General features: G+C 68.0%; 92 protein-coding genes, 2 rRNA genes, 2 pseudogenes and 1 riboswitch (2 of these 97 only partly in view). Of the genes and pseudogenes, 38 read left to right on the top strand and 58 right to left on the bottom strand.

The window, feature by feature from the left end; genetic code table 11:
- The 4 genes in view from ACWV14_RS13750 to ACWV14_RS13735 are tightly spaced (at most 46 nt apart) and all read left to right on the top strand, a layout consistent with a single transcriptional unit that may run on beyond the window.
- Positions 1-56 carry the final stretch of an ABC transporter substrate-binding protein gene (locus tag ACWV14_RS13750; RefSeq protein ID WP_454909118.1) on the top strand. Its footprint begins 886 nt before the window's first position, so only the last 56 of its 942 coding nucleotides appear in the window; the start codon falls outside the window, past its left edge; its stop codon occupies positions 54-56.
- A 46-nt stretch (positions 57-102) separates the two neighbouring features.
- Positions 103-1,326 carry a GAF domain-containing sensor histidine kinase gene (locus ACWV14_RS13745; RefSeq protein ID WP_454909117.1) on the top strand — a complete coding sequence of 408 codons (1,224 nt, stop codon included), beginning with the start codon at positions 103-105 and terminating at the stop codon, positions 1,324-1,326.
- 6 nt (positions 1,327-1,332) lie between these two features.
- Positions 1,333-2,202: a GNAT family N-acetyltransferase gene (locus tag ACWV14_RS13740; RefSeq protein WP_454909116.1), complete on the top strand. Its 870-nt coding sequence runs from the start codon at positions 1,333-1,335 to the stop codon at positions 2,200-2,202.
- Between the two features lie 11 nt (positions 2,203-2,213).
- Positions 2,214-2,699 (top strand): SET domain-containing protein, encoded by a 486-nt coding sequence (locus ACWV14_RS13735; RefSeq protein WP_422086173.1) that lies wholly within the window; start codon positions 2,214-2,216, stop codon positions 2,697-2,699.
- Positions 2,700-2,716: 17 nt separating this feature from the next.
- On the opposite strand, the gene ACWV14_RS13730 is transcribed toward ACWV14_RS13735, so the two are convergent.
- The 9 genes from ACWV14_RS13730 to ACWV14_RS13690 form a co-directional block, all read right to left on the bottom strand.
- Positions 2,717-3,049: a DUF1090 family protein gene (locus ACWV14_RS13730; RefSeq protein ID WP_422086172.1), complete on the bottom strand. Its 333-nt coding sequence runs from the start codon at positions 3,047-3,049 to the stop codon at positions 2,717-2,719.
- Between the two features lie 42 nt (positions 3,050-3,091).
- Entirely contained in the window at positions 3,092-3,589 is a 498-nt protein-coding gene (locus ACWV14_RS13725) for a vWA domain-containing protein (RefSeq protein WP_454909115.1), read from the bottom strand.
- A gap of 140 nt (positions 3,590-3,729) precedes the next feature.
- Entirely contained in the window at positions 3,730-4,803 is a 1,074-nt protein-coding gene (locus ACWV14_RS13720) for an ATP-binding protein (RefSeq protein ID WP_454909114.1), read from the bottom strand.
- Complete coding sequence (cobN, locus tag ACWV14_RS13715; RefSeq protein WP_454909113.1) at positions 4,800-8,618, bottom strand: cobaltochelatase subunit CobN; 3,819 nt, start codon at positions 8,616-8,618, stop codon at positions 4,800-4,802. The genes ACWV14_RS13720 and cobN overlap by 4 nt, the downstream gene beginning before the upstream one ends.
- Positions 8,619-8,630: 12 nt before the next feature.
- A complete protein-coding gene (gene cobW / locus ACWV14_RS13710) occupies positions 8,631-9,698 on the bottom strand; it encodes a cobalamin biosynthesis protein CobW (protein ID WP_454909112.1) in 1,068 nt (355 codons plus the stop codon).
- Positions 9,699-9,845: 147 nt separating this feature from the next.
- Entirely contained in the window at positions 9,846-10,523 is a 678-nt protein-coding gene (locus ACWV14_RS13705) for an energy-coupling factor ABC transporter permease (RefSeq protein WP_454909111.1), read from the bottom strand.
- A gap of 46 nt (positions 10,524-10,569) precedes the next feature.
- The gene (locus ACWV14_RS13700) at positions 10,570-12,105 is read right to left on the bottom strand and encodes a PepSY domain-containing protein (RefSeq protein ID WP_454909110.1); all 1,536 of its coding nucleotides are present in this window, start codon (positions 12,103-12,105) and stop codon (positions 10,570-10,572) included.
- Between the two features lie 11 nt (positions 12,106-12,116).
- On the bottom strand, positions 12,117-14,309 hold the full coding sequence (locus ACWV14_RS13695) for a TonB-dependent receptor (protein ID WP_454909109.1): 2,193 nt from the start codon (positions 14,307-14,309) through the stop codon (positions 12,117-12,119).
- Positions 14,310-14,443: 134 nt separating this feature from the next.
- Positions 14,444-14,728, bottom strand: a riboswitch (cobalamin riboswitch).
- Between the two features lie 39 nt (positions 14,729-14,767).
- Positions 14,768-14,995 carry a hypothetical protein gene (locus ACWV14_RS13690; protein ID WP_422086163.1) on the bottom strand — a complete coding sequence of 76 codons (228 nt, stop codon included), beginning with the start codon at positions 14,993-14,995 and terminating at the stop codon, positions 14,768-14,770.
- Between the two features lie 128 nt (positions 14,996-15,123).
- Here ACWV14_RS13690 and ACWV14_RS13685 point away from each other — a divergent pair, with 128 nt between their 5' ends.
- Positions 15,124-15,528: a hypothetical protein gene (locus ACWV14_RS13685; RefSeq protein ID WP_454909108.1), complete on the top strand. Its 405-nt coding sequence runs from the start codon at positions 15,124-15,126 to the stop codon at positions 15,526-15,528.
- 5 nt (positions 15,529-15,533) lie between these two features.
- Here the strand turns inward: ACWV14_RS13685 and ybaL are convergent, their stop codons facing one another.
- The 3 genes from ybaL to phbB all read right to left on the bottom strand — a co-directional run bounded on the left by ybaL (position 15,534) and on the right by phbB (position 19,582).
- On the bottom strand, positions 15,534-17,240 hold the full coding sequence (ybaL, locus tag ACWV14_RS13680) for a YbaL family putative K(+) efflux transporter (RefSeq protein ID WP_454909107.1): 1,707 nt from the start codon (positions 17,238-17,240) through the stop codon (positions 15,534-15,536).
- A gap of 136 nt (positions 17,241-17,376) precedes the next feature.
- Positions 17,377-18,720: a dicarboxylate/amino acid:cation symporter gene (locus ACWV14_RS13675; protein ID WP_454909106.1), complete on the bottom strand. Its 1,344-nt coding sequence runs from the start codon at positions 18,718-18,720 to the stop codon at positions 17,377-17,379.
- A 124-nt stretch (positions 18,721-18,844) separates the two neighbouring features.
- Entirely contained in the window at positions 18,845-19,582 is a 738-nt protein-coding gene (gene phbB / locus ACWV14_RS13670) for an acetoacetyl-CoA reductase (protein WP_081269077.1), read from the bottom strand.
- 214 nt (positions 19,583-19,796) lie between these two features.
- On the opposite strand from phbB, the gene ACWV14_RS13665 reads away from it, so the two are divergent.
- Entirely contained in the window at positions 19,797-20,444 is a 648-nt protein-coding gene (locus ACWV14_RS13665) for a DJ-1/PfpI family protein (protein ID WP_454909105.1), read from the top strand.
- Positions 20,441-20,980, top strand: a complete 540-nt coding sequence (locus tag ACWV14_RS13660) for a CinA family protein (RefSeq protein ID WP_454909104.1) — start codon at positions 20,441-20,443, stop codon at positions 20,978-20,980. The genes ACWV14_RS13665 and ACWV14_RS13660 overlap by 4 nt, the downstream gene beginning before the upstream one ends.
- Positions 20,981-20,989: 9 nt before the next feature.
- Here the strand turns inward: ACWV14_RS13660 and ACWV14_RS13655 are convergent, their stop codons facing one another.
- From ACWV14_RS13655 to ACWV14_RS13635, 5 genes are read right to left on the bottom strand one after another with little or no spacing between them, the layout of a single operon-like run.
- Positions 20,990-22,000, bottom strand: coding sequence for a tripartite tricarboxylate transporter substrate-binding protein (locus ACWV14_RS13655; RefSeq protein WP_454909103.1), 1,011 nt, complete (start codon positions 21,998-22,000; stop codon positions 20,990-20,992).
- 36 nt (positions 22,001-22,036) lie between these two features.
- Positions 22,037-22,906: an HpcH/HpaI aldolase/citrate lyase family protein gene (locus ACWV14_RS13650; RefSeq protein WP_454909102.1), complete on the bottom strand. Its 870-nt coding sequence runs from the start codon at positions 22,904-22,906 to the stop codon at positions 22,037-22,039.
- Complete coding sequence (locus ACWV14_RS13645; RefSeq protein WP_422086154.1) at positions 22,903-24,084, bottom strand: CaiB/BaiF CoA transferase family protein; 1,182 nt, start codon at positions 24,082-24,084, stop codon at positions 22,903-22,905. The genes ACWV14_RS13650 and ACWV14_RS13645 overlap by 4 nt, the downstream gene beginning before the upstream one ends.
- Before the next feature lie 16 nt (positions 24,085-24,100).
- Positions 24,101-24,997 carry an FAS1-like dehydratase domain-containing protein gene (locus ACWV14_RS13640; RefSeq protein WP_454909101.1) on the bottom strand — a complete coding sequence of 299 codons (897 nt, stop codon included), beginning with the start codon at positions 24,995-24,997 and terminating at the stop codon, positions 24,101-24,103.
- A gap of 27 nt (positions 24,998-25,024) precedes the next feature.
- Complete coding sequence (locus tag ACWV14_RS13635; protein WP_454909100.1) at positions 25,025-26,005, bottom strand: tripartite tricarboxylate transporter substrate binding protein; 981 nt, start codon at positions 26,003-26,005, stop codon at positions 25,025-25,027.
- 107 nt (positions 26,006-26,112) lie between these two features.
- On the opposite strand from ACWV14_RS13635, the gene ACWV14_RS13630 reads away from it, so the two are divergent.
- Entirely contained in the window at positions 26,113-27,057 is a 945-nt protein-coding gene (locus ACWV14_RS13630; RefSeq protein WP_422086151.1) for a LysR family transcriptional regulator, read from the top strand.
- 428 nt (positions 27,058-27,485) lie between these two features.
- Here ACWV14_RS13630 and ACWV14_RS13625 read toward each other — a convergent pair whose 3' ends face one another.
- The 4 genes from ACWV14_RS13625 to yghU are packed head-to-tail and all read right to left on the bottom strand — an operon-like array spanning position 27,486 to position 29,568.
- Positions 27,486-27,677 carry a hypothetical protein gene (locus ACWV14_RS13625; protein ID WP_454909099.1) on the bottom strand — a complete coding sequence of 64 codons (192 nt, stop codon included), beginning with the start codon at positions 27,675-27,677 and terminating at the stop codon, positions 27,486-27,488.
- The gene (locus ACWV14_RS13620) at positions 27,674-28,027 is read right to left on the bottom strand and encodes a 1-deoxy-D-xylulose-5-phosphate synthase (RefSeq protein WP_454909098.1); all 354 of its coding nucleotides are present in this window, start codon (positions 28,025-28,027) and stop codon (positions 27,674-27,676) included. The genes ACWV14_RS13625 and ACWV14_RS13620 overlap by 4 nt, the downstream gene beginning before the upstream one ends.
- A 43-nt stretch (positions 28,028-28,070) precedes the next feature.
- Positions 28,071-28,661, bottom strand: coding sequence for an NADPH-dependent FMN reductase (locus tag ACWV14_RS13615; protein WP_454909097.1), 591 nt, complete (start codon positions 28,659-28,661; stop codon positions 28,071-28,073).
- A 28-nt stretch (positions 28,662-28,689) separates the two neighbouring features.
- Positions 28,690-29,568, bottom strand: coding sequence for a glutathione-dependent disulfide-bond oxidoreductase (gene yghU / locus ACWV14_RS13610; RefSeq protein ID WP_454909096.1), 879 nt, complete (start codon positions 29,566-29,568; stop codon positions 28,690-28,692).
- Between the two features lie 28 nt (positions 29,569-29,596).
- Here yghU and ACWV14_RS13605 point away from each other — a divergent pair, with 28 nt between their 5' ends.
- Positions 29,597-30,229, top strand: coding sequence for a glutathione S-transferase family protein (locus tag ACWV14_RS13605; RefSeq protein WP_454909095.1), 633 nt, complete (start codon positions 29,597-29,599; stop codon positions 30,227-30,229).
- A 135-nt stretch (positions 30,230-30,364) separates the two neighbouring features.
- Here the strand turns inward: ACWV14_RS13605 and ACWV14_RS13600 are convergent, their stop codons facing one another.
- Positions 30,365-31,543 (bottom strand): acetyl-CoA C-acetyltransferase, encoded by a 1,179-nt coding sequence (locus ACWV14_RS13600; RefSeq protein WP_454909094.1) that lies wholly within the window; start codon positions 31,541-31,543, stop codon positions 30,365-30,367.
- 43 nt (positions 31,544-31,586) lie between these two features.
- On the bottom strand, positions 31,587-33,344 hold the full coding sequence (phaC, locus tag ACWV14_RS13595) for a class I poly(R)-hydroxyalkanoic acid synthase (protein ID WP_454909093.1): 1,758 nt from the start codon (positions 33,342-33,344) through the stop codon (positions 31,587-31,589).
- A 110-nt stretch (positions 33,345-33,454) separates the two neighbouring features.
- Here phaC and ACWV14_RS13590 point away from each other — a divergent pair, with 110 nt between their 5' ends.
- Complete coding sequence (locus tag ACWV14_RS13590) at positions 33,455-33,769, top strand: hypothetical protein (protein ID WP_422086146.1); 315 nt, start codon at positions 33,455-33,457, stop codon at positions 33,767-33,769.
- Here the strand turns inward: ACWV14_RS13590 and pgeF are convergent.
- From pgeF to ACWV14_RS13575, 3 genes are read right to left on the bottom strand one after another with little or no spacing between them, the layout of a single operon-like run.
- Positions 33,701-34,459: a peptidoglycan editing factor PgeF gene (pgeF, locus tag ACWV14_RS13585; protein ID WP_454909092.1), complete on the bottom strand. Its 759-nt coding sequence runs from the start codon at positions 34,457-34,459 to the stop codon at positions 33,701-33,703. The two genes, ACWV14_RS13590 and pgeF, sit on opposite strands and share 69 nt — an antisense overlap.
- A 5-nt stretch (positions 34,460-34,464) precedes the next feature.
- Complete coding sequence (maiA, locus tag ACWV14_RS13580) at positions 34,465-35,103, bottom strand: maleylacetoacetate isomerase (protein WP_454909091.1); 639 nt, start codon at positions 35,101-35,103, stop codon at positions 34,465-34,467.
- Positions 35,104-35,126: 23 nt separating this feature from the next.
- Positions 35,127-36,041: a tetratricopeptide repeat protein gene (locus tag ACWV14_RS13575; protein WP_454909090.1), complete on the bottom strand. Its 915-nt coding sequence runs from the start codon at positions 36,039-36,041 to the stop codon at positions 35,127-35,129.
- Between the two features lie 114 nt (positions 36,042-36,155).
- On the opposite strand from ACWV14_RS13575, the gene ACWV14_RS13570 reads away from it, so the two are divergent.
- The 4 genes from ACWV14_RS13570 (at position 36,156) to ACWV14_RS13555 (ending at position 38,580) form a co-directional block, all read left to right on the top strand.
- Positions 36,156-36,857, top strand: a complete 702-nt coding sequence (locus ACWV14_RS13570) for a fumarylacetoacetate hydrolase family protein (protein WP_454909089.1) — start codon at positions 36,156-36,158, stop codon at positions 36,855-36,857.
- Positions 36,858-36,874: 17 nt separating this feature from the next.
- Positions 36,875-37,426, top strand: a complete 552-nt coding sequence (locus ACWV14_RS13565; RefSeq protein WP_454909088.1) for an NUDIX hydrolase — start codon at positions 36,875-36,877, stop codon at positions 37,424-37,426.
- Positions 37,427-37,440: 14 nt separating this feature from the next.
- Positions 37,441-37,923 (top strand): CreA family protein, encoded by a 483-nt coding sequence (locus ACWV14_RS13560; RefSeq protein WP_422086141.1) that lies wholly within the window; start codon positions 37,441-37,443, stop codon positions 37,921-37,923.
- A 141-nt stretch (positions 37,924-38,064) separates the two neighbouring features.
- Complete coding sequence (locus ACWV14_RS13555) at positions 38,065-38,580, top strand: murein hydrolase activator EnvC family protein (RefSeq protein WP_454909087.1); 516 nt, start codon at positions 38,065-38,067, stop codon at positions 38,578-38,580.
- A 19-nt stretch (positions 38,581-38,599) separates the two neighbouring features.
- Here the strand turns inward: ACWV14_RS13555 and ACWV14_RS13550 are convergent, their stop codons facing one another.
- The 4 genes from ACWV14_RS13550 to ACWV14_RS13535 all read right to left on the bottom strand — a co-directional run bounded on the left by ACWV14_RS13550 (position 38,600) and on the right by ACWV14_RS13535 (position 43,549).
- A complete protein-coding gene (locus ACWV14_RS13550; protein WP_454909086.1) occupies positions 38,600-40,507 on the bottom strand; it encodes a hypothetical protein in 1,908 nt (635 codons plus the stop codon).
- A gap of 118 nt (positions 40,508-40,625) precedes the next feature.
- Positions 40,626-42,254: a phospholipase D family protein gene (locus ACWV14_RS13545; RefSeq protein WP_454909085.1), complete on the bottom strand. Its 1,629-nt coding sequence runs from the start codon at positions 42,252-42,254 to the stop codon at positions 40,626-40,628.
- A gap of 78 nt (positions 42,255-42,332) precedes the next feature.
- Positions 42,333-42,563, bottom strand: a complete 231-nt coding sequence (locus ACWV14_RS13540) for a hypothetical protein (RefSeq protein ID WP_454909084.1) — start codon at positions 42,561-42,563, stop codon at positions 42,333-42,335.
- A gap of 74 nt (positions 42,564-42,637) precedes the next feature.
- Positions 42,638-43,549 carry a LysR family transcriptional regulator gene (locus tag ACWV14_RS13535; protein ID WP_454909083.1) on the bottom strand — a complete coding sequence of 304 codons (912 nt, stop codon included), beginning with the start codon at positions 43,547-43,549 and terminating at the stop codon, positions 42,638-42,640.
- Between the two features lie 107 nt (positions 43,550-43,656).
- Between ACWV14_RS13535 and metE the strand changes: the two genes are divergently transcribed.
- Positions 43,657-45,948: a 5-methyltetrahydropteroyltriglutamate--homocysteine S-methyltransferase gene (gene metE / locus ACWV14_RS13530; protein ID WP_454909082.1), complete on the top strand. Its 2,292-nt coding sequence runs from the start codon at positions 43,657-43,659 to the stop codon at positions 45,946-45,948.
- A gap of 91 nt (positions 45,949-46,039) precedes the next feature.
- Here metE and ACWV14_RS13525 read toward each other — a convergent pair.
- The 7 genes and pseudogenes from ACWV14_RS13525 to ACWV14_RS13495 form a co-directional block, all read right to left on the bottom strand.
- A pseudogene (locus ACWV14_RS13525) lies at positions 46,040-46,204 on the bottom strand (trypsin-like peptidase domain-containing protein); the annotation flags it as partial.
- Positions 46,205-46,265: 61 nt separating this feature from the next.
- Positions 46,266-46,739: a YbaB/EbfC family DNA-binding protein gene (locus ACWV14_RS13520; protein WP_454909081.1), complete on the bottom strand. Its 474-nt coding sequence runs from the start codon at positions 46,737-46,739 to the stop codon at positions 46,266-46,268.
- Positions 46,740-46,760: 21 nt separating this feature from the next.
- Positions 46,761-47,492: a S1 family peptidase gene (locus ACWV14_RS13515; RefSeq protein ID WP_454909080.1), complete on the bottom strand. Its 732-nt coding sequence runs from the start codon at positions 47,490-47,492 to the stop codon at positions 46,761-46,763.
- A 122-nt stretch (positions 47,493-47,614) separates the two neighbouring features.
- Positions 47,615-60,088 carry a filamentous haemagglutinin family protein gene (locus tag ACWV14_RS13510; protein WP_454909079.1) on the bottom strand — a complete coding sequence of 4,158 codons (12,474 nt, stop codon included), beginning with the start codon at positions 60,086-60,088 and terminating at the stop codon, positions 47,615-47,617.
- A 217-nt stretch (positions 60,089-60,305) separates the two neighbouring features.
- Complete coding sequence (locus ACWV14_RS13505; RefSeq protein WP_454909078.1) at positions 60,306-61,295, bottom strand: FecR family protein; 990 nt, start codon at positions 61,293-61,295, stop codon at positions 60,306-60,308.
- Between the two features lie 5 nt (positions 61,296-61,300).
- Positions 61,301-61,861 carry an RNA polymerase sigma factor gene (locus ACWV14_RS13500; protein ID WP_454909077.1) on the bottom strand — a complete coding sequence of 187 codons (561 nt, stop codon included), beginning with the start codon at positions 61,859-61,861 and terminating at the stop codon, positions 61,301-61,303.
- An 11-nt stretch (positions 61,862-61,872) separates the two neighbouring features.
- The gene (locus ACWV14_RS13495; protein ID WP_454909076.1) at positions 61,873-62,472 is read right to left on the bottom strand and encodes an STN domain-containing protein; all 600 of its coding nucleotides are present in this window, start codon (positions 62,470-62,472) and stop codon (positions 61,873-61,875) included.
- A 278-nt stretch (positions 62,473-62,750) separates the two neighbouring features.
- Between ACWV14_RS13495 and alkB the strand changes: the two genes are divergently transcribed.
- Together alkB and ACWV14_RS13485 are read left to right on the top strand one after the other, a co-directional pair.
- The gene (gene alkB / locus ACWV14_RS13490) at positions 62,751-63,404 is read left to right on the top strand and encodes a DNA oxidative demethylase AlkB (RefSeq protein ID WP_454909075.1); all 654 of its coding nucleotides are present in this window, start codon (positions 62,751-62,753) and stop codon (positions 63,402-63,404) included.
- Positions 63,405-63,417: 13 nt separating this feature from the next.
- Entirely contained in the window at positions 63,418-65,259 is a 1,842-nt protein-coding gene (locus tag ACWV14_RS13485) for an ABC transporter ATP-binding protein (protein WP_454909074.1), read from the top strand.
- Here the strand turns inward: ACWV14_RS13485 and ACWV14_RS13480 are convergent.
- The 3 genes from ACWV14_RS13480 to ACWV14_RS13470 form a co-directional block, all read right to left on the bottom strand.
- Positions 65,231-66,469 (bottom strand): methyl-accepting chemotaxis protein, encoded by a 1,239-nt coding sequence (locus tag ACWV14_RS13480; RefSeq protein ID WP_455342657.1) that lies wholly within the window; start codon positions 66,467-66,469, stop codon positions 65,231-65,233. The genes ACWV14_RS13485 and ACWV14_RS13480 overlap by 29 nt on opposite strands.
- 8 nt (positions 66,470-66,477) lie before the next feature.
- The gene (locus tag ACWV14_RS13475; protein ID WP_455342656.1) at positions 66,478-66,798 is read right to left on the bottom strand and encodes a Tar ligand binding domain-containing protein; all 321 of its coding nucleotides are present in this window, start codon (positions 66,796-66,798) and stop codon (positions 66,478-66,480) included.
- A gap of 162 nt (positions 66,799-66,960) precedes the next feature.
- Positions 66,961-67,236: a hypothetical protein gene (locus ACWV14_RS13470; protein ID WP_422086119.1), complete on the bottom strand. Its 276-nt coding sequence runs from the start codon at positions 67,234-67,236 to the stop codon at positions 66,961-66,963.
- Between ACWV14_RS13470 and ACWV14_RS13465 the strand changes: the two genes are divergently transcribed.
- Positions 67,223-67,438 (top strand): hypothetical protein, encoded by a 216-nt coding sequence (locus ACWV14_RS13465; protein WP_454909072.1) that lies wholly within the window; start codon positions 67,223-67,225, stop codon positions 67,436-67,438. The two genes, ACWV14_RS13470 and ACWV14_RS13465, sit on opposite strands and share 14 nt — an antisense overlap.
- Before the next feature lie 71 nt (positions 67,439-67,509).
- Positions 67,510-67,716, top strand: coding sequence for a hypothetical protein (locus ACWV14_RS13460; RefSeq protein WP_454909071.1), 207 nt, complete (start codon positions 67,510-67,512; stop codon positions 67,714-67,716).
- 22 nt (positions 67,717-67,738) lie between these two features.
- Here the strand turns inward: ACWV14_RS13460 and ACWV14_RS13455 are convergent, their stop codons facing one another.
- Entirely contained in the window at positions 67,739-68,065 is a 327-nt protein-coding gene (locus ACWV14_RS13455) for a cell envelope biogenesis protein TolA (protein ID WP_454909070.1), read from the bottom strand.
- Between the two features lie 184 nt (positions 68,066-68,249).
- Between ACWV14_RS13455 and ACWV14_RS13450 the strand changes: the two genes are divergently transcribed.
- Positions 68,250-69,347, top strand: a complete 1,098-nt coding sequence (locus ACWV14_RS13450) for an IS5 family transposase (protein ID WP_454908028.1) — start codon at positions 68,250-68,252, stop codon at positions 69,345-69,347.
- A 92-nt stretch (positions 69,348-69,439) separates the two neighbouring features.
- Here ACWV14_RS13450 and ACWV14_RS13445 read toward each other — a convergent pair whose 3' ends face one another.
- The 8 genes from ACWV14_RS13445 to ACWV14_RS13410 form a co-directional block, all read right to left on the bottom strand.
- Complete coding sequence (locus ACWV14_RS13445) at positions 69,440-74,635, bottom strand: malto-oligosyltrehalose synthase (RefSeq protein ID WP_454909069.1); 5,196 nt, start codon at positions 74,633-74,635, stop codon at positions 69,440-69,442.
- The gene (treZ, locus tag ACWV14_RS13440; protein WP_454909068.1) at positions 74,628-76,496 is read right to left on the bottom strand and encodes a malto-oligosyltrehalose trehalohydrolase; all 1,869 of its coding nucleotides are present in this window, start codon (positions 76,494-76,496) and stop codon (positions 74,628-74,630) included. The genes ACWV14_RS13445 and treZ overlap by 8 nt, the downstream gene beginning before the upstream one ends.
- Entirely contained in the window at positions 76,493-78,655 is a 2,163-nt protein-coding gene (gene glgX / locus ACWV14_RS13435; RefSeq protein WP_454909067.1) for a glycogen debranching protein GlgX, read from the bottom strand. The genes treZ and glgX overlap by 4 nt, the downstream gene beginning before the upstream one ends.
- 41 nt (positions 78,656-78,696) lie before the next feature.
- Complete coding sequence (locus ACWV14_RS13430; protein ID WP_454909066.1) at positions 78,697-79,455, bottom strand: mechanosensitive ion channel family protein; 759 nt, start codon at positions 79,453-79,455, stop codon at positions 78,697-78,699.
- 33 nt (positions 79,456-79,488) lie between these two features.
- The gene (gene treS, locus ACWV14_RS13425; protein ID WP_454909065.1) at positions 79,489-82,833 is read right to left on the bottom strand and encodes a maltose alpha-D-glucosyltransferase; all 3,345 of its coding nucleotides are present in this window, start codon (positions 82,831-82,833) and stop codon (positions 79,489-79,491) included.
- Between the two features lie 14 nt (positions 82,834-82,847).
- Positions 82,848-84,914 (bottom strand): alpha-1,4-glucan--maltose-1-phosphate maltosyltransferase, encoded by a 2,067-nt coding sequence (locus ACWV14_RS13420; protein ID WP_454909064.1) that lies wholly within the window; start codon positions 84,912-84,914, stop codon positions 82,848-82,850.
- A complete protein-coding gene (gene glgB / locus ACWV14_RS13415) occupies positions 84,911-86,821 on the bottom strand; it encodes a 1,4-alpha-glucan branching protein GlgB (protein ID WP_454909063.1) in 1,911 nt (636 codons plus the stop codon). Before glgB ends, ACWV14_RS13420 begins: the two co-directional genes overlap by 4 nt.
- A 184-nt stretch (positions 86,822-87,005) precedes the next feature.
- The gene (locus ACWV14_RS13410) at positions 87,006-87,272 is read right to left on the bottom strand and encodes a hypothetical protein (RefSeq protein WP_422086109.1); all 267 of its coding nucleotides are present in this window, start codon (positions 87,270-87,272) and stop codon (positions 87,006-87,008) included.
- A gap of 214 nt (positions 87,273-87,486) precedes the next feature.
- Between ACWV14_RS13410 and ACWV14_RS13405 the strand changes: the two genes are divergently transcribed.
- Positions 87,487-89,187 (top strand): alpha/beta fold hydrolase, encoded by a 1,701-nt coding sequence (locus tag ACWV14_RS13405; RefSeq protein ID WP_454909062.1) that lies wholly within the window; start codon positions 87,487-87,489, stop codon positions 89,185-89,187.
- A 25-nt stretch (positions 89,188-89,212) separates the two neighbouring features.
- Here ACWV14_RS13405 and ACWV14_RS13400 read toward each other — a convergent pair whose 3' ends face one another.
- Positions 89,213-89,401 (bottom strand): hypothetical protein, encoded by a 189-nt coding sequence (locus ACWV14_RS13400; RefSeq protein ID WP_454909061.1) that lies wholly within the window; start codon positions 89,399-89,401, stop codon positions 89,213-89,215.
- Between the two features lie 391 nt (positions 89,402-89,792).
- On the opposite strand from ACWV14_RS13400, the gene ACWV14_RS13395 reads away from it, so the two are divergent.
- From ACWV14_RS13395 to kdsA, 3 genes are all read left to right on the top strand, one after another.
- Entirely contained in the window at positions 89,793-92,030 is a 2,238-nt protein-coding gene (locus ACWV14_RS13395; protein ID WP_454909060.1) for a hypothetical protein, read from the top strand.
- Between the two features lie 87 nt (positions 92,031-92,117).
- Entirely contained in the window at positions 92,118-93,077 is a 960-nt protein-coding gene (locus ACWV14_RS13390; protein ID WP_454909059.1) for a S1C family serine protease, read from the top strand.
- Between the two features lie 73 nt (positions 93,078-93,150).
- Positions 93,151-93,996, top strand: coding sequence for a 3-deoxy-8-phosphooctulonate synthase (gene kdsA / locus ACWV14_RS13385; RefSeq protein WP_422086104.1), 846 nt, complete (start codon positions 93,151-93,153; stop codon positions 93,994-93,996).
- 12 nt (positions 93,997-94,008) lie between these two features.
- Here the strand turns inward: kdsA and ACWV14_RS13380 are convergent, their stop codons facing one another.
- Together ACWV14_RS13380 and ACWV14_RS13375 are read right to left on the bottom strand one after the other, a co-directional pair.
- Positions 94,009-94,836 (bottom strand): HDOD domain-containing protein, encoded by an 828-nt coding sequence (locus tag ACWV14_RS13380; RefSeq protein WP_454909058.1) that lies wholly within the window; start codon positions 94,834-94,836, stop codon positions 94,009-94,011.
- Positions 94,837-94,969: 133 nt separating this feature from the next.
- A complete protein-coding gene (locus ACWV14_RS13375; protein ID WP_454909057.1) occupies positions 94,970-96,865 on the bottom strand; it encodes a GspE/PulE family protein in 1,896 nt (631 codons plus the stop codon).
- A 149-nt stretch (positions 96,866-97,014) separates the two neighbouring features.
- On the opposite strand from ACWV14_RS13375, the gene ACWV14_RS13370 reads away from it, so the two are divergent.
- Entirely contained in the window at positions 97,015-97,848 is an 834-nt protein-coding gene (locus ACWV14_RS13370) for an alpha/beta hydrolase (RefSeq protein WP_422086101.1), read from the top strand.
- A 156-nt stretch (positions 97,849-98,004) separates the two neighbouring features.
- A complete protein-coding gene (locus tag ACWV14_RS13365) occupies positions 98,005-99,651 on the top strand; it encodes a methyl-accepting chemotaxis protein (RefSeq protein WP_454909056.1) in 1,647 nt (548 codons plus the stop codon).
- 19 nt (positions 99,652-99,670) lie between these two features.
- On the opposite strand, the gene ACWV14_RS13360 is transcribed toward ACWV14_RS13365, so the two are convergent.
- Entirely contained in the window at positions 99,671-100,198 is a 528-nt protein-coding gene (locus ACWV14_RS13360) for a GNAT family N-acetyltransferase (RefSeq protein ID WP_454909055.1), read from the bottom strand.
- A 68-nt stretch (positions 100,199-100,266) separates the two neighbouring features.
- Here ACWV14_RS13360 and ACWV14_RS13355 point away from each other — a divergent pair, with 68 nt between their 5' ends.
- Both ACWV14_RS13355 and ACWV14_RS13350 read left to right on the top strand, forming a co-directional pair.
- Complete coding sequence (locus ACWV14_RS13355) at positions 100,267-100,608, top strand: immunity 51 family protein (RefSeq protein ID WP_422086098.1); 342 nt, start codon at positions 100,267-100,269, stop codon at positions 100,606-100,608.
- A 36-nt stretch (positions 100,609-100,644) separates the two neighbouring features.
- Complete coding sequence (locus ACWV14_RS13350; RefSeq protein ID WP_454909054.1) at positions 100,645-101,094, top strand: GNAT family N-acetyltransferase; 450 nt, start codon at positions 100,645-100,647, stop codon at positions 101,092-101,094.
- 6 nt (positions 101,095-101,100) lie between these two features.
- On the opposite strand, the gene ACWV14_RS13345 is transcribed toward ACWV14_RS13350, so the two are convergent.
- Positions 101,101-102,378, bottom strand: a complete 1,278-nt coding sequence (locus ACWV14_RS13345; RefSeq protein WP_454909053.1) for a LysR family transcriptional regulator — start codon at positions 102,376-102,378, stop codon at positions 101,101-101,103.
- Between the two features lie 168 nt (positions 102,379-102,546).
- Between ACWV14_RS13345 and ACWV14_RS13340 the strand changes: the two genes are divergently transcribed.
- The 7 genes and pseudogenes from ACWV14_RS13340 (at position 102,547) to ACWV14_RS13310 (ending at position 108,152) form a co-directional block, all read left to right on the top strand.
- A complete protein-coding gene (locus ACWV14_RS13340; RefSeq protein WP_454909052.1) occupies positions 102,547-103,575 on the top strand; it encodes an amidohydrolase family protein in 1,029 nt (342 codons plus the stop codon).
- Between the two features lie 2 nt (positions 103,576-103,577).
- Positions 103,578-104,279, top strand: a complete 702-nt coding sequence (gene ligK, locus ACWV14_RS13335) for a 4-carboxy-4-hydroxy-2-oxoadipate aldolase/oxaloacetate decarboxylase (RefSeq protein ID WP_422086094.1) — start codon at positions 103,578-103,580, stop codon at positions 104,277-104,279.
- A 16-nt stretch (positions 104,280-104,295) separates the two neighbouring features.
- Positions 104,296-104,442: pseudogene (locus ACWV14_RS13330) on the top strand (gallate dioxygenase); the annotation flags it as partial.
- Between the two features lie 86 nt (positions 104,443-104,528).
- Entirely contained in the window at positions 104,529-105,509 is a 981-nt protein-coding gene (locus tag ACWV14_RS13325; protein ID WP_454909051.1) for a Bug family tripartite tricarboxylate transporter substrate binding protein, read from the top strand.
- 8 nt (positions 105,510-105,517) lie between these two features.
- The gene (locus tag ACWV14_RS13320) at positions 105,518-106,519 is read left to right on the top strand and encodes a Bug family tripartite tricarboxylate transporter substrate binding protein (protein ID WP_454909050.1); all 1,002 of its coding nucleotides are present in this window, start codon (positions 105,518-105,520) and stop codon (positions 106,517-106,519) included.
- Positions 106,520-106,544: 25 nt separating this feature from the next.
- On the top strand, positions 106,545-107,438 hold the full coding sequence (locus ACWV14_RS13315; protein WP_454909049.1) for a DUF1932 domain-containing protein: 894 nt from the start codon (positions 106,545-106,547) through the stop codon (positions 107,436-107,438).
- Between the two features lie 18 nt (positions 107,439-107,456).
- Positions 107,457-108,152: a substrate-binding domain-containing protein gene (locus ACWV14_RS13310; RefSeq protein ID WP_454909048.1), complete on the top strand. Its 696-nt coding sequence runs from the start codon at positions 107,457-107,459 to the stop codon at positions 108,150-108,152.
- Here ACWV14_RS13310 and ACWV14_RS13305 read toward each other — a convergent pair.
- Positions 108,149-109,567: an FAD-binding oxidoreductase gene (locus ACWV14_RS13305; RefSeq protein ID WP_454909047.1), complete on the bottom strand. Its 1,419-nt coding sequence runs from the start codon at positions 109,565-109,567 to the stop codon at positions 108,149-108,151. The genes ACWV14_RS13310 and ACWV14_RS13305 overlap by 4 nt on opposite strands.
- Positions 109,564-110,943: a 2-oxoadipate dioxygenase/decarboxylase HglS gene (hglS, locus tag ACWV14_RS13300; protein WP_454909046.1), complete on the bottom strand. Its 1,380-nt coding sequence runs from the start codon at positions 110,941-110,943 to the stop codon at positions 109,564-109,566. The genes ACWV14_RS13305 and hglS overlap by 4 nt, the downstream gene beginning before the upstream one ends.
- A gap of 204 nt (positions 110,944-111,147) precedes the next feature.
- Here hglS and ACWV14_RS13295 point away from each other — a divergent pair, with 204 nt between their 5' ends.
- From ACWV14_RS13295 to ACWV14_RS13285, 3 genes are all read left to right on the top strand, one after another.
- Positions 111,148-112,074, top strand: coding sequence for a hypothetical protein (locus ACWV14_RS13295; RefSeq protein WP_454909045.1), 927 nt, complete (start codon positions 111,148-111,150; stop codon positions 112,072-112,074).
- 24 nt (positions 112,075-112,098) lie between these two features.
- Positions 112,099-112,401, top strand: coding sequence for a PAAR domain-containing protein (locus ACWV14_RS13290; protein WP_454909044.1), 303 nt, complete (start codon positions 112,099-112,101; stop codon positions 112,399-112,401).
- Positions 112,402-112,479: 78 nt separating this feature from the next.
- Entirely contained in the window at positions 112,480-112,905 is a 426-nt protein-coding gene (locus tag ACWV14_RS13285) for a DUF1801 domain-containing protein (protein ID WP_454909043.1), read from the top strand.
- Between the two features lie 359 nt (positions 112,906-113,264).
- On the opposite strand, the gene rrf is transcribed toward ACWV14_RS13285, so the two are convergent.
- Together rrf and ACWV14_RS13275 are read right to left on the bottom strand one after the other, a co-directional pair.
- Positions 113,265-113,377 (bottom strand): 5S ribosomal RNA (gene rrf / locus ACWV14_RS13280).
- Positions 113,378-113,505: 128 nt separating this feature from the next.
- Positions 113,506-115,343 (bottom strand): 23S ribosomal RNA (locus ACWV14_RS13275); it runs 1,033 nt beyond the window's last position.

Here is a 115,343-nt window from a genome sequence, read left to right as displayed (position 1 = left end):
AGGCCGCAGACGCCATCGTGGGCTGCCTCGCCTCGCTGGGCGAACTGAAGCCTTGACCTGCCGCGCCCCTCGGCGGCGCCGCTGACGTACCATCCCGGCATCTTGACCACATCTCCCGCCTCTCCCGCGCCTGCAGCCGCCGTCGACACCGACGAAGCCATCGCGCGGGACGTGGCGGCCATCGGCCGCATCAGTGCGGTGCCCTCGCTGTTGAAGGTCATCTGCCAGCACACCGGCATGGGCTTCGCGGCGGTGGCCCGCGTGACGGACGGCACCTGGACCGCCTGCGCGGTGGAAGACACCATCCAGTTCGGCCTGAAGCCCGGCGGCCAGCTCGAGGTGCGGACCACGCTGTGCAGCGAGTCGCGCGCGGCGCGCCAGCCGGTGGTGATCGACCAGGCCAGCACCGATCCCGTCTACTTCGACCACCACACGCCGCGCCTGTACAACATCGAGAGCTACATCTCGGTGCCCATCATCCACACCAACGGCGACTACTTCGGCAACCTCTGCGCCATCGACCCGCGTCCGGCCCAGGTGTCGGAACCGCGCGTGGTGGCCATGTTCACCGCCTTTGCCGACCTGATCGCACGACAGCTGGAGATCGAAGACCGCCAGGAGCGCACCGAAACCGCCCTGCAGTCCGCCCACGCCACTGCCGAACTGCGCGAGCAGTTCATCGCCGTGCTGGGGCATGACCTGCGCAACCCGCTGTCGTCGGTGGGCGCGGCGGCCGAGCTGCTGATCCGCCGGCAGGCCGAGCCCGATCTCGTGAAGCTGGGCACCCGCCTGAAGGCCAGCACGCGCCGCATGTCGGCGCTGATCGACGACGTGCTCGACTTTGCCCGCGTGCGGCTCGGCTCGGGCATGGGCCTGGAGATCCGCGAAGCCGGTTCCCTGGCCTCGGGGCTCAAGGACGTGATCGACGAAGTGCGGGCCGCCCATCCGGCGCTCGACATTCGCGACGAACTCTCCATCAGCGGCACCGTGCGCTGCGACCAGGGGCGCATCCAGCAGGTGCTGTCCAACCTGCTGGGCAATGCGGTCACGCACGGCGCGCCGGACCAGCCGATCGTGGTGCGCGCCGAGGTGCGCGAAGGCCAGCTGGTGCTGTCGGTCGCCAACGGCGGCGAGCCCATTCCGCCCGGCGACATCACCAAGATCTTCCAGCCCTACTGGCGCCCGGAGAACAGCAAGCCCGGCGGCGGCCTGGGGCTGGGCCTGTACATCTGCGCGGAAATCGTCGCAGCCCACGGCGGCACGCTGGAGGTCACCTCCTGCGCGGACGACGGAACCTGTTTCGTGGCGAAGCTCCCGGTCGCCTGACACTTCATGCAGAACAGCAGCGGCATGGCGGTGGTCCCCGCCACGGACTTCTCTCGCGGCGAACTCACCGCGCTCTGGAACCGCGCCTACGAGGGCTACTTCGTACCCATCGCGTTCGACGAGCAACGCTTCGAGCGTCACCTGCGGCGCGGCGAGGTCGACCTGTCGCTCTCGCGCGTACTGACGATGGACGGCACGGCCTGCGGCATCTCGCTGGTAGGCCGGCGCGGGCCGCGCGCCTACCTCGCAGGCTTCGGCATTGCGGATTCGCTCCGGCGGCAAGGGCTGGCCGGGCAACTGATCAAGTCGCAGGCCGCGGCGCTGTCGCAGGCCCGTATCGCGCAGGCGTTTCTCGAAGTGATCGAGCAGAACCCGGCGCGCGCGCTCTACCGGCAGGCCGGCTTCAAGGAGTTGCGCTCGCTCGACGTGCGCGAATGGAGCTTCGAAAAACATCGCAGGAAAGCCAGCACGCGGCCTGAACCCGCTGCGCTCCAGCAGCTGCACCACGCCTGCGCCGAGGTTTCCCGGCCCACCTGGCGCCGCGAATGGCCGACCGTGCTGGACGCCCTGGTGCGCGAACACGCCGTCGCGCTCGGCGTGTGGCGCAACGACACGCTGTGCGCCTATGCAGTGATGCCGCCGGCCGGCGACGGCCAGGGAGCGCTGCTCGACGCCGCGGCCCTCGACGAAACCGCCGCGCACGAATTGCTCGACGCCCTTGCCACCGCCCGCCCCGGCACCCGCTGGCGGCTGGTGGACGAGCCCGAGGGCAGCCCGCTGCTACGGGCCGCCAGCGCGCGCGGCGCGGTTCCTGTCATCCGCCAGGTCGAAATGGCCTTGACACTCCAGCAAGACAACGACGCCCCTCTCGCCTGACCCCGCACCCCATGAAGCACCGCAAGCAAATCACATCGTCCACGCCTTTCGTCCGGGTCGGCCCCAGCGGCGTGCACGGCCTTGGCGCCTTCGCCACGCGCGACCTGCCGCCCGAGGCCTTCCTGGGCCTGTACGAAGGCCGCCGCTATACCAAGGCCGAGATCGCCACCAAGGTCTGGAACGACCAGCTCACCTACCTTTTCACGCTGTCGAACCACGAAACCATCGACGGCGCCAAGGGCGGCAACGCCACGCGCCACCTGAATCATTCGTGCGAGCCCAACTGCGAGGCGGTCGAGGAATACGACGAAGGCGGCGAGCTGGTGCTGAAGTTCCAGACGCTCACGGCCGTGGATGCGGGCGACGAGCTGTTCATCGACTATTCGCTGACGGCGGACGACGGCTCGCCGCCGTCCAAGTACCCCTGCCACTGCGGCTCGGCGAACTGCCGGGGGACGATGCTGGCGCCTGAAGAGGCCGAGGCACCCGCTCCCTGAGCGACCCGGCACCGGCCTCAGGGCGACTCGCTCTTCAGCTTGCGCAGTTGCTCCTCGGTGCGATCGAGCTCCTGGCGCAGCGCCCTGGCCTGCTGCTCCAGCCTGGCGATACGGGCTGCGCGGCTCTCGGCCGGCGCCGCGGCCTTGCATTGCATCTGCAGCGCGCTCAATGCTTCGGCAAGCTCTCCCCGCCGCAGCATCTGGCCCCGGGAACGCGCGAGATCGATGTCGCGCTCAAGGGCAGCCTCCTCGGCCTGGCAAGTCGCGCTGTCCGGCGGCACGGCGGGTTGTGCGAAGGCAGGCAGCGTCACGCTCAACGCAAGAGCCAGGAAGAAGGTTTTGACGCTCATGCCGCACGGTAACGCAACGGCGGCGCAAAACACCGCTCAGCCCTACACAGTGAGGTAGCGCGCATCCCACCCCTCGGCGAGCTGCTTCGCGCGGTGCAGCGGCACTCGCGCCGCCTCGAAATCAACGACGCACGCGACATCGGCCGCCTCGGGCCGCACGGGGCTTTCGCTGCTGCGGCCGTCGGTCAGCAGCCACAGCCAGCGCTGCCGCGCTTCGCTCTTCGCGAGCAACTGGTCGGCACGCTGCACGCCCAACGCGAGGGGCGTGCCGCCACCGGCGGCAATCGGCGCGACCCAGTCGTCGTTCCAGGCGCTGGCGCGGCGCGGCGGCAGGCGCAGTTCGACCACCTCGCCTGCGAAGCAAAGCAGCGCGACATGGTCGCGGCGCTGGTAGGCCTCCTCCATCAATGCGAGCAGCAGGCCCTTGGCGCGCGCGAGGTTGCCGTCGTCGCGCATGGAGGCCGAGCAGTCGAGCAGGAAGCAGTGCAGCGCGCCGCTGCGTGCTTCCTGCGGGCGGTGGCGCAGGTGTTCGACACGCAATTGGCCAGCACCGCGTGCCGCGAAAGTGCGCGGCCAGTCGAAGGCCGCGCCCTGCGATGCGGTGCCATGCCATGCGTCCCTCTGCGTGCCCTGCCTCCGGTCACCCTGGCGCGCGCCAGCGGGTGCGGCGTCCCGGAGGCTCAGGCTTTTTTTGGAGCGGCCTTCGGGCGGGAGGCGATCAGCGGGCGCAGCGGTTTCACGCGCTCGATGCCGACGGGCTTGGGCGGCATGGCGCCCCAGTCTTCGTCGGCGGCACTGCTTGTCCTGGATGTGCCGTTCGTCTCCGCGCCACGGGGCGCAGGTGCGGGCGTGGGCGCCTTGGCCGGCGGCGCGCCAGCGGCTTCGGGCTTGCGACGATGCAACAGCACAGCTTCGGCGGCGCGCTGCACGTGATCGGTGGTGATGGCTTCTGCGTCTTCCCACGCTGCGAGCGCTCGCGCCGAGCGCAGCATGACGAGGTCCGCGCGCAGGCCGTCGACGCCGGCCTCGATGCACAGCGCGCACACCGCGTCATGCACCGCGTCCCCATAAGGCAGCGCCGAGCCATCGGCCAGCCGCGCGCGAGCCCGCGCCAGCGCGTCGGACAGCTCGGCCTCTGCCTGCGCATGTTTCGCGCGGAAGGCGGCCGGGTCGGCATCGAACGCCAGCCGTGCGCGCACGATGGCCTGGCGCCCGGCCGCATCGTCGATGTTGCGCAACTGCACGCACAGCCCGAAGCGGTCGAGCAGTTGGGGCCGCAGCGTGCCTTCTTCCGGGTTCATGGTGCCGACCAGCACGAAGCGCGCGGCGTGCCGGTGCGAGATGCCGTCGCGTTCGACCACATTCACGCCGCTGGCCGCCGCGTCGAGCAGCGAATCGATCAGCGCATCGGGCAGCAGATTGATTTCGTCCACGTACAGCACGCCGCCGTGCGCGCGCGCCAGCAGGCCGGGCGCGAACTTGAGTTCATGGCCGGCCAGCGCCTGGCCGAGGTCCAGCGTGCCGACCAGGCTCTCAAGGCTCGCACCCAGCGGCAGCGTGACGAAGGGCGCGCCGGGCAGCAGCTCGGCCAGCGCGCGCGCGGCGGTGGTCTTGGCCGTGCCGCGCGGCCCTTCGATCAGCACGCCGCCCAGCGCGGGATCGACCGCGGCCAGCAGCAGCGCCTGCCGCAGCTGCGGCTGACCGGCGATCGCGGCAAACGGAAAAGGCAGCGGCATCGGGGCGGCTGTGGTCATCTGAGGCTTCCTTCCATCCGCTGCTCCTGGTCGAGCAGCAGGTTCTCCAATTGGGTGCGGTAGTCGCCGGGCGACTGCCAGAGGCCGCGCTGCATCGCTTCGAGCAGGCGGCTGAGCATGTCGTGCAGCGCGCGCGGATTGTGCTCGCTCACGAAATCGCGGGTGGCCTCGTCCAGCACGTAGGCGTCGGCCACCATCGCGTACTGGTGGTCGCCGACCACGCGCGCGGTGGCGTCGAAGCCGAACAGGTAGTCGACCGTGGCGGCCATTTCGAAGGCGCCCTTGTAGCCGTGCCGCTTCACGCCGTCGATCCACTTGGGATTGACCACGCGCGAACGGATGACGCGGCTGATTTCTTCCTTCAGCGTGCGCACGCGCGGCGCCTGCGGGTTGCCATGGTCGCCGTGGTACATGGCCGGCTGCCGCCCGCTCAGGTGGCGCACGGCGGCGGCCATGCCGCCCTGGAACTGGTAGTAGTCGTTGGAGTCGAGCAGGTCGTGCTCGCGGCTGTCCTGGTTCTGCATGACGACGTCCATGGCGCGCAGCCTGCGCACCAGCGCACCTGCTGCCGGCACGCCGTCGCTGCCCTGCCCGTAGGCATGGGCACTGCCGCCGACATAAGCCTTCGACAGGTCGTCGTCGGTCTGCCAGTCGCCGTGGTCGAACAGCGGCTGCAGGCCCGAGCCGTAGCTGCCCGGCGCCGAGCCGAACACGCGCCAGCCGGCCTGGGTGCGGGCTGCGTCGGGCGCCACGCCCTGCGCTTCCAGCGTGGCGGCTTCGCGCAGGATGCGCGCTCGGATCGGGTTGCGCTCGGCGTCTTCGTCTTCCTGTGCCGCGACAGCCTGCACGGCGGCGTCGAACATCTGCACGGCATTGGGAAAGGCGTCGCGGAAGAAGCCCGAGATGCGCAGCGTGACATCGACGCGCGGGCGGCCCAGCCCCACCGTGGGCAGCACCTCGAAATCGACCACCCGCTGGCTGCCCGGCGCCCACTTGGGCCGCACGCCGATGAGCGCAAAGGCCTGTGCAAGATCGTCGCCGCCGGTGCGCATGGTGGCCGTGCCCCAGACCGACAGCCCCATCGCCACCGGGTAGTCGCCATGCTCCTGCATGTGGCGCTCGACCAGCTGCGCGGCGGACTTCAGGCCCAGCATCCAGGCCGTGGGCGTGGGAATGGCACGGGTGTCGACCGCATAGAAGTTGCGCCCGGTGGGCAGCACGTCGGGCCGGCCGCGCGACGGCGAACCGCTCGGGCCGGGCGGCACGAAGCGGCCTTGCAGGGCTCGGGAGAGTTGCAGCAGCTCCTGCGTGCCGCACGCGTCGAGCGCGGGGGCCAGGCTCCGTTCGATGCGCCCGAGCACCGCCGAGGTGCGCGGCAGATCGGGCGGGCAATCGCGCGATTCGATCAGCCGCTGCGCCAGCAACTCCAGCCGCTCGCGCGTGTCGCCCTGGTGCCGCCACGCATCGGTGCTGACCGATTGCAGCAGCGCGGGCCGCGCGCCCTGCCAGGGCTTGGCCGCGTCGATGTCGAGCGGATCGAAGCCTTCGCCGGGCAGCAGATCATTTGCCAGCGCGCCGAGCAGCCCCGCATTCTCGCCAGCGCCTTCAGCGGCCGGATAGCGCGCGAGCGCCAGCAGCGTGTCGCGCCGCAAGCGGCCTGCAGGCGATGCGCCGAACACATGCAGCCCATCGCGGATCTGTGTTTCCTTCAGCTCGCACAAATAGGCGTCGACACGCGCCAGCACCGCGTCGTCTTCCGCGCCCGGCATGTCGAGTTCCTCGACCAGATGCTGCGCCCGTACCGCCGCGAGGATCTGCGCGCGCAGCACCTTGGCGCGGCGCGCGTCGACCAGCAGCGCGTCGTAGTACTCGTCGACCTGCCGCTCCAGGTCTTGCAGCGGGCCGTGGTTCTCGGCGCGCGTGAGCGGCGGCATCAGGTGGTCGATGATGACCGCCTGCGTGCGCCGCTTGGCCTGCGCGCCCTCGCCCGGGTCGTTGACGATGAAGGGATAGACGTTGGGCATCGGCCCCAGGATGGCGTCGGGCCAGCAGGCCTGCGACAGCGCGATGCTCTTGCCCGGCAGCCACTCGAGGTTGCCATGCTTGCCGACGTGCACCACCGCGTCGACGGCGAAGGCATCGCGCAGCCAGAAATAGAAGGCGAGGTAGCTGTGCGGCGGCACCAGTTCGGCGTCGTGGTAGCTCGCGTAGTCGGCCGCGCCCAGGGTGCCCAGCGCGCGCGCGGGCTGGATGCCGACGAACACCCGGCCCAGCCGCAGCCCCGCGATCATGAAGCGGCCCTGGCGCACCAGGGGGTCTTGTTCGGGCGCGCCCCAGCGGGCGTCGATGGCATCCGCCATGCCCGCGGGCAGCGACGCGAGCCGCGCGCGGTAGTCGGCCAGCGCATAGCTTTGCCAGGCCGGGCGCGCGGCCCACTGCGCGGGGTCGTTCGCGATGCCTTCCTGCAGCCTGCGCATCAGCGCGTCGCCGTCTTCGGGCAGCGCGGCGGGGTTGCCGAGCGCATAGCCCTCGGCCTGCATCGCGCGCAGGATCGCGATGACGGAGGCTGGCGTGTCGAGCCCCACGCCGCTGCCGATGCGGCCTTCGCTACCGGGGTAGTTGGCCAGGATCAGCGCGATGCGCTTGTCGGCCGCGTCGAGCGCGCGCAGCCGGCACCAGCGCCGCGCCAGCTCGGCAACGAAAGCAACGCGGTCGGGCTCGGGCTGGTAGTTCACCACCTCGGTCTGCGTGAGCTCGCAGCGGTGCGACAGGCCCTTGAAGCTCACGGCGCGCGTGATGATGCGGCCGTCCATCTCGGGCAGCGCGATCTGCATGGCGATGTCGCGCGGGCGCAGGCCCTGGCTGTCGGCCAGCCAGTCTTCGCGGTTGCCGCCGCTCACGATCACCTGCAGCACGGGCGCGTCGCCGGCCAGCGCGAGGTCTTCGCCTTCTTCTTTCTGCGTGCCCTGCCCCAGTGCAGCGAAGGCGGTGGTGTTGAGCACGAGCTGCACGTCATGCGCTGCGCACAGCTCGCGCAGCGCCGACAGGCACAACGGGTCTTTCAGCGAATCGAGCGCAACGGGCAGCGGGTTCAGCCCCTCGGCGCTCAGCGCGGCGGCTATGGCATCGAAGGCCACGGTGTTGCCCGCCAGCAGGTGCGAGCGATAGAACACCAGCGCCACCACCGGCGCACCCGCATGCCAGCCGGCGCGCAGGTCGTCGATGCCGGCTACGGTGTGCGCCGCGTCCATGCCGCGCGGCACATGCAGCGCGACCTGCGGCAGGCTGCGCGGCGGCAATGGCGCTTCTCCATGGCCGAGGCCGTGGAAGGCCACCGCGCGCAGGAACTGCAGCGCATTGCCCGCACCGCCCGCACGCATGTACTGCCAGAGCTGGCGGCTCACCGCGCGCGGGGCGGTGCTGCGCGCCAGCAGGTCTTCGTCTTCCTGCAGGTCGCCGGAGAACATCGCGAGCTGCTGGCCCTTGCGCTTCGCGAGCTTCTCCAGCTGCTGCAGCCCGTAGGCCCAGGACGATTCGGCTCCCAGGTGATCGACCACCACCACGCGCGCATGCTGCAGCACCTCGTCGATGTACAGGTCGAGCGAGGCCGGCTGCTTCAGGTACATGAGGTTGGCCAGCCGCAGCGACGGATAGCCGGGGTCGGTGGCCGCCAGCTCAGTGCGCGCGGCGGCCAGCAGCGCGAGCGTGGTGTCGGCCGAGCTGAGCACCACGATGTCGCCCGGCGTCTGGTCGAGCCGGGTGACGACGCTGTCGTCCTCGACGAAGCGTCCGGGCTGGGTGCTCAGCAGGTGCATGCGTGCAGGCGGTCAGGCGGCGACCGCGGCCACTTCTTCCAGCGCCTTGCGCAGCACCGCTTCGTCCAGGTCTTCGCCGATGAACACCAGCCGCGTGCGCTGCGCCTCGCCGTCGCGCCAGCGGCGGTCGAAGTGGTGGTCGAAGCGCCGGCCCACGCCCTGCACCAGCAGGCGCATCGGCTTGCCCGGAATGGCGACGAAGCCCTTCACGCGGTAGATGGTGTGCTGCTCGACCAGCTTGCAGAGCACGGCCAGCAGGCTGTCGCGGTCCACGGGAGGCAGCTCGATCACGAGCGAGTCGAACTCGTCGTGGTCATGGTCTTCCTCGTGGTCGTGGTGGCTTTCGCGCAGGTGGATGGTGGCCTCGGCCGCGCGGCCCTGGCCCAGCAGCAGCGCGAGCGGCAGCCTGCCTTCGGTGGCGGCGACGATCTTCACTTCGGGCGGCAGTTCTTCGCGCACCAGGGCCTCCACCTTCGCGCGCGCGGCGTCGTCCATCAGGTCGGTCTTGTTGAGCACCACCAGGTCGGCGGCCGAGAGCTGGTCTTCGAACAGCTCGTGCAGCGGCGATTCGTGGTCGAGGTTGGGGTCGGCGCGGCGCGCTTCGTCGACCGCTTCGGGGTTCTGCGCGAACTGGCCCGACGCGGCGGCCGGGCCGTCGACCACGGTGACCACCGAGTCCACGGTGAAGATATTGGCGATGTCCGGCCACTGGAAGGCCTGCACCAGCGGCTTGGGCAGTGCCAGGCCCGAGGTCTCGATGAGCACCGCGTCGAGGTCGCCGCGCCGCTCTGCCAGCTGCAGCATCACGGGCAGGAACTCTTCCTGCACGGTGCAGCACACGCAGCCGTTGGCCAGCTCGTAGAGCGCGCCTTCGCGCTCGTTGCCTTCGTCGTCGCAGCCGATGCCGCAGCCGCGGAGAATCTCGCCGTCGATGCCGAGCTCGCCGAACTCGTTGACGATCACCGCGATGCGGCGGCCTTCGGCGTTGCCGAGAATGTGGCGCAGCAGCGTGGTCTTGCCGCTGCCGAGGAAGCCCGTGACGATGGTGACGGGAATCTTGGCGTTGCTTGGTTGGGTCATGAAAGTGTTCTTTCGGGCGCCGGTGGCGGCCGGAGGGATGAACGAGCACCGGGCGCCAGCAAAGGCGAGCCGGTGGTCATCACAAGAGAATCGGCGCCAGGCCCACGAGGTGAGCCTGGCGCCCAGGAAGAGAAAGTGCCCTGCGAATCAGACGCCGCCGTACAGGCGACGCTCGACGAAGACCGAGCCTTGCAGGCGGCGCCAGCCCTTGGCGGCGGCCAGCACGCCCAGGTCGACCAGCGGCTCGACCAGCACCACCGCCATGTAGGCAGCGCCGAAGCTGGCGATCTGGCCGAGGTTCTCGAGCCCGGTGCCGCGGCCGTACAGCGCCCAGAAGCCGACCCAGACCACGATGCCGCCCTGGTAGGCCACCGACAGCTTGAAAGCCTGCTGGTAGCTCAGGTCCACATAGGCCACGTTCTTCGGGATGATGCGGCGCGCCAGCACGGCGGTAGCGAACAGCGGCACCAGCAGCGTGGTGACGTTCATGCCGTACTGCGGAATGTCCTGCGGCTCGAAGAACAGGCCCTGGATGAGCAGCCCGCCAGCCAGCCCGATGGCCGCGGGTGCCAGCCCGAACACCAGCAGCAGCGTGGTGCCGAGGATCAGGTGCACCTCGGACACACCCACCGGGTGATGCGGCAGCACCTCGAAGAAGCAGAACACCAGCGCCACGGCAATGGCGGAGCGCAGCACCAGGGCGGCAAGGCCGTCCTTCACCGCGGTTTCGATGGCCACCTTGCCTGTGTAGGCGAGTGCGGCAGCGGCCGTTGCATAGCTGAGAAAAATCTTGGTTCCGTCGACGAGACCTGGTTCGATGTGCATCGAGCACCTCCTGAAATGCACCGCAGTGCGAAAGTTGATTGTTGGTTCATGGACCTGCTTGCGCAAGCCCCTTCGAGGCAGCCGCCCGCCGTGGCTTGCGCCGCAGCCGGCGCCAGCCGATCACCACGCCGCTGGCCGAGGCTACCGCACCGATGATCGAAAGCAGCCACATCACGAAGTCCCAGGCCGGCCGGTACTGGATGAGCCAGGGAAAGTCGAGACTGTGGGCCGCGTTGAAGAGCCAGCGGCGCAGGCGCGAGTTGCTGTCGTTGCTGCCCGCGACCTGGCCGCTGGCCGGGTCGATGTAGATCCGGCTGCGCGCGGCGTCGTCGAACTGCAGGCGCCACACGGGCACGATGCGCTCGCGGTGGTGGCCGTACCAGTGAAAGTCTTCGCGCGTCTGGAGCACCGCTTCGGTGACATGGGCGTCGGGCCGCAGGGCCGATGCGGCACGCACGATGTCGTCCCTGGCAATGGAAGCAGGCGCGCCGGTGGCGGCATCGACCACGCGCACGCGCGCCTGCGCATCGCGCAGCTGCAGCAGCGGCCGGCCGTCGAACCACAGCAGCACGGCCTCGCGCGGCGCGGCGGCGCCCTCGCCGTCCGGCAACGACGCCGGCGGCCAGGGGAACGGCGACGCCCCGGCACCGCTGTAGCGGGCCATCGCCGCCGCATCTCCCGGCCCGCGCTGGAACCAGCCGTTGGGGTTCATCGAGAGCCAGCCGCTGATGATCCAGGTCAGCACGAAGAAGCCGCCGATCAGCCCCGCGACGTGGTGCCAGGCCATCCACCCCGTGTAGGGCGTGACGGCGCCATTGCGAAAGCGCCTGCGCAGCCGCACTCGCAGGATGCCGATGACGATGCCCGTCACTGCCGAGACGATGCACGCTGCCGACAGCCACACGACCACCTCGTGCCACAGGGGCGGGTCGGCGCGCAGCGGCGTGAAGTAGATCCAGTGCGGCACCGAGCCCAGCCAGTTCCAGAAGCGCTCGGAACGGTTGGTATCGCGCACCACCTCGCCGTTGCGCGAGGACACATACAGCTCTGTGCCGGCCGCGTCGCCAAGCTCGATGCGGTGCAGCGGGCGCAGCGGGTTCAGGGCCTGCGGCACGGTCCACTGGTCGCGCTCCAGCGTCTCGGCCCAGCGCGCACCGGACAAGCCCGAAAACGCGCGCGCAATGGCCTCGGCCTGCGCGGCATCGACGGGGCCCGGCACATGGCCGTCGCGTGCCGAGACCGTGTGCCGGCCGCCGCGCGCATCGACGATGCGCCACACGGGCAGCGGATCGTTGCCGCCCTGCATTTCCAGCACCATGCGCCTCGGCGGCTGTGCGCGTGCAGCGGGCGGCAATGCGTCGAGCGCGGCCGTGGGCGACACCGTTGCCTGCGCAAGGCGCAGCGGCCCCAGCCCGGCCAGCCGCTCGGCGTCCGTGAGGTTGGGATACCCCACGTACATCATCACCACGCCCGAGACAAACCACATCACGAACAGCAGGCAGCCGCCGATGCCCAGCCACCGGTGGGTCCAGTAGAGCCAGTGCCGGATGCGCGGCCAGGCGCGGCGCCATGCGGAAGTCATGCGTGGGTCGCTCAGAAATCGACCAGCGCCGAGAGTTCGAACGAACGCGGGCGGCCCAGCAGCCACTGGTTGCCGCCGTTCGAGAACGACACCGCATAGCGCCGGTCGGCCAGGTTGTAGGCGCGCAGCGCCAGCTTCAGCGAAGGGTTCGCTTGCCAGCTCACCGAAGCGTCGGCCACGGTGTACGAGCCGATCTTGCGCGAATTGGCGGCATCGACCTGGCGCGGACCGACGTAGCGCACGCCGAATGCGGCCTCCCACTGCGGCAGGAAGCGCCAGTTGAGCCACAGGTTGGCCGCCTGCTCGGGCACGCCGTTGGGCGTGTTGCCCGCGCGCGAAATCAGCTTGCCGCCGACCACTTCGTTGAAGTCGTCGTAGCGCGCGCGCAGCCTGGCGATGTTGGCCTCGAGGTTCAGCGTGGGCGTGAGCGCCATGTCCAGCGTGGCCTCGATGCCCTCGGAAGACTGCCGGCCGATCTGCTGCGTCTTGCTCGGGTCGCTCGCGTCGCGCGACAGCAGCTTGTTCTTCTCGATGCGGTAGGCCGCCACGGTCCAGGCGCCGCGGTTGTCGGCGAGCTGGCGCTTGTAGCCGACCTCGACCTGCTTGCCGGTGCTGAGCTCGAACGGCACTTGCGTGGCCGAGGTGCTGATGAGCGAGGTCAACGGATCGGCCGCGCGCGCCACCTGCGCGTAGAACGACTGCGACGCATCGGGCGCGTACACCACGCCAAGGCGACCGGTGGCGTACTCGAAGGTCTTGCCCAGGTTGTTGGCCGCGTTCTGCAGGTCGGCACGCGCGATCTTCGCGTGGTCCCAGCGCAGGCTGCCCACCACCGACCATTGCTCGTTGAAGGCCAGCTTGTCTTCGGTGAAGAAGGCGTAGGTGTTGGTGCGGGTCTTGTAGCGCGGCAGGTAGGCAACCGGCGAGGCGTAGTAGCCCGGGTTGAAGTTGAACGGATCGACCACCGAGCGGCCGCCGTAGGGCGTGTCGCTCGAATTCAGGAAGTCGATGCGGTTCACGTCGAAGCCCACCAGTACCTGGTTGGCCAGGCCGAACAGGCCGTGCCTGAAGGTGGCGTCGGTGCGGTTGCCGATCTGCTCCTGGTCGTGGCCGATTTCCAGGTAGTCGCCGCGCGTCACGCGGCGCGTGGTGGCGCTGTAGGTATAGGTCTCGCTGTTGCGCCAGTGGCGCCTGCTCTCCAGCCGGTAGAGCTGGTTGCGCACGGTGACCGAATCGTTCGGCGTCCATTGGGCCTCGAGGCGGGTCCACTTGTCGCGGTACTTGATTTCGGAGTCGTCGAGGTTGTAGTTCTGGCGCAGCGTCTGGCTGCTCAGGCGGCCGTCGATCAGCGGCACGCCGTAGTAGCGCTGCGGCGACTGCCGGCCCTCATCGTGCGAGAGCGTGAACTGCAGTTGCGGCGACACGTCGAGCCGCACGGCCGCGCCCACGGCCAGGCTTTCGGCCTGGCCGCGCTGCATGAAGCCGTCGGTCTGGCGCTGGCTGATGTCGAAGCGGTAGGAGAGCTTGTCGTTGATCGCGCCGCCGCTGCCGAAGGCGACCTGGCGGGTCGCATCGGAACCGATGGTGACCAGCGCCTGGTTCTGGATCGGGCCGCGCGTGGGCTTCTTGGGCACCACGTTGATCGCGCCGCCGATGGCGCCTTCGCCGTACATCACCGAGGCCGCGCCGCGGAGTATCTCGATGCGGTCGACCGACCAGGTATCGAACGGAAAGGTGACGGTGCCCGCGCCCGCATACAGCCGCGTCCCGTCGAACAGCTGCATCACCGAGCCGTGGCCCAGGAAGCCGCGCGCCGCCATCGCGGTGCCGCCGTTGCCGGGGCCGGGCGAACCGGTGATGCCGGTGGCGCGGGTGGCCGCCTCGATCATCGAGACGTCGCCGCGTGCGCGGATGGTGTCGCCGTTCAGCACCTCGATGCTGGCCGGCGTTTCCAGCGGCGTCAGGCCCAGGCGGCTGCCGGTCTGCGTGGTCTCGTCGATGGCGAGCCGCGTGTGGCGGTCGGCCTCGACCTGCACTGGCGCAAGGCTCTGGTTGCCGGCGGCCTGTGCAAGGGCCACGGAAGGCCCGAATGCCAGGCCCAGTGCCAGCCCCAGTGCCAGCCCCAGTGCCACCGGGATACCCGAAAGTCGCACACGTTGCGGCGCGCCCCTGCAATCGCGCGCCGGCCATGCTTGTCGGCTCATGTGATCTCTCCTCCGGCCCGCGTCCCCGCAGGCTCCTCTGTCCGAAAAAGGACGAAGCGGGAGAAGCGAAGGGGCGATGACGGTCCAAGCGCGGGCGCGAAGGCGGCAGGCCCGGACACGCACTCCCGCAGCGTCCGAAGGCGGTTTCCAAGGCCGGTATCCGGGCTTGCGGAGCGCCCGGTGGCGCACTGCCTTGTTTCATGCAGTGCGCGACCGGGCAGAAACCCTCGCCTTCCCACGCCGAAGCGCAGTGGCTGCCGGCCTCTTCAAGGAGGCGCTGGCTTGAGGATTTCCGATCCGCTGACCGTTGCGGGGGCAGCGCAGGAATGACCGTGTCGACAATGACTCGGCGCACCTGCTTCCCGTTTAACCCCGGCGCCATGGAATGGCGGGCGGGGCACCTTCGAACCGTGTGTATTGGTTTGATTCGTGAGAATTAACAAACCAAAACCGCGAAATTATAAGGAGCCGGTATTACCGTCCGGCCCGAACAGGCGCCGCATCACCGCCACGCCGGCCACGAGCGCATTCGAGTAGCTGGCGTAGGGCTCGAGCGCCGCTTCCAGCGGCTCGTAGAAGTGGGAGGCGTCACCGGGCTCCCCGGCCACTGCTTCCATCAGCACCCAGTAGAACTCACCCTTTTCCAGTTCATGGACGGTGAGCGCGATGTTTCTCGGTGTGGGCATGAAATGGATTGAGCAGTGCTTATTGGTGAATGGGTGGAGGCCAAGGCCGGTTGACAGCTTCCGGGCTTCTCCTACAGGGGGTCTTCCCCATGCAGCCTATGTTTGTAGATGCACAAGCAGGAGACAGCATGAAGAACTTCACTCTCGAACCCGGCATGCGATCGAGCATCGGCGGAGCCTTCTATCCGACCGGCTACTCGATGGTCATGTTTCCAGACGCGGAAGATGCCCGCCGCATAGGCCGCAGCCTGATCGAACAAGGCACCAGCGGCGACGAGGTCTACCTGCTTCCCGCGCAAACCGTGCTCGCCGAGATCACGCCCACCGTGGAGACGGCGGACGACCCCCTGCCTTCCGCCGGTACCGAGGGCGCCACTGTGCGCGCGTACACCAAGCTCGCGCGCGAGGGACACACGGCGCTGCTGGTGAAGACCAAGGACAGTGACGCGGCCGAACAGCTCATGGTGCTGGTGCGCACCGTGCCCTACTCCATCGCGCAGCGCTACCGCACCCTGGTGATCGAAGATCTCTGAGTTCGTCAGGCCGGGGCCGCCATCGACACGGCCCGCTGCACCACATCGCGCGCCATGGCCTGCGCGAGTTCCTGTTCGCCCAGGAAGACCGTCACGGCTGCCTCGCGCGTGAGCAGCGCGGCTTCCTGCTCGTTGTGGCTGCGGATCACGGTCTGGATGGTCGGGTTGAGCGTGCGCGCCGTCTCGATCATCTGGCGCACGTTCATCGCGTCGGGCGTGGCCACCACCAGCACACGGGCGCGGGCCACGTGCGCCTGGATCAGAACGGCCGGGTCGGCCGCATCGCCCCACACGGCTGGCGTGCCGGCTTCGCGCAGCTTCTCGACCAGCTCGCGGTTCTGCTCGGCGACAACGTAGGGGATGTCGTTGGCGTCGAGTTCGGCCGCGATGCGGCGACCGACGCGGCCGTAGCCCACCAGCACCACCTGGCGCGAAAGGTACTTGGCCTCGGTGGTCATGGGCAGCTCGGCCAGCGGGTCGTCGCGCGACTCGAGCCCCCGCGCGAAAGACGAATGCGCATGCAGCCATTTCTGCATGGGTGCTATCAGGCTGAACCACAGGGGATTGGTGGCGATGGAAATTAGCGCCCCCGCCAGCACCAGGCTCTGCCCCTCCACCGGCAGCAAGCCGAGCGACACCCCCAGCCCCGCCAGGATGAACGAGAACTCCCCTATCTGCGCCAGGCTCGCGCTCACCGTGAGCGCCGTGCCCAGCGGGTAGCGGAACACCAGCACCAGCGCGCAGGCCGCGAGCGACTTGCCCAGCACGATCACCAGCACCACCGCCAGCACCTGCAGCGGCCGCTCGATCAGCACCGAGGGATCGAACAGCATGCCGACCGACACGAAGAACAGCACCGCGAAGGCGTCGCGCAGCGGCAGCGACTCTTCCGCGGCGCGATGCGCGAACTGCGACTCGCGCATGACCATGCCCGCGAAGAAAGCGCCCAGCGCGAACGACACGCCGAACAGCGCCGCCGACGCGAAGGCGATGCTCACGGCGGCCGCCACCACGCACAGCGTGAACAGCTCGCGCGAACCGGTGCGCGTGACCTGCCAGAGGATCCACGGGAACACGCGCCGCCCCACCACCAGCATCAGCGCCACGAAGCCGCCGACCTGCAGCAGCGTGAGGCCCAGGGTCTGCCACAGCGGGTCGGCCGGCCCTTCTTGCGCGGCATGGCCGCCCAGCGTGCCGGCCAGCGGCGGCATCAGCACCAGCACCAGCACCATTGCCAGGTCTTCGACCACCAGCCAGCCGATGGCGATGCGCCCGGTGAACGAATCGAGAATGCCCAGGCTCTCGAGCGCGCGCAGCAGCACCACAGTGCTGGCCACCGACAGCGCCAGGCCGAACACCAAAGCCGCGCCGGGGCTCCAGCCCCACCACATGGCCAGGCCGCCACCGAGCAGCGTGGCCACCGCGATCTGAGCGAGCGCGCCGGGCAGCGCGATCTTGCGCACCGCCAGCAGGTCGTCCAGGGAGAAATGAAGGCCGACACCGAACATCAGCAGCATCACGCCGATCTCGGCGAGCTGGGCGGCAATGCCCGCATCCGCCACGAAGCCCGGTGTGAACGGGCCGATGATCACGCCGGCCAGCAGGTAGCCGACCAGCGCCGGCAGCCTGAGCTTGGCCGCCAGGAAACCGAAAACAAGCGCAAGCCCCAGGCCGGCGGCAATGGTGTTGATGAGGGAGACGCTATGGGGCATCGCTCCATTTTGCAGGAACGATGCTCAACCTTTAAGGCTGGCAGGACTCTTCACGGAACACCGCGGAACCGGCTTTGCCGGGCCGCTGGTGTTGCCCCCTGCAAGGGGGTGGGCGAAGCCTGGGGGTGTTCCCCGGCTAACCGGCCATCTTGCTGCTGCGCGCCGCGTCCAGCGCCTCGGGCTCCTGCGCCTCGATCCAGGTCTCGTTGTTGAGCCCGGCTTGCAGCCGGTTCTCGTCCAGTTCGTTGGTCCACTTGGCGACCACGATGGTGGCCACGCCGTTGCCGATCAGGTTGGTCAGCGCGCGGGCTTCCGACATGAAGCGGTCGATGCCCAGGATGAGCGCAAGCCCCGCCACCGGCACGTGGCCCACGGCAGACAGCGTGGCAGCCAGCACGATGAAGCCGCTGCCCGTGACGCCGGCCGCGCCCTTCGAGGTGAGCAGCAGCACCGCCAGCAGCGTGATCTCCTGCACCAGCGTCATCGGCGTGTTGGTGGCCTGCGCGATGAACACCGCCGCCATCGTCAGGTAGATCGAAGTGCCGTCCAGGTTGAACGAGTAGCCCGTGGGAATGACCAAGCCCACGCAGGTCTTGTTGGCGCCCAGGTTCTCCATCTTCTCCATCATGCGCGGCAGCACCGATTCGCTGGATGACGTGCCCAGCACGATCAGCAGCTCTTCCTTGATGTACTTGATGAACTTCCAGATGCTGAACCCGTGGAAGCGCGCAATGAGCCCCAGCACCACGAAGATGAACAGCAGGCAGGTCAGGTAGAACGTGCCCATCAGCTTGCCCAGCGAGAACAGGCTGCCCAGGCCGTACTTGCCGATGGTGAAGGCCATCGCGCCGAAGGCACCGATGGGCGCCAGCTTCATGATGTAGTTGACGATGCCGAAGAGCACGTGCGAGCCCTTCTCGATCACGTCGAACACCAGCGTGCCGCGGCCGCCGAAGCGGTGCAGCGCGAAACCGAACAGCACGGCAATCAGCAGCACCTGGAGGATCTCTCCCTTGGCGAAGGCATCGACCAGCGTGTTGGGGATGATGTTCAGGATGAAGTCGACGGTGCCGGTCATCTTGCCGGGGCCGGTGTACGAGGCGATCGACTTGGTGTCGAGCGTGGCCGGGTCGACGTTCATGCCCGCGCCGGGCTGCAGCACGTTGACCAGCACCAGGCCGACCAGCAGCGCGATGCTGGAGACGACCTCGAAGTACAGCAGCGCCAGGCCGCCGGTCTTGCCGACCTTCTTCATGTCTTCCATGCCGGCGATGCCCACCACCACCGTGCAGAAGATGATCGGCGCGATGATCATCTTGATGAGCTTGATGAAGCCGTCGCCCAGCGGCTTCATCGCTTCCCCGACCGAGGGGTAGAAATGGCCGAGCAGCACGCCGATGATCACCGCGGTGATCACCTGCACGTAGAGGGAGCGGTACAGAGGGAGCTTCTTGGCGGATTTACTTGTTGTGTTTTCCATGGATGCCTCCGGAGGATTCGGAACTGTAGGTTGCGTCGGATCAGGTTTCCATTCGTGGAAGCCGCATCCGTGAACAAAAAAACCCGCCGAGGCGGGTTTTTTCTTCAGGTGCCAGTCAGCATTTTCAATGCATGTGGAGGCCGCCGTTGACCGAGAAGTCGGCCCCCGTGCTGTAGCCGCCTTCGTCCGTGGCGAGCCACGAGATGATCGAGGCGATTTCGCTCGGCTCGCCCAGGCGCTTGACCGGGATGGTGGCCACGATCTTGTCGAGCACTTCCTGGCGGATGGCCTTGACCATGTCGGTGCCGATGTAGCCCGGGCTCACGGTGTTGACCGTCACGCCCTTGTTGGCCAGTTCCTGCGCCAGCGCCATGGTGAAGCCGTGCATGCCGGCCTTGGCCGCCGAATAGTTGGTCTGGCCCGCCTGGCCCTTGGCGCCGTTCACCGAGCTGATGTTGATGATGCGGCCCCAGCCCTTCTCGACCATGTCGCCCACCACCTGCTTGGTGACGTTGAACATGCTGTTCAGGTTGGTTTCGATGACCGCGCTCCAGTCCTCGGGCGTCATCTTGAGGAACATGCGGTCGCGCGTGATGCCGGCGTTGTTGACCAGTACGTCGATGGGGCCGTGCGCAGCCTTGGCGGCGGAGAAGGCTTCGACGGTGGATTGCCAGTCGCCGACGTTGCCGACCGAGGCGTGGAACTCGAAGCCTTCGGCTTTCTGTTCGGCCAGCCACTTGGCGTAGTCGCGCGTGGGGCCGCAACCTGCGACCACAGTGAACCCGTCCTTGTGCAGACGCTGGCAGATGGCTGTTCCGATGCCCCCCATGCCCCCGGTGACATATGCAACTTTCTTGCTCATGAGATTTCCTTTATGTACATAGCAAAAGCCTGAACGGCCACCTTCACTCTAGCGAGTTTCGAACCACCGAACTCTGAGGAAAACACTGAGCCAAGCTTGCAACCAGCTGTCACGAAGCGTGGCTTCAGCGCAGACTCTATCCTCGCATCGCACGCGCACCTGCAGGTTCTTGCACGACCACCAACGCCACGGAAATATCAAGGAGTTCGAAAGTATGAATTTCGGGATCATCATCTTCCCCGACGTCGAGGAACTCGATTTCGTCGGCCCCTGGGAAATGCTCACCATGTGGAGCAAGCTGGCCGGCGGTCCCGCCAACTGCCTGATCGTGGCCGAAAAGCGCGAGCCGGTGGCCTGCGCCAAGGGCCTGTCGGTCAACCCGCATGTGTCTTTTGTCGACTGCCCGCCGCTGGACTACCTGCTCGTGCCCGGCGGCATGGGCACCCGGCGCGAGGTCGACAACCCGGTGATGACCCGTTTCCTGGCCGACCAGGCGCCCGGCTGCCGCGCGCTGCTGTCGGTGTGCACAGGCGCCTTCGTGCTGCACGCGGCCGGGTTGCTCTCTGGCAAGACCGCGACCACGCACTGGGGTTCGCTCGACCGCCTGCGCGCGCTGGGCGACGTGAAGGTGGTCGAGCAACGCTTCGTGCGGGACGGCAACGTCTGGACTTCCGCCGGGGTTTCGGCCGGCACCGACCTGATGCTGGCCTTCATCGCCCACACCGCGGGAGAGGAAGCCGCCGCCAAGGTGCAGTTGCAGGCGGAGTACTACCCGGCCGACACGGTCTACGGCAGCACCGCGAGCCACGAGCGCGCGCCGGCCTACGTGAAGCGCCCCGGCACCCCGTTCTCCAAGCCATGAGCACGTCGCCCTCCTCCATCGATACCCCGGAGACGCTGGCGGTGCTGGCCGCGCGCGTGGGCGAACTGCTGCGTTCGCGGGGCCAGACCGTCTCGGTCGTCGAATCCTCGGCCGGCGGACTGGTGTCGGCCGCGCTGCTCGCCGTGCCGGGTGCGTCGGCGTATTTCAGGGGAGGCGCGGTGGTCTATTCGCGGCGCGCGGGCCGGGCGCTGCTGGGCCTCACCGCCGAAGACATGGCCGGCATGCGCGGCGAGACCGAGCCCTACGCCCGCCTCGTCGCCGGCCGGGTGCGCGACAGCCACCACACGAGCTGGGGCATCAGCGAAAGCGGCGCCGCCGGACCGGCGGGCAGCCCCTACGGCGACGCGCCGGGGCATGTGTGCCTCGCCGTGGTCGGCGGCGCGGCCACGGTCAGCCGCACCATCGAGAACGGCGGCACCGACCGGCCGCTCAACATGGACCTGTTCGCGCGCCAGCTGCTCGCGCTGTTCGAGGAAGCACTGCGGGCGCAGCCTGAAGAAGACCCGCCCGCCTGAAGCGAAGGCTCAATCCGCCTGCACGCCCGCCGCGCGGATCACCTTGCCCCACTTGTCGACCTCCGCCGCGAGGTGCGTGCGCAGGCTTTCCGGCGTCTGCTTGTCCAGCGGCACGATCTCCGAGCTGAGCTCGGCCAGGCGGTGCTTGACCATGTCGTCCTGCAGCGCGGCGCGCAAGGCGACGTTCAGCTTCTCGATCACCGCGGGTGGCGTGCCCTTGGGAGCGTAGATGCCGTGCCACACCCGCACGTCGAAGCCCTTGAGGCCCTGCTCGTCCAGCGTCGGGATGTTCGGCATGCTCGACAGCCGCTTGGGCGTGGTCACGCCGAACACCTTCACCCGGTTGCCGTCCTTGATGACCGGCGCGGTCTGCGTGGTCTGGTCGCACAGCAGGTCGACCTGCCCGCCCATCAGGTCGTTCAGCGCCGGGCCCGCGCCCTTGTAAGGCACGGTGGTGAGCTGCACCCCGATCTGGTTCATGAAGAGCAGCCCGCACAGCTGCGACACCGCCCCCACGCCCGCGTTGGCCAGCGTGACCTTGTCCTTGTTGGCCTTCACGTAGGCCAGCAGTTCCTGGTAGTTGTTGGCCGGGAAGTCCTTGCGCGAGAGCAGCGTCATCGGCACGTCCAGCACCTGGCCGACGTACTCGAAGTCTTTCAGCGGGTCGTAGTTGAGCTTCTTGTAGAGCGCTGGCGCGGTGGCCATGCCCATGTGGTGGATCAGGATGGTGTAGCCGTTGGGCGCCGCCCGGGCCACGCGCGCCGGCGCGATGGTGCCGCCCGCGCCCACCGTGTTCTCGACGATCACCGTCTGGCCGAGCGACTTGCCCATCGGAATGGCGAGCATGCGCGCCACCACGTCGGTCGGGCCGCCGGCGGAATACGGCACGACCATGGTGACGGGCTTGTCCGGCCACGCGGCCTGCGCCGAGGCGGGCGATTGGGCCACCAGCAGGCAGGCGCCCGCCGAGGCGGCTGCGATCAGGGTCTTGAATTTCCAGGTCTTCTTGGTTGCTGTCACTTCTTTGTCTCCTATGGTTATGGGCAGGTATCTGTCTCAGGACGGTGGCGGGGCATCGAGCGCGAGCAGCCGCTCGGCGAGCCGCACGACGGGCGCATCGACCATGCGGCCGTCGAGGCTGACGACGCCGCCGCCCGACGCCCGGATCGCCTCGATCACGCGGCGGGCCCAGGCCAGTTCGTCGGCGCTCGGGCCGAGTGCGGCATGCACCGGGGCGACCTGGTCGGGGTGGATGCACAGCTTGGCGCCGAAGCCGCCGCGGCGGGCACGCGCGGTGTCGGCCGCGAGGCGTCCCGCATCGCGCCAGTCGGGCGTCACGCCGTCGATGGGTGCGGGCAGCCCGGCGCGGCGCGTGGCCAGCAGCAGCGCCAGGCGCACCGGAACCAGTTCTGCTTCGTCCTCGTCGCAGGCCAGGCCCAGGTCGGCCTGGAAATCGAGATTGCCGAACGCCAGGCGCAGCACTTGCGGGGCGGCGGCCAGCCCGTCGGCGGCGGCAAGGCCGGCGGCCGATTCGATCAGCGGCACCAGCAAGCCCCGAGGCCCGACGGCTTCGGCCAGCCGCGCCAGGTCTCCGGCGCTTTCGGCCTTGGGCAGCACGACGCCCGCGATCAGGCCTTGCCTCGCCAGCTCGCCGACCCGCACGCAGTCGTCGCCGTGCCACGGCGTGCCCTGGGCGTTCACGCGCACCAGCAGGCGGCCACGCTGGGCGGCCGGCAATGCGGCAAACGAGGCCGCGAGCCCGTCGCGCGCAGCTACCTTGCGCTCGGGCGCCACGGCGTCTTCCAGATCGACGATCACGCCGCCCGCGCCGGTCGCCAGCGCGCGGGCATGGCGCTCGGGCCGGTCGGCCGGCACGAAGAGAAACGCGCGTGCCAGCGCCAGGGGCGCCAGAGACTTGCCGCTCACACCGCCCCCGCCTCGCGCAGCGCCGCGATGTCCGCCTCGCTGCGCCCGAGGCCGCGCAGGATGGCGTCGGTGTGCTGGCCGACCGCCGGAATCGGGTCCATGCGGTAGTCGAACGCGCTCTGCCGCCCGGCGGGCAGCAATGCGGGAATGTCACCGGCCGGCGAGCCCACCTGCCGCCAGCGCTCGCGCGCCTGCAGCTGCGGATGCGCCCAGAGGCCGGCCATGTCGTTCATGCGCGCATTGGCGATCTGCGCGGTGTCGAGCCGCTCGAGCACCTGCGCCGTGCTCAACGCGCCGAAGGTCTCGACGATCACCGCGCGCAGGGTCTCGCGGTGTTCGTTGCGCCGCGCGTTGCTGTCGAAGCGCGCATCCGTCGCAAGCCCCGGCTGCAGCAGCACCTTCTCGCAGAACACGCGCCATTCGCGCTCGTTCTGCAGACCGAGCATCACCGTGCCGCCGTCGCCCGCGGGGAACGGGCCGTAGGGATAGATGGTGGCGTGCGACGCGGCGCTGCGCGGCGGCGGCGGCGCGCCTTCATAGGCGTAGTACATCGGGTAGCCCATCCACTCGGCCAGCGATTCGAGCATCGACACGTCGATGTGCGAGCCCTTGCCGGTCTTGCCGCGCTGAAGCAGCGCCGCGAGGATGCCGGTGTAGGCGTACATGCCCGCCGCGATGTCGGCGATGGAATTGCCCGACTTGCAGGGCTCGTCGGGCGTGCCCGTGACCGACAGGAAGCCCGCCTCGCTCTGGATCAGCAGGTCGTAGGCCTTCTTGTCGCGGTACGGGCCGTCGTCGCCGTAGCCCGAGATGTCGCACACGATGAGCCTCGGATGCTCCGCCTGCAGCGCCTGTGCGCCGAGCCCCATGCGGGCCGCCGCGCCGGGCGCGAGGTTCTGCACCAGCACGTCGGCATCGGCCACCAGCTGCCGCAGCACCTCGAGCGCGGCGGGCTGCTTGAGGTCGAGCGTGATGCTTTCCTTCGAGCGGTTGACCCACACGAAGTGCGAGGCCTCGCCGTCCACGCGCTCGTCGTAGGCCCGCGCGAAGTCGCCGGCGCCGGGCCGCTCCACCTTGATGACGCGCGCGCCGAGGTCGGCCAGCTGCCGGGTGCAGAAAGGCGCGGCGATGGCGTGTTCGAGAGAAACGACGGTGATGCCGTCCAGTGGTCTGGTCATGTGTTCATCCTCCCCTTCAGGCCAGCACGGCCGTGGCCTGCATCGTGAGCCAGCCGTCGGCGTCTTCGCCCCAGAGGCTGAATGTCTTGCCGTCAGCACCCGGCTTGCCGTGCACGCGGAACGGCGCCGTGTCGAAGGTCGGGCGCACCGCGCGGAACTCGAAGCGCGCGAGCTGCGCGCCCGGCACGTTGCGGCGCAGCAGGTCGACCAGCAGCGTCGCGATCAGCGGACCGTGCACGATCAGGCCCGGATAGCCCTCGACCTGCGTCACGTACCGGCGGTCGTAGTGGATGCGGTGGCCGTTGAAGGTCAGCGCCGAGTAGCGGAACAGCAGCACGTCGTCGGGTGCGATGTCGCGGCTGAAGGCGGCGTCTTTCGGCGCGGGCGTTGGGGGCGGCCCCGATTCGCCGGGCTGCGCGGAGGCGCGGTAGACGATGTCGTGCTCCTCGGTCAGCGCGAGCCCGCGCTCGTTGCGCACCTCGTGGCGTACCAGCACGAACACCAGCTCGCCGGTGCGGCCCGCCTTGTGCGTGACCGAGGCGATGGTCGAGGTGCGCTCCACCTTGTCGCCGACCTGCAGCGGATTGCCCGCCTCCCAATTGAGCCGCCCACCGGCCCACATGCGGCGCGGCAACGGCACCGGTGGCAGGAAGCCACCGCGCCGGGCGTGGCCGTCTTCGCCGATTTCCGACTGGCGGTGGTGCGGCAGGAAGTAGAGCCAGTGCCACAGCTCGGGCAGGCGCGTGCCGGGCACGGGCGTGGCGTCATCGCGGTCGAGGGTGGCGGAAAGCGCGCGCACGGGCGCGGCGGTGATGTCGTCGGCCAGGGTTTCGCTGCGGCCCTGCCAGGCCTGCAGCTTTGCCAGGGCGCCGTCGTCGATCAGGCGGTGTGTCGGGGAGGTTTGCTCGCTCATGGTTTGGGGTTGCTTCAATGCTTCGGTTCAATCGACCGCGGCGCCGGATGCCTTGACGATGCGCGCCCACTTGGCGAGGTCGTCCTGCAGCAGCTTCGCGAACTGTTCGGGGGTGGTGTCGGGCGCGATCTCCACGCCCTGCTGGTCGAGCTTGTCGCGCAGGTCTTTCGACGCCAGCGCCTTGCGCGTGGCCTCCTGCAATGTCGCCAGCACGTCGGCCGGAACGCCGGCGGGCGCGAACAGGCCGATCCACAGCGTGCCGTTGTAGCCCGGTACCGCCTCGGCAATGGTGGGCACGTCGGGCAACACGGGCGAGCGCTTGTCGCCGCTCACGGCCAGCGCGCGCAGCTTGCCGGCCTTGATGTGCGAGAGCGCCGAAGGCAGGCTCGCGAACACGATCGGCAGTTGCCCGCCCAGCACGTCGTTGAGCGCCGGCGCCACGCCCTTGTACGGCACGTGCTGCAGCGAGATGCCGGCCATGCTGTTGAGCATTTCGCCGAGCAGGTGGTTGAGCGTGCCGTTGCCGGCCGAGGCGTACTGGTAGTTGGCGCCCTTCTGCCGCGCGAGCTTCAGGAACTCGGCGAAGTTCTTTGCCGGGAACGACGGGTTGACCAGCAGCACGTTGGGCACCGCGCCGATCAGGCCGACGGGCCTGAAATCTTTCACCGGGTCGAAGCCGGGGTTCTTGTACAGCGCCGGGTTGATGGCCTGGCTGCTGCTGATGGTCATGAGCAGGGTGTAGCCGTCCTTCGGCCCCTTGGCCACCAGCTGCGTGCCGATGTTGCCGCCCGCGCCGGGCCGGTTGTCGACCACCACGCTGGCGTTGTTCATCACTTCGCCGAGCTTCTGGCCCACGAGGCGCCCGACGATGTCGTTGGTGCCGCCGGCCGCCTGCGGCACGACCAGCGTGACGGGGCGTGAGGGATATGGTTCGGCGCCGGCCGCAGCCGGTTGCACCAGGGTGGCCACGGCGGCGAACGCCAGCAGCGCGAATGCGCGAAAGCTCATGTTTCTTGTCTCCATGGCCGCATGGTCGTCGGCACCACCCGCTCGCGCAATCTGCGAATTCGGAACCCAGCCTTCTGCAATTCCGAAGGCTTGACTAAGATCGTGCGATGCTCTTCGACCTCACCGACCTGCGGCTCTTCGTGGCCACGGCCGAACTCGGCAACCTCACGCGGGCCGCCGAGCGCCAGCACCTGTCGCTGGCCGCCGCCAGCGCGCGCATCAAGGCGCTGGAAACGCAGGCCGGCCTGCAACTGCTGCAGCGCGAGGCCCGCGGCGTGCGGCTGCTGCCGCCGGGAGAAGCCTTCCTGCACCACGCGCGCCTCGTGCTGCATCAGACCGAACAGCTGCGCGCCGACCTGCTCGAATACGGCGGCGGCCTGCGCGGCCACCTGCGCGTGTTCGCCAACACCACGGCCGTGACCGACTTCCTGCCCGAGATCCTGCCGGGCTTTCTTGCGAACAACCCGCGCATCAACGTCGACCTTCAGGAAAAACCGAATGCTCAGATTCCGCGCGGTGTGCTCGACGGCCGCGCCGACATCGGCATCGTCGCGGGCCGCGTCGACACGCTGGGGCTGGAGGCCATCCACTTCAGCACCGACCGGCTGGTGCTGGTCACATCGCGCAAGCACCGCTTTGCCAGGCGCCGCAGCATCGCCTTTGCCGAGACGCTCGACGAAGACGCCATCGGCATGCAACAGGGCAGCACGCTGCAGACCTTCCTGGCGCAGATCACCGACAACCTGGGCAAGCGCCAGAAGCTGCGCATCCAGCTAGGCAGCTTCGACGCCATGTGCCGGATGATCGGCAGCGGCGTGGGCATTGGCGTGGTTCCCGAATCCGCCGCGCGGCGCAACCAGGACAGCATGCAGCTCGCGCTGATCGACCTCAGCGATGCGTGGTGCGTGCGGGAGCGCTATCTGCTGGTGCGCGACCGGGCTGCGCTGCCGATCTATGCACAGGCGCTGGTGGAAACCTTGTGCCGGCACTACGCCGACGAAGCGCGGGCGCTGGAGCAGCCCGATTCACCGCAAGTTGGGCGCGAAACCTGAGCCAATCCGCGTATTCCCCATTTTCTGTGCACAACTTTGGGGGTAACTCATGAGGAGCATTGTAAAAGCGATGCAACTCATTGTTTTATATAGGTATTCCACACTTTGCTCAAATTTTGAGCGGTGTACAACCTCGGCGCGCGAACCCCGGTTGAAAGGCATTTTTCAGCCTGGATTCCTAGCAGAGGATGGCCGGAGTTCGACTTGAACGCACGATGCGGGGCGAGATTTTTTCGCAGCGTGCCGCCAACTTGCGCGCGGAATCGCACCCGTCTGGGTTACTCCCCATTTTCTGTGCACAACTTTGGGGGCAACTTAGGTGGAGCCTTGTAAAAGCAATTTAAGTCGTTGTTTTATAAAGGGATTCAACAACTTGCTTAAATTTTGGGCGGTGAACAAGATGCTTCGGGAGGAGAACTTGCGCAACGCTAAGCAGGCTTGCGAGGCCTGCTTGCCAGGGCATTCAGCACCCGGGCACCCATGCGGCCACAGCTTCTTCGTGCGCCACGCGCTTCGCGAATGCCAGCCCACATGGCTGTTGGCAGCATTCTTTTAATGAGCTCGATCTCGCCCCGTGACAACGCATACTGGTCCGACGAGTTGTAGACGACGATCTTCATATCCGCGCTTCGCTGGCATCGGCTTGCGCCGGCAGGTCCGGCAGCCGCGGCACCACAAGCCTTCGGATCTTCGACCAGTACTCGTCCCACACGTCGTTATCGATAGCAGGCCGCGCGTGTGTGGCATAGAGTGCGTCGCTACCGTCTTTGCGCGGACCTGAGATCCAGTATGGCTCTCCGGTCTCGACATCGAAGTAGTTCGACTTGAAACCGCTCCCTTTCTGGCTGCGGAACGCCTTCTGCCCGTAGTACAGCGTGGCACCGGTCTTCGAGAACGTGACGCGACCAATCCGAGCCGGCCCCGTAAGGCCACCCGACTTCGACTCGATGTACATGATCCGGCTCTTCATCTCCGCCTCTTCTCGCGCATCGCGCGTCTATGAAGCTGGTTGCTCAGTACGGCGGCGCCTTGCGCCCCCGCTGCGCCCGCGCCGCCTCGGTCCACCAGGCCAGGTCGTCAGCGAACCGGCCGAACGAGCGGTCGAGCGATTCGCCCGCGCTCCCCGTCGGCTTGCCCTGCGCGTCCAGCGTCTGCGCGATCGGCCCGACCGCGAGCGTGCTCGACACCACGACCATGCCCATCTCCGACAGGATCGAATGCCACACCGTGCCTGAACGCACGCCAGAGAAGCGCCCCGCCGAGTAGCTCGCAACCGCGGCGGGCCGCCAGAACCACTCCTCCAGGAAGTGGTCCGTCAGGTTCTTGAGGCCGGGCTGCGGGCCCCAGTTGTATTCGCCGGTCACGAAGACGAAGGCGTCGGCCGTGCGGATCTTTTCGGCCAGCGCTTCCATCGCCGCCGGCGCGGTGCCCTTGGGGTACTCCTTGTACATGCGGTCGAGCATGGGCAGGTCCACGGCCTTGGCATCGATCAGTTCCGCCTGGGCGCCTCGCCCGTTGAGCCCCGCGACGATGTAGTCGGCCAGGCGCACGCCCATGCGGTCGGAGCGGTACGAGCCGTAGAAGACCAGGATCCTGTCGCTCATCGAAGCTCCTTGCTTGTTGCGGGTTGGCTCAGGCCGGCGGTTGCAGCTTGTCCTGCGTGCGGGTGTCGAAGTCTCCGGCGTCGTGCCGCTCGTGCAACTGGCTCGACGGCTGGCCCCAGGTGCGGTTGACCATGCGGCCGCGCTGCACCGCGGGGCGCTGCGCGATCTCGTCGGTCCAGCGCAGCACGTTCTTGTACTCGCCCACCTGAAGAAACTCGCCCGCTTCGTACAGTTGCCCCTTGGCCAGCGTGCCGTACCAGGGCCAGACGGCCATGTCGGCAATGGTGTATTCGCTGCCGGCCAGGTAGCGGCTCTCGGCCAGCCGGCGGTCGAGCACGTCGAGCTGGCGTTTGACTTCCATCGCGAAGCGGTCGATGGCGTATTCGATCTTCGTCGGCGCGTAGGCATAGAAATGCCCGAAGCCGCCGCCCAGGTACGGCGCGCTGCCCATCTGCCAGAACAGCCACGACAGGCATTCGGCGCGGGCCGCGCGCTCCGTCGGCAGGAAGGCGCCGCCGAATTTCTCGGCCAGGTACTGCAGGATCGCGCCCGACTCGAACACCCGGATGGGCGCCGCGCCGCTGCGGTCCATCAGCGCGGGGATCTTGGAATTCGGATTCACAGCCACGAAGCCGCTGCCGAACTGGTCGCCATCGTTGATGCGGATCAGCCAGGCGTCGTATTCGGCACCGGCATGGCCCAGCGCCAGCAGTTCTTCCAGCATCACCGTGACTTTCACGCCGTTGGGCGTCGCGAGCGAATAGAGTTGCAGCGGATGCTTCCCTGCCGGCAGGTCCTTGTCATGGGTGGCACCCGCGATCGGGCGATTGATGTTCGCGAAGCGGCCACCGCTTTCCTTGTTCCAGGACCAGACGGTGGGCGGCGTATAGGCGGTCGTGCCATTCATGCGATGAATTCCAGGAGTTGGACAGACGATGATCATTCTCTACGACTGCGCCACGGCGCCGAGCCCGCGGCGCGCGCGCATCCTGCTTGCCGAGAAGGGCATTGCCCATGAAACGGTGCAGGTCGACCTCGTGCGCGGCGAACAGCTTGGCGCGGCCTACCGCGAGATCAATCCGCAATGCACGGTGCCCGCGCTGCGCACCGAGGAAGACGGCCTCTTGACCGACAACGCCGCCATCGCTGCCTGGCTGGAAGCGCGCTACCCCGAGCCGCCGCTGATGGGCCGCACGCCAGGCGAAAAAGCCGAGATCGCCAGCTGGAACTGGCGCGTGGAATTCGAAGGCCTGCTGGCCATTGCCGAAACCTTGCGCAACGGCTCGCCGGCCATGGCCGACCGCGCCCTGCCCGGCCCGGTGAACTACGCCCAGATTCCCGAACTGGCGCAGCGCGGGCTGGCGCGCGTGCAGCATTTCTTCGAGACCCTGAACGATCGACTGGCCGGCCGCGAGTTCATCGCCACCGACCGGTTCAGCATTGCCGACATCACCGCCGTGGTGGCGGTGGACTTCGCCCGCGTGGTGCGGGTCAAGCCGGGGGAGCAGCACCCCGAGCTGCTGCGCTGGCGTGCTGCGATGGCGCAGCGGCCGTCGATGTCGCGCTGAGCGACGGCGGCTCAGAAGGTGTGAAGAAACCGTTGCGAGCGCGCCGAGGTCGCATCGAGGACCGGAGCCGTACTGCAGTACGGTGAGGACCGCAGGTGCGAGATCGGGGTGCGCAGCAGGTCTATTCGCGCCTTCTCAGCGCTCGATGGTCAGCGCCACGCCCATGCCGCCGCCGATGCACAGCGACGCAATGCCCTTCTTGGCGTTCTGGCGCTGCATTTCGTGCAGCAGCGTCACCAGGATGCGGCAGCCCGACGCGCCGATGGGGTGGCCGATGGCGATGGCGCCGCCGTTGACGTTCACCTTGTTCACGTCCCAGCCCATTTCCTTGTTGACGGCACAGGCCTGCGCGGCGAAGGCTTCGTTGATCTCGAGCAGGTCGAGGTCGGCGGCCTTCCAGCCGGCGCGCTGCAGCGCCTTGGTCGACGCAGGCACCGGGCCCATGCCCATGATGGCGGGGTCGAGGCCGGCGGTGGCGTAGCTGGCGATGCGGCCCAGCGGCTTCAGGCCGAGCGCGGCGGCCTTCTTGGCCGTCATGACCATCACGGCAGCGGCGCCATCGTTCAGGCCCGAGGCATTGCCCGCGGTCACGCCGCCGGCCTTGTCGAAGGCGGGGCGCAGGCCGGCCAGGCCTTCGGCGCTGGTCTTGCGGTTGATGAACTCGTCCTGGTTGAAGATGACGGGGTCGCCCTTCTTCTGCGGAATGCTCACGCCGACGATCTCGTCCTTGAACTTGCCGGCGTCCTGCGCGGCGGCGGCCTTGGTCTGGCTGCCCAGCGCCAGCTCGTCTTGCGCGGCGCGGTCGATGCCGAACTTCTTGGCCACGTTCTCGGCGGTGATGCCCATGTGGTACTGGTTGTAGACGTCCCACAGGCCGTCGACGATCATGGTGTCGACCAGCTTCCAGTCGCCCATGCGCTGGCCGTTGCGCGAGTTGGGCAGCACATGCGGCGCGGCGCTCATGTTTTCCTGGCCGCCGGCAATCACGATCTCGCTGTCGCCCGTGGCAACGGCCTGGGCCGCCAGCATCACGGCCTTCAGGCCCGAGCCGCACACGGCGTTGATGGTGAGCGCCGGCGTTTCCTTGGCGCCTCCGCTCTTGAGCCATGCCTGGCGCGCGGGGTTCTGGCCGGCGCCTGCCGCGAGCACCTGGCCCATGATGGCCTCGCCGACCTGCTCGGCCGTGAGGTTGGCACGCGCGATCACTTCCTTGATGACGATGGCGCCCAGCTCGGTGGCCGGAATGCCGGCGAGCGAGCCGCCGAACTTGCCGACAGCCGTGCGCGCAGCCGAAACGATGACGATGTCTTCCATGAGGTTCTCCGTTGAAGTGATTTGAAATCCGAGGTGTGCGGTGTCAGGCGCGTGCCTTGACGTAGCGGCCCGGCGCCGGCTCGATGGCCTTGTAGGCCTTGCCGTTGCCATAAGCCTTGGGGGCGGGAATCTGTTTGCCCGCGTGTCCCTTGAGCCATTGTGCCCAGTCGGTCCACCAGCTGCCGGGGTGTTCCTGCGCGCCGGCGAGCCATTCGGGCTGGGTCTTGGGGAACTTGCCGTCCTCGCGGATCCAGTGGCTGCGCTTTTTCTTGGCGGGCGGGTTGATCACGCCGGCGATGTGGCCCGACGCGCCCATCACGAAGCGCTTCTTGCCCGGCAGCAGCTGCGTGGAGGCATATGCGCCGCCGATGGGCACGATGTGGTCTTCGCGCGAGCCGTAGATGTAGGCCGGAATGTCGATGCTGCCCAGGTCGATCTTCTCGCCGCACACGGTGAGCGCATTGGGCTTGGCCAGCTTGTTCTCGTGGTACGTGTTGCGCAGGTACCAGGCATAGAACGGCCCCGGCAGGTTGGTGGCGTCGCTGTTCCAGTACAGCAGGTCGAACGGCGGCGGGGTCTCGCCCTTCAGGTAGTTGCCGACCACGTAGTTCCACACGAGGTCGTTCGGCCGCAGGAAGCTGAAGGTGGAGGCCAGGTCGCCGCCCGGCAGCAGTCCGCCCTTGCCGAGCTGCATTTCGCGGTACTGCACCATCTGCTCGTCCACGAAGATGTCGAGGATGCCGGTGTCGCTGAAATCGAGGAAGGTGGTCAGCAGCGTGACCGACGCGGCCGGCTTCTCGCCGCGCGCCGCGAGCACCGCCAGCGCGGTGCTCAGGATGGTGCCGCCCACGCAGAAGCCCAGCGTGTTGATCTGCTTGCTGCCGCTGATCTCCTGCACCGTGTGGATGGCCTTGATGGCGGCGTTTTCGATGTAGTCGTCCCAGGTCGCCTTGTCCATCGACTCGTCGGGGTTGCGCCAGCTCACCACGAACACGCGGTGGCCCTGCTCGTTCGCATAGCGAATGAGCGAGTTCTCTGGCTGCAGGTCGAGGATGTAGAACTTGTTGATGCACGGCGGCACCAGCAGGAACGGCCGCTCGTACACCTTGGCGGTGAGGGGCTTGTACTCGAGCAGCTGGAAATATTCGTTCTCGAAGACCACCGCGCCCTCGGTGGTGGCCACGTTGCGGCCCACCTCGAAGGCGCTCTCGTCGGTCATGCTGACGTGGCCCTGCTTCATGTCGTGCAGCAGGTTCTGGATGCCCTTGGCGATGCTTTCGCCCTGCGTGTCGATGGCCTTCTTCTGGGCTTCTGCATTGAAGGCGAGCGAATTGCTGGGCGACGAGGCGGCCATCCATTGCTCGACCGCGAAGCGCATGCGCGCCTTGGTCTTCTCGTCGGCGTCGATGGCCTCGGCCATGCTGAGCATGGTGCGGCCGTTGAGCAGGTACACGGCCGCCGAGAAGGCCGACAGCGGGTTGCTGCCCCAGGCTTCGCTGGCGAAGCGCTTGTCGCCCTCGGGCTTGGCGTCGAAGCCTCGGCGCCAGAGATCGGTTGCTTCTGCAACGTACTGTTGCTGGATGGACTGGAGCTTTTCGGGGTCGATGGAAAGCTTCGGCAGCTCGGGCAGCCTTGCCTGAGGCATCTGCGGCATCTGCCACAGCGGCGTGCCGCCGACATTGAAGGCCGTGGCCCCTTGCGTGGCGGACTGCTGGAATGCTTCCAGCGCCTTGGTCCATCCCTCGGTCATTGCTTGCTGGAAGGGCGCGAACGCATCGGCCCCCGCGGCTTGTTGCTTCATCATGTCTCCTGGTCCTCGCCTGAAACGAAACGGATGGCTTGCGTGATTTGAGTATCCTGCATTCACAAGGCACCCACAACGCCGCTCTTTCCCTTACCGACTGAAATTCCGTGTTTATCCATTTGATCGTGATCGGCTGGCTCTACGTCGCACTCATGATGGCGGTGGCCGAAGCCACCAACACCACGGGCACGGTGCTGGGCGCCATCTTCACATTTCTTTTGTACGGATTGGCGCCGCTGGCACTGGTGGTTTACCTGATGAGTACCCCGGCGCGGCGCCGGGCTATCAAGCAGCGCGAGGCCGAGGCGCAGGAAGCCGCACGCCGCGCAGCCAAGGCCGAAGAAGCAACGCCCTCAGACCTTCCAGACCAGCGCGGCGAAGCGCCCGCTGACGCCGTCGCGCCGGTGCGAAAAGAACCGTGAGCTATTGGCGACGGTGCACCAGCCGTCGGTGCCGTCGTTGCCATGCACCGCCGCGACCCCGGCTGCCTTCAGCCGCTGGCGCGCGAGCGCGGGCAGGTCGGCCAGCCACTTGCCGGCGGATGCCGAGGGGCGAAAGCACGCGGCGGCCTCCGGCGCGTGCGCCTCGAACGCGGCCTTGACCTCGGGGCCGACCTCGAAAGCCTTCGGGCCGATGCAAGGCCCCAGCCACGCGATGACCCTGCCGGACGAGTCCGATGCGAACGACCGTGCGGTTTGCTCGAGCACGCCGCCTGTCAGTCCGCGCCAACCGGCATGGGCTGCCGCCACGCGGTGGCCAGCTTCGTCGGTGAAGAGCACGGGCAGGCAGTCGGCCACCATGATGGTGCAGGCCAGCCCAGTGGCGGTGGCGGTGCAGGCATCGGCCGCCGTGCCGTCGCGCACCATGTCCCGCTCGTCGTCGAGGACGACCACCCCGGTGCCGTGCACCTGCTGCAGGAAGACCGGCCGCGCATCGACGGCCTCGCGCAAGCGCCTGCGGTTCTCCGCGACATGCGCGGCATCGTCGGCCACATGGTCGCCGAGGTTCAGGCTCTGATAGCGCCCCTGCGAAACCCCGCCGTCGCGCGTGGTGCATACCGCCCGCACGTTCGGCGGCGCGGGCCACTCGGGCACGAGCCAGCGCGCATCCATCGGCTTCAGGCTTCCGCGTCGGGCGCCCGCGAAGGCTGCGCGCGCTGGAAGGCATCGAGCTCCATGCAGGCCTCGAAGGCGGCCATGGTGCGCGGCAGGCCGCTGAAGTCGCAGTCGAAGCGGCGGCCGTTGAAAATCTGCGGCACCAGGCAGCAGTCGGCCATGGTGGGCGTGTTGCCCCAGCAGTAGGTGCTGGCGGGGTGCTGCGCGAGCTGGCGTTCGAAGGCCAGCATGCCGTCGCGCACCCAGTGGCGGTACCAGTTGTTCTTGGCTTCCTCGTCGAGCTTCAGGTCCTTCACGAGGTACTTGAGCACGCGCAGGTTGTTGAGCGGATGGATCTCGCAGGCGATCGACTGCGACAGCGCCCGCACATGGGCACGGCCGGCCGGGTCGCCGGGCAGCAGCGGCGGCTCTGGGTGCACTTCGTCGAGGTATTCCATGATGGCCATCGACTGCGAGAAGCGCTCGCCCTCGTCTTCGAGCAAGGGCACCAGCATGTCGGCGGAGATGGCGGGATAGGAGCCGGTGCGGTGTTCGCCGCGCGCGATGTGCACGGGAACGTACTCGTAATCGAGGCCCTTCAGGTTGAGGGCGATGCGCACGCGGAACGAGGAAGAGGAGCGGAAATAGTTGTGCAGCTTCATGATTTTCCGAGCATAGCGCGCCCTCAGGCGCGAAGCACTCCCGGCAGCAGGCAGCGCAGCTCGCCCAGCACGGACCCCGGCGCCGCTGTTTCGCGCCATTCGGCAAGGATACGCAGCGCGGCGCCCTCCTCCCGGGCCGCGATGCCCAGGCGCCACGGGCCGCGCGCGCCGGGCGGCTCGCCGGGTTCGTGGTCATGCCCCTCGCCGTAGGGACGCCCTTCGGAGCAGGCGCGGCAGAGCACCTGCATGCTGGTGGTCCAGTTCTCGGCACCGGCATCGGCCGCCTCGAAGCGCCGGATGAGCGCGTCGATGTCGTCCTGCGTAACGCCCTCGACCGTCAGTTCGTAGGTGCCGTGCTCCGAGGGCGCAATCAGCTCCAGCGCGTCGAACACCGGCACCTCGCGCTCGCCGCGCATGCGGTAGCCGTTGGCCGCGCCGTCGTGCAGCACGAGGTCGCCCCAGCGGTGCCCGCAGGCCGGCGTCGGCACGCTGCGCAGGATGGCGCGTGCCGGGTCGATGCGGTCTGCCCACACCACCTCGCTGGCCTCGTCGCCATGCACGCGGATGGGCGTGAGGCCCACGAAGAAATCGATCGGCCCTTCGCCGTCCGGAATGCCGATGCCGTACTGGCGCCACGCGCGCCGCGCCGTGGCCCAGTCGCCCAGCGCCGTGGCGGCAATGCCCAGGTTCCAGAGCGCGCCTTCGTTGCCCGGCTCGCACTGCACCGCGCGGGCATTGGCCTGCAGCGAGGCGGCCCAGTCGCCGCGGTACTTGTGGATGAGCCCGGCGTTGTACCAGGGCGCCGCCCAGTACGGGTGGACGGCGCTGGCCTGTGTGTAGGCTTCGAGCGCTCCGTCCTGGTCGCCCTCATCGTCGCGCCGTCGGCCGAGTTCGTTGAAGGCGGTGGCTTTGCCGGCTTTGCCGAGTCGGATGGGCATGGTGAAAACTCGAAACGGGGAAATGGGTTGCGCGAGACGCGCTATTGTGGGCCTCCCGCCTCTGGCACACTGCCGGTTTCCCCGCCAGGTTTCGCTGAAAAAGGACACGTCGCAATGGCTTCCGAGTTTGTCTTCGCACCGCCCGCCACCGTTTCGGTTCCGGTGGCCGGCCAGTCCAGCCGCTTTCCGGTGCACCGCATCTACTGCGTGGGCCGCAACTACGAAGATCACGCCAAGGAAATGGGCTTCACCGGCCGCGAGCCGCCCTTCTTCTTCATGAAGCCGGCCGACGCGCTGGTAACGGTCGATGCCGGCCAGACCGGCACCATGGCCTACCCCACGCTCACCAAGAACCTGCACCACGAGATCGAGCTGGTGGTGGCCATCGGCACCGGCGGCAAGAACATCCTGGCCGCCGATGCCCACAAGCACATCTACGGCTACGCGGTCGGCCTCGACATGACGCGCCGCGACCTGCAGAACGACATGAAGAAACAGGGCCGCCCCTGGGACATCGGCAAGAGCTTCGAGCAGAGCGCGCCCATCGGCCCGATCGTGCCGGTGGCACAAGCCGGCGACGCGGAAAAGGCCGAGATCTCCCTGCAGGTGAACGGCGCCGACCGCCAGCGCAGCAACGTGAGCAAGCTGATCTGGAACGTGGCCGAGACCATCGAGCACCTGTCGGCCGCGTGGGAGCTGCAGCCCGGCGACCTGATCTTCACGGGCACGCCCGAAGGCGTGGCTGCCGTGGTAGCCGGCGACACGCTGGTGGGCGAAGTCGCGGGCCTGCCGGCGCTGACCGTCAGGATCGCCTGAAGGCAGCGGACGGCTTCATGCTCCTGCGCGTTCCCATCAAGCACTGCAAGAACTGCGGCACCGCCGTGGTCTACCGCATTCCGGACGACGGCGACACCAAGCAGCGCGCCATCTGCCCGGCCTGCCACACCGTCCACTACGAGAACCCGCTCAACGTGGTCGGCACCATTCCGGTCCTGGGCGACAAGGTGTTGCTGTGCAAGCGCAACATCGAGCCGCGCTGGGGCAAGTGGACGCTGCCCGCCGGCTTCATGGAACTCGAGGAAACCACCGCCCAGGGCGCGGCCCGCGAGACCGACGAAGAGGCCGGCGCGAACTTCGAGATGGAAGGCCTGTTCTCGGTGATCAGCGTCGTGCGCGTGGGCCAGGTTCACCTGTTCTACCGTGCCCGCCTGCTCGACGACAAGTTCGACCCCGGCCACGAGACCATCGAGGCGAAGCTCTTCACCGAGGCAGAGATTCCATGGGAAGAGATCGCCTTTCGCACCGTGCGCGAAACGCTCGAGCACTTCTTCGAAGACCGCCGGCGCGGCAGCTTCGACCGCGTCCACACCATCGACCTCATCTGAAACCACTCGACACCATGACACTTAGCTCCACCCTGCTGCGCACCGCGCTCGGCCTCGGGTTCATCCTGGCCACGACGGCGCACGCGGAAACGGTGGGCGACGTCGACACCGCCTTCAAGCTCATCGGCCCTGACCACAAGATCGTGATCGAGGCCTACGACGACCCCAAGGTCAACGGCGTCACCTGCTATGTGTCGCGCGCCAAGACCGGCGGGCTGGCCGGTGCATTCGGTGTGGCGGAGGACAAGTCCGAAGCCTCCATCGCCTGCCGCCAGGTCGGCCCCGTGAGCATCACGCAGCCGCTGCCCAAGCGCGAAGAGGTCTACAGCGAGCGGCTTTCGGTGCTCTTCAAGCGGCTGCGCGTGGTGCGCATGGTCGACCCCAAGCGCAACACGCTGGTCTACCTGACCTACTCCGACCTGCTGGTCGACGGCTCGCCGAAGAACAGCGTGACCGCCGTGCCCATCGACCGCGGAACGCCGATCCCGCTCAAGTAGCGCTGGCACCCACCGCCCCTTTGCTGCCCTGCACCTCCCGGGGAGCCGGCACGCGAGTTTGCTAGCATCGCTCGCGCGGCCCCGCCCGGTGGAGCCGCACCGAAGGAACCCTCCGCAACGAATCCGTTCCAACAAGGCGCCATGCAACTCCAGACTCTTGCTTTCCGTACCGGCGCTGCAGCGCTGCTTGCCGCGAGCCTCGCGGCGTGCACCACCGTCGACCTCAACACACCCTGGCCGACGGCCCCGGCGGCCAAGCCACCGGTGGCGCAGCGCCCCGCAGCGCAGTTCATCCGGCCCGTCAACGGCCCGATCATTGCGCGCTTCGACGGCGACCGCACCAAGGGCATCGACCTCGCCGGCACGCTCGGCGACCCGGTCCTGGCCTCGGCCGACGGCCGCGTGGTGTACGTGGGTGGCGAACTGCCGGCCTACGGCAACATGGTCATCATCAAGCACAACGAGACCTTCCTCACCGCCTACGCGCACCTGCAGACCATCTTCGTCAAGGAAGGCACCGTGGTGCGCCAGGGCGACAAGATCGCAGAGATGGGCCGCAGCAATGCCGACCGCGTGAAGCTGCGCTTCGAGATCCGCAGGAACGGCAACCCCGTGGACCCCGAGCCCTATCTCAACGGCCGGCAGCCGCCGCAATAACCGCCAGCCGGCAGTTCCCTCAGTTCGCCTGGCGCAGCACCACTTCGCGCCAGTTGGCGTCGCGCGTGCTCACGAACATGCTGCGCAGCACGAAGCCCGACAGGGCCGGCGCATTGAAGGTGTGCGACGCCGCACCCGCGGCCGACGGCGCCACGTCGGCCTGGTCCGACCATGTACTGGGCGTCGAGGTGGCGCTGGTCAGGGCCAGGAAGAACTCCGACGAAAAAGCCGGGTTCAGGCCGGTCGCGCTGACCGCGAAGTCGCTGCCGCCGCTGTACGAAGCCAGCGCCGGCGTGGTCGTGAAGCTCGGATAGGCCAACGCCGCCGCCTCGGCCAGCGTGAACGGCCGCGCATTGAAGCTCTGCTTGTAGACGATGTCGAACGTGCTGCTCGTGATCTGCGCGACCGTGTCGTTGCTGGTGTAGGCCGTGAAGGTGTACTCGGGCGCCGCCGGTATTGCCGCGATGGCACTGTCGCTCAGCCCCGCCGTCGATGCGCCGGCGCAGTTCGATGCCAGCAGGTACTGGGTGCTGCCGTTATTGCCCTGGATCGGCCAGTAGTCGCCCGCCAGCGGCGCGCGCACATGGCGCAGCCCGTTCGGGGGCAGGCCCGGGCCGGTCACCACCACTGCGACCGCCGCGTTGCTGTTGTTCGGGTTCGGGTCCCTGATCAGGAATTCCAGCCCCGTGGTCACGCAGCCCGACACCGGGTCCTTGAAGGCCTGCATGTGCGGGTTGATGTCCAGCACGCGGCCGTCGCCCCGGAAGCGCCACACGCCGTCGTTGCCCTTCACGACCTGCATGCTCTTGTTGTTGCTGAAGGCAACGCCGTTCTTGTCCTTGTGCGTGAACTCGACAAAGGCGCGCGGTGCCAGGTTGTTGGTCTCGTCTACGGTGTAGTTGATGCGGTTGATGACCACGTCGGCAAAGCTCGCGCCCACCATGTTGGTGTCGCCCGCCAGGTCGCTCACGAAGTCGCTGGCGCTCGCATCGGCCAGGCGGAAGTTGTAGGCGCTGTTGCTGGTGTTGGTCAGCAGCGGCAGCAGATCGGCCGGCGCGGGCAGCCCGTTCGCGAACTTGGCCGTGATGTCGGACAGCGCCTTGCGGATCAGCACCACGTCGTCGCCTGCCGTCTCCATGCCGGTGCCGCTCATGGGCGTGGTGCCGGCATCCTGCGCGGCCTTCACCGCGAGGTCGTCCACGATCTGCTGCTGCGTGACGATGTTGGTGATGGTCGCGACGTTGGTGGCCGGGTCGACGCTCACGCGCAGCACGTCCAGCGCCTTGTCCAGCGCGCTCGACAGCGGCGAGAACGCGGTGCGCAGCAGGTCGATGCTCGAGTCCACGCCCATTGCCAGCAACACCGGCAGCAGCTTCGCTTTCAGCGCGTCGGATTCGGCCTTGAGTTGGTCGGCCGACAGCGCGCCGAAATCGCCGCTGTCGAAGTACTTGTCGGCCACCTTGCCGGCGATGTTGGCTACCACCAGGTCGGTCAGCGGCGTGATGTTGATGGTGCCGTTGGCATCCGCGGCGGTCGCGGCCGAATGGATCACCACGCGCTGGCCGCCCACCGTGCCCTCTGCGCGGAACACGAAGGGGCCGGTCATGTCGGTCACGTCCACCGTGTAGCCGCCGCTGGAAGACAGCTGCACGGTCTTGGTGGCGCCCTTGGCGTCCTTCACGGTAACGGTGCCCGACAACGGCAGGCCCGACGCGGCCGTGCCCGAGAAAGCCATGGACGCCGCCGGCGGATTGCTGGCGGGGGGATTCGCCCCCCCGGCCACAGGCAAGCCGACAAAACCACCGCCGCCGCCACCACCGCCCCCGCCGCAGGCACCGAGCGAGATCAGGAGCGCCACTGCGCAAGCGGAGCGCGTCGTCTTGAAGAACGAGATGGAGGCGGCCGGAGCCACGGAGAGTGTTTTCATGGATGGTTCTAGGTGAAAGGGAGTAAACAAAAGAATCAACTCGTTACGAGCGATGTGATTCTTCTGTTCACCCCCTCTGCCCACCATCCTCTGTTTTGAGGATGCGACGTGGCGGCAGCTAGAGCAGGCTCTCCGGCACCAGCGGGGCCAGCAGGTCCAGCTTCCAGCGCGACCAGAAGTCCGTCTCCGGCTCCTGGTGCAGGATGGTGTCGGCCGCGTCGCCCGAGGCCGGGCTCACCCACTCGATGGCCCCCGTCGGTCCCAGTTGGAGCTGGTAGGCGCCGTCCAGCCGCATGAAGCCGATCAGGCTGGTGAGTTGCTGCGCGATCTGCGGGCTGAAGATGAAGATGCCGACTTCGGTGTTGTGCAGCATCGAGCGCGGATCGAAGTTCATCGAGCCTATGAACACGATCCTGCGGTCGATCACCGCCGACTTGCCGTGCAGCCGACCGCTGGCCGAGCCGTACATGCCGAAGCGTTTCGTCTGCTCCACCCGCTTGGGGCTCAGCTCGTACAGCTCCACGCCCAGGCGCAGCATCTCGGGCCGGTAGCGGCGGTAGCCGATGTGCACCAGCGACTCGTCGGTGGCCGCCAGCGAATTGGTGACGATGCTGTAGTTCACGCCGTTGCCCCGCACGATGCGGATGCTCTCCATGCCGCCACGCCCGGGGATCAGGTAGGGCGTGGTCTGCAGGACCTCGTTCTCGGCGGCGCGAATGTAGCGGCGCACGTTGTAGAGCACGCTGTCCTTCGACTCGTCGGCCGGCAGGCCGCGCGCCTCCTCGGTCGGTGCGAGCGCCTTGGCCGGCGCGTCTGCATAGGCCTCGGCGCGCGCCCACACCAGCTTCAGCGCGCCCGCGTCGAGGTCCTTGGCCAGCGGGTTGTTGCCGAGCAGGTCGGTGGAACCGGGTTCCTCGGGGTGCAGCTGGGCGGGGCCGGTGGTGAGCCTGTCGAAGCGCTCGCGCAGTTGCGCGGGCGTCTCGCCGGTGGCGGGCACCAGCGATTCGACGGGGTACACGTACGGGCTGTTCCAGTACATGTCGAACAGCGACGACAGCCTGGGCACCACCGCGCCCGCCACCAGCGTGTCGATGTCGATGAAGTTCGAGCCGCCGTCGCGCAGGAAATACTCGTTGGCGATGTTGCGCCCGCCCATGACGCCGATCACGTTGTCCACCACGTAGAGCTTGTTGTGCATGCGCCGGTGCACGCGGTCAAAGTCGAGGATCGACCAGGCCCAGCGCGTGCCGAGACGATCCCGCCCCGCCGGGAACGGATTGAACAGCCGCACCTCCACGTTCGGGTGCGCGGCAAAGCTGGTGAACAGCGGGTCGGCGCCGGCCGTATAGAGGTCGTCCACCAGCAGCCGCACGCGCACGCCCCGGTCGGCCGCCTCGCGCAGCGCGCGCAGCAGGTAGCGCCCGGTTTCGTCGTTCTGCACCAGGTAGTACTGCACGTCGATGGAGCGCTGCGCGCGGCGCGCGAGTTCGATGCGCGCATGCAGCGAGAACTGCGGCATCGGCAGCAGGCGGAAGCCGCTCAACGGCTCGCCGGGCGGTGCGGCCGCCTGCACGAGGCGCCCGAGCGTGGTGTCCGCGCCGTTCGTGATCGCCGTCGAGGGCTTGCGCTGCACGTCGGCCGGCAGGCCGGCGCAGCCAGCCAGCAGCAGCACGGCGACGCCGGCCAGCAGCCAAGCCAGCCACCTTGCGCGCGGTATGTGGGTAGCCCGGCGGAAAGATTGCGGCATCGGAAGCGGAACGTGGGGTTGAAAACGCTCGCGGTTTCTACCACGCCCGCGCCCAGCGGCGCTGTCACTGGAGCCTGCTCAGTGCCCCCGTGGCGCGCCCCATTGCCGAACAAAATGGTCGGCCCGCAGCGTGGCGCGTTCCACGGCCGCGTCCCACGAGAGTTGCTGCGTAATCACCAGTGCGCAGCGCGGAATGCCGCTCTGGCTCAGCTCGGCGAAGCCGACGTAGGTGCCGCGCGGCGTGCGCATGAGCTCGACCCAGCAACTCCAGCCTGCTGGCACACGGAGGTCGAGCCGGGGGGTGTCCATGATCGAACCACCATAACCCTTTTGTTCCGCAGTTCAAAGAATTGAAACCCTAAGAACTACTTTTCAGGCTCAATTCAGCGGGTTTTCTCCTTTTCGAGGAGGTCGCGCGATTGCCGGGCCAGCTCGACGAAGGCCTTCAGGTAGTCCACCTCGATGTCCGCCTCGCGCGCGCCAAGGAAGATCTGCTTGGCGATGCCGCGCGGGCCCAGCCGCACCGGCACGATGTCCATCTTTTCCGCATATTCCTCCACCAGCCAGCGCGGCAGGGCCGCCACGCCCCGGCCGCTGGCGACCATCTGCAACATGATGTCGGTGGTCTCTATGGCCTTGTGGCGCCTGGGCGTCACGCCGGCGGGCATCAGGAACATGTTGTAGATGTCCAGCCGGTCGGTCGCGACCGGGTAGGTCACCAGCACTTCCTGCGTCAGGTGCGCGGGTTTCACGTAGGGCACGCTTGCCAGGGCGTGGCCGCGCGGGACCACCAGCACCTGCTCGTAGTCGAACACCGGCTCGTAGTGCAGGCCCGGCTTGTAGAGCGGGTCGGGCGTCACCAGCAGGTCGATCTCGTAACCGAAGAGCGCGCCGATGCCGCCGAACTGGAATTTCTGCTTCACGTCGACGTCCACGTCGGGCCAGTTGGCCAGATAGGGCGACGCCACCTTCAGCAGCCACTGGTAGCACGGATGGCACTCCATGCCGATGCGCAGCGAGCCGCGCTCGCCCTGGGCGAACTGGCGCAGGCGCTCCTCGGCAAGGTCCAGCTGCGGCAGCACCCGGTTGGCGACCGCCAGCAGGTACTGGCCCGCCTGGGTCAGCCGCAGGCTTCGCCCTTCGCGCTGCCAGATCTCGGTTCCGAGCTGGGCTTCGAGCTTGCGGATCGAATGGCTCAGGGCCGATTGGGTGAGGTGCAGCACCTCGGCGGCGGCCGTGAGCGAGCCTTGCTTGTCCACTTCCTGGACGATCGACAGATGGGTGCGCTCCAGCATGGCTAATGAGTGAAATTCATCGATACGTGAAATAAGACCATTTTACTTCACGGGTCGACAAACCTACGATCCAGCCCTTTCCTGACTGCCGGACGTTTCCGATACCCATGACCACTACCCACAACCTTGGCTTTCCCCGCATTGGCGCCAGGCGCGAACTGAAGTTCGCGCTGGAGTCGTACTGGAAGGGCGAGTCTTCGCGCGACGCGCTCAAGGCCCTCGGTGCCCAGCTTCGCCAACGCCACTGGAACGACCAGGCCGGGATCGACCTCGTGCCCGTTGGCGACTTCGCCTTCTACGACCAGGTGCTGGACATGAGCTTCACGCTCGGCAACCTGCCCGAGCGCGTGCGCGGCTTCCACGGCGATGCGCTGGACAACTATTTCCGCGTGGCGCGCGGCCGCTCGGCCCAGGGCGCGGAAGACCACGCCGGCTGCTGCGGCGGCGTGGCCGCCGGTGAAATGACCAAGTGGTTCGACACCAACTACCACTACATCGTCCCCGAGTTCACCGCGCAGACCGAATTCAAGCTCGACGCCTCCCGCCTGCTGGAACAGCTCGCCGAAGCCAGGGCCCAGGGCGTGAAGGCCAAGCCGGTGCTGGTGGGCCCCGTCACCTACCTGGCCATCGGCAAGGCCAAGGACGACTCCGACAAGCTGGCGCTGCTGCCGCGCCTGCTGCAGGTGTACGCCGAGCTGCTGGAAACGCTGGCCGCCCAGGGCGTGGAATGGGTGCAGATCGACGAGCCACTGCTGGTTACCGAACTCGACGCCGACTGGCAGCACGCCTTCAATACGGCCTACCACCAGCTCAAGGCCGCGCGCATCAAGATCCTCATCGCAACGTACTTCGGCCAGTTGCTGGAAAACAAGTACCTTGCCGCCAACCTGCCGGTGGCGGGCCTGCACGTCGACGCCATCAACGGCCGCGACGACATCGTTCCGCTGCTGACCATGCTGCCCGCGCACAAGGTGCTGTCGCTGGGCGTCATCAACGGCCGCAACATCTGGAAGAGCGACCTTGCCGCGATCCTCGACTGGCTCGAGCCGCTGGCCGCGCGCCTGGGCGACCGCCTGTGGATCGCGCCGTCGTGCTCGCTGTTGCACGTGCCGGTGGACCTGGCCAGCGAGCAGAAGCTCGACGCCGAGGTCAAGTCGTGGCTCGCCTTCGCCCTGCAGAAGCTCGAGGAGCTGCGCGTGCTGGCCACCGCCCTGCGCGACGGCCGCGGCGCCGTGAAGGACGCCCTGGCCGCCAACAGCGCCGCCCTCGCCGCGCGCCGTGCATCGCCCCGCGTCAACAACCCAGCCGTGCAGGCTTCGGTTGCCAGGCTCACCAGCCAACTGGGCCAGCGTGAAGGTGCCTACGCCCATCGCGCCGCCAAGCAGGCTGCATTCCTGAAGCTCCCCAAGTTCCCCACCACCACCATCGGCTCGTTCCCGCAGACCGCGGAAATCCGCCATGCGCGCAGCGAGTACAAGGCAGGCCGCCTGGACGACGCCGGCTACAAGGCCGCGATGCAGGCCGAGATCGCCCGCAGCGTGCGCGAGCAAGAGGCGCTCGACCTGGACGTGCTGGTGCACGGCGAAGCCGAGCGCAACGACATGGTCGAATACTTCGGCGAGCAGCTCGAGGGCTATGCCTTCAGCCAGTTCGGCTGGGTGCAGTCGTACGGTTCGCGCTGTGTGAAGCCGCCGATCCTGTTCGGCGACATCAGCCGCCCGAAGGCGATGACGCTCGAGTGGACCCAGTACGCGCAGTCGCTCACGCAACGTCCCATGAAGGGCATGCTGACCGGCCCCGTCACCATCCTGAACTGGTCTTTCGTGCGCGACGACCAGCCGCGCTCGGCCTCGTGCAGGCAGCTGGCGCTGGCCATCCGCCAGGAAGTGCTCGACCTGGAAAAGGGTGGCGTGCGCGTGATCCAGATCGACGAAGCCGCGCTGCGCGAAGGCCTGCCGCTTCGCAAGTCGCAATGGCAGGAGTACCTGGACTGGGCGGTGGAGTCGTTCCGCATCACGGCCAACGGCGTGCGCGACGAGACCCAGATCCACACGCACATGTGCTATTCGGAGTTCAACGACATCATCGCGTCGATCGCGGACATGGACGCCGACGTGATCACCATCGAGACCTCGCGCTCGGACATGGAGTTGCTCGACGCCTTCGACAACTTCAAGTACCCCAACGAGATCGGCCCCGGCGTGTACGACATCCACTCGCCGAACATTCCGAGCCAGGAGCACATCGTGCAACTGATGAAGAAGGCCGCCGAGCGCGTGCCCGCCGAGCGCCTGTGGGTCAACCCGGACTGCGGCCTGAAGACGCGCCAGTGGGCGGAGGTGCTGCCCGCGCTGGCCAACATGGTGGCGGCCGCCAAGACGCTGCGCGCCTCGGCCTGAGTCTTTCGGCGGGGCTGCGCTTTCCGCCTCAGCAGCGCGACTGCCCCGCCCTCGCGCAGATCGGCACGAAGATGCGCGTGCCGCCGCGCTGCACCAGCAATGCCTTGAACTCGCGGCGGTCGGGCAGCTTCACGTTGATCTGCGTGCCGCGCACAACCACATGCGCGTTGGTGAGGATGAGCCCGTCGTCGCTGACGATGAAGCCGGTGCCCAGGCTGCTCTCGTCGGCCTCCGCCTGCTGCAGCGGCAGCCCCGGCGCAAGGCAGGCTAAGGCCGTCATCACGGCGGCCAGCGGGTTGGGCACGCTGCCGCGCATGTCAGGTGTTGGTGACGAAGCTCAGCGTGAGTTGCAGCACCATCGGCTGGCGCATGTCGCGCGGCGGCGGCTCGGCCAGCGGCTGCGCGGTGAGCAGCGTGCGCAGGTCGGTGTCGGCCTGCGCGTTGCCCAGCGAATCGAAAGCCACGCGGTCGACCTTGCCGCTGGGCGCGACCCACACGCGCACCACCACCGGCGCGGGCGGTGCGGCCTGGCCTTCTTTCAGCATGCGTTCCTGCATCCAGGCGTGCAGGCGCACCACGGTGTCGCTGGCGGGGTCGCTCAGCGACGCCTGCAGCTGGTTGCCGGCCAGGTTGGCATAGCTGATCCAGTGCTGCGGCACCTGCTGCTGTGTCTGCGCGGTGGCGGCGACCGGCACGGTGGCGCTGGCAAGGCCCAGGCCGAGCCAGCCGAGCGCAAGGCGCAGGCGGCCCCAGCGTGGCGTTGTTTTAGGAGAAGAAGCAGGAGCGTTCATTGATTTCTCTGTAAGGGAAGCTCAGCCGCACAGCACGCCGGCCGACAGGGTCGACGCCCGTGCGGCGGGCGATTGCATCGGGCTCAGTTGCGGACTGTCGCTGGCCGCGAAGGCGATGCCGTGACGCTGCAGGAACTGCCGCACCCGCGATGCCGGCACCGCCCGCACCTGCGTGGCGCCGGTCACGCCGCTGGCCGTGGCCGCGCGGCTCAGCACCATGCCGCCCGCATGCGGCGCGGCCGCCACGCGCTCCACCACCACGCCCAGCAACAGGCCGTCGGCGCCGAGCACCGCGCTGCCGCTGGCACCGGGCTTCACGCCCGAGAGCAGCTGCAGGCCCTCCGCGCCGGGCACGGTCATGGCATTGCTGAGCAAGGCGGCGCGGTCGGGCAGGTTCTTCAGCACCGCATAGGCCTCGGTGAACACGCCGACGCTTTGCGTGGGCAGCACGTCGCCCAGCGCCAGCGTGGCGCTCAGATACGGCTTGAGCGTGGTGCGCAGCACCGCGAGATCGAGTTCCGCGCTCTCTGCGATCACGCCGGCCTGCGACACGTGGCCGCCCTTGAGCGCGTACAGCAAACGGCAGTCGGCCACCGCGTGCCGCGCGGTCAGCACGTCGCCGGCTTCGTTCAGGAAGACGCCGCTGGCGCTGGCCTCGGGCGGAAGGATGCCGCCGTCCGCAAGCGCCGCGGTCGATGCTGCGAACAGCCACAGGCACAGACAGGCGCGGATGAAATGGTGAACGGACGGCATGAAGGCAGTTGCGGGCTCTGCAAACCAAGACGGAATCCGGCACGCAAGACTGCCGTTTGTCACAAAAACTTCATGTCAAGCACGCGGCCGGGAGCCTGGAAAGGCGCTCCCGGCCGTCGCGTTCACTGCCCCAGCAGTTGCCGCTCCCGCGCCGTGAGCTTGGCCTTCTGCGCTTCCGGCAGCGCACCGCGCCCCAGAACCTGCACCGGGCTGTTCACGTCGTAGCCAACCTTGGCAGCCGTCGCGCGCGGCTCGGCCGGTGCGGCGGCGCCCTCTTCGTTGCCGAAGCCCAGCACCCGCACGGTGAACACCGACGGCAGGCTCTGCCGCGCCACCGCGCGTTCGCGCTGCAGCACGTCCTGTGCGGCCACCGCGGCCTGCGATGCGGCAGCGCTGGCGTTGGTGAGCGCGCCCACGTTCACCGCCGCGATCGTCGGGATGCCGACCGACTCGCCCTTGACCGCGATGTTGGCCGCATTGACCACCTGCAGGGCCGCAAGGTTCACGTTGCCCGACACGCGGATGCCGGCTTCGCCCGCGTCGATGGTGCCCAGCGGCGCGATCAGGTCGATGTCGCCGGCCGGCACTTCCGGAATCGGCGCCAGCGTCGCGATGCCCGCGCCGGTGCTCGGCACGTTCGACGACAGCGTCACGTTGCCCCACTGGTCGTACTCGCGCTTGGGCGGCGTGTAGACCACCGTGGTCTTGGAGCCCCGGCCGGCGTTGATGTCGCCTTCGGCAGACCATCCGAGGATGTGGCCGCCGAACGTGGTCATGATGCGGCTCTGGCCCAGCAGGATGCTGCCCAGCGAGTACAGCGAGATGTCGCCCTTGCCCTGCGTAATGACCCCGGGCGTGATGCCGGCCTTGGCCACCGGCGCATTGCCCTCGACGCCGAACAGCTGCGCGCCGCCCGGCGTCAGCATCTGGATGCCGCCGCCGAACAGGGTGTTGACGCCGGCCGAGCCGTACATCGTGATGTCGCCGCGGTAGCTGATCGCCTTGCCTTCGGCATCGGCCTCGGGGAACAGCGCCGAGATGGCGTTGCGCCCGCGCAGGTAGCTGCCGTAGCGCGCGCCGTCGGCGTCGTTGTACTCACGCCCGCCGGCCTTCAGCTCGGCGAAGTACACCTGCCGCGCGAACGCGCGTTGCTGCGCCGGCGGCAATGCGTCGAAGAAAGCCCGCGCCTCGCTCGCCGTGCCGGTGAAGCCCAGGCCGTTGTCCGCGTCGCGCAGCCATGCAAACAGTTCGGCCTCGTAGGTCTTCACGACCTTGCCGGGCTGGCTGGCCAGCGGCGTGCCGCTTTCGGCGCGGCGGTCCGCATCGAGGTAGCGCGCGAGGAAGCCGGCGTAGTCGGCGCCCTGCGCGCCGGTGCCGGCCGTCATCGCGATGCTCGCGCCGGGGCGCTTGTCGCCCGGCGTCGCCGGGCCCAGGCTGGCAACGGATGCGCGGTCTTCCATGACGATGTTGCGCCCCGCCGTGATCTCCAATGTGCCGGGGCCCGCCACGTTGAAGCTGCTGTAGAGGATGTCGCGGCCCGCGACCATGCGCGAGACATCCTGCGCATGGCTGTGGATGGACAGGTTGCCGCTGGAGTTCGCGTCGTTCTTCGTGCCGGTGCCCAGGCTCAGGGAAGTGGGCTGTCCGAGCCCGGTGCCCGCGCTCACGATGTCGCGCCCCGCGATCACCCAGGCCGGCGCGGCGGCCTCGTACCAGGTCGCGCCGTCCCCGCGCTGCAGGATCTCGCCGCTTCGCAGGCCGACGATGTCGCCGCTCAGCGCATAGAAGCGCGCCGGCGTGCGCGGCGCATCGGCCACCCCGGGCGCGTAGGTCTCGGGGACGAAGGCGAACAGGCGGAACGGGTCGGTGCGCGCGTTCATCTCCAGGCCGCCGGCGCCCAGGTTGTCGGCCACGCGCTGGTTGCCGTTGAAGCCGGCGAACGCGGGCTTCAGCGGACCGGGCATCTGAGCCGGGTCGGCGCCCGACTGGTTGATGGCGTAGTTGCCCATGTACATCGAGTCGCCGGCCAGCAGCTCGAGCTGGCCGCTGCGCGACGGCGCGAGCAGCAGCGAGAACCGCGAGGTGGAATCGTTGGTGCCCACGTCCCCGTTATTGGCCGAGGCGCCGCTGTAGATGCTGCCGCCCGCGGCCACCGCGCGCAGGATCGCCGGGTAGACGAAGCGGAAGTCGGTGGGCTCGACGTTGGTGCCGGTGACGATGGAGGTGGCCGTGCCCTCGCTCATCTGCGTGCTGGGCGTGAGGCTGCCGCCGGCCGAGAACAGGTCGATGGCGGTGCGCTCGGTCCACAGCGAGAACCAGCTCAGGCCGCCGCCGCCGTAGGACGCGAAGGGCGAGCTGTTCATCAGGCGCACCCGGCCGGGATCGCCGGCGCCGCCCACCACCAGGTCGCCCAGGGTGTCGATGCGCATGGCCGAGTCGCCGGGCATCAGCACGAGGCCGCCGGTCGATTCGGCGCGGTTCGAGGTGAAGGGGTCGAAGGCTCGCGGGTCCTTCATGTCGCGCCCGCCCAGAATCATGCCGCCGACCGAGGCCGCGCTCAGCTGCGTGGCGCCGCGCAGGTTGACCAGCGCGCCCTGCAGGTCGTGGTTCGGGTGTTCCGAGCTGTTGGCGCGGCCGCGCGCCAGCTGCGAGCTGTTGACGCCGCCGCCGATGCGCACGTCGATGTCGCCGCCGCCGGTGAGCACGATGCTGCCGTCGTCGGCCACGCGGCCGGTGCTGCCGACCGCCACCACCAGTCCCTGGCTGCGGGCCGTGCCCTTGCGCTCGAGCATGCCGGCGTCGCCGCCGGCCTGAACCTGCACGTTGCCGCCGCCGAGCGTGCCGAAGCCGGTGAAGCCAACCAGCGAAGGCTTCACGTCAGCGCCCGGGGTGCCGCTCGGGTCGACGGCGTAGCTGCCGAAGTTGATCCACCACGCGGTCGGCAGCTGCGCGCTGCCGTCGCCCTGGCGCCAGAGCCAGTTGCCCACCGCTACGCTCGACTTCTGCACCACGTCGTTGTTGAGCGGGGTGAGCATGTCGCTCGTGATGTCGCCACCCGCGCGCACCAGCAGGTTGCCGCCGGCCTCGGGGAACCAGGCCTGGTAGGCGCGGGCGTCGCCCGCCACCAGCGATTCGTAGTCGGCGCCGCCGGTGCCCAGCACGCTGGTGGCGCCCGGCGCGGTGCCGCGCGCCTGGTTGTAGCGGGGCGCGACACCCGCGGACTGCGTGCCCGCGGTGTAGATGCCGTAGAGCGAGCGCACGTCCACGTCACCCGAGGCGACCAGGTCGAGGTCGCCGGTGCCGGTGCGCACCACGCTGATGCCCTGCCCGTGCGCGGCGAGGGCTTTCATCGCGCTGCCGTAGTCGATGCAGTTCTCGGGCGTGGACACGCAGATCGGCAGGTACTCCTCGGGAATCGGTGTGCCGCCCGGGAAGCCGAAGCCATTGTCGGGCGACCATGCGATGCCGCTCTTGCTGACGCAGTCGTTCGGGTCGATGAGCGCGCACAGCCACTCTTCGTCCGGCGTCACCGGCTGCCCCGAGGGCATGCCCCAGTTGTTGAATTCCGCCCAGACCAGCGTGCCGCCGCCCTGGGTGACGGTGGCGCGGTAGTGCGTGTCGGCCAGGCGCAGGCTGCCCGCGCCGGCCAGCGCGATGCGCGTGTCGGCGGCGCCCAGGTCGGCGCCGGCCACCAGCCGCACCGACCACGACTCGCTGCCGGCCGCGAGCATCGGTGCCAGCGCCCAGTTGCGCCCGCGCGTGCCGTCGCTGTCGGGGCGCAGTTCGATGTAGCCCACGCCGCTCTCGAGCACGACCCGGGTGGTCGACGGAATGAGCGCGCCGCGCTGCAGCTCGAGCGTGCCGCCGAGCAGCACGTTGCGGCGTGCGACGTCGTTCTCGAACGCGACCGGCAGCGGCACGCCCTTGGGCCAGCGCATGGCGGCCAGCGCGGTGCCCTTGGGCAGCGCCATGCCGGCGCCCAGCTGCGTGCCCGCGGGCAGCACCATGGCTTCCTTCAGCAAGGTACCGCGCGCCTGCAGCAGATTGCCCGAGGCGTCGCGCACGTCGCCGGACAGCACGGTGCCCGCGGGCACCGTGTACGGTTGTGCCAGTGCCGCGGCGGCGGGAAGGCGCACGGCCTCGCCCAGCGTGAGCGCCTGCATCGGCAGGTCGTAGTTCAGCGTGGCACCCGACGGAAACGCCGTGCCCTCGGCCAGGCGCACGCCGCCGATCGGCAGCACCAGGTCGCCGTTGTAGGGCTGCACGCCCGGTATCAGCGCCCAGCCGTTCTCCTCGGGCGTCAGCGGCGGCGGCGCGAAGCCGTCGTTGATGCTGCCGTAGATGTCCATGTTGCCCGCGGCGCGCAGCACCAGGCTGCCCGCCTCGCCGGAGCCGTACACGCCGGTCTTCTGCGTGCGCGGGTTGAGGCTGGCGTAGCGGTAGCCCGAGAGGTCGAGGTCGCCCTGCACCACCAGGTCTTTGTCGGTGACGATCTGCACGCCGGGGCGCAGGTGCAGCGCATCGGCATACGTGGCGTTGTTCAGGCCGGCGAGCTTGCCGTGCAGCAGCGCGCCGTTGGCGAGTGCGGCGTCCATGAACAACGTGCTCTGTTCGTGCTTGTGGTCCAGGTAGGCCTGCGTGATCTCGCGGTACGGACGGCCGCTCACGGAATCCAGCCCGTCCTTGATGACCGCCAGGGGATCGTTGTCGTCGTAGCGCCAGACGGCGTTGACCGCGATGGAGCGCGCGCCGTCGATGGCCAGGCTCCCGCTGGCGTCGATGCGGATGTCGCCGCTGGTCTCGCCGGTGCGCGCCGCGTACAGGTCCAGCGTGCCGCGCTTCTGGCCGTCGTGCTGGCCCGGCTGGCTGCCGACGGCGGCGCCGGTGCCGTGGCGCAGGTCGATGCGCGCGCCGCCGGCCAGCGTGAGCACGCCGTCGCCGCCGTCGAGCTCGACCATGGCGCGGTTGGGCGCGTCGATGATCTTGCCGCGGCTGTCCACGCGCAGCACCGTGCCGTGCGCGTCGAGCAAGGCACCGCCGCCGATCGTCAGGCCGTTCCTGCCCGCCAGGCGAATGCTGCCCACGCGCTCGCCGCTGGCGTCGATGGTGCCCAGCACCGCGAGGCTGCCGTTGTCGACGGACACATTCACTTCGCCGGCCTTCAGCTCATTGCCGATGACGAGATCGCCCTGCTTCAGCTGGAAGCTGCGGCTGCCGAACACCGCGCCGTCGTTCAGGCGCTGGTTGAGCGCCGCGAACTGGTCGCTCGGCGTGCCGCTGTCGCCCAGGCGCTGGGCGCGGATGTCCACGCCGCCCGCCTTGAAGGGCACCATCGTGCCGCCGGCGTCGTAGTGGCCGCTGCTCGCGCCGAGGATGCGGCCCTGCAGGTCCACCACGCCGGCCGACGCGCCGAGCGCCACGGCCTTGAGCGTGCCGGCGCGGTTGCCCTGCGCCGACAGGTCGATGACGGCGCCCGCCGCCTGGCGGATGTTGCCGGCCTGGCTCTCGAGACCGACGTCGCCGCCCCAGCTGAACTTGTCGACGTCGTTGAAGCCCAGCTTGCGGCCCGAGACATCGATGAGCGCGCCGTCGGCCAGCGTCAGGTCGTCCTGCGCCGTCATCGCGAGCTTGCCGCTGGGCAGCACGATGGCCGAGTCCAGCACGATGCTGCGCGCGTTGAACGCCAGGTCCGCGCCCATTGCCTGGATGCGCCTGGCCGCATCGGCGTCGAGCCGGCCGCCTTCGGGCGCGCCGATGCGCAAGGTGCCGCCGGCGGTGATGCGGCCGACCGAGCCCGCGTCGCCCGTGACGAGCGGCGTCGTGATCTCCAGGTTGCCGCCGCTCCAGGCGTAGCCCTTGCCTTCTTCATAGGCGCCCTGGCTCTGGTAGACCGAGAGGCTGCCCTTGCGGTTGGTGCTCAGGCGCTCGCTGGCGCCCAGCTTCACGGTGGCGAAGCCGAGCGCGAGGCGCGCATCGTCGTCCTGCCCGTTGCTCACGGTGTGCGGCGCGCCGCCGAGTTCGATGCGCGCCGCCTGGATGTCGAGCGTTCCGCTGCCGGTGCCCGCGCCGCCGTCGATCACCGTGCCGGGAAGCTGTGTCGCGCCGCTCCAGATCAGGTTCTGCGTGCGGATGGTCGCCACGTCGCCCGCGCCGCCCGCGCCATAGATCGCGGGGGTGCTGAGCACCAGCGAGTCGACGCGCGACTTGCCGGTGGCCGGGTCGATGGTGTCGAGCGTGACGTTGCCGTAGAAATTGATGGCGTCGCGCACGGTGAGCGTGAGCGATTCGAGCGCAGGCGCGCCTGTGCTGGTGTCGCCGTTCAGCAGGCGCTGCAGCAGGTCCTGCGTGAGCGTGAGGCCGCCGGCGAGCACGCCGTGCGCCTGCGCGTCGGCCAGCGACTGCGTGGTGCCCGCATTCACGCCGCTCACCGCCAGCGCAAGGTGGCGCGTGCCGTAGCGCGCGGCTTCGTCGAGCTCGAAGTCGCCGTTGGTGGCCGCCGTGATCGTGCCCTCCGAATAGAAAGTGCTGTTCCTGTCGCACGACGGCAGCGCGCACACGCCCAGGCGTATCGAGCCCGGGCTGCCGATGCTTGGCGCCTGCGGCGCCAGCACGTCGAGCCGCCCGTTCGACACGGCCAGCAGGCTCGTGGTGCCGGGCTGGTAGACGAAGCCCGAAGACGCGTCGTAGATCGCGTCGCCCCGGCCCAGCGTGGAGATGCCGGCGCCGGCCTCGACGACCAGGTCGCTGCCTGCCAGGAAAACCTCCGGCGCCTGCAGCGAAGCACCCGCGCGCAGCACCACGTCACGGGCCGGCGAGGAGAAGTTGACATAGCGCCCCTGCTGGCCGTAGATCACCTGCGGCGTCGCGCCGACCACCAGCCGGCCGGCGCCGAGCGCGTTGAGTGTGTCCGAACGGACCGAGGCGCCGTCGAAGCCCGGGGTGTGGCGCTGGCCCGCGCCCAGCACCTCGATGCTCTCGCCGAGCACCATGGCCGTGCCGCCGCGGCCGCCCTGCGCCGCCTGGAAGCGGGCCAGGCCCTCGAAGTTCAGGGACACGTCGTCGTTGCCTCTGCTCAGCACGAAGGCCAGCGATCCGGCATCGGCCGGCAGCACCGCGCGCGGCACGCCCAGGCGCGCGGCGTCGGTGCGCACGAAATCGGCATAGCTTGTTTCGTTGTACTGCGCATAGGTGCGCAGCACGGCGGCCGGCGTCAGGATCACCTGGCTGGACAGGCTGTCGCGCAGGCCCGTGCCGGCCACCGACAGCTGGCCGCTGCTCGACCAGGAACCGTTGCGCATCGCCAGCGGCTGCGCGCCGGCGCCCTTGCTCCCGGGAGCGCCGTTGAGCTCCACGCGGAAGGCGCCCGGCAGCAGCGCATAGGTCGACGGCATCAGCGTGTAGGTGCCCGCGGGCAGGCCCGGCACGCCGGCGCCGATGGTGATCTGCCGGCCGATGTCCGACTTCGACGCGCCCGCCGGGCCGCCGGCCGGCGCGGCCAGCGGCTGCGCGCCGGGAACGATCGCATACACCGCATTGGTGGACAGCGAGGGCAGCGAGAAACGGCCGTCGGCGCCGATCTGCATGAGCGGATGGAAGCGCGCGTCGGTCGAGCCGCCGCGGCCCGAGACGAACCCCGCGCCGGTGAGTTCGCCGCCGCCCGAAAGATCGAGCAGCGCGCCCGCCTGCACGTCCACGAGTTCGGCGCCCAGGCGTATGCCCGCGCCGCCGCCGGCGCCCTTGAGCGCCGCCGGGCGGCCGTCGTATTGGTAGGCAATGCCGTCGGTGGTGCCGCCATAAGGCATGACCAGCCCCGCGCCGCTGACCGACGTGATGCTGCCCGGCAGCAGCGCCACGCGCTTCGCGCCCTGCGAGCTATCGGTGCCCAAGGTGATGTTGCCGAGCGGCGCGCGGATCACGCCGCCCTGCTCGATCACCGCGGCGGCGAATTCGAGCGCGCCGAAGGCCGAATACGGAACGCCGGCCGGCGCCTCGCCGCGGCGCTCGATGCGCAGCACGCTGCCGGGGTCGTAGACGGGCCTGAGCAGCACCGGGTCCATGCGGTAGCCCGCATTCACCTGCGCGGTGGCCCCGGTCTCCGGATAGAGCTGCGCCGCGGCGAGCGTGAGGCTGCCGCGGGTCCACAGGCGCGAGCGCGCATCGGCGTTGTTGGGCGCGAGGAAGCGGATGTCGCCGTCGCTCGCCAGCTCGACGTTCTCGAAGCCGCGCCGCTCGACGCGCACCGGCGTGAACTCGGTGTGTTCGGCATAGCTGCCGGAGGTGCCGAAGGAAATGCCGTTGCCCAGGTCGAGCATCCGGCCCGCCTGCACTGAGAACGCCGCTTCGGAGTCCAGCGGCGTCATGCCGTGCTGGATGCCGGGACGCACCGAGCCGCTGCCCGCGGCGTAGTACAGGCCGGTGCCCGACAGCTTGACGTAGGGCGCCGCCAGCTGCACGTGCGCATTGGCGCTGGACGACTCGGCCAGCGACAGCGAACTCGAGAACAGCGACAGCCCCTGGCCCATGCGCAGGCTCACGTCGCCGTCGAAAGACAACTGGCCGTTGGCCAGCAGCGCGAGATTGTCGAAACCCCCGGCGCTCAGCCGGTCGGCCGAGAGCCGGGTCTTGCCATAGCGCAGCGCCGCGTCCGCCTGGCCGGGCGCCAGGCCCTCCGCCAGCAGCGGCGCCTGCGATTGCACCAGCGTCAGCTCGCGCGGGACGATGGCGTCCTGCTGCGCGCGGTTCAGGCCGGTGCTGCCGTACAGCGGCGATTCGAGCGCGATGTCCAGTGAACCACCCGCGGCGCCCGCGCCGCCGGCCGCCGCGCGCAGCGAGCCGTCGATGTGCAGGCCGAGGTACGAACTCAGCGAGATGCGCCCGCCGTCGGTGGCGATGTTGGTGCGCCCCTGGCCCGGGACGTCGAGCGCCGCCTGCGCGCCGGAGGCGTCGAGCCTGGCGCCCGGCCGCACGATCACGTAGGCGTCGGCCGAGCTGGCGACGGCGCGGTCGTGGTCGATCACGCCACCGATCACGATGCTGCCGCCGGCATCCACATCGCCGTAGGTACGGCCGTGTACATCCACGGCCGTGCGCGCGCGGCCCGACACGTCGAGCACGGCGTTGTCGCCGATCCATATCGAGCGCGTGTGCACCTTGCCGTCGGCCTGCGGTGTTTCCTGGGCCGGATCGACCAGGCCGTACTGCTGCTGGCGCACGTCGATGCTGCCGCCGTGCGCGACGAGCGTCGCGTCGACGGTGATCTGGCCCGCGCCTCGCAGCGCAATGGTCTGCCCGGGATCGACCTCGATGCGCGCACCGCGCCCGATGAGCAGCGAGCCGGTCAGGGGATCGATCTCGCCGAGCAGGCTGCGGCCGGCCTGCAGGGTCAGGCTCGCGCCCTTGCGCTGCAGCAGCACGCCCTTGGCGGCGTCTTCCTGGTAGAGCGGCTGCGCCCACAGCTCCAGCGCTTGCGCGGAACCGCCGGCGGTCGGCACGCTGCGTGCGTCGTCCCGGAAGCGATACACCGGCATCGTCACGTCCACCTGCGTACCCTCGGCCACGCCCAGGCCGTCGCCGCCGATGACCTCGTAGGCGGAGAAGCCCTTGTCGAAGAAGTTGCCGCCCAGCACCAGCGTGCCGGACTCGGTGGCACCTGGCTGCTCGGAGATCAGCACCTTGGCCGCCTCCAGCGACAGCGTACCGCCGCCCGCGACGCCGTAGCCGCGCAAGTGCGCTTCGGGGTCGAGTCGAAGGCTGCCCGTGCGCGTGGTGGTCGCCAGTTTCACGCTGCCGCCCTTGCCGCCCTGCGTCTTGCCGCCCATGCGCATGACCGCGCCCGAGGTCACGTCGATCGTGCTGCCGCGTTGCAGCGCCACGTCGCCGCTGGCGCGAATCGCGACACTGCCGCCGTTCGCATAGGCGATGTTTTCCGCGAACGGGTCGAGCTCCAGGTTGCTCCACAGGCCGCTCGCGTCCAGCGTCACGCCGTCTGCCAGCGTGACGTTGCCCACGGGTTTTGCCGCGTTGACGAGCATGTCGACCCGGCCGCCGACGCCCACCTGGGAGAGCACGTTGCCAAGCGCCATGCTGCCGCCGTGGGCCGTCAGGTTCGCCTGCACCGCGACGTCGTTGCCGTACAGCGTGATGTTGCCGCCCGAGGCCACCCGCAGGTCGGCGTTGACCTCGATCTTTTCCCGCGCTGCGATGCGCACGGCGCCCAGCGCCATGCCGTTGAGTTGCGCGGTATCGAGCACCAGCTTGTCCTTGCGCTCGGCGGGCAGGGCAGTGTCGAGGTCCAGCGCGGCGGCGATGCGCTCGCCGGTCTCCTTGAGTTCCACCCGGTCCAGCGCGGCGGCCAGCACGTGGCTCAGCCCGCCGTTGCGCCGGTCGAACATCGGAACGTAGTCGCCGATGACGAGCTGGCCCCGCTGCGAGGCCGCGTCGTGCGACTGGTTGTAGCCGTCCACGTCCGCCTGCGGTGCCTGGGTCTGCCGCGCGCCCTGGAAGGCTTCGCTGGTGATGTCTCCCTCGAGCACCGCCGCGCCGGTGGCAATGACCAGCTTGCCCGCGTCGCGCCCCACGGTGTAGCCGTTCTCCAGCCGCCTCTGCGGGCCGATCAGCGGGTTGTAGAAGTAGCCCGTCGTCTTGTCGCCCCAGCGCTTGTGCTCGTCCTCGAAGCCGCGGTAGAGCCCTTCGTAGCGCTGGTCGCCCGGCGCCTTCGACACCTCGTAGAGGCGCCCGTCCGCGCCCTTGAGCCAGGTCTGGTGGATGAAGCCCGTCTGCACGTTGAGCGTGCCGCCGGAGAGATTGATGTTGGAGCCCGCCTGGGTGACGACCTCCGCGCCGCCGAAGCTGACGGTGCCGCCCTGCGCCATCCATTCGCTGGCGGTGTGGCCCTCGGTACCGAGATAGCCGCCCACTTCCAGCAGGCCGCCCGCCGTGTACCAGCGGTCGCTGGCGTAGCCGTTGGTGCCCTTGGGCACCAGGACCAGGGTGCGCCGGTCGATCCACACATCGAGGTTGTTCAGGCTCTTGCCGTCGCGGTTGAGCGGCGCGTCGCGCTGCTCGTTGCCCTGGATGTTGACCTTGACGTTGTTGCTCTCCATCGCCAGGTTCACGCCCACCGCGCCCGAGACGTCGATCTGCGCGCGGTCGCGCACCAGGCTGCGCCTGGCTGCCGTGACCGCGATCTGGCCGCCGGTGGCCAGCGTCAGCGAGTCGGCCTGGAAGTCGACCGTGCCGCTGCTGGCGATCTCGATGCGCGACTGGTCGCGCCGGTCGCGCACCGCCGCCACGTCCTGGTTGGGATCGGGCAGCGCGGGGCCGCGCAGGCCGTCGCGCTGGCTGTTCAGCGCCGTGGTGTTGCCGTCGTCCTCGATCGCCACCACGGTGGTGGCGCCCGGGCCGAGCGTGACCTTGCCGTCCGCGCCCAGCGCATTGAGGTGGACCGTGCCGCGCGCGTTGACCGTGGTGGTGGCAACGGCCACGCCGCTCTGCTGCACGTCGCGCCCGGCCATCGTCACGTCGCCTTCGCGCGCCACGATCAGCCCGGTGTTGGTGACCTTGCCCGCGAGGCTGCCGGCGTCGAACTGCGGCGTGACCTCGTTGCCGCGGGTGCTGGAGGCCTGGTTGCCACCGGTGCCCGCCCCCTTCTTGATGATGAAGCTGTCGCCCGCGGCAAGCACCGCCTGGCCCCGTGGCGTGGCGATGTCGCCGGCGTTGTGCACCTCCTGGCCGACCAGCAGCACGTAGCCGCCGCCGTCGGTGGAGACGGTCGGCGCGCGCGTGGCGATGCGGGCGCCCGCCTGCACTTCCACCTTGCTCTGCGCGTTGGTGAAGCTGGGCGTGGTGCCGTTCGAGTAGATGCCGTTGGCGTTGAACTGCGCATCGGAGATATGCGCCGCCGCCGCCACAAGGTTGCGCGTGTCGACCTGGCTGCTGCCGCTGAACACGATGCCGTTGCGGTTGGCGATGAGCACCGTGCCGTCGCCCTTCACCTGCCCTTGGATCTGCGAAGGCCGCGCGGCCGGGTCGTTGACGCGGTTGAGCACGGCCCAGTCGGCCTGCTGCTTGAATTCGACCGTGGTGTTGCGCCCGACGTTGAAGGTCTCCCAGTTCAGGATGGCCTTGTCGCCGGTCTGCTGCACCGTCACCGTGCTGCGGCCGCCGGCGTTGTCGGCCTTTGGCGCCAGCGCGTTGTGCCAGCCGGCCGTGAGGCTGCTGGTGTCGACCTTCAGGCCGCCTTCGACCAGTCCGTCGGGCACGTCGGTGCCGCCGTTCTGCGCGGCCAGCCGTGCCGCGTTCTGCGCCGCCTGTTGCGCGGCAATCGCCTGCGCCGCGAGATTCAGGTTGCCGATGGAGCGCTGCAGCTGCTCGTTGGCCTTCTGCTGCTGCGCGAGAGGATTCGTCAGCATCGAGGCCGGCGTGCCGTTCGGCAGGTAGCCCGTGGCCGCGGCCGTACCCTGCGCCACGTTCTTCTGCGCCATCCATGCGGCGCTGAACGCGCGCTGCGCCTGTGCGTTGCCGGCCAGTCCCGCCATGGCCAGTGCGATGGCGACCGCATGCGCGACCGGTGCGCGGCGGAATGTCTGTTTGCTCATTTCATACCCCAGAGGAAAACCCGTTCGCGTGATTGCGTGGCGCGGCGGCCTCGCGGCACCGTGCTCTGGTTAAGAGACCGGGCTCGCCCGGCACGACCGACACGGCCGCGGCAAAAGACAGCAAAAATTTCCTGCGGGGTGCGACGCGGCATGTTTTTCACAGCCGTGTCATGAAGCGCATGCAGGCGGGCACGCGCGTTTTTTCAACGCCGAAGCGTCAGCCGAGCAGCACGATGCCGGCCGGCAGCGTCGTGACCTTGGCGCCATAGCTGGCGCCGATCAGCGTCTCGATGCGCGCGAGCTGCTCCAGCCGCAGCCGCGCCTGCACCTTGCGGCGGCCCAGCTCGGCGTTGGTGACGATCAGCCGGCCGGGGCGGTAGCGGTTGATTTCCTCCACCACGGCCGAAAGCGGCGTGTCGTTGAACACCAGCACGCGGTCGCGCCATGCGTTCACGGCCGACAGGTCGGGCGTGCGCGCGAGTTCGGCGCGGCGCTGGCCGTAGTTGATCTGCTGCGCCTCGCCGGCCACCAGCACGCGCCCGCCGTAGTCCAGCTCGACCGAACCGGCCAGGCAGGTCACGCACACCTCGGGGCCGGTGGCGCGCACGTTGAAGCGGCTGCCCGCCGCGGCCACCAGCTTGCCGCCGCCGACCGTCAGCGTGAACGGCGCGGTGCGCGCGGCATTCAGAAGCACCTGCGCCTCGCCCGCCAGCAGGTCGAGCGCGGCGGGCTCGCCCTCGGCGCCGCGGGCGAGGTTGAAGCTGGTCTGGGTGTTCATCTCGACCACCACGGAATCGGCCAGCACCACCTGGCGCTGCTCGCCGGTGGCGGTGCTGTAGTCGGCCGTCATGTCGGACAGCGCGGGCCACAGCCGGGCGGGCGGGCGCACCACGACGAAGGCCGCCACGCCGGCCGCCAGCGCGGCGCCCAGGAAGTAGCGGCGCCCGGGGTGCGCGACGGCGGCCACGGCAGAACGCGGCGATGCTTCGGCCGCGCGCATGCGCTGTGCGACTGCTTCGGCGGCGGGTCGGGTCGCATCCCACAGCCGGGTGGCCTCGGCCATCACCTGAGCATGCAGCGGGCTGCGGCCGCACCAGCGCTTGAAATCCTGCGCATCGACCGTGGTGGCGCGGCCCGAGGTCAGGCGCACGAGCCAGTCCCGCGCCTGGGCTTCCAGGTCGGTGCGATCGTCGGACGGGGTGGTCATGGTCGTCATTCTTCTATCAATGACTGTTTTCCGGCCCCGGGACCGAACCTCTGGATCACATCGCGCCCCAAACGGCCCGCGCAATGCACCAGGGCGGCCTTCACTTCCCGCTCGACGATGCGCACCGACACGCCGTAGCGCAGCGCGATGTCCTTGTGCGGCGTCTCGTCCACGCGCGAGGCCAGGAAAATCTCGCGGCGGCGGCGCGGCAGCTCTTCGAGCGCGCGCTCCAGGGCCAGCACCTCGCTGCGCGCCTCCGACACGCGCGCCGGGTCGCGGCTCTCGTCGGCAAAGTGCAGCAGCTCCTCGACCTCGACGAAATCGAGCAGGCGGCCGTTGGCGATGCGCCTGTCTTCCGCCACGTTCGACGCAATGCGCAGCAGGTACGCCATCGGGCTGGCCACCGGGCCGGGGTCGCTCATGCGGTTCACGCGCAGCCAGGTCTCGTGCAGCACGTCGTCGGCCACGTCGTCGGAACCGAGGCGGCGGCGCAGCCGGTTGCGGAAGTCGATGTAGCGGCTCGTGAGCAGGCCGCGCAGGAAACCGGGGGTGTCCTTCGATTCCACGGCCTGTTCGCTCAGGAAGCCGCGCGCGGCGTGACGCCCGCGCAGATGTCGGTGCTGATGCCGGTGCTGGGCAGAAGCAGGATGGTCAGCGGCTCGTCGGTGGCGCCGTCCGCCGGGGGCGTGAGCACGAGCGAGTTCATTGCGGCCTCGAGCGCCGCGTCGCGTTGGGCGACACCGGTCGAGGTCAGCATGCGCGTGCGCCGCACATGGCCGGCCGGGCCGACCCACAGCTGCACCAGCGCGCGGTAGCCGCCGGGCTGCGCGCGCGGCCAGCGGCACAGCGTGCGCTCCACCGCCTGCTGCACGATGCGTGCATTGCGGTCGTCGGGCGCTTCCGCGGCGTCGGCCGGTGCGGCGGGAAGCGGGGGCGCGGGCTGCGGCGGCGCCTCGTTCTCTACCAGCGTGAAGGTGGTTTCGTCGGCATAGCGCGCCGCGAGCCGCGTGCCCGCCAGCAGGCGCTGCAACGCATCGCGCGGCGCCAGGTCGCCGTGCACCGCCGCCGATTCGAGCCCCGCCGCCAATTGCCCGTCGAAGAACACCGACTGCCCCGTCACCTGCGCGAACGCCTGCAAGGCGGCCGCCAGCGGCTGCGCGGGAATGTCGAATTTCATCGGCCTTGCCGCGTCCGGCGACCGGACGGACGAATCAGCCGTGGCAAGGGATGCAGCAAGGGACAGGATTCCGAAGATCAAGGTCAAGACACAAACCCACCGCGACCGAGCAACGCGAAACATGCCGGGTCCTGTCACGAAATGGAAATTGCCAGTGGCGAGAACCGCCAAGGACGTACTACTTTTTGCCGAGCGGATGCTAGTGGCGATTTGTGACAAGTTGAATGCAAGGCACCTGCCTGCAAGCGCCGCACGCCGTGCTGGCGAGAATGGGCGGCATGACGACGATGCTCGCCCTGTTCGACGACCCGCCGCGCCAGGCGCGCGAACCGCTCGGCCCCGGCGCCTTCGTGCTGCCCGGCTTTGCGCTGCCTTTCGTCGATGAATTGCTGCCCGCGATCCACGCCGTGGAAGAGCGCGCGCCGTTCCGCCATCTCGTCACGCCGGGCGGCTTCACCATGTCCGTCGCGCTGACCAACTGCGGCACGCTGGGCTGGACCAGCGACCGGCGCGGCTACCGCTACAGCCCCACCGACCCCGCCAGCGGGCTGCCGTGGCCCGCGATGCCGGAGCCCTTCACCCGACTCGCGCGCGAGGCCGCCGCCGCGGCCGGCTTCGACGGCTTCGTGCCCGACGCCTGCCTCGTCAACCGCTACGCGCCAGGCGCGCGGCTGTCGCTGCACCAGGACAAGGACGAGCATGACTACGGCGCGCCCATCGTGTCGGTGTCGCTCGGTATGCCGGCCGTGTTCCTGTTCGGCGGCCTCGCGCGCGGCGACAAGGCCGTGCGCGTGCCGCTCGTCCACGGAGACGTCGTCGTCTGGGGCGGGGAAGACCGGCTGCGCTACCACGGCGTGCTGCCGCTCAAAGAAGCGCCACACTCGCTGCTGGGTGCGCAGCGCATCAACCTCACATTCCGCAAGGCGGGCTGACTGACTGACACGCATGCAGGCGACCACGACCACCGACACGAAGAAGAGCAACAGCCCCGGCAACGCGATCCGCGAGCTTTATGCGGCCCTCTGGCACTTCGCCGCCGGCGCGCGTGCGCAGCTGCTGGGCGCCACGGTGCTGCTTGCCATGTCGCAGCTCATACGCCTCGCGCTGCCCTACCTTGCCGGGCAGGCCATCAACGCCCTTCAGCGCGGAGAGCTGAACGGCGCCGGCCGCTGGATCGCCGCGCTGGCCGGCGTGTACGTGGGTGCATGGGCGCTGCACGGGCCGGGGCGCATTCTCGAGCGCAACGTGGGCATGCGGGTGCGCGAGACGCTGGCCGACCAGCTCTATGCGCGCATCGCCGCCGCACCGCTCGCCTGGCACGACGGCCACCACTCGGGCGAGCTGCAGCACCGCGTGCACCAGGCCAGCCGCGCGCTGTCGGACTTTGCGCAGAACCAGTTCATCTGGCTCACCAATGCCGTCAACTTCGTCGGACCGCTGGTTGCGCTGGCGCTGCTGTCGCGCACCAGCGGCGTGACCGCGCTCGCGGGCTATGTGCTGATAGGCCTCGTCATCGTGCGCATCGACCGAGCGCTGATGAAACTGGCGCGCGCCGAGAACGACGCCGACCGCCGGTATGTGGCCGCGCTGCTCGACTTCCTGGGCAATGCGTCGACCGTCATCGGCCTGCGGCTGCAGGGGGCTTCACGCCTGCTGCTGCGCAGGCGCATGGCCGCGATATCGCTGCCGCTGAAGCGCACCGTGGTGCTCAACGAAGGCAAGTGGTTCGCGGTCGACCTGATGGGGCTGGCGCTGACCTGGGGGCTGGTCGTGGTGTACGTGTGGCAGGCACGCGCACCCGGGCAGGCCGTGATGCTGGGGGCCGTGTTCATGATCTACCAGTACGCGCAGCAGGCGGCCGGCGTCGTCACCTCGGTGGCCGCGAACTTCAGCTTCTTCGCGCGCATGCACACGGACTACAGCAGCGCGGAGCCGATCTGGCAGGCCCCCTCGGGCGACGTGGCCGCGAGCGTGCCCGAACAGGTGCCGGAGCGCGAGCGCATCGATGCATCGGCGGTGTGGAGCCGACTGGACGTCGACGGGCTGCAATGGCGCTATGCGGCGCGCGGGGAGCCTCAGGCTGAGCCAGCTGAGCCCGTGACGCGCAGCAGCGGCCTGCACGACGTGAAGCTCAGCCTGCGCCGAGGCCAGCGGGTCGCGCTGGTCGGGCCGAGCGGCGGCGGCAAGAGCACCTTGCTGCGCGTGCTGGCCGGGCTGTATCCACCGGACAGCGGCACCCTGTCGCTCGACGGAAAACCCGTCGACTGGACGCAGCTGCGTCGTCTCGCGACGCTCATCCCCCAGGAGACTGAGCTCTTCGAAGCCAGCGTGCGCGAGAACCTCGCCTTCGGCCAGCCGCGCGACGATGCGCTGCTGCTGACCGCGCTGCACACCAGCACCTTCGACGAAGTGCTGAGGGCGAACCACGGCGACCTCGACACCGCCGTGTCGGAGCGGGGCTTCAATCTTTCAGGCGGACAGAGGCAGCGGCTGTGCCTGGCGCGCGGCGTGCTGGCCGCGCAGGGCAGCTCATTGCTGCTGCTCGACGAACCGACGAGCGCGCTCGATGCCGGGACCGAGGCGCGCGTGCTGGAGCGCATCGCCGGTGCGTTTCCGGATGCCTGCGTGGTGGCGTCGATCCACCGGCTGAGCCTGCTGGAGCGATTCGATACGGTGGTGCTGATGGAAGCCGGGCACGTGGTCGACTATGGGCCGCGGGATGCGGTGCTGGGGCGGCAAGGCCTCGCCGCCATTAGCACTAACACGCCCGGGCCCGCGGCTCCGTGAGCCTGAACACGTCGACCTCCTGCATCAACCTGCTCGCCTGATCTTGCAGAGCGCTTGAGGCTGCGGCGGCCTGCTCTACCAGCGAGGCATTCTGCTGCGTGGTCCCCTCTATCTGAGCAAGTGCGAGGTTCATGTGCTCGATGCCGGTAGTCTGCTCGTGGCTGGCGTTCGTGATCTCGCCAATGATGCTGGTCACGCGGAGCACGCCGCTCACGATCTCCTTCATGGCTGCCCCGGCCTCCGCCGCATGGCGCGTGCCGGCCTTGACCTGGCTGACCGAATCGTCGATGAGGCTCTTGACCTCCTTCGCGGCGGCAGAAGACCGTTGCGCGAGATTGCGCACCTCTGCCGCCACCACGGCAAAGCCACGCCCCTTCTCTCCCGCTCGCGCGGCCTCCACGGCCGCGTTGAGCGCCAGAATGTTCGTCTGAAAAGCGATCCCTTCAATGACCCCGACGATCTCCACGATCTTGCCGGAGGCCTCATTGATCGATCCCATGGTGTGGACGACCTGGTTCACGACGCTGCCCCCGCGGCCGGCCACATCGGATGCCGAGACTGCGAGCCGATTCGCCTGCATGGCACTCGTCGCGTTCTGCCGTACCGTAGAAGTAAGCTGGTCCATCGAGGCTGCCGTCTGCTGAAGAGAGCTTGCCTGTTGCTCGGTCCGGACCGAGAGATCCTGATTGCCGGTTGCAATCTGGGAGGAAGCCGACAGCATGGCTTCCGTGCCCTGCCGCACACCGCTCACGATGCGCACCAGGTTTTCCTGCATGTCCGCGAGGGCATCGACAAGAGGCGTGAACTCGTCGCGATGGCTATCGACGATGGCCAGCGTGAGGTCGCCCCGGCTCACGCGATTGGCGATGGCTTGTGCGGCAGCGATGCGTCGGCGGACCAGTCTGACTATGTGCCAGAAGAACAACATCAGGCCAGTGGCCACGGCGGCGACCAGCGCCACAAGCTGCAGCCGTGTCTGATCCGCGTTGGTGCGTATTGCAGCCAATTCCGTTTTCAGTGCTTCGCTCTGCCGCTTCTTGGCACCATCGAGCCACACCAGCAGACGGTTGCGGGCAGGAATGGTCTCCTGCACGAGCTGGTTGAAAGCCGCATCCATTTCTGCGCGCTGAGCCAGTGCGACGTTCGTGTCGGCAATCGGCCAGAATTCGCCCGCCAGTTTCTCGAACTCCTTGAAGTCGTTCTGTTCCACGGGATCGGTTAGGCCCGCGCGAAAGTCCGAAGCGCTTTTCTGAATGAGCCGGCGCCTTTCCGTGATATCAGCCAATGTGGCTTGAAGATCCTGGGCGACTTCACGAGCATTGCGTGCCTGATCTGCAGCGACGCGCGAATCACGTTGAGCTCTATGGCGGCAATGCGTTGCAACTGCGGCACGCGCAGATCTTCCGTGGCGGCGGCAAGGTCGCTGACACGGGACAGCTCGCGCCACGAAACACTGGCAAGCCAAGTGAGGCTGGCCACCAAGATGGCAAGGACGCAATAGAGACGCGTGGCGATGCCAAGCTTCGCTAGAAATTTCATAGAACCCACAATCAGAAAAAGAACAGCCCCGAGCGCCGACTCCAGCCGGCCTTTTGCTATCGGCGCCTTGGAGCCTCGCAACACCGGACATATGTCAGGTGCCCGGATGAGCTCCAACGCAGAGTGCTGTCTATCTGATTGCGTGCGTGCCCGGGCTCTCTGTCAGAGCTGGCCCTGTCCGTCGCCCGTGCGGTCGTGCACCCAGCGCATCGCCTGCTGCTCCGCGTGGCGCAGCGCCTCGGCCTCGGTGGCATAGGAAACGTTGTCGGTATCCGGAGGCAATTCGACATCGGGCTGGTCCGCGGCGCGGCCGCGGCAGACCACCACGGGCCTGTAGGTCTGGTTGTCCAGCCGTTCGGCACGGCAAAGAAAGAATCGGCCCAGGTAGGTGAAGGTGACGAGGCGTTCCTCGACGACGGGTGGGATGCTGGATTCCATGTTGGTTGCTCCTGTGTGTTCGTTGAAATTCCTGGCTGATTTCGAATGTGCGGTGCGTGCCCGGCCGTGTGCGTGGGAACCGGCCCACACCATGCGTCGGCTGGCGTGGGGTGTACACACCGATGCCTGGGGGCTGATCGCGTTGCAGGTCGGCTTGGCGGCACTCAACGTGCGCGGTCTCTTCAAGACAGAAGAAACCTGACCCCGCATGCGCCACCCGCCCGTGGAACTCGGCCTACAGACAGGCCGCTGGAGCGGGTTCATGGTGATTCAATGACCCACCCTATCGAACTCACCATCGAAGAGCCGCTGCCGGGAGCCTATGTCTGGCAACTGCTCGAAACCGACGACAAGGGCCAGAGCCCTCGCCTGCTGCGACGCGCATTCGACGCCGAAGACAGCTACGAGACCGCGCTGTCGGCTGGCCAACGCGCGCTGCGCAGCGAGATCCGCGAGCGCGCGGGACCCGGGCAGCACTGAGGCCCGAAGGCCTCAGGCTGCCTTATTTCGGCGTACCGCCCGGCACCGGCACGGGCTTGCCCGGGCGGCGTGCATCGCGCGTCTCTGCACGACGCTCGCCGGCCTTTGCCGCGCGGTCTGTGCCAATGGCGCCGCCTTCAGGCGTCTTCGCTTCATCACCGGCAGCGGGTGCGACACCCTTCTGCGGCCGGCGGTCCTTGCGCGCTTCGCCGGCCATTTCCGGCTTGCCCGTGGCATAGCCGGGAGAGTTGGGTGGCACGGCCGCGCCGGGCGGATTCGACTGGGCGTGCGCCACGGTTGCAATCAAGCCCGCCATCAGCACGGAAAGCACGGATAAAGATTTCGTCATCGGGGATCTCCTGGATAAAAAAGCCCGGAAAGGGCCATCAACGCAGGAGATTCGGGGGCGCCGGCCGCCGCTCATGTAGGAGTCCGGCTCGCATGCTTAGCAGGCTGCTGAAATATCTAGCCCGTCAGCCCCGCATGAAGATTGCTTGCGCGTTGTTTTTGTAGCCCCACAACAGCCCAACCCGATGCGCGGCCCAGACTCATTCACCGAAGGCTTGTTCACCATGCGACGGCTGGACGATTTTGTTCCCGCCGATCACCCGCTGCGCCGCATCCGGGTGATGGTCAATGAGGCGTTGGCCAAGATGGACGCGTTGTTCTCTCGGATGTACGAGGCTGACGTCAAGGGCGGACGCCCAAGCATCGCGCCGGAGAAGCTGCTGCGAGCCATGCTGCTGCAAATCCTGTTCAGCATCCGCTCGGAGCGCCAACTCATGGAGCAGACGCAATACAACATGCTGCTTCGCTGGTTCATCGGCCTGGCGATGGATGACCCGGTGTGGGTGCCGACGGTGTTCAGCAAGAATCGCCAGCGCCTGATCGAACACGATGCGGTGGTCGCGTTCTTCAACGAAGTGCTGGAGACGGCCGAGACCAGGGACTTGTTGTCGGGTGAACACTTCAGCGTCGACGGCACGCTGATCCAGGCCTGGGCCGGACACAAGAGCTTCGTGCGAAAGGGTGGTGACGACGATACCGGCAGTGGTGGGGACTTCAAGGGACAGCGGCGCAGCAACGAGACGCACGAGTCGAAGACCGATCCCGATTCAAAGCTGTACCGCAAGGGCAAGACGGCCAGCGAGCTGCGCTACATGGGGCACACGCTCACCGATAACCGTCACGGTCTGGTTGTCAACGCGATGGTCACGTCGGCCGACGGCTTTGCCGAACGCGAGGCGGCTAAGGTCATGATCAGGGACGCTCGTCAGGCCACGCCAAGTGCGGATACCGAGGTCACGCTCGGCGCCGACAAGGGCTATGACGCGGTTGAGTTCATCGAGGCACTCAAGCAAATGAAGGTCACGCCGCATGTGGCACAGAACAAATCGGGACGACGCTCGGCGGTAGCCGACGAGATCGCCCAGAGCGAGGGCTATGCGATCTCGCAACGCAAGCGAAAGCTCATCGAGCAAGGCTTCGGCTGGGCCAAGTTCGTTGGCCCCATCCGGCAGGTGATGGTACGCGGCATGAAGAAGGTCGACCAACTGTTCGTGCTGACGATGGCCGCCTACAACTTGGTGCGTATGCGGACCCTGGCAGAAGTCCGTCCGCTGACCCCGTAGAGGGTCAGAGAGCGCCCCAAACGAGCGTCGAAGCGGGGAAAACAGCGAGGAAAGCGCACCCCCGGAACGTCGAAACCCCACAACCGCCGTCGTCAGTGCGCAGGATGACTTCGGCGCGCTTGGTACTTCAGCAGCCTGTTAGGAGTGCTCACCTTGTACGCAGCCCACGGGATGCTGCCGAACGCCTGGGCCAGTGGCAGCGATGCATCTTTGCCCGCGTGCAGCGTTTCGCCGGTCAGCAGGTTCTGCAGCCGCGCGCCTTCGAGTTCCGCCGGCAGCTGCACCGCCGTGTCGCTCCAGATGCCGGCCTGAGGCAACGAAGGCACGGTGCCATTGCCGGACGACAGCCCGACGAAGAGCCGCCCCGCGACAACCACCAGCATCTCGTCTCCATGCCGCCGCACGAAGGCCACCACATGGCGCGACAACGCGCCCTCCACCGCCAGCCCTTCGTACCCGCCGTCACGAAAAAGCTCGGCATGCTCGCGCCGCAGCGACAGCATCCTCCATATGAACCACAGCTTCGCGCGCCCGTCATGCGGTGACGCAGCCAGCGCGCGCACTCGCGCGGCGAGCCCCGGCGCATCGGCTGCCATGGCCTGCAGTTCGTCGAGCCGCTGCTGCCGCGCCGCGTAATCCACAGGCCGGCGGTTGTCCGGATCGACCAGGCTCAGCTCGATCAGCTCGCTGCCCTGGTAGAGATCGGGCACGCCCGGCGAGGCGTACTTCAGCAGCGTGAGCGTCAATCCGTTCCACGCGCCGAACCAGGCAAGCCGGTCCGCCAGGAGCTGGATGTCCGCCAGGCAGCCGCCCTCTTCCATGTTGCCGATCACGCCGCGCACGAAGCCTTCGAGCGCGGCCTCGTAGGTGGCGTCGGGCTGGGTCCAGCGCGTGCGCAGCTTGGCTTCGCGCGCTGCCTTCTGCATGTACTGGCAGAGCCGGTCGGCGTAGGCCGGCGCGTCGGCCGCATCGAGGCCGCCTGCCGGCAGCGTGCCCAGCAGCGTCTGGTAGAAAAGGTATTCGTCAGCGCGCGACGGCGCGTCGTCTGTCTCCAGCTTGCGCCGCGTGTCGCGGCACATGCCGTGCCAGCGGGTCAGCGCCAGCACCCAGTCGTTGGGCATTTCGGAGAGCACGTCGATGCGGTTGCGCACGTCTTCGGAGCGCTTGTTGTCATGCGTCGACGTGGCGAGCATGGTGTGCGGCCAGCGCAGCGCGCGGTCGGCGCTGAGCGCATGGAACTCGTCCACCTCGAAGCCGAAGCGGTCGGGCTCGCCGCCCACCTCGTTGAGCGAACTCAACGGAAAGAAGCGATAGAACGCCGTGTCTTCCACGCCCTTGGCCGTGACCGGCGCGCTGAACTGCTGGAAGCGCACGGCAAAGCGCCGAACCCGCTCGGCCAGCTCGCGCGGCGCGCCCGCCACGGCCTCGCCGCGCAGCGCGCCGCGCACGAAGGCGAAGACCGAGCGGTCGGCATCGCCGCTCTGGCGCTCGGCCGCCTGTGTGGCTTCGTCGATGAAGCGTTCGTCCTGCGCCGAGGGTTTCTCGACGATGTAGGTGCGGTAGACCGGCATGTTCGCCGCCACGTCGGCCAGCGCGCGGCGCAGCGCATTGAGCGTGTAGTCGCGCGTGGCGCGGTCGGCCCGCGCAATGCGCAGCAATTCGCTGGACAGCACGTTGAGTTCCGACGACAGCGCGTTGCGCATCACCTCGCGCCGCCCGGCCTGCGAGAGCGCATGAAAGCCCTGCGGCTCGCCGGTGAAGCGGCGCCACGCATGGCCGATGGTCTCGGCCGCCGATGTATCGACCAGCACGCCGTTGGCCACATTCGCGAAGCGGTAGCCGGTGGTGCCGTGCACATGCCAGCTCTCTGGCACTTCCTCGTTGCCCGCCGCGATTTTCTCGGCCACCACGTAGAGCGGCCGCGCCGGCCTGCCTTGCGCGTCGTGCGCGGGCAGCGAAAGCCCCGCGCGCCGCGCATAGCCCTGCTGCAGCTTCTCGAAGTAGCGCGCGGGGTCGTAGAGGCCGTCGGGGTGGTCGATGCGCAACCCGTCCACCGTGCCCGCAGCCGCGAGGTCGAGCGCGAAGGACTGCGTCGCCTCGAACACGTCGTCGCGCTCCATGCGCACGGCCGCGAGGTCGTTGATGTCGAAGAAGCGGCGGTAGTTGATCTCGTCCGAGGCCACCCGCCAGTAGGCGAGCCGGTAGGCCTGGGCCTCGATCAGCGCATGCATCGCGTCGCGCGCGTCGGGTGTGGACAGGTTCAGCTCGGCCACTGCCGTCGCCACCGCCTTCGCGACCGAAGGGTGGCGTTGTGCGAGGCGTGCGAGGCGGGCCTTCAGCAGTTCTTTGTCGCGCGCGCGCTCCGTGCGCAACTGCGGCTGCGCCGCCTGCCGCCCTGGAAGGTGGCCGAAGGCGGTGGCGATGCTCGCGAGAGCCGCCGCGTCGTCGGCGGATTCGTCGAGCTGCACGAGGGCTCGCGCCAGCACGGTGGGATAGCTCTCGGGCGCAAGCGGAAACCGATGGCCGAAATAGCCGATCGCAAAGGCGCCCTCTTCCGCCTCGAAGCGCAGCGCCAGTTCGCCGCTGCCCAGCACCTCGCCGTAGTGCCCGCCCAGCACCGGCAGCAGCACCTTGCCCGTCAGCTCGACGTTCAGCGGCTGCCAGTCGATGTCGAAGTGCTGCGCGTAGAGCGAGGCCGGGCCGTTCTCCAGCACGTCCATCCACCATGCGTTGTCGGCGCCGAACACGCCCATGTGGTTGGGCACCATGTCGAGCAGCTGGCCCATGCCGTGGGCCTTGAGCGCCGCGACGAAGCGCGCGAAACCTTCTTCGCCGCCCAGCTCGGGGTTGATTTCGTCGTGCGCCACCACGTCGTAGCCGTGCATGCTGCCTGCGCGGGCGCGCTGGATCGGCGAGCAGTAGACATGGCTCACGCCCAGTTGCGCGAGGTACGGCAGCACGCGCACCGCGTCGTCGAAGCCGAAGTCCTTGTGGAACTGCAGCCGGTAGGTGGCGCGCGGCACGCGGGCGCGCAGGTCTTGCGGCGCGTCCTGCGGCACATCCGGGCGGCTCGCGGGGCGTGCCGCGCGCAGTTGCGCAGCCAGCCCCTGCATGCGCTCGCCCGTGGCCAGCGCATGCAGCGGCACCGGCAGCTTGCGCCGCCAGTTCGGTTGCTCGTTCACCGTGCCGGGCATGTTGGCCTGCTCGACCACGCCCGCCACGTCTTCGAGCTGCACCATCATCAGCGCCGACGGCGTCTTCGCGAGCCAGGTATGCACCGCCTCCACCACACGCGCCGTGGGCAGCGCGAGGCCCGCGGCCTCGGCAATCTCTTCCCGCGACAGCAGGCCGGCCTGCTGCACGGCCAGCATCAGCTCGATGCGCTCCTGTGCGCGGTCGAGCAGTTGCTTGTCGAAGACGCGCTCGTCGGGAAACAGGCCCAGCGCCAGGCGGGTGCGCAGGTCATGCCCGGCCCACCAGCCGGCGAAGGTCGCGAGGTCGTGCGTGCTCACGGCCACCAATGCGGCCGGCGGATAGGCGGCCGGCGGCTTGAAGCCGCTGCCCTGGTGCCGGTCGAGCCGCTCGAAGTACAGCAGGCGGTAAGACAGCACGTCGGCCTTGCCCAGCGCCTCGCGCACCGCGTCTTCCACCGTGCCCAGGTCTTCGCCGATCACCATGCAGCGGTGCCGATGGCTCTCGATGGCGACGATGGCAAGCAGTTCGTCCAGCGGGTAGTACACATACGCGCCGTCGTGCGCGCCGCGGCCCGGCGGTATCCAGAACAGGCGCATCAGCCCCATGACGTGATCGATGCGCAAGGCGCCCGCGCCGTGCATGCTCGCGCGCAGCGTCTGTATGAAGAAGCGGTGGCCGTCGGCGCGCAGCCGGTCGGGGCGCAGCGGCGGCAGGCCCCAGTTCTGGCCCGCGGGGTTGAACTCGTCCGGCGGCGCGCCGATGCTGGCGCCGCCGGCGAACACCGACTGTGCCGTCCAGGCGTCCGAGCCGGCACGGTCGACCGACACCGCCAGGTCCACGTAGAGGCCCACGCCCATGCCCAGTGCGGCGCAGCGTTCGCCAGCCCGCGCCAGCTGCCGCGCGGCCTGCCATTGCAGGTATTGGTGGAACTGCAGGCGCTGCGCATGCTGCACGGCAAATGCGGTGACCTCGGCCGAATCGGGGTCGCGGTACGCGGCGGGCCACACGGGCCAGCCCCACATCGAGGGGTCGGCCGCCAGAAAGTGCGCATGCAGGGTCTCGAACAGCGCGTGCTGCCGCAGCCCCTCGCCGCGCTCTGCGACGAATGACAGGAACGCAAGTCCTTCCTCATCCGGCGCGCCGTCTTCCGGCAGGTGGCGTTCGCGGAAATGCGCGAACAGCAGCGCCAGCACTTCGAACTTGGCCGATGCCACGCCGGCATGGTCCACCAGCGGTTCGGCCCGCAGCGCCGCCAGGCGCGCCTGGAACGCTGGCGAATCGACCAGCTTGCGCGCCGCCTCGCACTGCGCGAATTCATCCACCGCCTCGACGTCGATGTAGAGCGCATTCAGCTGCTGGCGCGACGACGGGCTGTACGGGCTCGCATGCGCCGGATTGGCCGTGAACAGCGCATGCAGCGGGTTCACGCCGACGATGTCCGCACCCTGCGCGGCCATGCGGGCCGCCAGATCTTCCAGGTCGCTGAAGTCGCCGATGCCCCAGTTGTGCTGCGAGCGCAGGCTGTACAGCTGCACCGCCGGCCCCCAGACGCGGCCGCCGCCCTGCACCGCGGGTGGCCGGTAGCAGCGGCCCGGCGAGGCCAGCACCAGCGTCTCGCCGGCCAGCCCGTCGATGCGCAGATGGTGGTAGCCCGCGTCGAGCGCGAGCGCCATCGGCAGCACGCGTTCGCACAGCCAGGTGCCGTCGCGCTCGGCGCGCGCGATCTCGTGCAGCGTGGAAGCATCGGCCTCGCCCTGCCGTGTGCGGCCGGCTTCGTCGGTGAGTTGCCAGCGCAGCGAGCGCATGGCAAGCGGCAGGCGCAGCGGCACGCTCCATTCGGCGGCCGATGCGTCGACCACCAGCACGGGAGGCATCGCTTCGGTCCATCGCCTGGCATGCACCGCATCGAGCGCGCGGCGGGCGTCCTGCGCGCTGTCGATGCGCACGCCGAATTCCGCCAGCAGCGCGAGCATGCTCTGCGTCGTGGCCTGGCGGCGCGTGCCGAAGGCGTCGTGGTAGGCGGTGGCAATGCCGAAGTGTTCGCACAGCGCCGCCAGCACGCCCGCCGTGTCATGGTGAAAAACCTCATCCACCGCGCATGTCCTCCAGCGTTGCGTGCACCGCGCCGCGCTCGAGCAGCAAGGCGCCAGGCTCGGACTGCTGCGCGCCGCTGCTGTAGACCAGCGTTCCGGGCGGCGACACCGCCGCAGCGGCAGGCCCGTCGCCCAAGTGCGCGAGCAGGTGCAAGCGCGTTGCGGTGCGCCCTTCGCGCCCCTCCTGCGGCGGTCCCAGGTCCCAGTGCACCCGCAGCGTGCCGTTCTCGCAGAGGTACACGCCAGCGCCGGTCGAGCCGGCCAGGTGCGGCACGATCAGTCTGTGGCGCAGCTCCAGCAACTGCTGCACCTCGCTGAATCGCGCGAAGTGGGCGCGCGAGCCCCGTTCGCGCCAGTTCAGCTTGGACGCCAGGAAGGTCGATTCGGCATTCGGATCGGGAATGCGCGCACGCGCCGCCTCGTCCGTGAACGCCGCGAAGCCCCCGAACTCGGAGCGCCGCCCGTCCGACACTGCCTTTGCCAGTTCAGGCCCGAAGTCGCAAAAGTACAGGAACGGTGTCGACGCCGCGAACTCGTCCCCCATGAACAGCATCGGCACATGCGGCGACAGCAGCAGGCAGGCCATGGCCGCGCGCGTGAGCACCGGGTCGCCGAGCCCATGCAGGCGCTCGCCGAAGGCGCGATTGCCGACCTGGTCGTGCGTCTGCAGGAAAGACACGAAGGCCTGCGACGGCAGCCGCGTGCTGGGCTCGCCGCGACGCTCGCCGTTGCGAAAGGCCGAGGGCTGCCCCTGGTACACGAAGCCTTCGGCCAGTGCGCATGCGAAGCGGCAGACGGGGTCGTCCGCGTAGTCGGCGTAATAGCCGTCGCGCTCGCCGGTGGCCAGCACATGCACCGCGTGGTGCAGGTCGTCGTTCCATTGCGCGGTGCCCGCCACCGGCACGCCGTGGCCGTCGCGCGCGAGCATCGAGGCCTGGTTGGCGTCGTTCTCCAGCACGATGTGGATGTGACGCTCGCGGCCCGGGCCGGCCTGCAGCGCCTCGCGTATCTCCTGCACGATGTGCGGATGCGAGTCGTCGCGAATGGCGTGGATCGCGTCCATGCGCAGCCCGTCGAAGCGATATTCCTCCACCCAGTACAGCGCGTTGTGAATGAAGAAGTCGCGCACCGTGCGCGCGCCGGGCCCGTCGAAGTTGATGGCCGAGCCCCAGGGCGTGCGATGCGCGGGGTTGAAGAATTCCGGGCAGTACGCGTGCAGGTAGTTGCCCTCCGGCCCGAAGTGGTTGTAGACCACGTCGAGCAGCACCATCAGCCCCAGCCCGTGCGCCGCGTCGACCAGCGCCTTCAGCTCGTCGGGCGTGCCATAGGAGGCGTCGGGCGCGAACTGCAGCACGCCGTCGTAGCCCCAGTTGCGGCGCCCCGGAAAGTCGGCGAGCGGCATCAGCTCGATGGCAGTCACGCCCAGTTCGGCCAGGTCGCCGAGCCGTTCGCGCGCGGCGTTGAAGGTGCCCTCGGCGGTAAAAGCGCCGATGTGCAGCTCGTACACCACGGCTTCCTCCCACGGGCGGCCGCGCCAGGCGTCGTCGCGCCATTGATGGTGGCGCGGGTCGATCACCACGCTGGGGCCATGCACGTCCTCGGGGTTGAAGCGCGATGCCGGGTCGGGCACGGCGGTGCCGTCGGGCAGGTGAAAGCGGTAGCTGTCGCCATGGGCCGCCTCGGGGAGCGTGAGCGTGTGCCAGCCCTGTGCGTCCCGGGTCATGGGGTGCGTGGTGTTCTCGCCGCCCACCGGGCGGTGCTCCAGCCGCACGTCGCCGGCCGAGGGGGCCCACAGCGCGAAGGCCACGCCGCCGCCGTCGCGGACGGTGGCGCCGAAGGGCATGCGGTGCGCGCGGTTCATGGCCGCACGTCCGGCCGGCTCAGCACCACCAGCGAGCGGCATTGCAGCGGATAGGCCGGCTCCGACCATGCGGGCGCCAGCGCGGCGGCATCCTCGGTGGTGGGCGGCGGCGTGGTGCTCGCGGTGTCGACCAGCAGGCGCCATGCACCGTGCGGCATGGCCGGCAGCGTGAACTGGATCTCGTCGTGGTGCGCGTTCATCAGGATGAGGAAGTCGTCGTCGTGCTGCTGCTCGCCGCGCGGCCCGCGGTCGGCAATGCCGCCGCCGGGGATGTACATCGCGATGCAGCGTGCGTTGGCGTCGTTCCAGTCTTCCGTGCGCATCTCGGCGCCGTCGGGCTTGAGCCAATAGACGTCGGTCACGGTCTCGCCCTCGGCCGGCTTGCCGGCGAAGAAGGTGCGGCGCCGGAACGACGGATGCGCGCGGCGCAGCGCGATCATCCGCTCGACGAAGGTGACCAGCGCCAGCCGCTCGGGCGTGGGCGTCCAGTCGAGCCAGCCCAGCGCGTTGTCCTGGCAGTAGACGTTGTTGTTGCCCTGCTGCGTATGACCTCGCTCGTCGCCCGCCAGCAGCATCGGCACGCCCTGCGACAGCAGCAGCGTGGCCAGCAGGTTGCGCTTCTGGCGCTCGCGCAGGCTCACCACCTCGGGGTCGTCGGTGGGGCCTTCGACGCCGCAGTTCCACGACACGTTGTGGCTGTTGCCGTCGCGGTTGTCCTCGCCGTTGGCCTCGTTGTGCTTGTCGTTGTAGGAGACCAGGTCGTGCAGCGTGAAGCCGTCGTGCGCCGTGACGAAGTTGATGCTCGCGCTGGGCTGCTTGCCCGACCAGCCGTACAGGTCTTCAGAGCCGGTGACGCGCTTGGCCACTTCGCCGACGAGCCCGCCGTCGCCCTTCCAGAAGCCGCGCATGCCGTCGCGGTACTGGTCGTTCCATTCGGCCCAGCCCAGCGGGAAGTTGCCGACCTGGTAGCCGCCGTGGCCCAGGTCCCACGGCTCGGCGATGAGCTTCACGCGGTTGAGCGTGGGGTCTTGCCGGATGGCGTCGAAGAAGCCGCCGAGGTTTTCCACCTTGCCCGCCTCGCGCGCCAGCGCCGATGCCAGGTCGAAGCGGAAGCCGTCGACGTGCATTTCCTCGGCCCAGTAGCGCAGCGAGTCCATCACCAGTTGCAGCGCATGCGGATGCTCCAGGTTCACGGTGTTTCCGCAGCCGGTGAAGTCGTCGTAGTAGCGCCGGTTGTCGGAGTTCACGATGTAGTAGGAGGCGTTGTCCACGCCGCGCATCGACAGCGTCGGGCCGAGCTGGTTGCCCTCGCAGGTGTGGTTGTAGACCACGTCGAGGATCACCTCGATGCCCGCGGAGTGCAGCGTCTTGACCATGGTCTTGAACTCCTTCACCTTGCCCGAGGCGCTGTAGCGCATTTCGGGGGCGAAGAAGGCCAGCGTGTTGTAGCCCCAGTAGTTCTGCAGGCCCTTTTCGGCCAGGTGCCGGTCGTTGAGGAAGCTGTGCACCGGCAGCAGCTCGACTGTCGTCACGCCCAGGCGCTTGAGGTAGTCGACCACCGGTGCGCTGGCCAGGCCGGCGTAGGTGCCGCGCAGCTCGGGCGGCACGTCGGGGTGGGTCATGGTGAAGCCGCGCACGTGCATCTCGTAGATCACCATGTCCTGCCAGGGCACCGAGGGGCGGCGATCGTCGCCCCAGGTGAAGGCAGTTTCGAGCACGCGGCCCTTGGGCATCAGCGGCGCGCTGTCGCGGCGGTCGAAGGAAAGGTCTTCGCGCTTGCTGCCCACGGTGTATCCGTACAGCGCGTCGCCCCAGCGCAGCTCGCCCACCAGGTCCTTGGCGTAGGGGTCGACCAGCAGCTTGTGCGGGTTGAAGCGGTGACCCTCCTCCGGCTTGTAGGCGCCGTGCACGCGAAAGCCGTAGGCCTGGCCGGGCCGGGCCTCCGGGAGGTAGCAGTGCCACACGCCGTCGGTGCGCTCGCGCAGCACGATGCGCTGCAGCTCATGGCGGCCGCGCTCGTCGAACAGGCACAGCTCGACCTTGTCGGCATGCTGCGAGAAAAGCGCGAAATTGACGCCCTCACCGTCCCAGGTGGCGCCGCGCGGGTAGGGGCGGCCGGGCCAGACGGCGGTGATGGTCGGGTTGGTTTTTCTTGTCATTCAGGTGGCGGACGGTTGCGTACGTTGGGAGAAAAAGCAGATCAGCGGGGTGGGCGGTCGTCAAAACGCGGCGGCGGCGGCGGTGGCGTGGGCGCGCCCGGCCCTTCCCTGCCGGTGCCCGTCTTCGTCAATTGCTGCTGCCGGGGCCACCAGCGCTCGATCTGTGCCTTCGCCCAGTCCTTGCCGGCCAGCCCGAATGCAAGGGCCAACGCAAAAACCACGCCCGCCAGGATCACCAGGAAGCTTTCGCGCACGATGTCGCCGCCCACCTTGATCTGGTCCAGCGCGATCAGGATCACGAAAGCCATCACCGCGTACTGCGCCACCTTGGCGAACAGCGTGGCGTCCTGCATCTTCACGCCGCGGAAATAGCTGCCCACAGCATCGCCCACGAACTTGGCGAAGTACGAGCCGAAAGCCAGCACGAGCAAGGCGACGAACACGTTGGGCACGAACCAGACGATGCGCCCCAGCAGGTCGGCGATGTAGCTCAGCCCCATGCCGTTGAAGGCGATGAGCAGCGACGCCAGTATCACCAGCCAGTACGCCAGGATGCCGAAGAGACTGCTGGTGTCGCCCGCCAGCCCGCCCTGGCGCAGGAAGTTGTCGAGCCCCGCGCGCTCTGTCAGCACGTTGAAGTTGATGGCGCGCAAGGCCTTGGTCACGGCAAAGCGCGCCGCCTTGGCGATGAGCCAGCCCACGAACACCACCACCAGCGCCACCAGCAGGCGCGGAATGAACGCGCCCACCTGATAGAGGATGGCGCGCAGCGGCTCCAGGTGAATGCCGAAGTTTTCCATGTGTGTTTCCCCGAGTGAATGACGACGGCGGCCTCAGGCCCCGTTCGGCTGGATGAGCGCGAGCACGCCGTGCAGCGGCACCTGCACCCAGTCGGCGCGGTTGTTGAGTTCGTAGCGAAGTTCGTAGAGCGCCTTCTCCAGCTCGAACAGCGCGAGCAGTTCGGCGTCGATGGGGGCGCCGTCCGGCTGTGCGAGCGTGCCGGCGTAGCCCTCCATGAAGGCGTCGCGCGTGGCCTGTTCCCAGGCGACGGCGGGCGCGGCCAGCTTCTCGGCTTCTTCCGGGCTCTGCGCCACGCGCCGCAGGGCCGACCAGCGCGCATAGTTGAACGAGCGCAGCATGCCCGCCACGTCGCGCAGCGGCGAGCTCTTGGCGCGGCGCTCCTCGAAGCTGCGCGCGGGCTCGCCCTCGAAGTCGATGATGACGAAGTCGTTGTCCTTCACCAGCACCTGGCCCAAGTGGTAGTCGCCGTGGTAGCGGCTCTTGAGCGCGGCACCGCCGCCGCCCTCGCCCACGAAGCGGCGTTCGGCGATGTTGGCCTGCAGCGTGTCGGCGGCGCGCAGCAAGGTTTCGGCGTCGGCCTGCGCGCCGGGAGGAAGCGCGCCGATGCGTTCGCGCAGCAGTGACAGCGTGGCGGTGGCATCGCTGGCGGCATGGGTGCGGTAGCCCGCCACGTCTTCGGCCGACAGCGGCTCGGGGTCGAAGGCCGCCGCGCCGGTGCGGATGGCCAGCGCGCGGTGCAGTTCGGCGGTGCGGCGGCCCAGCGTGCCGATCAGCGCGAGGAAGCCGCCGTGCACCGCCAGCACGTCGGGCACGTCGACGGCACCGTCGGTGGTGGCCACGTCGCGCAGGAAGCGCTCCAGGTAGCCCAGCGTGTAGTCCCAGCCGTCGCCCTGGTTGGCAACGTAGCTCTGCACCAACGCGAGCGTCATGGTGCGGCCGTCGGCGCTCATGTATTCGAGCCCGCCGAGCACCGGCACGCAGTGCGGGTAGTGCGCCACCTCGGTGAGGAAGCGGCCCATCTCCAGCTCGGGGTTGATGCCTTCGCGCAGATGGCGGTAGCCCTTGAGGAACAGCGTCTCGTCGAGCGTGACGACGGTGTTGCTGCTCACGCCGCTGGGGCGCCCGACCGGCAGCGCATCCAGGTCGATGCCAAGTTGCGCGAACGCCGCCGTCGGCTTGAACACCAGCTTGCCGCCGGCGGTGGCCAGCTCGGCGCCCTTTCCGATGGCGCGCACCAGTTCGCGGCAGAAGGCTTCGTCGTAGAAGGCGTCGCCCATCAGCCCGACCTGCGCCTGCTGGCGCACCTTGGCAAGCGCGGCCTGCGCCACGCCGGCCATGCGCTCTTCGTCGCGCTCTTCCCAGGCCAGGGCGAGCGGCATGAAGTAGGTGGCGCCGCCGGGCGGCCCGTCGAGCGCGAGCAGCGGCAGCATCCAGCTCAGGCCGTTCACCTCCCACACCGCGTGGTCGACGATGCGCGCACGCTCGATGGGGGTGCCCTTCGAGGCATACCAGCGCTGGATCTCGATGTGGCGCGGCAGCGTTTCCAGTTCGAACTGGCTGCGCATGCGCTCGGACATGCCGATGCGCCACGGCATCACTCGGTCGCGGAAGAAGCTGGTCCAGCCGTCGAACAGCACCAGCGTGGGCCACTCCTGCAGCGCCACGCCCTGCTCGTGCCAGCTCGGCGCATCGGCCTCGGCCGTGAGCTTGAACCAGTAGAAACCGTACGAGGACAGCGTGAGCAGGTACGGCAGCTCGCCGATGGGCGGAAAGGGGGACCGGCCCAGCATCTCGATGGGAACGAAGCCGCGGAACTCCGACAGGTCCAGTTCCACCGGCTGGGCCGCGCGCGAGAGGTTGAACACGGCGAGGATCACGTCGCCGTCGTACTCGCTCAGGTACGCCAGGATCTTGCGGTTGCCCGGCTTCAGGAAGCGCCGCTTGCCGCGACCGAAGGCGTGGCTGGTCTTGCGCACGGCCAGCATGCGCTTGGTCCAATTCAGCAGCGAGCTGGCGTCGCGCGCCTGCGTCTCGACGTTGAGCGCCTCGTAGCCGTACATCGGGTCCATGATGGGCTGCAGGTACAGGCGCTGCGGGTCGGCGCGCGAGAAGCCGGCGTTGCGGTCGGGGCTCCACTGCATGGGCGTGCGCACACCGTTGCGGTCGCCCACGAACACGTTGTCGCCCATGCCGATCTCGTCGCCGTAGTAGATGATGGGCGAGCCCGGCATCGACAGCAGCATGCCGTTCATGAGCTTCACGCGGTCAAGGTCGTTTTCCATCAGCGGCGCCAGGCGCCGGCGGATGCCCAGGTTGATGCGCGCGCGCATGTCGGCGGCGTACATGGTGTACATGTAGTCGCGCTCCTTGCTGGTCACCATTTCGAGCGTGAGCTCGTCGTGGTTGCGCAGGAAGATGGCCCACTGGCAGCCTTCGGGAATGTCGGGCGTCTGCGCCATGATTTCCACGATGGGGTGGCGGTCTTCCTGCGCGATGGCCATGTACATGCGCGGCATCAGCGGGAAGTGATACGCCATGTGGCATTCGTCGCCGTCGCCGAAGTACTCGCGCACGTCCTCCGGCCACATGTTGGCCTCGGCCAGCAGGAAGCGGTTCTTGTACTGCGCGTCGATGGCCGCTCGCAGCCGCTTGATCACCGCGTGCGTCTCGGGCAGGTTCTCGTTGCTGGTGCCGTCGCGCTCCACCAGGTAGGGAATGGCGTCGAGCCGGAAGCCGTCAACGCCCATGTCCAGCCAGAAGCGCATGGTCTTGAAGATGGCCTCCAGCACCGCCGGGTTGTCGAAGTTCAGGTCGGGCTGGTGGCTGAAGAAGCGGTGCCAGTAGTACTGCTTGGCCACCGGGTCCCAGGTCCAGTTCGAGGTCTCGGTGTCGGTGAAGATGATGCGCGTGCCCTGGTAGAGCTGGTCGGTGTCGCTCCACACGTAGAAGTCGCGCTCGGGGGAGCCCGGCGGCGCCAGCCGCGCGGCCTTGAACCACGGGTGCTCGCTCGATGTGTGGTTGATGACCAGCTCGGTGATCACGCGCAGGCCGCGCTTGTGCGCCTCGGCCAGCATCTGGCGGAAGTCGGCGAGCGAGCCGTACTGCGGATGAACGTCTTCGTACTCGGAGATGTCGTAGCCGTCGTCGCGCAGCGGCGAGGGATAGAACGGCATCAGCCAGATGGTGTTGACGCCCAGCTCCTTCACGTAGTCGAGCTTGGCGGTCACGCCCTGGAAGTCGCCCATGCCGTCGTTGTTGGAATCGAAGAAGGCCTTGACGTTGAGCTGGTAGATGACCGCGTCGCGGTACCACAGCGGGTCGTCGCTGTTGTCGATCTCTACGGTTTCCAGTGCGATGTGCGAAACGGGTGCATTCATGGGCGGGCGACCTCTCAGAGGAAATAATCGAAGTCGCGCTCGTCGCCATGACGCCGACGAACGACGAAGACGTGCGCGGGGCAGCTGTGCGGGTCCAGGCGCACGTAGTGCCAGTCGCCCTGCCACTGGAAGCGCTGGCCGCTGAGCAGGTCGTGCATCTGGAACACGCGCGAGGGCGGGTTCACGCCTACGCTGGCGCGCTCCAGGCCCAGCCAGCCCCACTGCGCGTTGTGCGGATCGAGGTTGACCACGGTCACGATCACGTTGGCGCCGTCGGCCGAGGCCTTGGCATAGGCCAGCAGCTGCGGGTTGTCGATGTGCAGGAAGCGCAGCGTGCGGTCCTGGTGCAGCGCGGGGTTCTCGCGGCGGATGCGGTTCACCCGCGCGATGAACGGCGCCAGGCTTTCGGGATCATCGTGGTTCCAGTGGCGCAGCTGGTATTTCTCGGAGTCGAGGTATTCCTCGCTGCCCGGCTCGCGCGGCAGGTGCTCGCGCAGTTCGTAGGCAGGTCCGTATATGCCGTAGCTGGCCGACAGCGTGGCGGCCAGCACCAGCCTCGCCATGTAAGTCGCGGCGTCTCCGTGCTGCAGCTGCTCGTGCAGGATGTCGGGCGTGTTGGGCCACACGTTGGGGCGGAAGTAGTCGATGCCCGGCGCGGTCGACAGCTCGGTGAAGTACTCGACCAGTTCTTCCTTGGTGTTGCGCCAGGTGAAGTAGGTGTAGCTCTGCGAAAAGCCCAGCTTGGCCAGCCGGTGCATCACCTTGGGCCGGGTGAAGGCCTCGGCAAGGAAGATCACGTCGGGGTGCTCGCGCTTCACCTCGCCGATGGCCCACTCCCAGAACGGGAAGGCCTTGGTGTGCGGGTTGTCGACGCGGAAGATGCGCACACCCTCGCCCACCCAGTGGTCGATCACGCTCTTGAGTTCGGCCCACAGCCCGCGCCAGTCTTCGCTTTCGAAGTTGAAGGGATAGATGTCCTGGTACTTCTTGGGCGGGTTCTCGGCGTACTGCACGGTGCCGTCGGGGCGCCAGCGGAACCAGTCGGGGTGCGCCGTCACGTAGGGGTGGTCGGGCGCGCACTGGAAGGCGATGTCCAGCGCGATCTCCAGCCCGTGGTCGGCCGCGCGCGCCAGCAGGCGGCGGAAGTCCTTGGCGGTGCCGAGCTCGGGCAGGATGTCCTTGTGGCCGCCTTCCGCGGCACCGATTGCCCAGGGGCTGCCCACGTCTTCGGGGCCGCTCACCAGCTTGTTGTTCGGCCCCTTGCGCTGCACGCGGCCGATGGGATGGATCGGCGGAAAGTACAGCACGTCGAAGCCCATCTCGGCGATGGCCGGCAGGCGTGCTTCCACGTCCTTGAAGGTGCCGTGCACGCCGGGCTCGGTGCCGGCCGAGCGCGGGAACAGCTCGTACCAGGTGCTGAAGCGGGCGCGCTCGCGGTCGGCCACCAGCGGCAGCTCGACCGGGTGGCGCACCGCGTGGCGGCGGTCGGGGTGGCGGCGCGCGAGTTCGGCCAGTTCCTCGTCGAGCGCCAGTGCCTTGAGCGACACCGCATCGATGCCGGGCGCGGCGGCCAATGCCTGGAGCTCGGTGGCCCAGCGCTGCAGCGCGATGCGGTCGGCACCCTCGGCGCGCGCGGCGGCGGCAGCCACTTCGGCCGCGCCGACTTCCGAGGCGATGCGCACGTCATCGGGGTCGACACGGCGCGTCATTTCGCTGCGCCACGACTCGAAGGGGTCGACCCAGGCCACCGCGGTGTACACGTAGCGCCCTATCGCGGGCGGCGAGAAGCCGGCCTCCCACACGTCATTGCCCAGCGGCTTCATCGGCACTTCGCGGAACTCGGCCTGGTCGTGCGCGCGCCAGCACAGCTGCACGCGCAGCACGTCGTGGCCGTCGGTGAAGCAGTGCGCGCGCACGCACACCCGCTCGCCGGCCACGCATTTCACGGCGAAGCGGCCGTTGTCGACCGCCGGCAGCACCGCGTCGATCACGGCGCGCACGTTGCCGCCGGGGTTTTCGATGCCGCTTCCGGTGTCGGGAGCCACGCCGGCGGCGTGGCGGGTCGAAAAGATGTTCTTCATGGTGACGGGCGTTGTTCCAGGATCAGGGTCGACAGCGGCGGCAGCGTCAGGGACACCGACTGCGTGCGCCCGTGCGAGCGCACCGGCGCGGCTTCCACGCCGCCGAGGTTTCCCCAGCCGGCGCCGCCGAACTCGGCCGCGTCGGTATTGATCAGCTCGCGCCAGAAGCCACTGCCCACGCCGCCGGGCACGCCCAGCAGGTAGTTGGTGCGCGGCACCGGCGTCATGTTGCTGACCACCAGCAGCGGCGGGCTGCCGTCGCGCGCCTTGCGCAGGAACGCGAACACGCTGCGCTCGGCGTCGTCGGCCGCAATCCATTCGAAGCCGGCCGCCGAGAAGTCGAGCTGGTGCAGCGCGGGAGAGTCGCGGTACACCCGGTTGAGTTGCGCCACCAGCCGCTGCAGGCCGCCGTGGCCCTGCTGCTGCGTGACCCACCATTCGAGCTCGCCGTCGTGCGTCCATTCGCGGCGCTGGCCGAACTCGTCGCCCATGAAGAGCAGCTTCTTGCCCGGATGCGCCCACATGAAGCCGAACAGCGCGCGCAGGTTGGCGAACTGCTGCCAGCTTTCGCCGGGCATCTTGTTGATGAGCGAGCCCTTGCCGTGCACCACCTCGTCATGCGAGAACGGCAGCACGAAGTTCTCGTTGAAGGCATACACCAGCGAGAAGGTCAGCTTGTGGTGGTGGTACTTGCGATTGACCGGGTCTTCCTTCATGTAGGCCAGCGTGTCGTGCATCCAGCCCATGTTCCATTTCTCGCCGAAGCCCAGGCCGTCCATGTCGGTGGGGCGCGAGACGCGCGGCCATGCGGTCGACTCTTCCGCCACGGTGAGCGTGTCGGGGAACTCGCGGTAGACGGCACGGTTGAGCGTCTGCAGGAACTCGATGGCCTCCAGGTTCTCGCGGCCGCCGTGGCGGTTGGGAATCCACTCGCCATGCTTGCGGGCGTAGTCGAGGTAGAGCATGGAGGCCACTGCGTCCACACGCAGCCCGTCCAGGTGGTACAGGTCGAGCCAGAACAGGCCCGACGACACCAGGAAGCTGCGCACCTCGGGCCGGCCGTAATTGAAGATGCTGGAGTTCCACTCCGGGTGGAAGCCCTGGCGCGGGTCGGCATGCTCGAAGAGGTGCGTGCCGTCGAAGAAAGAAAGGCCGTGCTCGTCGGTCGGAAAGTGCGAAGGCACCCAGTCGAGCAGCACGCCGATGCCCTGCTGGTGCAGGTGGTCGACGAGGTACATGAAGTCCTGCGGCGAACCGTAGCGCGCGGTAGGCGCGAAGTAGCCGGTGGTCTGGTAGCCCCAGGAGCCGTAGAACGGATGCTCGGTCACCGGCATCAGCTCGACGTGCGTGAAACCCATCTTCCTGACGTACGCGGCCAGTTCGTGCGCGATCTCGCGGTAGCCCAGGAACTGCCCGTCGTGCCGGCGCCAGGAGCCCAGGTGCACCTCGTAGACCGACATCGGCGCCTCGAGCGAGTTGTGCATGCCGCGCGTCGCCATCCATTCGTCGTCGCCCCATTCGTAGGCGAGTTCGCAGATGCGCGAGCCGGTGGCCGGTGGGTGTTCGGCGCTGAAGGCCACGGGGTCGGCCTTGTCGACCGTGTAGCCGCCCTGGCGCGAGCGGATGCGGTACTTGTAGGCCTGCCCGGGCGCCGCATTGGGCACGTGGCCGATCCAGATGCCGGTCTGGCCGGGGCTGGGCGCGAGCGGGTCGGCATCGCCCGACCAGTAGTTCCAGTCGCCCACCACCGACACCGACTCCGCATTCGGCGCCCACACCGCGAATCGCGCGCCGCCTTCCGGCTGCACATGGCATCCCAGCAAGTCGTAGAGCCGCGCGTGGGTTCCTTCGTGGAAAAGATAGGCGTCTCGCTCGCCAGGGAGTGAATGGTTCAAAGGCACCGGCATTCCTTGATTGAAGGCCAGCGAGGCAGGGGTTCAGGGCCGTCGGGGCGACGGCCATGCGGGGAACCACTGCGGTTCTCGCTTGGCTTGAATGCCAATTTGCTGGGATGCCGGTGGCCGTGGTTACGGCCTGAGCCGCCTCGCCTTGTCGGAGAGCTGCCCGTGTCCCTTCAGGCGCCGCGCCGGCTCAGGCGTGCAGCGCGAAGTCTTCGATGGTGAGCGTGATCGGCCGGCGCGGCGCGTTGCGGTAGCGCGCTATGGCGGCAGGCTCGATCGCGTGGAAGTGCTTGCGGCAGGCCTCCAGCAAACGCTCGCCTATTTCGCGCGCGCCGAATCCGTCGTGCAGCGTTTCTTCGGAGATCTGCGCGAGGACGCGTGGGCCGCCAGGGCCTTCGGGATAGAAGGCGAAGCGCACGCTCGCCGTGTCGAAGCAGTAGATGCCTTCGAAATTCATCTGTCTTGTCTCCTTTATTTCGGCGCAGATTGAGCGCGCGGCGAAGGCCGAAGAAGAGTGGAAATTCGCGCATGCGCATGCAGGAAATCTCCTACAGCAAGGGCGGCCTGCGCTTGCAGGCGGACGCGGCTTCGGCCGTGGCTTTCGGGCGCGGATGCGGCGAAGATCGGGCTCCCGCTCCTGCACCTTCCCTCCGCCTGGAACATCCGCCTCGATGACTGCACAGAAGATTCCGAGCCCCCTGCTCCTCCATCGCCGCGCCGCGGCCTTCACCCTGGCCGCCGGCGCCCTGCTGCTGGGGGCCTGCACCGGCCCCACCGAGGCTCAGCGCCAAGCCACCGCCAGCACCCCGCCGCCCACCGATTGCACAGCCTGGGTCGGCACCGACCGCAACGCCATGATGGGCGGCTACCTGCTGGGGCAAGGCCCCAAGGGGACCGGCGCCAAGGAATGCGTGCCGGTGCTCATGACGGCCAACCGCCCGCCGCCCGACTACGCGGGCGGCGACTACTACATCAGCGAATTCACCGACGAAAAGCTCAAGGCCCGCTGGCGCGCCTGCAAGGAAGACCCCGCGTGCTTCAAGCGCATCGACGCACAGATGCAGCGCTGGCTGCCGCCCAACAAGGAGCGCGCCACGCGCTCGACCGGCGTGGTCGACCCGTCGGGCAAGATCGATCCGGATGGCAATGTCGACCTGAAGCAGATCCGCCGGCCCGCCTTCTTTGCCAAGGCGCCGTACCGCGAAGGCATTGCAGAGGCCGACGCACGCACCTGGATCGTGGAGTTCACCGCGCCGCGAGACGCCTTCGAGCGCATCGACCTGAAGATGACCGGCGACATCAAGCTGCGCGGCTGGTACATCGAGGGCGCCGGAATCGACGACGGCAAGGGCAAGAAGGTGCGCGCACTGGCCATCATGGCGCCGGGCGGCGGCGGCCAGCTCACGGCCATCCAGCATCCGGACGAGGTGGCCTACCGCATCGACGAGAAGACCGGCAAGGCCGTTCCGATCAACTTTCCCAACGCGACCACCGAGACCATGGGCCAGCGCTGGTGGCGCGAGAACCTCCATGCGCTCAACCAGGCCGGCTTCGACGTACTGGCCTACGACCGGCGCGGCGAGGGTCTGTCGGGCGGCTTCAGCGACACCAACACGCTGGAGCAAGGCGAGGACGTTTTCCGCGCGCTGGCGGCGCTGGAAGGCGGACGCGGCCTGCGGCTGCTGGCGCCCTCGGGCGAGCTGTTCGAGGGCGAGACCGCACGCGGCCGGCTGCTGGCGGGCATGAAGGCCAACGAGATCCCGCTGGTGCTCGGCGGCTACTCGCGCGGCTCGATGTCGACCGCCTGGGCCATGACCAAGAACTACGTGGCCGAATGCACCTTCGACATGCCCCAGCCCAGCTGCACGCCGCCCAAGGGGCTGAAGAACATCCACGGCACCATCCTGCTGTCGTCGTTTGCCAGCGGCGCGGGCTACGTGGGCGACTCGCCCGACCTGGCCGACCGCAACCTGTTCCTGGGCGGCATGGCGGCGGACCATCACATCGTCTTCTATCCGAACTCGTCCACCCTGGCGGGCATGGACCGCTGGCCGGCCGCGTTCTTCGGCAAGGGCCTGTGGGACCGCGCCGAGACGCTCGAGGGCACCGTGGCCGCCTACAACCGCATCCGCGGGCTGAAGGAGATCGTGCTGGCGCGCGGGCCGCACTCCATCGAGACCTGGCCCGCGTCCGACCGCGACTATCTGCGCGAGCGCATGGTGCTGTTCGCGAAGGCGGTGATCGTCGGCGGACGCACCATTCCGGGCGCGCGGCCATGGAAGGATTTCAAGTCGCTGGTGGCGACCACGCCCGACTCTTGGGAGCCGTCGTCGCGGCCGAAGGGGCCGGCGCAGGCCGCGAAGGCACCCTGATCCCGCTGCGGCAAGAAGCCCTCGGCTAGTTCCTGCGAGGGTCGTAAGGCCGGCGGTCGTGCCGGTCAGGCACGCCATCGCCGTCGCTGTCTCGGTTGCGCTCGTAGCGGTCGGGGATGCCGTTGTGGTCGCGGTCGCGGTCGCGCCGGTGGTGGTCGTGGCCGCAGCCTGCCATCAGGGTGGCGGCGGCAATCAGGATGAGGATGTTTTTCAAGGGGCGAACTTCTTCGTGCTGTAGGTGCAGCGCAGTGTGCGCAGCCCGCCTGAAGAAACCCTAAACGCCCCCTGAAGCCTTTGTGAAGGCGCGGCACCCCGCATGCGGCGGCTCAGAAAAAAGAACCCGGCACCGTGGCCGGGTCCAAGCCTCGTTGCTGTCACGCAGCGAAGCCCTCGCAAAGGGAGGTATACGAGGGACGGTAGTACATCCGTCAAGCTTCAAGTTATAGAAGGTCCGCGCGGCGGATTCAAAGGGAATGCCGCCTCCTCGGGACAGACAAGACCTACGACGACTGCCGCATGCACGCACAGCCATGTCGGCCCCGGACGACATGGCTGTGCGCCCTGCGTCCTCAAAAGCGCCGCGCATGCTCCCTTACGGTGTCGCGATGCGCAATCGACCCAGTTCCCCGAGCCCCCACGCCCCTCCCTCGCACACCCCGCACCGCTGGCAGTTCATCCGCACAGGCGGCGCCGACCAGGTGATCTTTCGCACCGGCGAGGACATCGCCCGCATCGCGGAACTCGACCAGAAGCTCTGGGTGGCGCTCGCCTGTCCGACGCGCGGCATCGACTTCGACGCGCGCACCCTCGACCTGATCGACACCGACCACGATGGCCGCGTGCGCCCGCCGGAGGTGGTAGCGGCCTGCGAATGGGTCTGCGCGCGCCTGCGCAACCCCGACGTGCTGCTGCAAGGCAGCGACGTGCTGAAGCTGGGTGACCTGGACGACGACAACCCCGCCGGCGCGCGGCTGCTCGAAGAGGCGCGCCGCCTGCTGCAGATCCAGGGCAGGCCCGATGCCGACACGCTCACCCTCGCCGACATTGCCGACCGGGGCGAACTGCTGGCCGCCATGCGCTTCAACGGCGACGGCGTGGTCACGCCCGACACGGCACAGGACGAGGCCGTGCGCGCCACCATCGCCGAAGTCATCCGGCTGCACGGCAGCGTGCCCGACCGCCACAAGCAGACACCCGGCGTCGACCGTGCCCGCGCCGAGGCTTTCTTTGCCGAGGTGCAGACCGCACGAGACTGGCATGCGCAGGCCGACGCCGGCAATGCAGAACTGATGCCGCTGGGCGAGCCCACGCTGGCCGCGGCCGAGGCGGCGCTCAAGGTGCAGGCCAAGCTGGACGACTTCTTCGCGCGCTGCCGCGTGGCCGCTTTCGACGCGCAGGCCGTGGCCGCGCTCAACCCTTCCGCCAAGGCCTACGACGCGCTCGCCGCGAACAGCCTCGACCTGCATGCGGAGCCCATCGCCGAACTGCCGCTGGCCCCGGTCACGCCGCGCTGCGTGCTGCCGTTGAGCGGCACTGCACTCAACCCCGCGTGGGCCGATGCCGTGGCCGCCTTTGCCGCGCGCAGCGTGGTGCCCTTGCTCGGCCCGCGCGAAGAACTTGCGGAGACCGACTGGCTCGCGATCCGCCGGAAGCTCGCGCCGCTGCAGGCCCTGATGGCCAGGCGCCCCGACAACTGGGCCGCCGCGCTCCCGCTCGACAAGCTCGACGCGCTGCTGCAGACGCGCGATGCGCTGCTGGCGCTGATCCGCGACGACGAAGCCGCCGAGGAACACAACGCGCTGCTGGTCGACCTGGAGAAACTGATCCGCCTGCAGCGCGACCTGGTGGTGCTGCTCGACAACTTCGTGTCGTTCAAGGCCTTCTACCGGCGCGAGGGCGCGATCTTCCAGGCCGGCACGCTGTTCCTCGACGGCCGCAGCTGCGAGCTGACGGTGCAGGTGCAGGACACGGCCAGGCACGCGGTGCTCGCGGGGCTGGCGAAGACCTGCCTGGCCTACTGCGATTGCACGCGGCAGGGCGCGAAAATGAGCATTGCCGCTGCCTTTACGGCGGGCGACGTCGACTTCCTGTTCGTGGGGCGCAATGGCGTGTTCTACGACCGCCAGGGCCGGGACTGGGACGCCACCATCACCAAGCTCATCGAGAACCCGACGAGCGTGGCGCAGGCCTTCTTTGCGCCGTACAAGAAGTTCGTGCGCGTGATCGAGGAACAGGTGGCCAAGCGCGCCGCCGCGCAGGACGCCGCCGGCCAGGGCAGCCTGACGAGCTTCGCGACCAGGCTCACCACCGCCGACCAAGCCGCGAACGCGGCCAAGGCACCGGCCGCGGCGCCCCGCCCTGCCGGCCGGGTCGACGTGGGCACTGTGGCGGCCATTGGCGTCGCGCTGGGGAGCATCAGCGCGGTGCTGGTGGCCATCTTCGGCAAGTTCATCGACCTGGGGCAGTGGATACCGGTGGCCCTGCTGGGCATCGTGCTCGCCATCTCGGGGCCGAGCATGCTGATCGCGTGGCTCAAGCTGCGCCAGCGCAGCCTGGGGCCGATCCTCGACGCCAGCGGCTGGGCCATCAACGGGCGCATGAAGGTGAATGTGCGGCTGGGCGGCATGCTCTCGCAGACCGCGCGGGTGCCGCCGGGCGCAAGGCGCATCGTGCGCGACCCGTACCGCGACCGCCACGGCGCGACGGGCGTGGCCGCGCTGGCGGTGCTGGTGCTCGCTGTGACGCTGCTGGCCTGGCGCATGAACTGGCTGGACGACCGCCTGCCGGCGGCGCTGCAGCATTCGCCGACCGCGCAGGCCACGGCGCGCCCAGGGGCTGCCTGAGCCCCCGCCCAAGCGCTTGAAAAGCTCTTTCGCGCCGCCATTTCTCCTGGATTCCCGGAGATCCTGGCGACTGAAAGAGGTGCTCGCATGGGCGCACGCGAAGACGAATTCCTGCTCGATTCCTACTCGGCCACCGTCACAAGGGTGGCGCATACGGCCAGCGCGGCGGTCGCGCACATCAAGGTGCGAAAGCAGCCGCAGCGCGGCAACGCGGGCGGCCAGGGCAGCGGCTCCGGCTTTCTCTTCACGCCGGACGGCTTCACCATCACCAACGCCCATGTGGTCGAAGGCGCGAGCGAGCTGCGCGCGGCCTTCGCGGACGGCACCGAGGGCGTGGCGCGCCTGGTCGGCATCGACGCCTCGACCGACGTGGCGGTGCTGCGCATCGAGTCGCACCCCAGCGCCTTCCTGCCGCTGGGCAGCTCGGCGGCGCTGCAGCCCGGCCAGCTGGCGGTGGCGGTCGGCAACCCGCTCGGCTTCGACTTCACCGTGACCGCCGGCATCGTGAGCGCGCTGGGCCGCAGCCTGCCCTCGCGCGGCGGCCGGATGATCGAGGACGTGATCCAGACCGACGTGGCGCTCAACCCGGGCAACTCGGGCGGCCCGCTGCTGGACAGCGCCGCGCAGGTCATCGGCGTGAACACGGCGGTGATTCCATCGGCCCAGGGCCTGAGCTTCGCGGTGGCCATCGACACCGCGCGCTGGGTGGCCGGGGAGCTGATGCGCCACGGCGCGGTGCGGCGCGGAAAACTGGGCGTGCAGTGCGCCGCGATGGCCCTGCCCAGGCGCTGGGTGCGCGAGAACGAATGGCCCGTCGCCACCGGCGTGCGCGTGGTCGAGGTGGTGGCCGGCTCGGCGGCGGCGCGCGACGGGCTGCGCAGCGGCGACATCCTGATCGGCTGCGACGGTACGCCGCTCGCGCAGCTGTCGGACTTGCTGAAACGGCTGGCCGGCGAAGGCTACGGGCGGCCGTTGCTGCTGAAGCTGCTGCGGCCGGTGGCGGGCACGCTGACGACGCTTTACCTGACGGTGACGCCCGGGGGTTGATGCCTGCCGGAAAATCGGGGGAATGTCGAAAGCCCGGCCGGACGGACAATCGGCACCTAGCCAGGAGAAAACCTTGACCACTGTCACCATCACCCCCAACGTCCACGCCCGCAACGACGGCCCCTTCGTCCTGTTCGGCGGCGTCAACGTCCTCGAGTCCAAAGACCTGGCCCTGCGCAGCGCCGAAGAGTACGTGCGCGTCACCGGCAAGCTGGGCATTCCCTATGTCTTCAAGGGCAGCTTCGACAAGGCCAACCGCTCGTCGATCCACTCCTACCGCGGCCCCGGCCTCGACGAGGGCCTGAAGATCCTCCAGGCCGTGAAAGACGCGTTCGGCGTCCCGGTGATCACCGACGTGCACGAGGTCGCGCAGGCCGCACCGGTGGCCGAGGTGGTCGACGTGCTGCAGCTGCCCGCGTTCCTCGCGCGCCAGACCGACCTGGTGGTGGCGCTTGCAAAGACCGGCCGGGCCATCAACATCAAGAAGCCGCAGTTCCTGAGCCCGCCGCAGATGCTCAACATCGTCGAGAAGTTCAAGGAAGCCGGCAACGACAGGCTCATCCTGTGCGACCGCGGCACCTGCTTCGGCTACGACAACCTGGTGGTGGACATGCTGGGCTTCGGCGTCATGAAGAAGGTCACGCAGAACCTGCCCATCATCTTCGACGTGACCCATGCGCTGCAGCAGCGCGAAGCCGGCGCCGCAGCGTCGGGCGGCCGCCGCGAGCAGGTGGCCGACCTGGCCCGCGCCGGCATGGCCGTGGGGCTGGCCGGCCTCTTCCTCGAAGCCCATCCCGACCCGGCGCAAGCCAAGTGCGACGGCCCCAGCGCATTGCCGCTGGACAAGCTGGAACCGTTCCTGACGCAGATCAAGGCGCTGGACGACCTGGTCAAGTCGTTCGCGCCGCTGAATATCTGAAGACGCCTCCGCTCAGGCGATCATCGATTCCAGGTCGGCGGCCAGCACGCGCGGCGCCGGCATCCCCTGGACGATGTCCTCGGTGATGCCGACGGCCATCGCGGACTGGGCAGGCCAGAAAGCACCGAAGTTGCCCAGGTCCATGCCCTGGCGCTCCAGCGCCACGCGCCACACGGCCATGTGAAGAATGCCGCCGAGCGCGTCGGGGCGCTCCGCCTTGGCCTGGGTCACGAAGCTGGAAAGCGCGTCGACCAGCTCGGGCGCGAACTCCCAGCGCCGCGCCAGCGAGGCGCTCACGTCGCCGTAGTGGTAGCCGAATTCGACCAGTTCGAGCTGCGCACGCCCCAATGCGTCGAACGGGTGGACCTCGTTCAACGCGGCCATGCGCTCGGGCATGGCCTGCGCCATGATGAGATGGCCGATGGCATGCATGCTGCCCGCGGTGAAGGCCAGGTTGGGATCGACGCGCCGGGTCTTTGAAGCGAGATACCGGGAGACCGAAGCAACGCGCAGGCTGTGGGCCCAGAACTCCGGCAGATTGACGCCCTCCACCTTCCTGAAGGAGCCGGACAGGCCTGAACTCACCACGAACGACCGGATGGCCGAGAGCCCGAGCATCAGGATCGCGCCCTGGATGGAAGAGATCTTGCGCGGCAGCCCGAAGAACGGCGAATTGACCATCTGCAGCACCTTGGCCGCGAGCACCTGGTCGAGCTCGATGCGATGCGCGATGGCCGCGAAGGGCACGTCGTCGTCGCGCAGCATCTCTATGAGGTCGGACACCACCCTGGGGACGGTAGGGAGCGACTCGTCATTGGCGAACAGTTCGTCGAGTGTCATGGCGCTTGGGCGGTGTTGCCTCGGTGTATGTATGCAAAAGATTTTGCTCCAGTACCCCGCCTGCTCAACGCCGAATCGGTGCGAATCTGTAATTTCTACGGATTCCGGTAGGCCACCGGCCAAGCGCCTCCCATCACACGTTGCTGGTCGCGCGCACTTCCTCGATGGTGGTTTGCCCGGCCAGCACCTTGTCGATGCCGTCCTGCCGCAGCGTGCGCATGCCCTCCTGCAGCGCCGCCTGCTGGAGCTCTTCGGCGCGCGCGCCGGTCTGCACCAGGCGGCGCAGCGTCTTCGACATCACCATCAGTTCGTGGATGCCCACGCGCCCCTTGAAGCCCGTGCCCGCGCAGTGCTTGCAGCCGACGCTGGCATAGGTGTGCAGCCGCCCCTCGCGACCGTAGCGGCGCAGCCAGTCGTCGCGCACCGCATTGCGCTGCCGGCCCGCGTCGTCTTCGCGCGTGCCGAAAGCATGCATGTAGTCGTCGAGCAGTTCCTCCACGGTCTCCGCACTCGCCGGGCTGCTGCCGATGCAGCGGGTGCACAGGCGCCGCACCAGCCGCTGCGCCAGCACCGCAAGCAGCGAGTCCGCGAAATTGAACGGGTCCATGCCCATGTCGAGCAGCCGCGTCACGGTCTCGGGCGCGCTGTTGGTGTGCAGGGTCGACAGCACGAGGTGGCCGGTCAGCGAGGCCTCGACCGCGGTCTTGGCGGTCTCCCCGTCGCGGATCTCGCCGACCATGATGACGTCCGGGTCCGCGCGCACGAAGGCGCGCAGCGCCTTGGCGAAGGTCCAGTCGATGCGGGGATTGATCTGCACCTGGCGCAGGCCGCTCTGGGTGATTTCGACCGGGTCCTCGGCGGTCCAGATCTTTCGCTCCGGCGTGTTGATGTGCATCAGCGCCGAGTGCAGCGTCGTGGTCTTGCCCGAGCCGGTGGGGCCGACGCAAAGCACCATGCCGTAGGGCCGCTCGACGGCCTTGGTCAGCTGCGCGAGGTTGTTCGGCGACAGGCCCAGCTCGCTCATCGGAATCGGCTTGGCCGATGCCAGGATACGCATCACCACGTCTTCCAGGCCGTTGTTAGTCGGGATGGTCGCCACGCGCAGCTCGATGCGGTGCTGCGGTGAATATTTGGCGAAGTTGATCTTGCCGTCCTGCGGGTTGCGCTTCTCGCTGATGTCGAGGTCGCACATGATCTTCACGCGCGCGACGATCGCGTTGCGGTAGCTCGGCGGCAGTTCCAGGTAGGTGTAGAGCTGCCCGTCGCGGCGAAACCGGATGCGGGTCTTTTCCTGGCCGGGGTAGCTTTCGATGTGGATGTCGGAGGCGCCTTCGCGGTGCGCCTCCAGGATCATGCTGTTGATCATGCGCACCAGCGAATTGTCCGACTGCTCGATGGGCGCCTCGGCCGCGGGCGCCGCGGGGCCTTCTTTCTCGAGCGTCTGCAGCAGCTCGCTGGTGCCGGCCAGGTCGAACTCCAGCGGGCGCCCCGGGTCCGTGCTGATGGCGAAGGGGTTGGCGGAGGTCTCGCCGATCTTTTCGTAGGCTGCGTTCAGCACGCTGTCGAGGTCCAGGCACTGACCCACCACGGGGGTGACCTTGATCTGCGCGATGAACTCGATCTCGTCGAGCGCCGAGTGCCGGCTGCTCGGGTCGTCGAGCGCGACCACGAGCCGACCGTCGTGCAGCATGAGCGGCATGACCTGCAGGCGCCGCGCCACGCCGTGCGCAATCTTGCGCAGCGCTTCGGTCGAAGCCGGAAACAGATGCAGGTTCACCAGCGGATAACCCATCTTGCGCACCAGCGCGATCTGCAACTGGCCGCGACTCACCACGCCCATGCGCACCAGCATCTCTCCCAGCGGCACGTCGGGCTCGCGCTGCTGCCGGGCCAGGCCGGCGCGCAGCTGCTCGTCGCTGACCATGCCCAGCGAGACCAGCGCTTCGCCGATGCGCGCTATGGGCGCATGGCTCTGGATTTCGAGTGCGCGCAGCAATTGCTCCGGCAAGACGACTTCATTGGATGACATGAGTGGACCTCCTGATTATTCGAATTGCGTAGCATCGTAGAGCGCAAATGCATGCGCGTGTCAGCAATGCAGGCTCTTGAGTACGCAAGTTCTCAACACTGTGGAACAGACGAAACTCGGACCTTGCACTCTCTCTCGGAGCACACAACTTGTCATCCAAAGTCTCCCGCATCGCGCTCTCGGCTTCGGCCGCGGCCATCGGCAGCATCGCGGCGTACTGGACCCTGCTGGCCACGCGCCAGGGCCAGATCCTCTTCAATGCCCGCAAGCTGCCGGTCGTCCATCTGTCGGACGACTTCTCCACCTACTCGCACACGGTGCCCGGCGGCATGGTCCGGGGCTACGTCTACCACCCGCAGGGCGAAGCCGCGCTGCAAGACCTGTTCGTCTATTTCGCCGGCCGGGGCGAAGACGTGCGCGCCACCGCGCAGATGCTGCACTGGCTGCCGGAAGGCTTCGGTTTCGCGGCGCTCAACTACCGCGGGGTGGCCGACTCGCAAGGGCATCCGTCGGAAACGGCGTCGGTGGAAGACGCCAGCCAGTTCGCCAGGCACCTGCGCCGCGCCTACCCGCAGGCCCGCCTGCACGTGGTCGGCCGCAGCCTGGGCACGGGCGTGGCCATTCAGCTCGTGGCGCGGCAGGACTTCGCGAGCCTGCAACTGGTGACGCCCTACGACTCCATGCTGGAAGTCGCCAAGCGCCGCTTTCCGCTCGTGCCGCTGTCATTGCTGCTGCGCCACCAGTTCAACTCGCTCGAACATTGCAAGGAAGTGGCCGCCAAGACCCAGGTGCTGCTGGCCGCGCAGGACGACGTGGTGCTGCCCGAGCGCTCGCAGAAGCTCATTGCGGCCTGGCCCACGCCCATCAGCGTGGAGACGGTGCCGGACTCCGACCACCACAACATCATGGGCCTGGAGGCGACCTGGCTCCATCTCATCGACTTTGCGCTGACGGCCGTGCTGCCGGAGTCGAAAACCGCCTGAATCGCATTGCCGGGCCCATCGTTTACCTAAAGTTTGCAATTGGACTGCCGATAACCGGAAGTGGAGCGCGGCGACCGCCGCCCTTCTGCCCTTTCAAGGCTGCCCGCCACGACCAGCGGGGCGGCCTTTCCATTTCCCGAGTATTGGAGTCCGACCATGTTCCTGAGCAACATCTCAATAGGCAAACGCCTGGCCATCGTGCTGGGCCTCATCCTGGCGCTCTTTCTCGCCACCAGCGTGGCCGCGATATTCAAGCTTCGCCAGTTGAGCGTCGAGATCGACACGATGATCGAGGACAACGTCAAGACCGAGCGCGCGGGGGCCGACTGGCTGCGCCACACCACGGCGGGCGTCCAGCGCGCGGCCGCCATCGCCAAGAGCAGCGACTCCAGCCTGATCGACTACTTCGCCCCTGCCACGGCCGCCTCGATCAAGGACACCAACGAGCTGCAGAAATTCGTCGAGAGCAAACTGGTCAAGCCCGAGGAAAAGCAGCTGCTCGACAAGGTCGCCGCCCTGCGCAAGAGCTACCTCGCATCGCGCGAGGCGGTGAGCAAGGCGAAGATCAGCGGTGACCTCGAAGGCGCCAACCGCCTCTTCGACTCGCAGTTCCAGCCCACGTCGGTCAGCTACATCGAAGGCGTGCAACAGGTCGTGAACCAGCAGCGCGAACAGCTGGACGCCGCCGCGGCGCGCGCCAACGACCTGCGCGCACAGACCAGCACGCTGCTCGTCGTGTGTTCCACGGTGAGCCTGGTACTGGGCGCGCTGCTGGCCTGGTTCCTGGCGCGCAGCATCACCCGCCCGCTGCACAACGCCGAGGCCATCGCCCAGTCGATCGCCGCCATGGACCTCACCGGCAAGCCCCAGCAGAGCTATGCCAACGACGAAACCGGCCACCTGCTGCGCGCCCTCGACCTGATGCGCGACGCCCTGCAAGGCTCGCTGACGCAGGTGCACGGCGTGGTGATGAACGTGTCGACCGCCAGCACGCAGATCGCCAGCGGCAACCGGGACCTGTCATCGCGCACCGAGGAACAGGCAAGCTCGCTGGAAGAAACCGCCGCGTCGATCGAGGAGCTGACCTCGACCGTGAAGCAGAACGCCGACAACGCGCGCCAGGCCAACCAGCTGGCCACCTCCGCATCGGAAGTGGCCGTGCGGGGCGGCAGCGTCGTGTTCCAGGTCGTGGAGACCATGGGCTCGATCAATGCGTCGTCGAAGAAGATCGTCGACATCATCAGCGTGATCGACGGCATCGCGTTCCAGACCAACATACTGGCGCTGAACGCGGCGGTGGAGGCGGCCCGCGCGGGCGACCAGGGACGCGGCTTCGCGGTGGTGGCCTCAGAGGTTCGCAACCTCGCACAACGCTCGGCGGCGGCGGCCAAGGAAATCAAGACGCTGATCGGCAACTCGGTCGAGAAGGTCGAGGAAGGCAGCCGCCAGGTGGCCGACGCCGGCCGTACCATGGACGAGATCGTCGGCAGCGTGAAGCGCGTGACGGACATCATGGGCGAGATCAGCGCGGCGAGCCAGGAACAGACCTCGGGCATCGAGCAGATCAACCAGGCCATCACGCAGATGGACCAGGTCACGCAGCAGAACGCGGCGCTGGTCGAGCAAGCCTCGGCGGCGGCGCAATCGCTGCAGGAACAGGCGGGGAGCCTCGCGGAGATCGTCGGCCGGTTCAGGCTGGAAGGCGGTCATGGCGCGCCTGCGGCGGACAAGGGCCTTCGCGCCATCGCAGGCGAGAAGAAAGCATCGCGCGGGCTGGCGATGCCGGAGCTGGGGTTCCAGTAAGGCCCTGCTTCGGGGCCGGTCAGGGCCCCGTCGTCAGTTCCATGGGAACGAAGCGGACGCCGTTTCGCTCCTGCTGCGGTCCGGTCGGCCGAAAGCCCAGCCGCTCGTAGACGGGAACGGCATGCACCGACGAGTTGACGGTGAACACGCCGCCTCCGGCAGCCGGCTCCCCGCACCGCGCATCCGCGCTGGCCCGCTCCCAGAGGGCCCGCGCAACGCCCCGGCCGTGCGCTTCACTCGCGACGAACAGGTGATACACCTTCCGGCCATCCTTCAGCGCGCAGACACCGACCAGCGCATCGCCCTGCGTCGCGGCGTAATAGCGGCAAGACGCGTCGGCCAGCAGCGCCTCGATGGCTGGCGGCTCGAAGGTCGCGAGAAATGCCTGCGCGGCCTCTCGGCTTTCGTCCGGCACGAAATAGTGGGCAAGGCTTTTGATCAGGCTGCTGATCTTGGCAGCCTGCTCGGGCCGGGCGGGTGCAATGCACAGGGGATTCATCAAGATGACGTGGGCTTTCGTCGCAGTGTCACGCGACGCGACGAGCATCCGCCCGCCTGGGTCTGGTTATAAACCACGACCACCCACCCGATTTCAACGAAAGCGGAGCCTTCGAAATGAGCACTCTTGAAGCGATCAGCCCCTTCCAGATCGTCCAGGGCGACAGGAGCACATCGGTCATCCTCAACGTCGGCGACTACCGCGCCGACATCTTCGCGGAGCGCGCGGAAGACGGCTTCGAAGGCAACGGCTACGACTGGGGTTCGCTGGCCACGGTTTTCCTCGAGGAAAAGATGCCCGAGCTGATAGACATCGTGCGCCTGGACCCCGAAGGCAGCATGTTCTGCGCCTATTCCAGCGACAAGCAGGCGCTCGAGACATTCGCCCTCGCCTTCCACGCCATGTGCGAGAACAAGGAACAGATGCGCGACCTGTTCTCGCGCGCCGAGCTCGACTGAAACGAGCTGCCGGCCTCGTCCCGTCAGAATGGCGGGATGCAGATACGCCAGATCTCCGAATCCGAACTCCCGGCGTTGATGGCGCTCTACCGCCATCTTCACGAATCCGACGACCCGCTCCCCGACGAAGCGCATGTGGCCGCCGTCTGGCGCGAGCTTCTCGGTAACCCGCGCTACCGCTACTTCGGCGGCTACGTCGGCGATCACCTGGTCTGCAGCTGCACCATCACCGTCATCCCGAATCTCACGCGGGGCTGCAGGCCTTATGGCGTCATCGAGAACGTGGTGACGCATGCCGACCACCGGAAGAAAGGCCATGCGAAGGCTGTGCTGCACGAGGCGCTCGCCTTCGCATGGGCGCAGCGCTGCTACAAGGTCATGCTGATGACCGGCCGCAAGGACGAGGCGACGCTCAGGTTCTATGAGGGCGCGGGCTTCGACCGCCACGGCAAGCAGGCCTTCGTGGCCAAGCCGCACGCCGCGTAGCTGGGCTCAGCGAAAGTCCGCGGACCCCGCCACCACCTTGCCGATTTCCTCCATCAGGGCACGCGCGCCCGGTGACGGAAAGGCGCCCAGGCGCTGCGTCAGCCCGATCTCGCGGCGCGTCTCCTCGAGTGGAAAGTCCAGCACCACCAGGCTCCCGTCGCGGATCTCGTAGCGAAGCTGGTGCGGCGAGATCGCGGTCAGCATGTCGCTCTCCAGCAGCAGCCCGCGCAGCACCGCGAGGTCGCCCGTCTCTACCGCCGGCAACGGCGGCGCCTGCCGCGCATTCGAGAAGAAGCGCTCCAGCAGCTCGCGCGACGGCGAGCCCTGCCGCGAGAGAGTCCATCGCGCCTCGCGCAGCATCCTGAAATCGATGCGCTCTGCGCGTGCAAGCGGATGTCCGGCGCGAGCGATCACCGAGATGCGGTCTTCGAACAGCGGCTGCTGCTGCAGGTCTTTCACTTCGACGGTGTTGTGGCGCAGCGCGCCGAGGATGAAGTCGATGTCGCCGCTGCGCAGCGACGCCGCCAGCGCGTCGTAGGGGCTCTCGACCGTTGAAACATGCAGCTGTGGGTGCCGCGCCAGCAGGGAAGCAATCGCCAGCGGCAGGATCTGCGTGCGCCCGAGCGGCAGTGCCCCCACGGTCACGCTGCCCTGCAGGCTGCCTTCGCTGGCCGCGATGTCCGGCCCGATGTGCCGCAGCTCCGACAGCACGCGCTTGAAATAGAAGGCGACGATCTCGCCGGCCGGCGTCGGCGACAGCCCCCGCGCCGTTCGCGTGAAGAGCGCCACGCCCAGCCCGCTCTCCAGGTCCTTGAGCGCGCTGCTGATGGCCGGCTGCGTGATGCCGAACTCGCGCGCGACGGCGGGCATGTTGCGCTTCTGCGCAAGGCTGGCGACCACGGCGAGGCGGCGGCCGTTCAGGATCGAGGTGAAGAGCGAATGGACGTCCGCGCCGGCGTTCATTCCGCCGCGCGCCACGAGCTGCGTGCGCGCCTCCTCGAATTCGCGCTCGATGCGCAGCGCGCGCACCAGCACCAGTTCTCCGTAGGCGTTGAGCGCCATGCCCCGCGCGCGCCGGTCGAACAGCGGACGGCCGAGCGCGGCTTCCAGGTCCAGCACCGATCGCGTCACCGCCGACGCCACCCGGTACAGCGCTTCTGCAGCCGCCGCGACGCTCCCCGCCGCCGCTACGGCGGAGAACGCACGCAGGTGCCGCAGGTTGATGCCGAGCGCCACGCTGTCGGCGTGCCCGATAACTTTGTGATGTGCGGTTTGTGTATCCAAGGGATGTTGCTCGCCTTTGGATCATGCCTTTTCCGCGCCGAGGGTTAACCCTTGTCGATAAAAAAGAATGATGGCAGCGCAACGCTAACTCACGCCACGCGGCGACGCGGCCGCGCAGACTTCTCCCATGCTTGAAGCCACCACTGCACACCGCCCGGAGCGCTGCGAATGATCATCGACTGTCACGGCCACTACACGACCGCCCCCAAGGCCCTGGAGACATGGCGCAACCGGCAGATCGCCGGCATCACGGCACCATCGGAGAGGCCCAAGGTGTCGGAGCTGAAGATCAGCGACGACGAACTGCGCGAATCCATCGAGAGCAACCAGTTGCGCCTGATGAAGGAGCGCGGCAGCGACCTCACGATCTTCAGCCCGCGCGCGAGCTTCATGGCCCACCACATCGGCGACTTCGAGGTCTCATCGACCTGGGCCGCCATCTGCAACGAGCTGTGCTTCCGCGTGAGCGAGCTGTTCCCCGACCACTTCATCGGCGCGGCCATGCTGCCGCAGTCGCCAGGCGTCGATCCGGCCAGCTGCATTCCCGAGCTGGAGCGCTGCGTGAACGAATACGGCTTCGTCGGCATCAACCTCAACCCCGATCCGTCGGGCGGCCACTGGACCAGCCCGCCGCTGTCCGACCGGCACTGGTATCCGATCTACGAAAAGATGGTGGAGCTCGACATTCCCGCGATGGTGCATGTCAGCACCAGCTGCAACGCCTGCTTCCACACCACCGGCGCGCACTACCTGAACGCCGACACCACGGCCTTCATGCAGTGCCTTACATCCGACCTGTTCAAGGACTTCCCCGCGTTGCGCTTCGTCATTCCGCACGGCGGCGGCGCGGTGCCCTACCACTGGGGCCGCTTTCGCGGCCTGGCGCAGGAAATGAAGAAGCCGCTGCTGAAGGACCACCTGCTCAACAACATCTTCTTCGACACCTGCGTGTACCACCAGCCGGGCATCGACCTGCTCACGCGCGTGATCCCGGTCGACAACGTGCTCTTCGCGAGCGAAATGATCGGCGCGGTGCGCGGCATCGACCCCGAGACCGGCTTCAACTACGACGACACGCGCCGCTACATCGACGCCACGCCGATGCTCGACGACAAGGCCCGCCGCCAGATCTACGAAGGCAACGCGCGCCGCGTGTATCCGCGGCTGGACCGCGCCCTCTCGCAAAAAGGACTCTGAACATGACGACCACTCCCGTCCTGCAGGAACTCGGCGTCGTGCATCGCCGCGTGGTGCGCGCCGACGCGGCCGCCGTCGAGAAGCTGTCGCGCTTCGGCGTGTCCACCGTGCACGAGGCGCTGGGCCGGCTGGGCCTGATGGCGCCGCGCATCCGCCCCATCCACCCCGAGGCGCGCCTGTGCGGCACCGCCATCACCGTGCTGCTGCAGCCCGGCGACAACTGGATGCTGCATGTCGCGGCCGAGCAGGTGCAGCCCGGCGACGTGGTGGTGGCCGCCTGCACCAGCGACTGCACCGACGGCTTCTTCGGCGACCTGCTGGCCACCTCGCTCAAGGCGCGCGGCTGCAAGGGCCTGGTGATCGACGGCGGCGTGCGCGACGTGCGCGACCTCATCGCCATGGACTTTCCCGTGTTCAGCCGCGCCATCCATTCGAAAGGCACGATCAAGGCCACGCTGGGTTCGGTCAACGTGCCGGTGGTCTGTGCCGGCGCGCTGGTGCAGCCGGGCGACGTGGTGGTGGCCGACGTCGACGGCGTGGTGGTGGTGCCGGCGCAGCTTGCAGCACGCGTGGCCGACGCCGCGGAGGCCCGCGAAGCCAACGAAGCCGGCAAGCGCGCGCGCTTCGCGGCTGGCGAACTGGGCCTGGACATGTACGCCATGCGCGAGCCGCTCGCCAAGGCCGGCCTGCGCTACATCGACTGAGCCAGGAAAACGCACCGTGGCTCACATCATCGGCGCCGTCGCGTGCTCGCACACGCCCACCATCGGCTTCGCGTTCGACAAGAACAAGCAGCAGGACCCGGTCTGGGCGCCCATCTTCGAGGCCTTCGCGCCGGTGCAGCAATGGCTGGCCGACAAGAGGCCCATCGGCCGCTCGCTGCTGGCGCCGGCGTGCCGCGCCCCGGCCAGACCGCTGAGCCCACCCGATTTCGATTCCGGAGACAACAAACAATGAAACCCCTTTCCCGACGCCTCATGCTCGGCGTGGCTGCGCTGGCCATGTCCGGCCACTTCGGCATTGCCGGCGCGGCCGACGCGTTTCCGTCCAAGCCCGTGAAAGTGCTCGTGGGCTACAGCGCCGGCGGCGCGGTCGATGCCATCGCGCGTTCGGTGGGCCTGAAGATGTCCGCCATCCTCGGGCAGCCGGTGATCGTCGAGAACAAGCCCGGCGCAGGCACCAACATCGCGATCAAGTCGGTCATCACCAGCCCGCCCGATGGCTACACGCTGCTGCTGGCCGCGAATGCACTGGCGGTGAACCCGTCGCTGTTCCAGCCCGCGCCCTATGACCTGGAGCGCGAGCTGACGCCGGTGGCATCGGTCGGCCGCGTGCCGGTGGTGTTCACGGTGCGCGAAGAGTCGGCCATCAAGACGCTGCCAGAGCTGGTCGCGGCGGCAAAAGCCAAGCCGGGCGGCCTGACCGTCGCCACGCCGGGCAACGGATCGACGCCGCACCTGGCCATGGAGCTGTTCCAGCACACCGCCGGCCTGCAACTGCGGCACGTTCCCTACAAGGGCGGTGCGCAGGCGCTCACCGACGTGCTCGGCGGCCATGTCGACGTGGTCGCGGTGAATGCGCTCGAGGCGCTGCCGCTCGCCAAGTCGGGCAAGCTGCGCGTGCTTGCGGTGATGAGCGCCGAGCGCTCCGCCGTGCTGCCGGGCGTGCCGACGGTGGCCGAATCGGGCTACCCGGGTTTCGAGGCCAGCGTCTGGTATGGCTTCGTCGGTCCGGCCGGCCTGCCCAAGGCCGTGGTCGACAAGCTGCACGACGCGGTGCAGAAAGCCATCGACTCGCCAGAGGTGCGGGCTCAGCTCGCGGCGGCCGGCGGTATTCCGCTGCCGGGGCCGACCGAGCAGTTCACGAAGCTGCTGAAGACCGACGTGGCGCGCTACGGCAAGCTGATTCGCGAAGCCGGCATCAAGCCCGATTGACGCACGCCATGTCCACCAGCATCACCCGTCGCCAGGCCTGCCTCGCGGCAGCAGCGACCGCTCTCCTGCCGGCAAGCCGCACCGCCGCAGCCGCGCAGCAGGCGTATCCATCCAAGCCGATCCGCATGGTCATTCCGTTCACGCCCGGTGGTTCCACCGACGTGCTCGGGCGGGCCATCGGCATCGAACTGGGCCACGCCTGGCACCAGCCGGTGGTGGTCGACAACCTGCCCGGCGCCGGCGGCTCCATCGGCGCGGACAAGGTGGCGAAGTCGCCCGCCGACGGCTACACGCTGCTGATGGGCCACATCGGCACGCTGGCCATCAACCCGTCGCTCTACCCCAAGCTCGACTACGACCCGGTGCGCAGCTTCGCGCCCGTGGCATGGGTGGCGCGCGTGCCGAACGTGCTGGTGGTGCATGCCTCGGTTCCGGCCCGCACGCTGGCCGAACTGGTGGCGCTGGCCAAGGCGCAGCCGGGGAAACTGGCCTTCGGTTCGGGCGGCAACGGCAGCGCGGCGCACATCGCGACCGAGTACCTCAAGCTGCAGACCGGCGCGTCCTTCCTGCACGTGCCCTACCGGGGCACCGCGCCGGCGGTGACGGACCTGCTCGCAGGCCAGCTGCAGCTGCTGTTCACCGGCGCGCCGGCGCTGCTGCCGCACATCAAGGCCGGCAAGCTGCGCGCGCTGGCGGTGTCGAGCCCGCAACGCATCGCGCTGCTGCCCGACGTGCCGACCGTGGCAGAAAGCGGCGTGCCCGGCACGAAGGATTTCGAGGCCGACCAGTGGTACGGCGTGGTCGCGCCGGCAGGCACGCCCGCGGACATCGTCGCCATGCTCAACCGGCAGATCAACCAATCGCTCAACTCGGCCGAGGTCAAGGCCCGGCTGAACGCGGAAGGCGCCGAGCCCACGCCGTCGACGCCACAAGTCTTCGGCCAACTCATTGCGAGCGAAATGAAACGGTGGGACCGCGTGATCAAGAGCGCCCACATCACCGTCGACTGAAGAAACCACGGAGACACACACCATCATGAGAACGACACTGGGCCTCATCGGCTATGGCGAAGTAGGCGGCATCTTCGGACGCGGGCTGCGCGCAAAGGATGGCGTGGACGCCGTCTGGGTCTGGGACAAGCGCTTCGCGGATGGCGCGACGGGTGCGGCGGCGCGGGCGGCGGCAGAAGGCGACGGAATGCGCGTGGCAAGCGGCATGCAGGAACTTTGCAGCCATGCCGATCTGCTGGTCTCGGCAGTCACCGCGTCCAACACGCTGGCGGTGGCCGAGGAAGCCGCGCGCCATGCACGCAGCGGCAGCCGCTTTCTCGATCTCAACTCCGCGTCTCCCGGCACCAAGCAGCGCGCTGCGGCGGCGCTGGAGCCAGCGGGCGTCTCCTATGTCGAGGCCGGCGTGATGACTTCCGTGCCACCGTACGGCATCCGCGTGCCGATGCTGCTGGGCGGCCCGCAAGCCGAAGCACTGGCCGCAACGCTGGCCGGCTGGGGCATGGACGTGCGCGTGGTGAGCGAACAGCTCGGCGTGGCCTCGGCGATCAAGATGAGCCGCAGCATCATGATCAAGGGACTGGAAGCGCTGGTCATCGAAAGCTACACCACCGCGCGGCGCTACGGCGTGGAAGCGCATGTGCTGCCGACGCTGAAGGAGACCTTTCCGCAGATCGACTGGGACAAGCAAGGCGCATACTTCTTCAGCCGCGTCGTGCAGCACGGCAAGCGCCGCGCCGAGGAAATGCGCGAGGCGGCGCAGACCGTGCGCGAGGCCGGCTTCGAGCCGCTCATGGCTGCGGCCATCGCGTCGAAGCACGACTGGGTGGCCGCGCAGGCGCGCGACGGCGTGTTCGACGGGCTGGATGCCGACAGCGATTGGCAGGCCTACGCGGACCGGCTGATCGGCCGCGACGCCTGATTCTTCTCGTAGATGCATATGACCACGACGATCCGGGGAATCGGCTCGATGGCCACGCGTGGCCTGATGCTGGAACTGACGGCGGCGTATGCGCGCTCTAGCGGCGTGGCGGTTGCCGTCGAGTCGGTCGGCGGCGTCGAGGCCGTGCGGCGCGTGTCATCGGGCGAGCCATTCGACCTGGTGGTGCTGGCGTCGGACGCAATCGACAAGCTTGCGGCCGCCGGCAAGCTGGATGCGTCGAGCAAGTTCGATGTGGTCCGCTCCGGCGTTGCCGTGGCTGTGCATGCGAATGCGGCGCGGCCCGACATCTCCAGCGAAGACGCGGTGCGGCGGGCAGTGCTGGAGGCCGAACGCATCGCCTGCTCGACCGGGCCGAGCGGCGTGGCGCTGATGGCGCTGTTCGAGCGCTGGGGCATTGCAGGCACGGTCAAGGAACGGCTGGTGCAGGCACCGGCCGGCGTGCCGGTGGGTTTGCTCATTGCGCGTGGAGAGGCTGCGCTGGGGTTCCAGCAGCTGAGCGAATTGATGGGCGTCGAAGGCATTGCGCTGCTGGGGCCGCTGCCGACGGAGATACAGATCACGACAACCTTCAGTGCCGCGCCAGGCATGGGTACGTCGCAACACGACGCTGTGATTGAACTGCTCGCCTGCATGACTTCAATGGAAAGCGAAGCGGCAAAGCGCCGTTTCGGCATGGAGCCTGCCGGAAACTAGACCCGGATCACGCGTCCCGGGTTGAGCGTGTTCTTGGGATCGAGCCCGCGCTTGATCGCACGCATCATCTCCAGCGCCACCGGCGACTTGTGCTTCTCCAGCTTGTCGACCTTGAGTGAGCCCACGCCGTGCTCCGCCGAGAACGAGCCGCCGAACTTCTCCACCGCGTCGTACACCAGCGTGTTGATGCGCTCTTCCTCGTTCTTCAGGAACGCCTTGGTGTCGATGTTCTCCGGCGCCTGCACGTTGTAGTGCAGGTTGCCGTCGCCCAGGTGCCCGAAGTTCACGAGGCGCACGCCCTCGATCTCCCGCTTCAGCAAGGCATCGGTCTCTTCCACGAAAGCCGGAATGCGCGACACGGGGATCGAGATGTCGTGCTTGATGTTCAGCCCTTCCTCGGCCTGCGCCAGCGGAATGCTCTCGCGGATGTGCCACAGCTGGTGGGCCTGTGCCAGGTTCTCTGCCACCACCGCGTCGGTGACGCAGCCGTCCTCGAAGGCGGTTTCCAGCAAGGCCTCGAAGCGGGCGCGGGCGTGGTCTTCGGATTCGCTGTCGGAATTTTCCAGCAGCACGCAGTACGGCACCGCCTCATCCTTGATGAAGGGCACGCGCAGCTGCGGCATGTGCTTGTCGACCAGGCTCAGCGCGAACTTGCCCATCACCTCGAAGCCGGTGAGGCCCGGGCCCAGGTGCTTGTGCGCCAGGCCCAGCAGCGTGACCGCATGGTCCAGCGAAGGCACCGCCGCCCAGGCCGTCAGTTGCGCAGCCGGCAGCGGATACAGCTTCATGGTCGCGGCGGTGATGACGCCCAGCGTACCCTCGCTGCCGACGAACAGGTCGCGCAGGTCGTAGCCGGTGTTGTCCTTGCGCAGGCCGCTGGTGCCTTCCCAGATCTCGCCCTGGGGCGTGACCACTTCCAGCCCCAGGCACAGTTCGCGCGTGTTGCCGTAGCGGACCACCTGGGTGCCGCCGGCATTGGTGGCCAGGTTGCCGCCGATGGTGCAGCTGCCCTCCGCGGCCAGGCTCAGCGGGAACAGGAAGCCGGCCTTCTCGGCGGTTTCCTGCAGGGTCTGCAGGATGCAGCCGGCCTCCACCGTCATGGTGAGGTTGGCGGCGTCGATGGTGCGGATGGCGTTCAGGCGCTGCAGGCTCAGCACCACCTGGGTGCCGCTGTCGTCGGGGATGGAGCCGACCGCCAGGCCGGTGTTGCCGCCCTGCGGCACGATGGCCGTGCCGGCGGCCGCGCAGGCCTTGACCACGTCGGCCACCTGCTGCGTGTTGGCCGGGCGCACCACGGCCAGTGACTTGCCGCGTGCGCGCTTGCGCCAGTCCTGTTCGTAGGCGGTGAGGTCGCCTTCGTTGAGCACGTGCTGGGCGCCGACGATGGCGCGCAATTGTTCGATCAGTGCGGTCACGGTGCGGCCAGGAAAGGAACAGCCGCTTTCAACGAGCGCGCCTGAGCTTCTTCATACAGCGCGATCTCGTCTTGCACCTGGGCGCCCAGCGCGGCCTCGAACACGGCCTGCGCACTGTTGGCGGCGTAGCTCTTCTGCTCGTCCGCGCCGAGATTCGACTGGAAAATGCCGGCGGCGCTCACGGGCAGGAAGTCTTCGTAGGTGATGGGCTCGGCATCCAGCCAGCCTTCGTCGACGAGGGTGTGGAGCGACTTTGCGGCAAGTGCGTCCTGGTTCGCGGCGCGGCCCTTGTCGGTCAGCGCGTAGCGGAAGAAGCCGAGGCCCGCTTCGCGCATCGTCTTCAGGTCGTCCGGGAAGTCGCTGAACGCGGCATTCAGGCGAGCCTGGTAGTCGGCTCCTGCATTGCCGGCGCCGTTCGCATCCCGCACGCGGGAGAGCAGCGCGTCATAGAGCGCGCGGCCCTTGCGGGTCAAGGCAACGCCGCGTTGCTCGATCTCGCCGAACCGCGCGGTGTGCGTTCCCGCCTCGGCCTCGCTCTCCCCCACGAACGCCACGCGTTCCTGCAGCGCGCGGAAACTGGTCTGGCGCAGCAGGATCGGCACCTTGCGGCGCGGCGGGCCTTCGATGACGTCCTTGGCGGTCATGCCGCGGCGCGTCATCTCGACCTGAGCGTCGTCGATGTTCAGGGTGCGCGGCGTCAGGTGATTGATGTGCGGGCCCTTGAAGCAAGCCACGTCGGCAATGAGGCGGTGCGCCGCCAGCAGCTTGTCGTAGGTGGCCTTGCTCACCGTGGCCTCGCGGTGCCAGCGGAAGGTCTCCAAGGCCTGCGCCACGAACTCTTCCGCCTGCGCCGCCGTCAGGCCGCCGGCCGTCTCGGCCTGCTCGATGAGCGCCAGCACGCGCGGCGTGAAGATGTTCCGGCGCGCCAGGATCTGCTGCACTTCCGCGCGCAGCGCCGGGTCTTCGATCAGCTCGAGCCGCAGCAGCGAAGTGAAGACGCGAAACGGGTTGTTCGACAGCGACGCGTCGGTCACCGGACGAAATGCGGTCGAGTGCACCGGCACGCCGGCCACGGACAGGTCGTAGTAACCGACCGGCGCCATGCCCATCACCTTGAACAACCGCCGGATCGTGGCCAGTTCCTCCGGCTTGCCCAGGCGGATGGCGCCGTGGCGCTCGACGTCGATGCGCTCCAGCTCGCCGTTGCTGCGCAGTTGTGCCAGAAGGGCCGGCTCGCGCATGCTGTCGGCGTTGACGTTGGCGACGACATCGAGCAGATCACCGTACAGCGGCACCTCCTCGCGGTACATCTCGGACATGCGGCGGGAGAACAGCGAACGGATCTCGTCGCTGGGGAGGAAGGTGGTGTCGTTCATTGGGGGTGGTCTTGAAGTGTCGCGATGCGCCCGGCATTCCCGGAGCGCATCGGCCGAGTGCGCAGCCAAAATTTTCGGCAGCGCAGGCAGGCGGGTCAAACGATCTTCTTGCCTGACGTCATTCCTTCAGCGCATGAACTCTGACATTCGGCGGCAGCTACCATCGCGAGGTTGCAACTGCGTCACGTCGCCGGAGTGAAGCCCATGCCAGTGTCTCCCTTGCAAGATGCTTCCGCCCTACTCCAGATACGGCTGCTCAGCGAAGGCAGCGATGTGTCCTCGGCGGTGCCGCTCCTCTCGGCCACCGTCGAGCGTGCGATGGACAAGGCGGCGACGGCCACGCTGGTGTTCCTCGAAGGCGATCCGGCCTCGCAGGCTTTTGCCTTGAGCGAGTCGGCCACTTTCTGGCTCGGTGCAGGGATCACGGTCAGCGCCGGCTATGGCGAGAACGACGAGATGATTTTCAGCGGCACGGTGTCGGGCCAACGCATCAAGATTGCGCAAGGTTCGCCTGCGCAACTGGTGGTGGAGTGCCGTGACAAGACGGGCACCGACAACGAAATGTCAACGGATGCGACGCCCGCTTTGGCCTTGACCTATGGCGTCGACCTGATTGATTTCGAAGGCGGCTTTGAAGACGAAGTGAGCAGCACTGGCACGTCGGGTCTGCGCGGCCACATGCGGTTCCAGGGCAGTGCTTTGGCCCGCCCTGGTACGCCAATCGAACTCAGAGGCCTGGGCGCGCGCCTCGACGGCAATGTGCTCTGCACCGGCCTCACGCATGACCTGCGGGGCGGCAACTGGATCACCACCGTCCGATTCGGCGCCGCAACGTGCCCCTCCACCGCCGCCTTGCTCGAGTTGACCGATGGGAACGGCAACAGGATCGCAATCGATGCCAACGGCATCACGCTGGAAAGCCCGAAGAACATCCGACTCACCGCCGGCGGCACGATGACGCTTGAAGCAGTCGGTGCACTCTCAGTCAGTTCGAAGGCCGATGCGAAGGTCAGCGGCCTGAACATCGATTGCCGCGCCCAGGTCTCCTTCGTTGCCACAGGTTCGGCCAGCGCGGAGTTGTCGGCCGCCGGGCAGACCGTGGTCAAGGGTGCGATGGTGTTGATCAACTGACAACAAGAACAAGGCCCCATCGCCATGCCACCAGCCGCCCGCTTGACCGACATGCACGCCTGTCCCATGACGACGCCTGGCAGTCCGGTTGCCATTCCCCACGTCGGCGGCCCCGTGATCGGACCCGGTGTGCCCAGCGTTCTCATCGGTAGCCTGCCGGCAGCGGTGCTTGGCGACAACGTAATGTGCGTGGGGCCGCCCGACGTCATCGTGCAAGGCTCGGCGACGGTGCTCATCGGCAGCCGCCCAGCGGCACGCGTTGGTGATGCGACGGCGCATGGGGGCAGCATCATCATGGGTTTACCTACCGTGATGATCGGGGGTTAGGCAGGTCTGCGCAGATCGGTGCGGCCGTCGACGGCTACCATTCGGCTTCACCGTCGGGGCAACCTCCAGGAAGAAGACATGAAGAAGTCGTCGGACGACACGAACCCGAGCCCGTCGGCCTCGGAGCTCATTTCGAACAAGATCGCCGAGCTTGGCGACTGGCGCGGTGAGACGCTCGCCAGGATGCGCAAGTTCATCAAGGAAGCGGACCCCGAGGTCATCGAGGAATGGAAGTGGATGGGCACGCCGGTCTGGTCGCACGACGGCATCATCTGCACCGGCGAGTCTTACAAGAGCGCGGTGAAGCTCACATTTGCCAAGGGTGCGTCACTGAAGGACCCCACTCAACTCTTCAACGCGAGCCTCGACGGCAACACGCGTCGCGCCATCGACATTCATGAAGGAGAGAAAGTTGCCGCACCCGCCTTCAAGTCGCTCGTTCGTGAGGCGATCGAGCTTAATGGTGCCGGCAAATCGAAGTCTTCGAAGAAGGCGAAGAGCTGAGCTTGCTCGCCATCGTTGGATGTGTGGAAACTTGGGCTGGCTGTCGGTGTGCCTGTGGCGGCTGTCACGCTGAAGGCGCCTTTGCAAAGCTGAACAGTACTGGTGCCCCAGGGGGTACAGTCGGGAATGACTTCACATACGCCTGCTACACCTGCCCTGCCTGCCGCAGTAACTCCTGTTGAAATTACAGAGACTCGAGCATTCGCACAAGCTTGGATTCTCTTTGCGGTGCTATTTGTAGTGGTTATCGGCGTTCTGTGGGCATTGCAAGCCCACTATGGATGACGATCACGTTGCAGCCTCCCCCAAAGCAAAAAACCCCAGTCAATAGATTGACTGGGGTTTTCTGGGCTGTAAGAGCCTGACGATGACCTACTTTCACACGGGAACCCGCACTATCATCGGCGCTGAGTCGTTTCACTGTCCTGTTCGGGATGGGAAGGAGTGGGACCAACTCGCTATGGTCATCAGGCATAAAGGGTTGTCCGGTTGATCACGCGATCAATCGAACGAATTCATAGAGTTTGGAATCAGCTTTTGGCGAATTGTTTTGAATGCGTCAACTTGGCATAACACCTTGATCTGATCGATCAAAGTTATAGGGTCAAGCCGCACGAGCAATTAGTATCAGTTAGCTTAACGCATTACTGCGCTTCCACACCTGACCTATCAACGTCCTGGTCTTGAACGACTCTTCAGGGGGCTCAAGGCCCCGGCAGATCTCATCTTGAAACGAGTTTCCCGCTTAGATGCTTTCAGCGGTTATCTCTTCCACACTTAGCTACTCGGCAATGCCACTGGCGTGACAACCGATACACCAGAGGTGTGTCCACTCCGGTCCTCTCGTACTAGGAGCAGGCTTCCTCAAATCTGCAGCGCCCACGGAAGATAGGGACCAAACTGTCTCACGACGTTTTAAACCCAGCTCACGTACCTCTTTAAATGGCGAACAGCCATACCCTTGGGACCGGCTACAGCCCCAGGATGAGATGAGCCGACATCGAGGTGCCAAACACCGCCGTCGATATGAACTCTTGGGCGGTATCAGCCTGTTATCCCCAGAGTACCTTTTATCCGTTGAGCGATGGCCCTTCCATACAGAACCACCGGATCACTATGTCCTGCTTTCGCATCTGCTCGACTTGTCAGTCTCGCAGTTAAGCACGCTTATGCCATTGCACTATCGTCACGATGTCCGACCGTAACTAGCGTACCTTCGAACTCCTCCGTTACGCTTTGGGAGGAGACCGCCCCAGTCAAACTGCCTACCATGCACTGTCCCCGATCCAGATAATGGACCTAGGTTAGAACCTCAAACACACCAGGGTGGTATTTCAACGTTGGCTCCACAAGATCTAGCGACCCTGCTTCAAAGCCTCCCACCTATCCTACACAGATCTGTTCAAAGTCCAATACAAAGCTACAGTAAAGGTTCATGGGGTCTTTCCGTCTTTCCGCGGGGAGATTGCATCATCACAAACATTTCAACTTCGCTGAGTCTCAGGAGGAGACAGTGTGGCCATCGTTACGCCATTCGTGCAGGTCGGAACTTACCCGACAAGGAATTTCGCTACCTTAGGACCGTTATAGTTACGGCCGCCGTTTACTGGGACTTCAATCAAGAGCTTGCACCCCATCATTTAATCTTCCAGCACCGGGCAGGCGTCACACCCTATACGTCCACTTTCGTGTTTGCAGAGTGCTGTGTTTTTAATAAACAGTCGCAGCCACCGATTTTTTGCAACCCATTCATGCTCCGTTGTTCACTTCACACTAATAGGGCACACCTTCTTCCGAAGTTACGGTGTCAATTTGCCGAGTTCCTTCTCCTGAGTTCTCTCAAGCGCCTTAGAATACTCATCTCGCGCACCAGTGTCGGTTTGCGGTACGGTCGTATATAGCTGAAGCTTAGTGGCTTTTCCTGGAACCTCGTTCAGTCACTTCACCAGCAAGCTGGCTCGATCGTTGGCCTCGGTATATGTGCACCGGATTTGCCTAATGCACGCCTACATCCAACTAAACCGGGATATCCAACACCCGGATGACCTATTAAGATCCGTCCCCACATCGCACTATATATCGGTACAGGAATATTGACCTGTTTCCCATCAGCTACGCATCTCTGCCTCGCCTTAGGGGCCGACTCACTCTACGCCGATGAACGTTGCGTAGAAAACCTTGCGCTTACGGCGAGGGGGCTTTTCACCCCCTTTAACGCTACTCATGTCAGCATTCGCACTTCTGATACCTCCAGCACGCTTTACAACGCACCTTCACAGGCTTACAGAACGCTCTCCTACCACTTGCAATAAATTGCAAATCCGCAGCTTCGGTAACTGGCTTAGCCCCGTTACATCTTCCGCGCAGGACGACTCGATCAGTGAGCTATTACGCTTTCTTTAAATGATGGCTGCTTCTAAGCCAACATCCTGACTGTT

Source organism: Variovorax durovernensis, assembly GCF_977011995.1.
Note: the sequence above shows the minus strand (reverse complement) of the source record. Positions and strands in the feature narration are given on the sequence as shown.

Coding starts and splice junctions, on each gene's coding strand:
- ACWV14_RS13575 (WP_454909090.1), bottom strand. CDS start 36,041: ATGCCCATCCGACTCGGCAAAGCCGGCAAAGCCACCGCCTTCAACGAA.
- ACWV14_RS13355 (WP_422086098.1), top strand. CDS start 100,267: ATGAGCACTCTTGAAGCGATCAGCCCCTTCCAGATCGTCCAGGGCGAC.
- ACWV14_RS13470 (WP_422086119.1), bottom strand. CDS start 67,236: ATGGAATCCAGCATCCCACCCGTCGTCGAGGAACGCCTCGTCACCTTC.
- ACWV14_RS13545 (WP_454909085.1), bottom strand. CDS start 42,254: ATGCCGCAATCTTTCCGCCGGGCTACCCACATACCGCGCGCAAGGTGG.
- ACWV14_RS13295 (WP_454909045.1), top strand. CDS start 111,148: ATGCCAGTGTCTCCCTTGCAAGATGCTTCCGCCCTACTCCAGATACGG.
- ACWV14_RS13510 (WP_454909079.1), bottom strand. CDS start 60,088: ATGAGCAAACAGACATTCCGCCGCGCACCGGTCGCGCATGCGGTCGCC.
- ACWV14_RS13405 (WP_454909062.1), top strand. CDS start 87,487: ATGACTGCACAGAAGATTCCGAGCCCCCTGCTCCTCCATCGCCGCGCC.
- ACWV14_RS13570 (WP_454909089.1), top strand. CDS start 36,156: ATGGCTTCCGAGTTTGTCTTCGCACCGCCCGCCACCGTTTCGGTTCCG.
- ACWV14_RS13455 (WP_454909070.1), bottom strand. CDS start 68,065: ATGACGAAATCTTTATCCGTGCTTTCCGTGCTGATGGCGGGCTTGATT.
- ACWV14_RS13740 (WP_454909116.1), top strand. CDS start 1,333: ATGCAGAACAGCAGCGGCATGGCGGTGGTCCCCGCCACGGACTTCTCT.
- ACWV14_RS13720 (WP_454909114.1), bottom strand. CDS start 4,803: ATGACCACAGCCGCCCCGATGCCGCTGCCTTTTCCGTTTGCCGCGATC.
- maiA (WP_454909091.1), bottom strand. CDS start 35,103: ATGAAGCTGCACAACTATTTCCGCTCCTCTTCCTCGTTCCGCGTGCGC.
- ACWV14_RS13555 (WP_454909087.1), top strand. CDS start 38,065: ATGCAACTCCAGACTCTTGCTTTCCGTACCGGCGCTGCAGCGCTGCTT.
- ACWV14_RS13630 (WP_422086151.1), top strand. CDS start 26,113: ATGCTCTTCGACCTCACCGACCTGCGGCTCTTCGTGGCCACGGCCGAA.
- ACWV14_RS13410 (WP_422086109.1), bottom strand. CDS start 87,272: ATGAATTTCGAAGGCATCTACTGCTTCGACACGGCGAGCGTGCGCTTC.
- ACWV14_RS13325 (WP_454909051.1), top strand. CDS start 104,529: ATGAAACCCCTTTCCCGACGCCTCATGCTCGGCGTGGCTGCGCTGGCC.
- alkB (WP_454909075.1), top strand. CDS start 62,751: ATGACGACGATGCTCGCCCTGTTCGACGACCCGCCGCGCCAGGCGCGC.
- ACWV14_RS13340 (WP_454909052.1), top strand. CDS start 102,547: ATGATCATCGACTGTCACGGCCACTACACGACCGCCCCCAAGGCCCTG.
- ACWV14_RS13375 (WP_454909057.1), bottom strand. CDS start 96,865: ATGTCATCCAATGAAGTCGTCTTGCCGGAGCAATTGCTGCGCGCACTC.
- ACWV14_RS13675 (WP_454909106.1), bottom strand. CDS start 18,720: ATGGAAAACACAACAAGTAAATCCGCCAAGAAGCTCCCTCTGTACCGC.
- ACWV14_RS13420 (WP_454909064.1), bottom strand. CDS start 84,914: ATGAAGAACATCTTTTCGACCCGCCACGCCGCCGGCGTGGCTCCCGAC.
- ACWV14_RS13450 (WP_454908028.1), top strand. CDS start 68,250: ATGCGCGGCCCAGACTCATTCACCGAAGGCTTGTTCACCATGCGACGG.
- glgB (WP_454909063.1), bottom strand. CDS start 86,821: ATGCCGGTGCCTTTGAACCATTCACTCCCTGGCGAGCGAGACGCCTAT.
- ACWV14_RS13360 (WP_454909055.1), bottom strand. CDS start 100,198: ATGCTCGTCGCGTCGCGTGACACTGCGACGAAAGCCCACGTCATCTTG.
- ACWV14_RS13690 (WP_422086163.1), bottom strand. CDS start 14,995: ATGCCCACACCGAGAAACATCGCGCTCACCGTCCATGAACTGGAAAAG.
- cobW (WP_454909112.1), bottom strand. CDS start 9,698: ATGACCCAACCAAGCAACGCCAAGATTCCCGTCACCATCGTCACGGGC.
- ACWV14_RS13285 (WP_454909043.1), top strand. CDS start 112,480: ATGAAGAAGTCGTCGGACGACACGAACCCGAGCCCGTCGGCCTCGGAG.
- ACWV14_RS13700 (WP_454909110.1), bottom strand. CDS start 12,105: ATGACTTCCGCATGGCGCCGCGCCTGGCCGCGCATCCGGCACTGGCTC.
- ACWV14_RS13605 (WP_454909095.1), top strand. CDS start 29,597: ATGATCATTCTCTACGACTGCGCCACGGCGCCGAGCCCGCGGCGCGCG.
- phaC (WP_454909093.1), bottom strand. CDS start 33,344: ATGAAGCAACAAGCCGCGGGGGCCGATGCGTTCGCGCCCTTCCAGCAA.
- ACWV14_RS13695 (WP_454909109.1), bottom strand. CDS start 14,309: ATGAGCCGACAAGCATGGCCGGCGCGCGATTGCAGGGGCGCGCCGCAA.
- ACWV14_RS13365 (WP_454909056.1), top strand. CDS start 98,005: ATGTTCCTGAGCAACATCTCAATAGGCAAACGCCTGGCCATCGTGCTG.
- ACWV14_RS13390 (WP_454909059.1), top strand. CDS start 92,118: ATGGGCGCACGCGAAGACGAATTCCTGCTCGATTCCTACTCGGCCACC.
- ACWV14_RS13395 (WP_454909060.1), top strand. CDS start 89,793: ATGCGCAATCGACCCAGTTCCCCGAGCCCCCACGCCCCTCCCTCGCAC.
- ACWV14_RS13520 (WP_454909081.1), bottom strand. CDS start 46,739: ATGAACGCTCCTGCTTCTTCTCCTAAAACAACGCCACGCTGGGGCCGC.
- treZ (WP_454909068.1), bottom strand. CDS start 76,496: ATGAACCGCGCGCACCGCATGCCCTTCGGCGCCACCGTCCGCGACGGC.
- ACWV14_RS13665 (WP_454909105.1), top strand. CDS start 19,797: ATGAATTTCGGGATCATCATCTTCCCCGACGTCGAGGAACTCGATTTC.
- ACWV14_RS13290 (WP_454909044.1), top strand. CDS start 112,099: ATGCCACCAGCCGCCCGCTTGACCGACATGCACGCCTGTCCCATGACG.
- ACWV14_RS13475 (WP_455342656.1), bottom strand. CDS start 66,798: ATGAAATTTCTAGCGAAGCTTGGCATCGCCACGCGTCTCTATTGCGTC.
- ACWV14_RS13640 (WP_454909101.1), bottom strand. CDS start 24,997: ATGAGCGAGCAAACCTCCCCGACACACCGCCTGATCGACGACGGCGCC.
- ACWV14_RS13615 (WP_454909097.1), bottom strand. CDS start 28,661: ATGAGCGACAGGATCCTGGTCTTCTACGGCTCGTACCGCTCCGACCGC.
- ACWV14_RS13705 (WP_454909111.1), bottom strand. CDS start 10,523: ATGCACATCGAACCAGGTCTCGTCGACGGAACCAAGATTTTTCTCAGC.
- ACWV14_RS13320 (WP_454909050.1), top strand. CDS start 105,518: ATGTCCACCAGCATCACCCGTCGCCAGGCCTGCCTCGCGGCAGCAGCG.
- ACWV14_RS13540 (WP_454909084.1), bottom strand. CDS start 42,563: ATGGACACCCCCCGGCTCGACCTCCGTGTGCCAGCAGGCTGGAGTTGC.
- ACWV14_RS13315 (WP_454909049.1), top strand. CDS start 106,545: ATGAGAACGACACTGGGCCTCATCGGCTATGGCGAAGTAGGCGGCATC.
- cobN (WP_454909113.1), bottom strand. CDS start 8,618: ATGCACCTGCTGAGCACCCAGCCCGGACGCTTCGTCGAGGACGACAGC.
- metE (WP_454909082.1), top strand. CDS start 43,657: ATGACCACTACCCACAACCTTGGCTTTCCCCGCATTGGCGCCAGGCGC.
- ACWV14_RS13565 (WP_454909088.1), top strand. CDS start 36,875: ATGCTCCTGCGCGTTCCCATCAAGCACTGCAAGAACTGCGGCACCGCC.
- ACWV14_RS13660 (WP_454909104.1), top strand. CDS start 20,441: ATGAGCACGTCGCCCTCCTCCATCGATACCCCGGAGACGCTGGCGGTG.
- ACWV14_RS13685 (WP_454909108.1), top strand. CDS start 15,124: ATGAAGAACTTCACTCTCGAACCCGGCATGCGATCGAGCATCGGCGGA.
- ACWV14_RS13645 (WP_422086154.1), bottom strand. CDS start 24,084: ATGACCAGACCACTGGACGGCATCACCGTCGTTTCTCTCGAACACGCC.
- ACWV14_RS13730 (WP_422086172.1), bottom strand. CDS start 3,049: ATGAGCGTCAAAACCTTCTTCCTGGCTCTTGCGTTGAGCGTGACGCTG.
- ACWV14_RS13515 (WP_454909080.1), bottom strand. CDS start 47,492: ATGCCGTCCGTTCACCATTTCATCCGCGCCTGTCTGTGCCTGTGGCTG.
- yghU (WP_454909096.1), bottom strand. CDS start 29,568: ATGAATGGCACGACCGCCTATACGCCGCCCACCGTCTGGTCCTGGAAC.
- ybaL (WP_454909107.1), bottom strand. CDS start 17,240: ATGCCCCATAGCGTCTCCCTCATCAACACCATTGCCGCCGGCCTGGGG.
- treS (WP_454909065.1), bottom strand. CDS start 82,833: ATGAATGCACCCGTTTCGCACATCGCACTGGAAACCGTAGAGATCGAC.
- ACWV14_RS13735 (WP_422086173.1), top strand. CDS start 2,214: ATGAAGCACCGCAAGCAAATCACATCGTCCACGCCTTTCGTCCGGGTC.
- phbB (WP_081269077.1), bottom strand. CDS start 19,582: ATGAGCAAGAAAGTTGCATATGTCACCGGGGGCATGGGGGGCATCGGA.
- ligK (WP_422086094.1), top strand. CDS start 103,578: ATGACGACCACTCCCGTCCTGCAGGAACTCGGCGTCGTGCATCGCCGC.
- ACWV14_RS13310 (WP_454909048.1), top strand. CDS start 107,457: ATGACCACGACGATCCGGGGAATCGGCTCGATGGCCACGCGTGGCCTG.
- ACWV14_RS13505 (WP_454909078.1), bottom strand. CDS start 61,295: ATGACCACCCCGTCCGACGATCGCACCGACCTGGAAGCCCAGGCGCGG.
- pgeF (WP_454909092.1), bottom strand. CDS start 34,459: ATGGATGCGCGCTGGCTCGTGCCCGAGTGGCCCGCGCCGCCGAACGTG.
- glgX (WP_454909067.1), bottom strand. CDS start 78,655: ATGACAAGAAAAACCAACCCGACCATCACCGCCGTCTGGCCCGGCCGC.
- ACWV14_RS13550 (WP_454909086.1), bottom strand. CDS start 40,507: ATGAAAACACTCTCCGTGGCTCCGGCCGCCTCCATCTCGTTCTTCAAG.
- ACWV14_RS13625 (WP_454909099.1), bottom strand. CDS start 27,677: ATGAAGATCGTCGTCTACAACTCGTCGGACCAGTATGCGTTGTCACGG.
- ACWV14_RS13620 (WP_454909098.1), bottom strand. CDS start 28,027: ATGAAGAGCCGGATCATGTACATCGAGTCGAAGTCGGGTGGCCTTACG.
- ACWV14_RS13535 (WP_454909083.1), bottom strand. CDS start 43,549: ATGCTGGAGCGCACCCATCTGTCGATCGTCCAGGAAGTGGACAAGCAA.
- hglS (WP_454909046.1), bottom strand. CDS start 110,943: ATGAACGACACCACCTTCCTCCCCAGCGACGAGATCCGTTCGCTGTTC.
- ACWV14_RS13430 (WP_454909066.1), bottom strand. CDS start 79,455: ATGGAAAACTTCGGCATTCACCTGGAGCCGCTGCGCGCCATCCTCTAT.
- ACWV14_RS13485 (WP_454909074.1), top strand. CDS start 63,418: ATGCAGGCGACCACGACCACCGACACGAAGAAGAGCAACAGCCCCGGC.
- ACWV14_RS13350 (WP_454909054.1), top strand. CDS start 100,645: ATGCAGATACGCCAGATCTCCGAATCCGAACTCCCGGCGTTGATGGCG.
- ACWV14_RS13460 (WP_454909071.1), top strand. CDS start 67,510: ATGACCCACCCTATCGAACTCACCATCGAAGAGCCGCTGCCGGGAGCC.
- ACWV14_RS13380 (WP_454909058.1), bottom strand. CDS start 94,836: ATGACACTCGACGAACTGTTCGCCAATGACGAGTCGCTCCCTACCGTC.
- ACWV14_RS13635 (WP_454909100.1), bottom strand. CDS start 26,005: ATGAGCTTTCGCGCATTCGCGCTGCTGGCGTTCGCCGCCGTGGCCACC.
- ACWV14_RS13600 (WP_454909094.1), bottom strand. CDS start 31,543: ATGGAAGACATCGTCATCGTTTCGGCTGCGCGCACGGCTGTCGGCAAG.
- ACWV14_RS13465 (WP_454909072.1), top strand. CDS start 67,223: ATGCTGGATTCCATGTTGGTTGCTCCTGTGTGTTCGTTGAAATTCCTG.
- ACWV14_RS13560 (WP_422086141.1), top strand. CDS start 37,441: ATGACACTTAGCTCCACCCTGCTGCGCACCGCGCTCGGCCTCGGGTTC.
- ACWV14_RS13495 (WP_454909076.1), bottom strand. CDS start 62,472: ATGAAATTCGACATTCCCGCGCAGCCGCTGGCGGCCGCCTTGCAGGCG.